Below are 115,343 nucleotides of genomic sequence, written 5' to 3' on the forward strand. Positions count from 1 at the left end.
AATCGACCATCATAATGGCGTTTTTCTTCACGATGCCGATTAATAGCATGATTCCTATCAGGGCGATTAGGCTGAACGGGGCATTAAACAGCTCCAGCGCCAGCAGCGCACCAACGCCCGCCGAGGGCAGGGTGGAGAGGATCGTCAGCGGATGTACGTAACTCTCGTAAAGGATACCCAGCACGATATACACCGTGGCGATGGCGGCGATAATCAGGATCACCTGCGAGTTCATCGTCTCCTGGAACACCTGCGCCGTGCCGGCAAAACTACCGCGCACCGTCGAAGGCACACCAAGCTGGGTCATTGCGCGATCGATCGCCGCACTGGCGTCCGAGAGCGATTTCCCGGTCGGCAGGTTGAACGAGATGGTCGAGGCCGCCGATAATCCCTGATGATTCACCGATAGTGGGGCATTCGCCGGTTGCCATTTAGCGAAATACGACAGCGGGATCGCTTTTCCTTCGTTATTGATAACGAACATTTTTTCCAGCGCACTGATGTCCTGGGTATAGCGCGGATCCACTTCCATCACCACTTTATACTGGTTCATCGGCTGGTAAATGGTCGAGATTTGCCGCTGACCGAAGGCGTTATTTAACAGGCTGTTGGCGGCCTGCACGTCGATTCCCAGCCGTGCCATGGTGTCGCGGTCGTAAACCAGATTCATTTCCGCGCCGTTATCCTGCTGGTCGGAGTTCACGTCCGCCAGTTCCGGCAACGTCGCCAGTTTTTTGCGAATTTTCGGCTCCCATTCGCGCAGTGCCGCCAGGTCGTCGGACAGTAACGTGTACTGATAGCTGGCGTTCGACTGACGTCCGCCAACGCGAATATCCTGTACCGCCATCAGGAACAGATTCGCCCCCGGCTCTTTCGCCAGCTTTACCCGCAGACGGTCGATAATTTGCTGGGCCGTTTCGCTCCGCTCGCCGCGTGGTTTAAGCGTGATAAACATCATTCCACTGTTCACCCGTGAACCGCCAGTAAAGCCGGTGACATTATCCACCGCCGGATCGTCACGGATAATTTTCATGAAGTCCTGCAACTTGCCGCGCATCGCCTGAAACGAAATACTCTGGTCAGCCTGTATCCCGCCCATCAGTACGCCGGTGTCCTGCTCCGGGAAGAAGGTTTTCGGGATCGAGATATACAGCCAGATATTCAGCGCAATGGTGCCAAGCAGCACCACGCCCACCAGACGGGTATGATTGAGCACCCATTTCAGCGACTTGCCATAGCCTTGTTGCAGGGCTACCAACATGCGACCAAAACCACGCAGTCGCTTTTGCTCGCGCGGCTTGCTGGCTTTTAGCATCCAGCCGCACATCATCGGCGTTAACGTCAGGGAAACCAGCAACGAAATACCAATAGCGACAGAAAGCGTCACGGCAAACTCGCGTAACAGGCGACCCGGCAATCCGCCCATCAACAGCAGCGGCAGGAACACCGCCACCAGTGACAGACTCATCGACAGCACCGTAAAGCCGACTTCGCGAGTACCTTGCAGTGCGGCCTGTAGTGGTTTCATCCCCGCTTCCAGGTGACGGGCAATGTTTTCCAGCACCACGATGGCGTCATCCACCACGAAACCAGTAGCGATGGTGAGTGCCATTAACGAAAGGTTATTGAGACTGAATCCGCACAGGTACATCGCCGCAAACGTACCAATCAGCGAAACCGGCACCGCAACGGCGGGAATAATAGTGGCGCGACCCGAGCGCAGGAATAAAAACACCACCAGAATCACCAGCGCCACCGAGATAATCAGCGTTTGCTCGACTTCTTCCAGCGAGGCGCGAATGGTGGGGGAGCGATCCTGGGCAATTTGCAGATCAATCGCCGCCGGAATGGTCTCCTGCAACTCCGGTAATTTTGCCCGGATGCTGTCAACCGTCTGTATAATATTGGCTTCCGGCAGCTTGCGGATCATCAGCAAAATAGCCGGTTTGGCGTTGGTCATCCCGGCGTTGCGCACATCCTGTACTGAGTCGGTCACCGTCGCCACATCGCCCAGACGAACCGCGCCGCCGTTGTTGTAATGAATAATTAGCGGCTGATATTCAGCGGCTGTTTTCAGTTCATCGTTGGTCTGGATCTGCCAGCGGTGAGTGCCATCTTCCAGCGCGCCCTGCGGTTTACGCACGTTGGCATTGCTGATGGCAGTGCGTACGTCGTCCAGCGAGACGCCCTGATTAAACAGCGCCTGCGGATTCAGCCCGACGCGTACGGCGGGCAGCGAGCTGCCGCCAACATCGACATCACCGACACCGTCGATTTGCGAAATCGTCGGAGCCAGCTGTGTTGAGGCGAAATCGTACAGTTCACCTTGCGAATAAGTATCGGAGGTTAGCGTCAGGATCATAATTGGCGCATCCGACGGGTTCGCTTTGCGATAGGTCGGACGGCTGGGCATCCCGCTGGGTAGCAGACTTTGCGCGGCGTTGATCGCCGCCTGCACATCGCGCGCTGCGCCGTTGATATCCCGGTCAAAATCAAACTGCAAAATAATGCGCGTGCTGCCGAGCGAACTGCTGGAGGTCATTTCGCTGACTCCGGCAATGCGCCCAAGTGAGCGCTCCAGCGGCGTGGCAACGGAAGACGCCATTGTTTCTGGTGACGCACCGGGCAGCGAGGCGCTGACCATGATCACCGGAAAATCGACCTGCGGCAGCGGGGCGACTGGCAGCATACGGAAACCCAGTATGCCGCACAGGGTAATGGCGACCGACAGTAAAATCGTCGCCACCGGGCGGTAAATGAAGAGGGCAAAAAACTTCACTTACGCCTCCTCTTCATGACGGGCAAAGCGGTTTTTGGTCCACAATGCCAGGCGGTCGAACAGCAGATAAATCACCGGCGTGGTAAACAGCGTCAGCACCTGGCTGACAATCAGACCGCCGACCATGCCGATACCTAACGGACGACGCAGTTCCGCGCCGACCCCGGTACTCAACATCAGCGGCAGCGCACCAAGCAGAGCCGCCAGAGTGGTCATCAGGATCGGACGAAAACGCAACAGACAAGCCTGGTAAATAGCTTCGCGCGGCGACATGCCTTGCTCGCGCTCAGCAGCCAGCGCGAAGTCGATCATCATGATGGCGTTCTTCTTCACGATACCGATCAGCAAAATAATGCCGATAATGGCAATCACATCCAGTTCGCTACCGGCAATCATTAATGCCAGCAGCGCGCCGACCCCTGCGGTGGGTAGCGTCGAGAGAATGGTGATCGGGTGAATAAAGCTCTCGTACAGAATGCCGAGCACGATATACATCGCCACCACCGCCGCGACAATCAGCCAGACAGTGCTGCCCAACGCCGACTGGAAGGCGAGGGTGCTGCCCTGGAACTGCGTGGTGATATCCACCGGCAGATTCAGCGTCTTTTCGGTGTCCATAATCGCCTGCACCGCATCGCCCAGCGAATAGTTATCCGGCACGTTAAAGGAGATAGTCGTTACCGGGAACTGATCCAGATGGTTGATGGAAAGCGGCGCAAAACGCTGCTCAATTTTGGCAATTGAGCTTAGCGGCACCACGCCGCCGTCGCTGCTGGTCAGGCGAATGGTATCCAGCGCCGCGAGGCCTGGGGTATTTTCGGTGTTGTGTTCCAGCACCACGCGATACTGGTTAGCCTGAGTATAAATAGTGGAAATCAGCCGCTGACCAAACGCGTTGTACAGGGCGTTATCGACATCCGCCATGCTGATCCCCAGACGGCTGGCGCTGTCGCGATCAACATTGACATACGCCACCAGCCCTTGGTCCTGCCAGTCGCTGGAGACATCAGAAAGCTGTGGCAACTGCTGGAGTTTTTCCATCAACTGTGGCACCCAGGTACTGAGCGCATCCAGTGACGTGGCCTGCAAGGTAAACTGGTACTGGGTGCGGCTGACCTGAGTATCGATGGTCAGGTCCTGCGTTGGTTGCAGGAAGAGATCGACGCCCGGCACTTTATCCACCGCCGTTTGCAGACGGGCGATGACTTTTTGCACCCGATCATCACGTTCATCCAACGGTTTGAGGTTGATCTGCAAACGCGCACTGTTCAGCGACGGGTTAGTGCCATCAACGCCAACAAATGAGGTCAGACTTTGCACTGCCGGATCCTGCAAAATCACATCCGCGACCTGGCGTTGCCGCTGGGCCATATTGGCAAAGGAGCTGGACTGCGGTGCCTGCAAAGTGCCCTGAATAATGCCGTTGTCCTGTACCGGGAAGAAACCTTTCGGAATGAACACCCACAACAGCACGCTAAGCAGCAGCGTGCTGAGCGCCACGCTTAAGGTCAGCCACGGATGATTCAGCACTTTCGCAAGTCCCTGACCATAGGCGGCGATTATCCTGTCGAACATTTTCTCCGAGGCTCGGGAGAAGCGATTCTGTTTACGCAGCGACTCCTGGCTGAGCATCCGCGCGCACATCATCGGCGTCAGAGTCAGCGACACCACGGCTGAGATCAAAATTGCTACCGCCAGGGTAATGGCAAACTCGCGGAACAGTCGCCCGACGATATCGCCCATAAACAGTAGCGGGATCAGCACTGCAATCAGCGAGAAGGTCAGCGAGATAATGGTAAAACCGATTTCACCTGCGCCTTTGAGCGCCGCCGCCAGCGGTTTTTCGCCTTTTTCGATATAGCGCGAAATGTTCTCGATCACCACGATGGCGTCATCGACCACGAATCCGGTGGCGATAGTTAACGCCATCAACGTCAGGTTATTGATTGAAAAATCGAGAAACACCATGACCGCAAAGGTGCCGATTAACGACAGCGGCACGGCGACGCCGGGAATGATGGTCGCCGGAATATTACGCAAAAACAGGTAGATAATCATGACTACCAGCGCGATAGCCATCATCAATTCAAACTGAGTATCATCGACGGATGCGCGGATGTTGGTGGTGCGGTCAGAAAGCACCGTCACTTTTACCGATTTCGGCAAACTCTCGGTGAGTTGTGGCAGCATCTGCCGGATGCTGTCGGCGGTGGAGATAATGTTAGCACCGGGCTGGCGCTGAACATTCATCACAATGGCCTGTTCTTTGTTCGCCCACGCGCCGAGCCAGCTGTTTTCTGCTCCTTGCTCTACGGTTGCGACATCGCCCAGACGAATCGGCGCGCCGTTCTGGTAGGCGATGATCAGCTGGCGATACTCTTCGGCGGATTGCATCTGGTCGTTCGCGGAAAGTGTGACCGCACGGGAAGGGCCGTCGAGGCTACCTTTTGCCGAGTTAACGTTAGCGCCGGTAATAGCGGTGCGCACGGTTTCGCTGGTCAGGCCGAGGGCGGCAATCGCCTGGGCGTTTAGTTTGACGCGAACAGCCGGACGCTGGCCGCCGGAAAGCGTCACCAGGCCGACGCCGGAAATCTGCGAGATTTTTTGCGCGACGCGGGTTTCCACCATATCTTCCACTTGCGTCATCGGCATGGCGGTTGAGGTGACAGCGAGCGTCATGATCGGCGGATCTGCCGGGTTCACTTTGCTGTAAACCGGCGGGTTAGGCAGATCGCTCGGCAACAAGTTGGTCGCAGCGTTAATCGCGGCCTGCACTTCCTGCTCGGCGACATCGAGCGGTAATGTTAGCTGGAACTGCAAAGTGATAACTGACGCACCGCCGGAACTTTGCGACGACATCTGTTTCAGGCCAGACATCTGCCCAAACTGGCGTTCAAGCGGCGCGGTAACGGCAGAGGTCATGACATCCGGGCTCGCACCTGGGTAGAGCGTGACTACCTGAATGGTCGGATAGTCCACTTCCGGCAGCGCCGAAACGGGCAGGGCTCGATAACCGATAATCCCGGCGAGTAAGATCGCCACCATCAGCAGCGTGGTGGCGACAGGACGCATAATAAACAGGCGCGACGGGCCGCCTGTGCTGCTCGGGGGTAACACCTGCATCAGGAGCGTGCTCCTTTTTTCGCGTATTCGCGGCTGGTGGCTTTCTCTTCCGGAGTAGTGGCGCTCTGGGCTTCCACCACTTCCACTTTCGCCCCTTCGGTCAGGCGATCAATTCCGTCCGTCACTACGCGGTCGCCCGCAGAAATACCTGCGCGGATCACCACTTTCTGACTGTCCTGAATGCCCGGTGTCACCAGATGTTTGCTGACTTTGTTTTCGCTATTCAGTACCCAGACAAAATGGCCTTCGTTGCCCATTTGCAGGGCGGCGGTGGGGATCACCACGGCGTTTTGTTCGGTATCGACTAACATGCGCGCGTTAACAAACTGATTAGGGAAAAGCGCATCATCCTGATTATTAAAGCGAGCTTTCACTTTAATCGTACCGGTAGTGGCATCGATTTGGTTATCAAGGCTTAACAGCGTGCCTTCACTTAACTTCTTCGAGTTGGTGCGATCCCAGGCTTCTACCACCAGCGGTTTTCCGGCTTTTTGTGCCTGTACAACGGTGGCGATATCGCTTTCCGGCAGAGTAAAGACCAGATCGATAGGATGTGTTTGGGTGATCACCACAATCCCGGTGGTGTCGCCACTGGAGATTTGGTTACCAACATCAACCTGCTTGAGACCAACGCGACCATCAACTGGTGCGGTGATACGGCTCCAGTCGAGTTGCAATTGCGCGCTGGCGACGCTTGCTTCATCAGCCTTAATGGTACCTTCGGTTTCACTGACCAGCGCTTGTTGGGCATCCAGTTCCTGACGAGATACGAGATTGGTTTTTACCAGTTGTTGATAACGCGCCAGGTCACGGCGGGCGTTGGCAAGCGTGGCTTTATCTTTTGCCAGTTGGCCCTGGGCTTGTGCTAATGCAACTTTGAACTGGCTGGGGTCAATTTCTGCCAATAAATCGCCAGCTTTGACCTGCTGGCCTTCCTGGAAATGCAACGCCATCAGTTGACCGTCCACGCGGCTGCGCACCGTAACAGTATTAGCGGCGGTAATGGTGCCAAGCCCGGTGAGGTAACGCGGAACAGCCTGTTCTACGGCGGTCGCCGCCTGAACCGGGGCTAATGGGCCGGAACGCATACCACGGCGACCACCCGCTGGCGATTGCTGCGCTTGTTTCGTCGCCCCTGGGGCTGCACTCCGGGAGTCATTGCGGCCTTGCCAGAACCAGAATGCGGCGATGGCGGCGATAACCACCACGATTACGATTACCCAACGGGATTTATAACTGCCTTTCATCGTTAAGAGTTTCTCTTCCTGAAACGTTTCGCGGAATGATACTAGTGTAGCCAGCCAATAAGGGAGAAAAATGGAGGAATTATGAAACACTATCGGGAATCGTCTGAATGGCGGGCACATTTGCGAGCACGCATCCAGTAATAACACAGGAAACTATTTTATCTACGCGTTAGCGATAGACTGCTTGCATGGCGAAAGGAGGTAAGCCGACGATTTCAGCGGGACGCTGAAACGGGAAAGCCCCTCCCGAGGAAGGGGCCTTAAATAAGGAAAGGGTCATGATGAAGCTACTCATCATCGTGGTGCTCTTAGTTATTAGCTGGCCAGCTTACTAAGACTACCAGGGCGGGGGAAACCCCGCTCTACCCTCACTCCTGAAATTATGCCTTCACGATAAGATTGTCAATCCGCAGGCTTTGTAGTCTGCGATCCTGCCAGCAAATATTCTTTGCGAGTCGTTACGCAATAATCACAGAGGAAACTATTTTGTTCACGCGTTAGCGATAGACTGCATTCAGGGCGAAAGGAGGTAAGCCGACGATTTCAGCGGGACGCTGAAACGGGAAAGCCCCTCCCGAGGAAGGGGCCTTAAATAAGGAAAGGGTCATGATGAAGATACTCATCATCGTGGTGCTCTTAGTCATAAGCTTCCCCGCTTACTAAGACTACCAGGGCGGGGGAAACCCCGCTCTACCCTCACTCCTGAAATTATGTCACTCCGCCCTTAGTGTCAATCGACGGCTCTCCGTTCTTGCGAGGCGAATAGCAAAATTTTCTGCGCCGCCGGGCCTAATTCTGAAAGTTTCTTCGTTTGCTCTTATTTCATTATTGCAATCGGTATGATACCGGACCTCAATAATTCTCTAAGAAAGGATTTCTTATGAGCGAACAAATCACGTTTGCCACCAGCGATTTTGCCAGTAACCCGGAACCACGTTGCCCCTGCATTTTGCTGCTGGATGTTTCTGGTTCTATGAACGGTAGACCCATTAATGAACTTAACGCCGGATTGGTTACCTTTCGCGATGAGCTGCTTGCCGATTCGCTGGCCTTAAAAAGAGTGGAACTCGGCATTGTGACGTTCGGCCCGGTGCGTGTGGAACAACCCTTTACCAGCGCCGCTAATTTTTTCCCGCCCATCCTGTTTGCCCTGGGCGATACACCAATGGGCGCTGCCATTACCAAAGCCCTGGATATGGTAGAGGAGCGGAAACGTGAGTATCGTGCCAATGGTATTTCGTATTATCGCCCGTGGATTTTCCTGATCACTGATGGCGCTCCAACCGATGAGTGGCAGGCTGCCGCCAACAAAGTGTTTCAGGGGGAAGAAGATAAGAAGTTTGCCTTCTTTTCCATCGGTGTTCAGGGGGCGGATATGAAGACTTTGGCACAAATCAGCGTTCGTCAGCCTTTGCCACTGCAGGGATTACAATTCCGTGAACTGTTTAGCTGGTTATCCAGTTCGCTGCGTTCGGTTTCCCGCTCCACGCCGGGAACGGAAGTTGTGCTGGAAGCGCCAAAAGGCTGGACGTCAGTGTGAGCTGGCGTCTGGTCTATGCATCAACCGTTGGAACGTCGCACATCAGCGCGGACTTGCCTTGCCAGGATGCCTGCCAGATGCAGGTTGCCTGGCTAGAAGACCAGCAGCCATTATTGACGGTATTTGTCGCTGATGGCGCAGGCAGCGTTTCGCAGGGTGGCGAAGGTGCGACGCTTGCCGTCAATGAAGCGATGGCTTATATGATGCAAAAAGTGCAGGGCGGGGAATTGGGGCTTAATGATGTCCTCGCAACGGATATTGTGCTGACCGTTCGTCAGCGACTTTTTGCCGAGGCGGAAGCCAAAGAATTAGCGGTTCGCGATTTTGCCTGCACATTTCTGGGGCTGATTTCATCGCCTGACGGCACATTGATTATGCAGATTGGCGATGGTGGCGTGGTGGTAGATTTGGGGCACGGTTTGCAATTGCCGCTCACGCCGATGGTGGGTGAATATGCCAACATGACGCATTTCATTACCGATGAAGATGCCGTTTCCAGACTGGAAACTTTCACCAGCACTGAGCGTGCGCATAGAGTTGCAGCATTTACGGATGGTATTCAGAGACTGGCGTTAAATATGCTGGATAATTCTCCGCATGTGCCTTTCTTTACCCCGTTTTTCAATGGACTGGCGTCAGCAACGCAGGAACAACTCGATTTATTACCTGAATTGTTAAAGCAGTTTTTGTCCAGCCCGGCGGTAAACGAGCGTACCGATGATGATAAAACGTTAGCACTGGCTATGTGGACAGAATGAACATCGCATGGCGGTTGAATACAACGGTTCAACCGCCAGTTTAAGCAATCAATATAATGGCTGGCTAGCGAACTAATTTTGCTCTTAGCTCGTCGGCTTCTTCTTTTGGATAGGTGACCAATAAAGGATCAATGGTATAACCACCGTAAATTTTATCCCCGCGCGTATACATCCAGTCTGAAATATCTTTTTTCTTGATTTTCCACTCCTGGCCATATTCTACGTTTGTAACAATACCAGGGTCATTGCTTATTATACCAATAAACATGCCGTTAGAATAAGTGACATCCGTGAGCCAGAAATGCTCGGTTTCTCCGCGATCGGTTATCGGGGCTTTGACCGCGAAAGTATCAGCATCTTTTTTATTCATAACTTCGATGAATTGATCGGTTTCTTTCCGCGCATGTTTAATCGCGTCAGACATCGCCTTTTTATCATAACCTCCTGTCACTAACGTATCCGAAATCTCACAATAGCTTGCGGTAGTAAAAAATAGCAGACTCAACATAAGTAATATCTTTTTCATTTTTTCTCCAGAATCCCTGTGTAGTAAAAGTTAGCAAAAAACCTGTGGAAGTGAATCATTATCAGGTTGGAATTGAATTGTATCCTGATGAAATTGCATTATCATTTTTATTCTTGAGTTGGACTCTTCCAATATAGAAATAATTATAATGGGAAGTGTTATTATTCATTGAAATATAATATGACTGCCCTTGAAACATTATGAAGACAAATATAAAAGTATTTACATCGACAGGTGAATTGACCACTCTCGGCCGTGAACTGGGCAAAGGCGGCGAAGGTGCGGTTTATGATATCGAGGAGTTTGTCGATAGCGTCGCAAAGATTTATCACACGCCGCCACCCGCCTTAAAACAGGACAAACTTGCCTTTATGACTGCGGCAGCTGACGCGCAATTGTTGAATTATGTCGCCTGGCCGCAGGCAACGCTTCACGGTGGACGAGGCGGAAAGGTTATCGGTTTTATGATGCCGAAGGTTTCAGGTAAAGAACCGATTCATATGATCTATAGCCCGGCACATCGTCGTCAGAGTTACCCTCATTGTGCGTGGGATTTTCTCCTCTATGTTGCGCGCAATATTGCTTCATCTTTTGCTACGGTTCACGAGCACGGGCACGTCGTGGGTGACGTAAACCAGAACAGCTTTATGGTAGGCCGTGACAGCAAAGTGGTGTTGATTGATAGCGACTCCTTTCAGATTAACGCCAATGGAACGCTGCATTTATGCGAAGTGGGCGTGTCGCATTTTACGTCGCCAGAGCTGCAAACCTTGTCGTCATTTGTTGGCTTTGAACGCACCGCGAATCACGATAATTTTGGCCTTGCGTTGCTGATTTTTCACGTCTTGTTTGGTGGGCGGCATCCTTATTCCGGTGTACCGCTTGTCTCTGATGCGGGTAATGCACTGGAGACGGATATTGCCCATTTCCGTTATGCCTACGCGTCAGATAATCAGCGACGTGGTTTAAAACCGCCGCCACGATCTATTCCGCTGTCGATGTTACCGGGCGATGTTGAAGCCATGTTTCAGCAGGCATTCACGGAAAGTGGCGTGGCAACCGGGCGTCCGACGGCAAAAGCGTGGGTAGCAGCACTTGATTTACTACGCCAACAGTTAAAGAAATGTACCGTTTCGGCAATGCATGTTTATCCCGGTCATTTGGCTGACTGCCCGTGGTGTGCTCTGGATAATCAAGGCGTTATCTATTTTATTGATCTCGGCGAAGAGGTCATTACCACCAGCGGTGATTTTGTGCTGGCGAAAGTCTGGGCGATGGTGATGGCGTCAGTAGCACCGCCAGCATTGCAACTGCCATTACCCGATCATTTCCAACCGACTGGCAGGCCGCTTCCTTTAGGCCTGTTACGGCGTGAATACATCATTCTGATTGAGATCGCACTGTCAGCGTTATCGCTGTTGCTTTGCGGCCTTCAGACAGAACCGCGTTATATTATTTGGGTTCCTGTGCTGGCGGCTATCTGGATTATTGGCAGCCTGACAAGCAAAGCGTACAAAGCAGAAATCCAGCAACGCCGTGAGGCGTTTAATCGCGCGAAAATGGACTATGACCATTTAGTCAGCCAGATCCAACAGTTGGGCGGGCAGGAAGGTTTTATAGCCAAACGGACGATGCTCGAAAAAATGAAGGACGAAATTCTTGGGTTACCGGAAGAGGAGAAACGCGCTCTGGCAGCACTTCAGGACAACGCAAGGGAACGGCAGAAGCAGAAGTTTCTGGAGGGATTTTTTATCGATGCTGCCTCTATTCCCGGCGTAGGCCCAGCGCGTAAAGCGGCGTTACGGTCTTTTGGTATTGAAACCGCCGCAGATGTTACCCGTCGTGGCGTTAAGCAAGTGAAAGGGTTTGGTGATCATCTGACACAGGCGGTTATCGACTGGAAAGCGAGTTGCGAACGCCGTTTTGTGTTCAGGCCGAATGAAGCGGTAACGCCAGCAGACAGACAAGCGGTACTGACTAAAATGGCCGCCAAACGACATCGGCTGGAATCGGCGTTGACTGTCGGTGCGACAGAGTTGCAGCGATTCCGCCTTCATGCTCCAGCACGGACCATGCCGTTGATGGAGCCGCTACGTCAGGCGGCAGAAAAACTGGCTCAGGCGCAGGCTGATTTAAGCCGCTGCTGAGCCATTTTTCAATTAACGAAACACCACTTCCGCCCAGCGTGCCAGCCCGGCGGTGACGGAGCCAAAGTCATCGCCGCCTGCAATCGGAATGCCCGGCAACTGTTCTGCCAGCGCTTTTTTAATCAGCGGCGATCGGGCGCTACCACCAGTCAGATAGATGACATCCGGTTTTTCCTGGGCGTTATCCAGCGCCAGTTGCACCTGTTCCAGAATTCGCGCCAGCGGCTGACTGAGGGCGTTTTCCAGCCCTTGCTGGCTAATCAGCGTAGCCAGTTCATCGCTGATAAACGGCAGTGAGGCGCGGGTTTCCGCTACGCTTGAAAGCGCAATTTTGCTCTCTTCCGCGCTGCGCACCAGGCGATAGCTTAAACGCTGACGCCAGACTTTCTGTAACAGGGCCACTTTTTCCGGTTCGCGGGCATCGCGTACCAGATCGTTAAGCAGACGACCGTTGGCACTACTGTAGAAATCACTCTGTGCAGGAACGTCGTTGATGGCAACCGCATTCCACCACGGCAGAATCGGCAGGGCGATGCCTTTTTCGGTTTCGCCACCCATACCCAGTAACGGCATCAGGTTTTTAAACGCCAGCGCGATATCCAGATCGTTACCACCAATACGGCAACCACTATGGCCCAGCAGGCTGGCTTTACGATCGAGACGCGAACGCCACTGCGGCCCCATCAGCAGCAATGAACAGTCAGTCGTACCACCACCAATATCCACCACCAGCACCCGTTTTTCTTCCTGCAAGGTGGCTTCGTAATCCAGCCCAGCAGCCACCGGCTCGTACTGGAATACCACGTCCTTAAACCCGGCACGCTTCGCTGCGCGCTCCAGAATCCCTTGTGCCTGGGCGTTTGCTTCATCGCCGCCCAGCCCCTGGAAGTTGATCGGGCGACCAATCACCGCCTGGGTAATCGCTTCTGGCAATTGCGCCTGCGCCTGTTGGCGAATGTGCAGCATCATTGCGCAGACCAGATCCTCAAACAGCGCTACCTGCTGCGGTTTTAAGCCGCTGGCACCGAGGAACGATTTTGGTGATTTCACAAACCACACTTCTTCTGGATCATCAATGTACTGTGCCAGTGAGGAAAGACCGAACTGCACGCTTTTCGCCGTAACATCGATATCTTCTTCGCGGTTATAACGAATCGCCCGACGCAGCAGCGCCTGCGTTTCATCGTCGTCTGCCGGAACATCATGATAGCGGTACAGCCATTCGCTTACCGCTTCACGCGTTGGCGCGCAAAGCATTGAAGGCAGCAGCGTGCTGTCGTTTTCCATTTTCAGTAATTGCGGCTTACCGTCGCGCATGACCGCCACTGAACAGTTTGCTGTACCGTAATCAAAACCAATAAACACGAAATAATCCCCATGCCGGTGAAGAAGGGGCGAGACTTTAGCGAAATGTTGCCGTCGCGACAACCGGAATATGAAAGCAAAGCGTAGCGTCTGAATAACGTTTATGCTGAAAGCGGATTAAAAAGGAGATGCGATGTATACCCTGAACTGGCAGCCGCCATATGACTGGTCGTGGATGTTGGGATTTCTCGCCGCCCGTGCGGTGAGCGGTGTGGAAACGGTTGCGGACGATTATTATGCCCGTAGTCTGGCGATGGGCGAATATCGCGGCGTGGTGACTGCTATTCCGGATATAGCCAGCCATACTCTGCACATAAATTTAAGTGCAGGTTTAGAACCTGTTGCCGCTGAGTGTCTGGCGAAAATGAGCCGCCTGTTTGATTTGCAATGTAACCCGCAGATTGTTAACGGTGCGTTGGGCAAGTTAGGCGCGGCGCGGCCCGGATTGCGTTTACCTGGTTGTGTTGATGCTTTTGAGCAGGGCGTGCGGGCGATTTTAGGCCAACTGGTGAGCGTGGCGATGGCGGCAAAATTGACCGCCAGAGTGGCACAGCTTTATGGCGAACGGTTGGATGATTTTCCGGATTATGTCTGCTTCCCCACGCCTCAGCGGCTGGCTGCAGCCGACCCGCAGGCATTAAAAGCGTTAGGTATGCCGTTGAAACGGGCGGAGGCGCTGATTCATCTGGCAAATGCGACGCTGGAGGGCACCTTACCAATGACAATACCGAGCGACGTAGAACAAGCGATGAAAACGCTGCAAACTTTTCCGGGTATCGGGCGCTGGACGGCGAATTATTTCGCCTTGCGCGGCTGGCAGGTGAAAGATGTTTTCCTGCCGGATGATTATCTGATTAAACAGCGATTTCCGGGAATGACACCGGCACAAATCCGCCGTTATGCCGAACGCTGGAAGCCCTGGCGTTCTTATGCGCTGTTGCATATCTGGTATACGGAAGGCTGGCAACCAGACGGAACGGACGAATTGGAGGCCTGATACGCCGCATCAGTCGATGGGGAAGCACGCCTTAGTTAATCGCGAAATAACTGCTATTCACCAGCAAATCCAGCGGTTGGGCATCGGCAATCACATCGCCATAAATCAGATCGACGCTGATGCCAGAAAGCGTATCCATCACCAGGGGTAAAACTACTGGCCCGGCGATGGTCTTCATCCCGAGCAGCTGAGCGTGCCCCTGAATGATCGTAATCAGCATCTCATCTATCAAATTTCCCTGCAGGTTGGCGCATAACTCACCATCAAGTAGCAGGTAATCTGCCATATTCGCTTTCAGCGAGTTGAAGATTTGCAGATCGCGGCCCACCTGACTGAATACGATCCGACATCCCGCCAGCCGCAGTTTTTGCACGCTTTCTGCGTGATCTAAAATCGCGTCTGCCGGAATAATCAGATGTAATAACCGTGGTGGTAGAGGGCTATTTTCCAGCAGCTCAATTAGTTCATTCACCAGCGTGGCGCTACTCAAACCGGCAACGGAAAGGGGGAGGGAGATGCTTAAGCCTTTACTGGCAATCGCTTTTGCGGCCTGCTGGAAAAAATCGTGGAATACCCGTCGGTCAAGAGCATGGCTAAGTGCCGGATCGCTGAAGCTACGACGAAATGTTTGTTCATCAATAATCTCGCCTTCGCAACTCCAGAGCTTAAGTGAAATCAGCCACAAATTACGCGCTTGCGGGATCCGCGGCGAAGCGACACCGTGGGCGATCATCATCAACTGATTCTCTTTAATCATCCGCCACTGTTCATCAAGCGACATCGCCGCCCGTTCGCTATGTGCGGCAACTTGCTGCGGTTCGTAAATCGTCACCCGGCCCCGTCCACCATTTTTGGAGGCATAACAGGCGATATCAGCCTGCGACATCACTTCAGCCGCCTGATGATTGTTGTCATCAATCAAGGTAATCCCTGCACTGGCACCTACCCGATGTACACGTCCTTCCCAGATAAAGTGATAGGCATTCACGGCGCTGATAATGCGTGTAGCGATAAAACACGCACTTTCGACATTACAATCTGGCAGCAGCAGACCAAATTCATCGCCACCGAGTCGCGCCAGCACGTCGCTGGAGCGCAGCATACTCAGCATCAATGACGCCAGTTCGCGCAGTAAAGCGTCGCCAGCGGCGTGCCCGGCGCTGTCATTCACCGCTTTAAAGCGATCAAGATCGATAAACACCAGTGCATGTCGCTGATGTGTACTGTTTACCGTTTGCAGCAGGATGCGTAGTTGCTTCTCAAAACTGGCGCGATTGGCGAGATGCGTCAGTGCATCATGGGAGGCGCTGTAGCTCAGCTGACGCAGCATTTTGCGCGATTCGGTGACGTCCTGAATCACCAGAACCGAACCAATATTGCTGCCGTCCAGAGTACTTAACGGCGTAATACTGTAATGCACGTCGTAGCTGCCGCCGCTTCGGCAGTGCAACACCACATCTTGTTCAATCGCGGAACGTGAGGTGTCGGCACTGTAAATGTTCTCCATTAATGGTCCGTTGTCGCCAAAAGTAATATGCAACACCGTCAGGAGCGGAACACCTAACGCTTCTTCCTGCGTCCAGCCGCTCATCTTCTCCGCCACCGGATTCATAAAGGTAATTTTCATTGCCATATCAATACAGACCACGGCTTCGCCGATGGAATCCAGCGTTATGTGCAGGCGCTCTTTTTCCTGAAACAATGCCTCGTTAAGCTGTTTCACTTCGGTCATATCCATATTAATGCCGAGCAGGCGTTCGACTTCGCCTTCTTTATTCAGTACCCGGTTAGCGAGGGCGCGGATATGGCGAATGCCGTCTTTCACGGTAATGCGAAATTCCAGTTTAAAGGGCGAGCGTGATTGCAACGAATCACGAATCACTTTTTCGGCGTGCTGGCGATCTTCCGGCAGCACGCACTCGTACCACACCTGCCAGTTCGGTTTGATATGCGGAGGAATTTCATACAGCTCGAACATCCGCTTATCCCAGCTAAAAATATTCGGCTTAAGCTCCCACTCCCAGATGCCAATCCCGCCCGCTTCGTTAGCCAGCGTGATGCGCTCCATCAGTTGCTGATTCACCTGTTCGGTGCGTTTTAGCTCGTTAATGTCTTCAATCTGAGCGATAAAATAGAGCGGCGTGCCATCCGTGTGGCGCACCAGTGAGACGGCAAGCAACGCCCAGACAACATCGCCATTGCGGTTGTAGTAGCGTTTTTCCATTGAATAGGTGTTTATTTCACCGCTGATCAGCTTTTCAACCTGTTGGAGATCTTTATTGAGATCCTCCGGCCAGGTCAGTTGCTGAAAGGTGAGTCCGCGCAGTTCTTCCTGACTGTAACTGAGAAACTGGCAGAGTGCTTTGTTGGATTGCAGCCATTGCCCCTCGGTGCCCACTAATGCCATGCCGATGGCGGAATATTCCATGGCGTTACGAAAACGGGTTTCGCTTTCGGAAATGTGTTTGCGTTCCGCACGAAAGGCATACATCACCATGGTCATGATGTTGGCGGGCAGCAGGATCAGCAAAAACGGTAGCCACGGCATATGGCTCATCAGGTATGTACGCGGCGTAGCAAGCAGGGAGGGATCCGCGGCCATCATCAGTGACACCATCATCACCGTGGTAAGGAAGATCAAAAAGGCTTCCATTCGTGGCAGGCGCACGGCGCTCCACATCAACAGCACAATAATGAAAGTAAAAGGCCACGGCAGATACAGCATCGAAAGCCAGCTTAACGTCAGTGTGATGGCTAACGTGAGCAGCGACTCAAAAAGCAACCGTGGGTTGCGATGGCGCAGCAGATAGTGTGGTTTAAATAACAATCCCAGTGGCACCAGTGCCAGTGCGCCGATGGATTCTGACAGTACCCATATCAAAAATGCCCTGAGAGGATCGTCTCCGGGCGTCAGCAGGATAACCAGAACACCCCCTAACAGAGGTGGAACAATGGCGCTGCCGAGTGCCAGACGCAGCCAGTCAGCCAGATTTTGCAATGGGTTATACCACGGCAGCAATTTACGCAGTAGCACTGCCCCGACCACGGCTTCAACAATATTGATGGTCGTCCAGGTCATGTTCAGCGAGCTGGTGGAAAAAAGCAGGATGGATGCGGCGATATTTCCCAGCGAGCAGCTCAGCGCAATCCCCGGCCACATGCGCCCGGCATGGCGATAAAACGCCACCATCATGATGGACGTCGGGAACCACAGTGGGGCGAGTTGGGTGCCAAACTGCGAAAGCTCAAGCGAGAAAAGGGTAAAGATAAACGAGACTAAACCTAAACTGACCAGGTGAAGCAGCGGGTGGGGCAGGGCAATTAATACATGCTGTGATTGTTTGCTCATTACCGCTTTATCCGCAAGACCAGGTCGCCAGTATTCGTTTCTGTGTTTATGCTAGTACAAAAGTTTTACATTTTATATGCGAATTGCTCATAAAGTGACGTAAAGGCGGATAATTTGCGCAACTGCGTATAACAATTTTTACCTTGTATAAAACTGATCAACGTAATTTGCCACCGGGAATTCTTCGTCAACAATTAACTCTGAGCGCGCGGCAACGCTATTCGACTGGTATCAGGCGGATGAAATCCCTATAATTGCCGCGTTTGGCGCTTCGTCGCCCCCTTCCTAACATCCAGGTTAATCAGGTCGCTAAATATATGACTGATCAGTCTCATCAGTGCGTCATTATCGGTATCGCTGGCGCATCGGCTTCCGGCAAGAGTCTTATTGCCAGTACCCTTTATCGTGAATTACGTGAGCAAGTCGGTGATGAACACATCGGCGTAATTCCCGAAGACTGCTATTACAAAGATCAAAGCCATCTGTCGATGGAAGAACGCGTTAAGACCAACTACGACCATCCCAGCGCGATGGATCACAGCCTGCTGCTTGAGCATTTACAAGCGTTGAAACGCGGCTCGGCAATTGACCTGCCGGTTTACAGCTATGTTGAACATACGCGTATGAAAGAAACGGTGACGGTTGAGCCGAAGAAGGTCATCATTCTCGAAGGCATTTTGTTGCTGACAGATGCGCGTTTGCGTGACGAACTTAACTTCTCCATTTTCGTTGATACCCCGCTGGATATCTGCCTGATGCGCCGCATCAAGCGTGACGTTAACGAGCGTGGGCGTTCAATGGATTCAGTGATGGCGCAATATCAAAAAACCGTGCGCCCGATGTTCCTGCAATTCATTGAGCCTTCTAAACAATATGCGGACATTATCGTGCCGCGCGGCGGGAAAAACCGCATCGCCATCGATATATTGAAAGCGAAAATAAGTCAGTTCTTTGAATAAGCTTGATAAATTGTGTACCGTTCAGTGATAACCTGGTATACCCTTGACGTAATTGTCGTTAAGGGAGTGATGCGCGAAAGGAGAAAATGCCATGCGTCTGTGTGACCGAGATATTGAAGCCTGGCTTGATGAAGGCCGTTTGTCGATCAACCCACGTCCGCCAGTGGAGCGTATTAACGGCGCGACGGTGGATGTGCGCCTGGGCAATAAATTTCGTACCTTCCGTGGTCACACGGCAGCGTTTATCGATCTGAGCGGTCCCAAAGATGAAGTGAGCGCCGCGCTTGACCGCGTGATGAGCGATGAGATCGTTCTCGATGAAAGCGAGGCGTTCTATCTTCACCCAGGAGAGCTGGCGTTGGCGGTGACGCTGGAGTCGGTGACGCTGCCAGCCGATCTGGTGGGCTGGCTGGACGGGCGTTCTTCACTGGCGCGTCTGGGGCTGATGGTGCACGTCACCGCGCACCGCATCGATCCGGGCTGGTCTGGCTGCATTGTGCTGGAGTTCTACAACTCCGGTAAGCTGCTGCTGGCGCTGCGTCCGGGCATGTTAATTGGTGCGCTGAGCTTTGAGCCGCTTTCCGGCCCGGCGGCGCGACCTTACAATCGCCGTGAAGATGCGAAATATCGCAACCAGCAGGGCGCGGTAGCCAGCCGAATCGATAAAGACTAATTCAGGCCCATTGAGGATACCATGAGACGATTTCTGACGACGCTGATGATACTCCTGGTCGTGCTGGTGGCCGGGTTATCTGCGTTAGTGTTGCTGGTGAATCCGAATGATTTCCGCGACTATATGGTCAAGCAAGTTGCTGCACGTAGCGGTTATCAATTGCAGCTCGACGGGCCACTGCGTTGGCACGTCTGGCCGCAGCTTAGTATCCTCTCCGGGCGAATGTCTCTCACTGCCCAGGGCGCGAGCCAGCCACTGGTTCGCGCAGACAACATGCGTCTGGACGTGGCGCTTTTACCACTACTGAGCCATCAACTGAGCGTTAAGCAGGTGATGCTAAAAGGGGCTGTGATCCAACTGACGCCGCAGACGGAAGCGGTGCGCAGTGAAGACGCTCCGGTTGCACCGCGCGACAATACCTTGCCGGATCTGTCAGACGATCGCGGATGGTCGTTTGATATATCCAGTCTTAAGATGGCGGACAGCGTGCTGGTGTTCCAGCATGAAGATGACGAGCAGGTGACAATCCGCAATATCCGCCTGCAAATGGAACAAGATCCCCAACATCGTGGCTCATTTGAGTTCTCCGGGCGGGTTAATCGCGATCAGCGCGACCTCACGATATCCCTTAACGGTACGGTAGATGCTTCTGATTATCCGCATGATTTAACGGCGGCTATTGAACAAATTAACTGGCAGTTGCAGGGTGCCGATTTACCAAAACAAGGTATTCAGGGGCAGGGGAGTTTCCAGGCCCAGTGGCAGGAGTCACATAAACGCCTTTCATTTAACCAAATTAGTTTGACCGCCAATGACAGTACGCTGAGCGGGCAAGCACAGGTCACGTTGACAGAGAAACCGGAATGGCAGCTGAGACTGCAATTCCCGCAACTGAATCTTGACAACCTCATCCCGCTTAAAGAAACAGCGAACGGTGAAAACGGTGCCGCGCAGCAAGGGCAGAGCCAATCCACGTTGCCGCGCCCGGTCATTTCTTCGCGTATTGATGAACCGGCCTATCAGGGATTGCATGGCTTTACGGCTGATATTTTGTTGCAGGCCAGTAACGTGCGCTGGCGCGGAATGAATTTTACAGACGTTGCCACGCAAATGACCAACAAGTCGGGTTTGCTGGAAATTACTCAACTGCAGGGCAAGCTTAACGGTGGACAGGTTTCGCTGCCGGGCACGCTGGACGCGACATCAATAAATCCGCGGATAAACTTCCAGCCACGGCTGGAAAACGTTGAGATTGGTACCATTCTGAAGGCGTTTAACTATCCGATTTCGTTGACCGGAAAGATGTCACTGGCTGGTGATTTCTCCGGTGCTGACATAGATGCCGACGCATTCCGCCATAACTGGCAAGGACAGGCACATGTCGAAATGACCGACACGCGCATGGAAGGGATGAACTTCCAGCAGATGATTCAGCAAGCGGTAGAACGTAATGGTGGTGATGTGAAGGCCGCTGAAAACTTCGATAACGTAACGCGTCTTGACCGCTTTACCACCGATTTGACGTTGAAGGATGGCGTCGTGACGTTAAACGACATGCAAGGTCAATCGCCAGTGCTGGCGCTGACAGGGGAAGGCATGTTGAATCTGGCAGATCAAACCTGCGACACCCAGTTTGATATTCGGGTCGTGGGTGGCTGGAACGGAGAAAGTAAACTGATTGATTTCCTCAAAGAAACGCCAGTACCGCTGCGGGTTTATGGCAACTGGCAGCAACTCAATTACAGCCTGCAAGTGGATCAGTTACTGCGCAAACATCTACAGGACGAAGCGAAACGTCGCCTGAATGACTGGGCCGAGCGGAATAAAGATTCCCGCAATGGCAAAGATGTGAAGAAGTTGCTGGAGAAGATGTAAGACAAGTTATGCAGATGGTGGCGTCAATTTGTCGCCATCTGTATTTATAGCACTAAGCAGCATGTGGATATTGAATTTCAATACGTTGAATATGCAATCCTGCATGAGCCATCATGGTGATCAATTTATCGATACTAAAGATCTGGATCTTACCTCTGGCAAGTTCAGATATGCGAGGTTGAGTGACCCCTAAAGCAGACGCTGCCTGAGCCTGGCTAAACCCTTGTTGTTCAATCCAGTTATTAATGATCGTTACAAGTTCGGCACGGATCCGCATATTTTCCGCTTGTTCAGGGGTGTCACTCACCGCATCCCACACACTATCAAAGGTTTCAATTTTCATTTTTCCGCTCCTGAACAAGTTCTTTATAGCGTCGTTTGGCTAAATCAACATCCGATTGACTGGTAGTCTGTGTTTTCTTTTGAAAACAATGCAATACGTAAACCGCTTCTTCAAATTTTGCGATATACATGACGCGATAGATCCCATCAGCATCGCGAGTACGAATCTCTCGCAGACCAGGGCCGATAGTTGAAAAAGGTTTCCAGTCGTATGGGTTTAACCCTTGTTGGATCCTGTCGAGTTGATAGCCAATTTCCTGTCGAGACGATTCTGGAAATGCGCGTAAATCGTCAAGACTGGTATCAAGAAAAGCCAGCTTTTTTCTCATTACTCCATTCTTAGATTATACTAAATTTTGTATAAATCAAATGCGCAGTTTGAACCTGCGCATTTGATGTTTTATCACACTTCGTACTCCATCTCGCCATCCTTACGTAGCGGAATAATTTGCACCTTCTGCACGCGATGGCTTTCCACCTGCAACGTTTTAAGCAAATAATCCCCCACCTGAACTTCTTCGCCAGGTTTTGGAATACGCTGCAAATATTCCATCAATAGCCCGGCAATGGTGTGATATTCACGTTTTTCATCCAGCGGCAGCGGCACATATTGCACCAGATCTTCCAGCGGCATATGACCATTCGCCGTCCAGGAACCGTCGGCATTCTTCTGAATATCATGGCGGGCGTCGATCTCTTCCACTTCATTCGGTAAGTTACCGGCAATGGTTTCTGTGACGTCACTTAATGTCACAATCCCTTCCACCGAGCCAAACTCATCCACTACAAAAGCAAAGTGTGTGCGGGCATTACGGAACTGCTCCAGGGCAGGTAACAACGGCAAGGTTTCCGGGAACACCAGCGGCTGGCGAATCAACACCCGCAGGTTGAGCGGTTCGCCGCGCAGTGACTGTTGTAACAGGTCGATAACGTGAACAACACCGAGCAAATCTTCCGCGTCATCGCCATCAGTAACCACCAGTCGCGTGTGCTGATTTCGCTCCAGCAACTGGCGGATTTCTTCTTCCGGCGCGTTGAGATCGATATGCTCAATATCGTGGCGCGACGTCATAATGCTGCTGACAGTACGCTGGTTAAGATTAAGTACCCGCTCAATCATCCGCCGTTCCTGCGGATTAAAGATCTGCTGGTTACCATGATCCACCAGCATGGACGCGGTTTCGGCGTCCAGTTCCGCATCTTCTTTTTGCCCGCTAAGCAGGCGCATTACCGCTTCGGTAGTCCGCTGGCGCAGCGTCTGGTTAGCGGAGAGAAAACGTCGCCGGTTAAAGATAGCCAACTGATTGAGTGCCTCGATCATCACCGAGAAACCAATAGCAGCGTACAGGTAGCCTTTCGGAATGACGAAGCCGAAACCTTCTGCCACCAGGCTAAAGCCAATCATCAACAGGAAACTTAAGCAGAGAATAACGATCGTCGGGTGACTGTTAACAAATTGCGTTAACGGCTTGCTTGCCATCAACATCAGGCTGATAGCGATAACCACGGCGGCCATCATGACCAGTAAATGGTCGACCATCCCGACGGCGGTAATCACCGAGTCGAGTGAGAAGATGGCGTCCAGTACCACAATTTGTGTCACCACCCCCCAGAACTTCGCACCTTTGCGTTGCGTGGGGTTATTGCTGTCTTTCCCTTCCAGCCGTTCGTTCAGCTCCATCGTGGCTTTGAACAGCAGGAAGAAACCACCAAACAGCATGATTAAATCGCGGGCGCTAAAGGTAAACGAGCGGAAGCTGAACAGCGGTTGAGTCAGGGTGACCAGCCAGGAGATTGACGCCAGCAGTAACAGGCGCATTAACATCGCCAGCAGCAGCCCGGTAACCCGTGCGCGGTCGCGCTGCTTCGGCGGTAGTTTTTCGGCGAGGATGGCAATAAAGACCAGGTTATCAATGCCGAGGACCAGTTCGATCACAATCAGCGTGATTAACCCGGCCCAGATAGACGGATCGGCAATCCATTCCATAGTAAGTACAAAACCTATTCGTTGTATGACAAATGTCACAATTCGATCATGGATAAATCGGGGCAAAAATGCAATGTTACAGCACTATTTATCTCATATTATTTGAGGGTTATAACCTCACATTATCCCCGAATTATAAGTGGTAATAATAAAACGTTATTTAAGAAATATCGCATGTGGAGACGCTATATTAAATATTGTCAACCTAAAGAAACTCCTAAAAACCATATTGAATGACACTTAATATAATTCTTAAAAATAGCCAATTGCCGAATTGTTACCTTGCCTGCTATTCCGTTAGCTGTAACACTTCCTCCTGCATTATTGGAGAGCCAATATTCAATTGCCATAATGTCACCTTATATTCGGAAATTAATTTCCGCAATAACCCTTTCTCATCAACGACTGTATGCAGAGAAGGTTTGAAAAATTAAGCTAAATCAGTGTATTGGTAGCTAAAAAGCCAGGGGCGGTAGCGTGTCTGGATGCCTGAAAGACCAGTCTGAATTATTCTGTCAATAGCCTGCGGATGAAATCAATTTTTTTAGGACTGATGCCAGTTAAATTTTTATTCAATTAACTGCAAGGTAAATGTGCATGGCGACATTGCTATTAATAGTGCACAGGATAATTACTCTGCCAAAGTGATAAATAAACAATGATGAAATCCAAAATGAAATTGATGCCATTATTGGTGTCAGTAACCTTGATAAGCGGTTGCACAGTACTTCCGGGCAGCAATATGTCGACGATGGGGAAAGACGTCATCAAACAGCAGGACGCTGATTTCGATCTCGACAAAATGGTGAATGTTTATCCGCTGACCCCGCGCCTGATTGATCAATTACGCCCACGCCCCAACGTAGCGCGCCCCAATATGACGCTGGAAAGCGAGATCGCGAATTACCAGTATCGCGTCGGGCCGGGGGACGTTCTTAATGTCACCGTCTGGGATCACCCGGAACTCACCACACCAGCCGGTCAGTACCGCAGCTCCAGCGACACCGGCAACTGGGTACAGCCTGACGGCACCATGTTCTACCCGTATATCGGCAAAGTTCACGTGGTGGGGAAAACGCTCGCTGAAATCCGCAGTGATATTACCGGGCGCTTAGCGACGTACATCGCTGACCCGCAGGTGGACGTTAATATCGCCGCCTTCCGCTCGCAAAAAGCGTATATCTCAGGTCAGGTGAATAAATCCGGTCAACAGGCCATCACCAACGTACCACTGACCATTCTTGATGCCATCAACGCCGCAGGTGGCCTGACCGACACCGCTGACTGGCGCAACGTGGTGCTAACACACAATGGTCGTGAAGAGCGCATTTCTTTGCAGGCGCTGATGCAAAACGGCGACCTCAATCAGAACCGACTGCTTTACCCCGGCGATATTCTCTACGTGCCGCGTAATGATGATCTGAAAGTGTTTGTGATGGGTGAAGTGAAGAAACAGAGCACCCTGAAAATGGACTTTAGCGGCATGACCCTGACTGAAGCCCTGGGTAATGCTGAAGGTATCGACATGACCACCTCCAACGCCAGCGGCATCTTTGTCATTCGTCCGTTGAAAGGCGAGGGCGGGCGTAACGGCAAGATTGCCAATATCTACCAGCTGGATATGTCCGATGCCACGTCGCTGGTGATGGCGACAGAATTCCGCCTGCAACCTTATGACGTGGTGTATGTCACCACCGCACCGGTATCCCGCTGGAACCGTCTGATCAATCAGTTGCTGCCAACTATTAGCGGTGTCCGTTACATGACGGATACAGCCAGCGACATTCATAACTGGTAATCGTCATGTTTAACAACATCTTAGTTGTCTGTGTCGGCAATATTTGCCGTTCCCCGACGGCGGAACGCTTACTGCAACGTTATCACCCGGAGCTGAAAGTGGAGTCCGCTGGACTCGGCGCGCTGGTCGGTAAGGGCGCTGACCCTACTGCTATCAGCGTCGCCGCAGAACATCAACTGTCTCTGGAAGGTCACTGTGCACGGCAAATCAGCCGTCGCCTGTGTCGCAACTACGACCTGATTTTGACCATGGAAAAGCGCCATATCGAACGCTTATGCGAGATGGCACCTGAGATGCGCGGCAAAGTGATGCTGTTTGGTCACTGGGATAACGAATGTGAAATCCCCGATCCGTATCGCAAAAGCCGGGAAACGTTTGCAGCGGTGTACACATTACTTGAACGGTCTGCCCGCCAGTGGGCGCAGGCATTGAACGCAGAGCAGGTATAAGAATGACAGAAAAAGTAAAACAACATGCCGCTCCGGTAACGGGCAGTGATGAAATCGATATTGGTCGCCTGGTCGGCACCGTCATTGAAGCGCGCTGGTGGGTAATTGGCATCACCGCCGTATTTGCCCTCTGTGCCGTGGTTTACACCTTCTTCGCCACGCCGATTTATAGTGCCGACGCACTGGTACAAATCGAGCAAAACAGCGGCAATTCGTTAGTGCAGGACATTGGTTCGGCATTAGCCAACAAACCGCCAGCATCGGACGCCGAGATCCAGTTGATTCGTTCGCGTCTGGTGCTTGGTAAAACGGTGGACGATCTCGACCTCGATATTGCAGTGAGCAAAAACACGTTCCCGATTTTCGGTGCGGGCTGGGATCGCCTGATGGGACGCCAGAACGAGACGGTAAAAGTGACCACCTTTAACCGCCCGAAAGAGATGGCGGATCAGGTGTTTACGCTTAATGTGCTGGACGATAAAAACTACACTCTGAGCAGCGATGGCGGCTTTAGCGCTCGTGGGCAAGCGGGCCAGATGCTGAAAAAAGAAGGCGTCACGCTGATGGTTGAAGCCATTCACGCCAGCCCGGGCAGTGAGTTTACCGTCACCAAATACTCCACGCTGGGGATGATCAACCAACTGCAAAACAGCCTGACGGTAACGGAGAACGGCAAAGACGCAGGCGTACTGAGCCTGACTTATACCGGTGAAGATCGCGAACAGATCCGCGACATTCTTAACAGCATCGCCCGTAACTATCAGGAACAAAATATTGAGCGCAAATCGGCGGAAGCGTCGAAAAGCCTCGCTTTCCTCGCGCAACAGTTACCGGAAGTACGTAGCCGCCTTGATGTTGCCGAAAACAAACTGAATGCCTTCCGTCAGGATAAAGATTCTGTTGATCTGCCGCTGGAAGCGAAAGCGGTGCTTGATTCAATGGTGAACATCGACGCGCAGTTGAACGAACTGACCTTTAAAGAGGCGGAAATCTCCAAGCTGTACACCAAAGTTCACCCGGCGTACCGCACGCTGCTGGAGAAACGGCAGGCGCTGGAAGACGAAAAAGCCAAACTTAACGGTCGCGTAACGGCGATGCCGAAAACCCAGCAGGAAATTGTCCGTCTGACCCGCGATGTCGAGTCTGGTCAGCAGGTCTATATGCAACTGCTGAATAAAGAGCAGGAGCTGAAAATCACCGAAGCCAGCACCGTCGGCGATGTGCGCATTGTTGACCCGGCAATCACCCAGCCTGGCGTGCTAAAACCGAAGAAAGGGCTGATTATCCTCGGCGCGATTATCCTTGGCCTGATGCTCTCTATCGTGGGTGTGCTGCTGCGCTCGTTGTTTAATCGCGGCATCGAAAGCCCGCAGGTGCTGGAAGAACATGGCATCAGCGTCTATGCCAGCATCCCGCTGTCGGAATGGCAGAAAGCGCGCGATAGCGTTAAAACCATCAAAGGGGTTAAACGCCATAAACAAAGCCAGCTACTGGCAGTGGGGAATCCAACCGATCTGGCGATTGAAGCCATCCGCAGTCTGCGTACCAGTCTGCACTTCGCGATGATGCAGGCGCAGAACAATGTGTTGATGATGACCGGGGTTAGCCCGTCAATCGGTAAAACCTTTGTCTGCGCTAACCTGGCGGCGGTGATCAGTCAGACCAATAAACGGGTGTTGTTGATCGACTGCGATATGCGCAAAGGCTACACCCACGAGCTGTTGGGCACCAATAACGTCAATGGCCTGTCGGAAATTTTGATTGGTCAGGGCGATATTACTACCGCTGCTAAACCGACCTCTATTGCCAAATTTGATCTGATCCCGCGCGGTCAGGTGCCGCCAAATCCTTCTGAACTGTTGATGAGCGAACGCTTTGCCGAACTGGTGAACTGGGCGAGTAAAAACTACGACCTGGTGTTGATTGATACGCCGCCGATTCTGGCAGTGACCGATGCGGCAATTGTTGGTCGTCATGTCGGAACCACGTTAATGGTGGCGCGTTATGCGGTCAACACATTGAAAGAAGTGGAAACCAGTCTGAGCCGCTTTGAGCAAAACGGTATTCCGGTGAAAGGGGTGATTCTGAACTCCATCTTCCGCCGCGCCAGCGCGTATCAGGATTATGGCTATTACGAATACGAATATAAGTCGGATGCGAAATAACGAGATCCGTTGTCGGATGCGATGCTGACGCATCTTATCCGACCTACGTTCACGCCGCATCCGGCAACAGAACCCGTAAACAAGCTTATAAACCGGCAGAACATCTCGACACTCCGGGAGAACAACCTATGAAAGACAATCCGCTGATCTCAATCTATATGCCGACCTGGAACCGCCAACAACTGGCGATTCGGGCGATAAAATCGGTCCTGCGCCAGGACTACAACAACTGGGAGATGATTATCGTGGATGATTGCTCCACCTCCTGGGAACAACTACAACAGTACGTCACCGCCCTCAACGATCCGCGTATCACTTACATTCACAACGACATTAACAGCGGGGCGTGCGCGGTACGTAACCAGGCGATTATGCTGGCGCAAGGGGAATACATCACCGGGATCGATGATGATGATGAATGGACACCCAACCGCCTGAGCGTCTTCCTCGCCCATAAACAGCAACTGGTCACTCACGCCTTTTTGTACGCTAACGACTACGTTTGCCAGGGCGAAGTCTATTCCCAACCGGCAAGCTTGCCGCTGTATCCCAAATCGCCGTATTCACGCCGCCTGTTCTACAAACGCAATATCATTGGCAATCAGGTCTTTACCTGGGCGTGGCGTTTCAAAGAGTGCTTGTTCGATACCAAACTGAAAGCGGCACAGGATTACGACATCTTCCTGCGGATGGTGGTGGAGTACGGCGAACCGTGGAAAGTGGAAGAGGCGACGCAGATCCTGCATATCAATCACGGCGAAATGCAGATCACCTCGTCACCGAAAAAATTCTCCGGATACTTCCACTTTTACCGCAAGCACAAAGACAAATTCGACCGCGCCAGCAAAAAATATCAGCTCTTTACCCTCTACCAGATCCGCAATAAACGCATGACCTGGCGCACCTTGTTGACGCTGCTGTCGGTACGTAACGGCAAACGTCTGGCTGATGGTATTCGGGGGCGCTAAAGATGCTGGAAGATCTGCGTGCCAACAGCTGGAGTTTACGCCCGTGCTGCATGGTTCTTGCCTATCGCGCCGCTCATTTTTGTTCGGTGTGGCGCAAAAAGAACGTCCTCAACAATCTGTGGGCGGCCCCGCTGCTGGTGCTGTATCGCATTATCACCGAATGCTTTTTCGGTTATGAAATCCAGGCCGCCGCGACCATTGGCCGCCGCTTTACTATCCATCACGGTTACGCCGTAGTGATCAATAAAAACGTGGTAGCGGGGGATGATTTCACCATTCGCCACGGCGTCACTATCGGCAATCGTGGTGCCGATAACATGGCATGTCCACACATTGGCAACGGCGTCGAACTCGGTGCCAACGTCATTATTCTTGGTGATATCACGCTTGGTAACAACGTCACCGTGGGCGCGGGCAGCGTGGTGCTCGACTCTGTCCCGGACAACGCGCTGGTGGTGGGAGAAAAAGCGCGAGTGAAGGTAATTAAATGAATATTCTGCAATTTAATGTGCGACTGGCGGAAGGCGGGGCCGCAGGTGTGGCGTTAGATCTCCACCAGCGTGCGCTGCAACAGGGGCTGGCGTCACATTTTGTCTACGGCTACGGCAAAGGCGGCAAAGAGAGCGTCAGCCATCAAAACTATCCGCAGGTCATCAAACATACGCCGCGGATGACCGCGATGGCGAACATTGCGTTGTTTCGTCTGCTTAATCGCGATCTGTTCGGCAATTTCAATGAGTTATATCGCACCATTACTCGCACACCGGGCCCGGTGGTTCTGCATTTTCATGTGCTGCACAGCTACTGGTTGAATCTTAAGAGCGTGGTGCGCTTTTGTGAAAAAGTGAAAAACCATAAACCGGATGTCACTCTGGTCTGGACACTGCACGACCACTGGAGCGTTACCGGACGCTGCGCCTTTACCGACGGTTGCGAAGGCTGGAAAACGGGCTGCCAGAAATGCCCGACCTTAAATAATTATCCGCCGGTGAAGATTGATCGCGCACACCAACTGGTGGCGGGCAAACGGCAGTTATTTCGCGAGATGCTGGCGCTGGGCTGTCAGTTTATTTCTCCCAGCCAGCATGTGGCTGATGCTTTCAATAGTCTGTACGGTCCAGGGCGTTGCCGGATTATCAATAATGGCATTGATATGGCAACCGAAGCGATTCTGGCGGATCTGCCTCCGGTGCGCGAAACCCAGGGCAAGCCGAAAATCGCAGTGGTGGCGCATGATCTGCGTTACGACGGCAAAACTAACCAGCAACTGGTGCGCGAGATGATGGCGCTGAGCGACAAAATCGAACTGCATACTTTCGGTAAGTTCTCGCCGTTCACCGCTGGTAACGTTGTTAATCACGGCTTTGAAACTGACAAGCGCAAGTTAATGAGCGTGCTCAATCAGATGGATGCGCTGGTGTTCAGTTCTCGCGTCGATAACTACCCGCTGATTTTGTGTGAGGCGTTATCGATTGGCGTGCCGGTGATCGCCACCCATAGCGATGCGGCGCGGGAAGTGCTGCAAAAATCCGGTGGTAAAACCGTCAGCGAAGAAGAGGTGCTGCAACTGGTGCAGTTAAGCAAACCGGAAATCGCACAGGCGATATTTGGTACCACGCTGGCTGAATTCAGCCAGCGCAGCCGCGCCGCCTACAGTGGACAACAGATGCTGGAGGAGTATGTCAACTTCTATCAGAATCTGTAGCTACCTGCTGCTGCCGCTGATCTACCTGCTGGTTAACGTCAAAATCGCCCAGCTTGGCGAAAGTTTCCCCATCACCATCGTCACTTTTTTACCTGTCTTGTTACTGCTGTTTTTAGAGCGCATCAGCGTTAAAAAATTGATGATTGCCTTAGGGATTGGCGCGGGGCTCACGGCGTTTAACTACCTGTTTGGTCAGTCGCTGGATGCCAGTAAATACGTCACTTCAACCATGCTGTTTGTCTATATTGTGATCATTATTGGCATGGTGTGGAGTATTCGCTTTAAAACGATTTCGCCACACAACCATCGCAAGATATTACGTTTCTTTTATCTGGTGGTAGGGTTGGTGGTGGTGCTGGCGGCGGTGGAGATGGCGCAAATTATCCTCACCGGCGGTAGCAGTATTATGGAGTCGATTTCGAAATATCTGATTTACAGCAACAGCTATGTGCTGAATTTCATTAAATTCGGCGGCAAGCGCACGACAGCACTTTATTTCGAACCGGCATTTTTCGCTCTGGCATTAATCTCAATTTGGCTCAGCATCAAACAGTTTGGTATCAAAACGCCTAAAACCGATGCTATGATTCTCGCAGGGATAATATTATCCGGATCGTTTTCAGGGGTTATGACCTTTATCCTTTTTTATTTGCTGGAGTGGGCATTTCAATATCTGAATAAAGAGGCGATTAAGAAAAAGTTACCGTTAGCATTGATTTCTCTGGCTGTATTCCTGGTTGGTGTGGTAATCGCGTTCCCTTATATTTCCACCCGTCTGGGCGATTTAGGTACAGAAGGATCGTCATCGTATTATCGTATTGTCGGTCCGCTGGTGATGGTCGGTTATTCTTTAACCCATATTGACGGTGTAGTCAGATTTGGCTCACTTTATGAATATGTCGCATCATTCGGAATATTTAACGGTGCGGATGTCGGAAAAACCATAGACAATGGTTTGTATCTGCTGATTATTTATTTTTCCTGGTTCGCGGTGCTTTTATCACTGTGGTACATGGGGAAAGTGATAAAAATGATGATCAACGCTTTTGGTGATAACCGCAATTTTCGCGTGCAATTATATCTTTTTACTCCGGTATCGCTGTTTTTTACCGGTTCGATATTTAGCCCGGAATATGCATTTTTAATCGTCTGTCCGTTTATTTTGCGAAAAGCGTTAAATATTACGAGGTAAGAATAAGAACATGTTGCTTAGCATAATCACTGTCGCGTTTCGTAACCTCGCAGGGATAGTCAAAACACATGCCTCGCTGGCGCATCTGGCGCAGGCGGACGTTATCAGCTTCGAATGGATTGTTGTTGATGGCGGTTCCAACGACGGCACCCGTGAGTATCTGGAAAATCTCAATGGTATCTATAACCTACGCTTTGTCAGCGAACCAGATAACGGTATCTACGACGCCATGAACAAAGGTATTGAAATGGCGCAAGGCAAGTTCGCGCTGTTTCTCAATTCAGGCGATATTTTTCATCAGGATGCCGCAAATTTTGTCCGTAAGTTAAAAGTGCAAAAAGATAACATGATGATCACCGGCGATGCGCTGCTGGATTTTGGCGACGGGCATAAAATTAAACGTAGCGCCAAACCGGGCTGGTATATTTATCACAGCCTGCCCGCCAGTCATCAGGCGATATTTTTTCCGGTATCCGGCTTGAAAAAATGGCGTTATGACCTGGAATATAAAGTTTCTTCCGATTACGCTCTGGCAGCCAAAATGTATAAAGCTGGTTATGCATTTAGAAAACTCAATGGCCTGGTGTCTGAATTTTCTATGGGTGGGGTATCAACCACCAATAATATGGAATTATGTGCTGACGCCAAAAAAGTCCAACGGCAGATATTACATGTGCCTGGCTTCTGGGCAGAATTATCCTGGCATTTACGCCAGCGTACTACCTCAAAGACGAAAGCCTTATATAACAAAAGCTGAATATAAGGGAAAACGATGCAGGATTTAAGTGGGTTCTCGGTGCCGAAAGGGTTCCGGGGCAGCAATGCTATTAAAGTGCAATTATGGTGGGCGGTACAGGCAACAATATTTTCCTGGTCTCCACAAGTATTGTATCGCTGGCGGGCATTTTTATTACGTTTATTCGGCGCAAAAATAGGAAAAAACGTAGTTATTCGTCCGTCAGTAAAAATTACCTATCCGTGGAAATTAACGTTAGGTGATTACGCGTGGGTCGGCGATGACGTCAATTTATATACCCTCGGTGAAATAACCATTGGCGCACATTCGGTGATATCGCAAAAAAGTTATTTATGCACCGGGAGCCACGACCATGCAAGTCAACATTTCACCATTAACGCCACGCCTGTTGTGATTGGCGAGAAATGCTGGCTGGCAACCGATGTCTTTGTTGCCCCTGGCGTCACGATCGGCGACGGCACCGTCGTGGGTGCGCGAAGCAGTGTTTTTAAATCGCTTCCGGCAAATGTGGTTTGCCGGGGGAATCCCGCAGTGGTGATACGCGAACGCGTTGAAACTGAATAAATTCAAAAAATACAGAGGAATAAGACATGTCAAAAGTCGCTCTCATCACCGGTGTAACCGGACAAGACGGTTCTTACCTGGCAGAGTTTCTGCTGGAAAAAGGTTACGAGGTGCATGGTATTAAGCGTCGTGCATCGTCATTCAACACCGAGCGCGTGGATCACATTTATCAGGATCCGCACACCTGCAACCCGAAATTCCATCTGCATTATGGCGACCTGAGTGATACCTCCAACCTGACGCGCATTTTGCGTGAAGTGCAGCCGGATGAAGTGTACAACCTGGGGGCAATGAGCCACGTTGCGGTTTCTTTTGAGTCACCGGAATATACCGCAGACGTTGATGCGATGGGTACGCTGCGCCTGCTCGAGGCGATCCGCTTCCTCGGTCTGGAAAAGAAAACCCGTTTCTATCAGGCTTCCACCTCTGAACTGTACGGTCTGGTGCAGGAAATTCCGCAGAAAGAAACCACGCCGTTCTACCCGCGATCTCCGTATGCGGTCGCCAAACTGTACGCCTACTGGATCACCGTTAACTACCGCGAATCCTACGGCATGTACGCCTGCAACGGTATTCTCTTCAACCATGAATCCCCGCGCCGTGGCGAAACCTTCGTTACCCGCAAAATCACCCGCGCAATCGCCAATATCGCCCAGGGGCTGGAGTCGTGCCTGTATCTCGGCAATATGGATTCCCTGCGTGACTGGGGCCACGCCAAAGACTACGTAAAAATGCAGTGGATGATGCTGCAACAGGAACAACCGGAAGATTTCGTTATTGCCACCGGCGTTCAGTACTCCGTACGTCAGTTCGTGGAAATGGCGGCGGCACAGCTGGGCATCAAACTGCGCTTTGAAGGCACGGGCGTTGAAGAGAAGGGCATTGTGGTTTCCGTCACCGGGCATGATGCACCAGGCGTTAAACCGGGTGATGTGATTATCGCCGTTGACCCGCGCTACTTCCGTCCTGCTGAAGTAGAAACACTGCTCGGCGACCCGACCAAAGCGCACGAAAAACTGGGCTGGAAACCGGAAATCACCCTCAGAGAGATGGTGTCTGAAATGGTGGCTAATGACCTCGAAGCGGCGAAAAAACACTCTCTGCTGAAATCTCACGGCTACGACGTGGCGATCGCGCTGGAGTCATAAGCATGAGTAAACAACGCATTTTTATTGCTGGCCATCGCGGGATGGTCGGTTCCGCCATCAGGCGGCAGCTCGAACAGCGCGGTGATGTAGAGCTGGTATTACGCACCCGCGATGAACTGAACCTGCTGGACAGCCGCGCCGTGCATGATTTCTTTGCCAGCGAACGTATTGACCAGGTCTATCTGGCGGCGGCGAAAGTGGGCGGCATTGTTGCCAACAACACGTATCCGGCGGATTTCATCTATCAGAACATGATGATTGAGAGCAACATCATTCACGCCGCGCATCAGAACGACGTGAACAAACTGCTGTTTCTCGGATCGTCCTGTATCTACCCGAAACTGGCAAAACAGCCGATGGCAGAAAGCGAGTTATTGCAGGGTACGCTGGAGCCGACTAACGAGCCTTATGCTATTGCCAAAATCGCCGGGATCAAACTGTGCGAATCTTACAACCGCCAGTATGGACGCGATTACCGCTCGGTCATGCCGACCAACCTGTATGGCCCGCATGACAACTTCCACCCGAGTAATTCGCATGTGATCCCTGCATTGCTGCGTCGCTTCCACGAGGCGACGGCACAGAATGCACCGGACGTGGTGGTGTGGGGCAGCGGTACACCGATGCGCGAATTTCTGCACGTCGATGATATGGCGGCGGCGAGCATTCATGTGATGGAGCTGGCGCACGAAGTCTGGCTGGAGAACACCCAACCGATGCTGTCGCACATTAACGTCGGCACGGGCGTTGACTGCACTATCCGCGAGCTGGCGCAAACCATCGCCAAAGTGGTGGGTTACAAAGGTCGGGTGGTTTTTGATGCCAGTAAACCGGATGGTACGCCGCGCAAACTGCTGGATGTGACGCGCCTGCATCAGCTTGGCTGGTATCACGAAATCTCACTGGAAGCGGGGCTTGCCAGCACTTACCAGTGGTTCCTTGAGAATCAAGACCGCTTTCGGGGGTAATGATGTTTTTACGTCAGGAAGACTTTGCCACGGTAGTGCGCTCCACACCGCTTGTCTCTCTCGACTTTATTGTCGAGAACAGTCGCGGCGAGTTTCTGCTTGGCAAAAGAACCAACCGCCCGGCGCAGGGTTACTGGTTTGTGCCGGGAGGGCGCGTGCAGAAAGACGAAACGCTGGAAGCCGCATTTGAGCGGCTGACGCTTGCGGAACTGGGGTTGCGTCTGCCGATAACAGCAGGCCAGTTTTACGGTGTCTGGCAGCACTTTTATGACGATAACTTCTCCGGCTCGGATTTTACCACTCACTATGTGGTGCTCGGTTTTCGCATCAGAGTAGCGGAAGAAGAGCTGTTACTGCCGGATGAGCAGCATGACGATTACCGCTGGCTGACGCCGGACGCGTTGCTCGCCAGTGACAATGTTCACGCTAACAGCCGCGCCTATTTTCTCGCTGAGAAGCGTGCCGGAGTACCCGGATTATGAAAATACTGGTCTACGGCATTAACTACTCGCCGGAGTTAACCGGCATCGGCAAGTACACCGGCGAGATGGTGGAATGGCTGGCGGCACAAGGTCATGAGGTGCGGGTTATTACCGCACCGCCTTACTACCCGCAATGGCAGGTGGGCGAGAACTATTCCGCCTGGCGGTACAAACGAGAAGAGGGGGCCGCCACGGTGTGGCGCTGCCCGCTGTACGTACCAAAACAGCCGAGCACCCTGAAACGCCTGTTGCATCTCGGCAGTTTTGCCGCCAGCAGTTTCTTTCCGCTGATGGCGCAACGTCGCTGGAAGCCGGATCGCATTATCGGCGTGGTGCCAACGCTGTTTTGCACGCCGGGAATGCGCCTGCTTGCGAAACTGTCTGGTGCGCGCACGGTGCTACATATTCAGGATTACGAAGTGGACGCCATGCTGGGGCTGGGCCTTGCCGGAAAAAGTAAAGGCGGCAAAGTGGCACAGCTGGCGACGGCGTTCGAACGTAGCGGACTGCATAACGTCGATAACGTCTCCACGATTTCGCGCTCGATGATGAATAAAGCTATCGAAAAAGGCGTGGCGGCGGAAAACGTCATCTTCTTCCCCAACTGGTCGGAAATCGCCCGTTTTCAACATGTTGCAGACGCCGATGTTGACGCCCTTCGTAACCAGCTTGGCCTGCCGGATAACAAAAAAATCATTCTTTACTCCGGCAATATTGGTGAAAAGCAGGGGCTGGAAAACGTTATTGAAGCTGCCGATCGCCTGCGCGATGAACCGCTTATTTTTGCCATTGTCGGGCAGGGCGGCGGCAAAGCGCGGCTGGAAAAAATGGCGCAGCAGCGTGGACTGCGCAACATGCAATTTTTTCCGCTGCAATCGTATGACGCTTTACCCGCACTGCTGAAGATGGGCGATTGCCATCTGGTAGTGCAAAAACGCGGCGCGGCAGATGCCGTATTACCGTCGAAACTGACCAATATTCTGGCAGTAGGCGGTAACGCGGTGATTACCGCAGAAGCCCACACAGAACTGGGGCAGCTTTGCGAAACCTTTCCGGGCATTGCGGTTTGCGTAGAGCCGGAATCGGTCGAGGCGCTGGTGGCGGGGATCCGTCAGGCGCTCCTGCTGCCCAAACACAACACGGTGGCACGTGAATATGCCGAACGCACGCTCGATAAAGAGAACGTGTTACGTCAATTTATAAATGATATTCGGGGATAATTATGGCGCAGTCGAAACTCTATCCAGTTGTGATGGCAGGTGGCTCCGGTAGCCGCTTATGGCCGCTTTCCCGCGTACTTTACCCCAAGCAGTTTTTATGCCTGAAAGGCGATCTCACCATGCTGCAAACCACCATCTGCCGCCTGAACGGCGTGGAGTGCGAAAGCCCGGTGGTGATTTGCAATGAGCAGCACCGCTTTATTGTCGCGGAACAGCTGCGTCAACTGAACAAACTCACCGAGAACATTATTCTCGAACCGGCAGGGCGTAACACTGCACCGGCCATTGCGCTGGCGGCGCTGGCGGCAAAACGTCATAGCCCGGAGAACGACCCATTAATGCTGGTGCTGGCGGCGGATCATGTGATTGCCGATGAAGACGCGTTCCGTGCCGCCGTGCGTAATGCCATGCCGTATGCCGAAGCGGGCAAGCTGGTGACCTTCGGCATTGTGCCGGATCTACCTGAAACCGGATATGGCTATATTCGTCGCGGTGAAGTGTCGGCGGGTGAGCAGGATGCGGTGGCCTTTGAAGTGGCGCAGTTTGTCGAAAAACCGAATCTGGAAACCGCCCAGGCCTATGTGGCAAGCGGCGAATATTACTGGAACAGCGGTATGTTCCTGTTCCGCGCCGGACGCTATCTCGAAGAACTGGAAAAATATCGCCCGGATATTCTCGACGCCTGCGAAAAAGCGATGAGCGCCGTCGATCCGGATCTCGATTTTATTCGTGTGGATGAAGAGGCGTTTCTTGCCTGCCCGGAAGAGTCGGTGGATTACGCGGTTATGGAACGTACGGCAGATGCCGTTGTGGTGCCGATGGATGCGGGCTGGAGCGATGTCGGTTCCTGGTCTTCATTATGGGAGATCAGCGCCCACACCGCCGAGGGCAACGTTTGCCACGGCGATGTGATTAATCACAAAACTGAAAACAGCTATGTGTATGCCGAATCTGGCCTGGTCACCACCGTCGGGGTGAAAGATTTGGTGGTAGTGCAGACCAAAGATGCAGTGCTGATTGCCGACCGTAATGCGGTGCAGGATGTGAAAAAAGTGGTCGAGCAGATCAAAGCCGATGGTCGCCATGAGCATCGGGTGCATCGCGAAGTGTATCGTCCGTGGGGCAAATATGACTCTATCGACGCGGGCGACCGCTACCAGGTGAAACGCATCACCGTGAAACCGGGCGAAGGCTTGTCGGTACAGATGCATCATCACCGCGCGGAACACTGGGTGGTTGTCGCAGGAACGGCAAAAGTCACTATTGACGGTGATATCAAACTGCTTGGTGAAAACGAGTCCATTTATATTCCGCTGGGGGCGACGCACTGCCTGGAAAACCCGGGGAAAATTCCGCTCGATTTAATTGAAGTGCGCTCCGGCTCTTATCTCGAAGAGGATGATGTGGTGCGCTTCGCGGATCGCTACGGACGGGTGTAAACCTCGCATCAGGCGCTGTTTGTCGGATGCGGCGTGAACGCCTTATCCGACCTACGGTTCGGGTTTGTAGGCCTGATAAGACGCGGCAGCGTCGCATCAGGCAATGAATGCGAAACCGCGATGTAAATAACGACAAAAACAAAATTGGCCGTTTCGGTCAGGGCCAACTATTGCCTGAAAAAGGGTAACGATATGAAAAAATTAACCTGCTTTAAAGCCTATGATATTCGCGGGAAATTAGGCGAAGAACTGAATGAGGATATTGCCTGGCGCATTGGTCGCGCTTATGGCGAATTTCTCAAACCGAAAACCATTGTGTTAGGCGGTGATGTCCGCCTCACCAGCGAAATCTTAAAACTGGCGCTGGCGAAAGGTTTACAGGATGCGGGCGTCGATGTGCTGGATATTGGCATGTCCGGCACCGAAGAGATCTATTTCGCCACGTTCCATCTCGGCGTGGATGGCGGCATCGAAGTTACCGCCAGCCATAACCCGATGGATTACAACGGCATGAAGCTGGTGCGCGAAGGGGCTCGCCCGATCAGCGGCGATACCGGACTGCGCGACGTCCAGCGCCTGGCAGAAGCCAACAACTTCCCCCCCGTCGATGAAACAAAACGTGGTCGCTATCAGCAAATTACCCTGCGTGACGCTTACGTTGATCACCTGTTCGGTTATATCAATGTCAAAAACCTCACGCCGCTCAAGCTGGTGATCAACTCCGGAAACGGCGCAGCAGGTCCGGTGGTGGACGCCATCGAAGCCCGCTTTAATGCCCTCGGCGCACCGGTGGAATTGATCAAAGTGCACAACACGCCGGACGGCAATTTCCCCAACGGTATTCCTAACCCGCTGCTGCCGGAATGCCGCGACGACACCCGCAATGCGGTCATCAAACACGGCGCGGATATGGGCATTGCCTTTGATGGCGATTTTGACCGCTGTTTCCTGTTTGACGAAAAAGGGCAGTTTATCGAGGGCTACTACATTGTCGGCCTGCTGGCAGAAGCATTCCTCGAAAAAAATTCCGGCGCGAAGATCATCCACGATCCACGTCTCTCCTGGAACACCGTTGATGTGGTGACTGCCGCAGGCGGCACCCCGGTAATGTCGAAAACCGGACACGCCTTTATTAAAGAACGGATGCGCAAGGAAGACGCCATCTACGGTGGCGAAATGAGCGCCCACCACTATTTCCGTGATTTCGCTTACTGCGACAGCGGCATGATCCCATGGCTGCTGGTAGCCGAACTGGTGTGCCTGAAAGGAAAAACGCTGGGCGAACTGGTACGCGACCGGATGGCGGCGTTTCCGGCAAGCGGTGAGATCAACAGCAAACTGGCGCAACCCGTTGAGGCGATTAATCGCGTCGAACAGCATTTTAGCCGCGAGGCGCTGGCGGTGGATCGCACCGATGGCATCAGCATGACCTTTGCCGACTGGCGCTTTAATCTGCGCTCCTCCAACACCGAGCCGGTGGTGCGGTTGAATGTGGAATCGCGCGGTGATGTGCCGCTGATGGAAGCGCGAACGCGAACTCTGCTGACGTTGCTGAACGAGTAATGTCGGATCTTCCCTTACCCCATTGCGGGTAAGGGGCTAATAACAGGAACAACGATGACAAATCTAAAAAAGCGCGAGCGAGCGAAAACCAATGCATCGTTAATCTCTATGGTGCAACGCTTTTCAGATATCACCATCATGTTTGCCGGACTATGGCTGGTTTGCGAAGTGAGCGGCCTGTCATTCCTCTACATGCACCTGTTGGTGGCGCTGATTACGCTGGTGGTGTTCCAGATGCTGGGCGGCATCACCGATTTTTATCGCTCATGGCGCGGTGTTCGGGCAGCGACAGAATTTGCCCTGCTGCTACAAAACTGGACCTTAAGCGTGATTTTCAGCGCCGGACTGGTGGCGTTCAATAATGATTTCGACACGCAACTGAAAATCTGGCTGGCGTGGTATGGGCTGACCAGCATCGGACTGGTGGTTTGCCGTTCATGTATTCGTATTGGGGCGGGCTGGCTGCGTAATCATGGCTATAACAAGCGTATGGTCGCCGTAGCGGGGGATTTAGCCGCCGGACAAATGCTGATGGAGAGCTTCCGTAATCAGCCGTGGTTAGGGTTTGAAGTGGTGGGCGTTTACCACGACCCGAAACCGGGCGGCGTTTCTAACGACTGGGCGGGCAATCTGCAACAACTGGTCGAGGATGCGAAAGCGGGCAAGATTCATAACGTCTATATCGCGATGCAGATGTGCGACGGCGCGCGAGTGAAAAAACTGGTCCATCAACTGGCGGACACCACCTGTTCGGTGCTGCTGATCCCCGATGTCTTTACCTTCAACATTCTCCATTCCCGTATCGAAGAGATGAACGGCGTACCGGTGGTGCCGCTGTATGACACGCCGCTTTCCGGGGTTAACCGCCTGCTAAAACGTGCGGAAGATATTGTGCTGGCGACGCTTATTCTGCTGCTGATCTCCCCGGTGCTGTGCTGTATTGCGCTGGCGGTAAAACTCAGTTCACCAGGACCGGTTATTTTCCGCCAGACTCGCTATGGCATGGATGGCAAGCCGATCAAAGTGTGGAAGTTCCGTTCGATGAAAGTGATGGAGAACGACAAAGTGGTGACTCAGGCGACGCAGAACGATCCGCGCGTCACCAAAGTGGGGAACTTTCTGCGCCGCACCTCGCTGGACGAATTGCCGCAGTTTATCAATGTGCTGACTGGCGGGATGTCGATTGTCGGTCCACGTCCGCACGCGGTGGCGCATAACGAACAGTATCGACAGCTCATTGAAGGCTACATGCTGCGCCATAAGGTGAAACCGGGCATTACCGGCTGGGCGCAGATTAACGGCTGGCGCGGCGAAACCGACACGCTGGAGAAAATGGAAAAACGCGTCGAGTTCGACCTTGAGTACATCCGCGAATGGAGCGTCTGGTTCGATATCAAAATCGTTTTCCTGACGGTATTCAAAGGCTTCGTTAACAAAGCGGCATATTGATATGAGCTTACGTGAAAAAACCATCAGCGGCGCGAAGTGGTCGGCGATTGCCACGGTGATCATCATCGGCCTCGGGCTGGTGCAGATGACCGTGCTGGCGCGGATTATCGACAACCACCAGTTCGGCCTGCTTACCGTGTCGCTGGTGATTATCGCGCTGGCAGATACGCTTTCTGACTTCGGTATCGCTAACTCGATTATTCAGCGAAAAGAAATCAGTCACCTGGAACTTACCACGTTGTACTGGCTGAACGTTGGGCTGGGGCTTGTGGTGTGTGTGGCGGTGTTTTTGTTGAGTGATCTCATCGGCGACGTGCTGAATAACCCGGACCTGGCACCGTTGATTAAAACATTGTCGCTGGCGTTTGTGGTGATCCCCCACGGGCAGCAGTTCCGCGCGTTGATGCAAAAAGAGCTGGAGTTCAACAAAATCGGCATGATCGAAACCAGCGCGGTGCTGGCGGGCTTCACTTTTACGGTGGTTAGCGCCCATTTCTGGCCGCTGGCGATGACCGCGATCCTCGGTTATCTGGTCAATAGTGCGGTAAGAACGCTGCTGTTTGGCTACTTTGGCCGCAAAATTTATCGCCCCGGTCTTCATTTCTCGCTGGCGTCGGTGGCACCAAACTTACGTTTTGGTGCCTGGCTGACGGCGGACAGCATCATCAACTATCTCAACACCAACCTTTCAACGCTGGTGCTGGCGCGTATTCTCGGCGCGGGCGTGGCAGGGGGGTACAACCTGGCGTACAACGTGGCCGTTGTGCCACCGATGAAGCTGAACCCCATCATCACCCGCGTGTTGTTTCCGGCATTCGCCAAAATTCAGGACGATACCGAAAAGCTGCGTGTTAACTTCTACAAGCTGCTGTCGGTGGTGGGGATTATCAACTTTCCGGCGCTGCTGGGGCTGATGGTGGTGTCGAATAACTTCGTACCGCTGGTATTCGGCGAAAAGTGGAACAGCATTATTCCGGTGCTGCAATTGCTGTGTGTGGTGGGGCTACTGCGCTCCGTGGGTAACCCCATTGGTTCGCTACTGATGGCGAAAGCGCGGGTCGATATCAGCTTTAAATTCAACGTATTCAAAACATTTCTGTTTATTCCGGCGATTGTTATTGGTGGGCAGATGGCGGGCGCAATCGGCGTCACGCTCGGTTTCCTGCTGGTGCAGATTATCAACACCATTCTGAGCTATTTCGTGATGATTAAACCGGTTCTTGGTTCCAGTTATCGCCAGTACATCCTGAGTTTATGGCTGCCGTTTTATCTCTCGCTGCCGACGCTGGCGGTCAGTTATGCACTGGGCATTGTGCTGAAAGGGCAACTGGCGCTGGGGATGCTGCTGGCGGTGCAAATAGCCGCAGGCGTGCTGGCGTTTGTGGTGATGATTGTGCTGTCACGCCATCCGCTGGTAGTGGAAGTGAAGCGTCAGTTTTGTCGCAGCGAAAAAATGAAAATGCTTTTACGGGCGGGGTGAATGGCTGTTTTCGGTTCCGGCAACGAACACAACAAACATAGCCTCACCTGGCATCAAATTTATGAGGAAAAAATGAAATTACTTATTCTGGGCAACCACACTTGCGGCAATCGCGGCGACAGCGCCATCCTGCGCGGCTTACTTGATGCCATCAACATCCTCAATCCACACGCCGAAGTGGACGTGATGAGTCGCTATCCGGTCAGTTCTTCCTGGCTGCTCAACCGTCCGGTAATGGGCGATCCGCTGTTCCTGCAAATGAAACAACACAACAGCGCGGCGGGCGTGGTTGGGCGCGTTAAAAAAGTTCTCCGTCGCCGCTACCAGCACCAGGTATTGCTCTCACGCGTCACCGACACTGGCAAGCTGCGTAATATCGCCATCGCCCAGGGATTCACCGACTTCGTGCGCCTGCTGTCAGGTTACGACGCCATTATTCAGGTCGGCGGATCGTTTTTTGTCGATCTCTACGGCGTTCCGCAGTTTGAACACGCGCTTTGCACTTTCATGGCGAAAAAGCCGCTATTTATGATTGGTCACAGCGTTGGTCCATTCCAGGATGAGCAATTTAACCAACTGGCGAACTACGTATTCGGTCACTGCGACGCGCTGATCCTGCGCGAACCGGTCAGCCTTGATTTGATGAAACGCAGCAATATCACTACCGCAAAAGTTGAACATGGCGTCGATACCGCGTGGCTGGTCGATCACCACACAGAAGACTTCACCGCCAGCTATGCCGTTCAACACTGGCTGGACGTTGCCGCACAACAGAAAACGGTAGCAATTACCCTGCGCGAACTGGCACCGTTCGACAAACGTCTCGGCACCACTCAGCAAGCGTATGAAAAAGCCTTTGCCGGGGTGGTCAATCGCATTCTCGATGAAGGGTATCAGGTGATTGCGCTCTCCACCTGTACGGGTATCGACAGCTATAACAAAGACGACCGCATGGTGGCGCTCAACCTGCGCCAGCACATCAGCGATCCTGCTCGTTATCACGTGGTGATGGATGAACTCAACGATCTGGAAATGGGCAAAATCCTCGGTGCCTGTGAACTCACCGTCGGTACGCGCTTGCACTCTGCCATTATCTCGATGAACTTTGCCACTCCGGCGATTGCCATCAACTATGAACATAAATCCGCCGGGATTATGCAACAACTGGGGCTACCAGAGATGGCAATTGATATCCGTCATTTATTAGACGGCAGCCTGCAAGCGATGGTTGCGGATACCTTAGGCCAGCTTCCTGCGCTGAATACACGACTTAACGAAGCCGTCAGTCGTGAGCGTCAGACAGGAATGCAGATGGTGAAATCTGTGCTTGAGCGCATCGGGGAGGCGAAATGAAGGTCGGCTTCTTCTTATTGAAATTTCCGCTGTCGTCGGAAACCTTCGTTCTTAACCAAATCACTGCGTTTATTGATATGGGCTTTGAGGTGGAGATTGTCGCGCTGCAAAAAGGCGACACCCAGAACACCCACGCGGCATGGACGAAATACAACCTTGCCGCCAGAACCCGCTGGTTACAGGACGAACCTACGGGCAAAGTGGCGAAGCTGCGCCACCGCGCCAGCCAGACCTTACGCGGCATTCATCGTAAAAATACCTGGCAGGCGCTCAACCTCAAACGCTATGGTGCCGAGTCGCGGAACCTGATTTTGTCTGCCATTTGCGGCCAGGTCGCAACACCGTTTCATGCCGATGTGTTCATCGCTCATTTTGGCCCTGCGGGGGTAACCGCAGCAAAACTACGGGAACTGGGTGTCATTCGCGGCAAAATTGCCACCATTTTCCACGGCATTGATATCTCCAGTCGGGAAGTGCTCAACCACTACACCCCCGAATATCAACAACTGTTTCGCCGTGGCGACCTGATGCTACCGATAAGCGATCTGTGGGCCGGAAGGCTGCAAAAAATGGGCTGCCCGAGGGAAAAAATCGCCGTATCGCGCATGGGCGTGGACATGACGCGCTTTAGCCCGCGTCCGGTGAAAGCGCCCGCAACGCCGCTGGAAATCATATCTGTCGCACGCTTAACCGAGAAAAAAGGCCTGCATGTGGCGATTGAAGCCTGCCGTCAGCTGAAAGAGCAGGGCGTGGCATTTCGCTATCGCATCCTCGGCATTGGCCCGTGGGAACGACGCCTGCGCACCCTCATCGAACTATATCAACTGGAAGATGTGGTAGAGATGCCGGGCTTTAAACCGAGCCACGAAGTGAAAGCGATGCTCGACGACGCGGATGTCTTCCTGTTGCCATCGGTAACGGGCGCGGATGGCGATATGGAAGGCATTCCGGTAGCGCTGATGGAAGCGATGGCGGTCGGTATTCCAGTAGTTTCCACTCTGCATAGCGGAATACCGGAACTGGTGGAGGCCGATAAATCCGGCTGGCTGGTGCCTGAGAACGATGCTCGTGCACTGGCGCAACGACTGGCGGCGTTTAGCCAACTGGACACCGACGAATTGGCTCCGGTCGTCAAACGCGCGCGCGAAAAAGTCGAACACGATTTTAACCAGCAGGTGATTAACCTAGAACTCGCCAGCTTGCTGCAGGCTTTATAGAGGAGAACGTATGCCATTTAAAAAACTCTCCCGACGCACATTCCTGACGGCAAGCTCGGCGCTTGCCTTCCTCCATACCCCTTTCGCCCGTGCACTTCCCGCCCGACAAAGCGTTAACATTAACGACTACAACCCACACGACTGGATCGCCTCATTTAAACAAGCCTTCAGCGAAGGGCAAACAGTCGTCGTGCCTGCCGGATTGGTTTGTGACAATATCAACACTGGCATCTTCATCCCCCCCGGCAAAACGTTACACATCCAGGGAAGCCTGCGCGGCAACGGCAGAGGGCGTTTTGTCTTACAAGACGGCAGCCAGGTGACAGGGGAGAAGGGCGGCCGTATGCATAACATCACCCTGGATGTGCGCGGTTCTGACTGCATCATCAAAGGGTTGGCGATGAGCGGTTTTGGCCCGGTAACGCAGATTTATATCGGCGGCAAAAATAAACGCGTCATGCGCAACTTGACCATCGATAACCTGACCGTCAGCCACGCTAATTACGCCATTTTACGCCAGGGATTTCATAACCAGATTATCGGTGCCAACATCACCAATTGTAAGTTCAGCGACTTACAGGGCGACGCCATTGAATGGAATGTAGCAATCAATGATCGCGACATTTTGATATCCGACCATGTCATCGAGCGCATCAACTGTACTAACGGCAAAATCAACTGGGGTATTGGCATAGGACTGGCAGGAAGTACTTACGATAATAATTATCCGGAAAACCAGGCAGTGAAAAACTTTGTCGTTGCGAATATCACGGGATCAGATTGTCGGCAATTGATCCATGTTGAAAATGGCAAACATTTTGTTATCCGTAATATCAAAGCTCGTAATATCACGCCGGATTTCAGTAAGAAAGCAGGTATTGATAACGCCACGGTTGCTATTTACGGTTGTGACAATTTCGTGATTGATAATATTGAAATGATTAATAGCGCCGGGATGTTAATTGGCTATGGGGTAATTAAAGGCAAATATCTTTCGATACCGCAAAATTTCCGAGTGAATAATATTCAACTGGATAACACCCATCTTGCTTATAAATTGCGCGGCATCCAAATCTCCGCCGGGAATGCTGTCTCCTTTGTGGCACTGACTAACATTGAGGTGAAGCGTGCGTCGCTGGAGTTACACAACAAACCGCAACATCTTTTTATGCGAAATATCAAAGTGATGCAGGAATCCTCTGTTGGACCCGCATTGAGCATGAACTTCGACATGCGCAAAGACGTTCGCGGCATGTTTATGGCGAAAAAAGAAACACTGCTGTCTCTTGCAAATGTTCATGCGGTGAATGAAAAAGGACAAAGCTCCGTCGATATCGACAGGATTAATCACCATATTGTTAATGTGGCAAAGATTAACTTTAGATTGCCGGAACGGAGGGAGTAGATTTGCGACCATTCCTGGAAAAATGGAGCCATACTTAGGAACAATGCTACTGCAATCCACAACGAAGCGGCGTAACATCACAAGTAATTCAGTAATCAATTCAGGGTAATTGATGCTGGCGAAAAAAATCGAACAAGCTATAATTCAGCAACCATTTTACAGGTGGATGAAATAATGACGAATTTAAAAGCAGTTATTCCTGTAGCGGGTCTTGGGATGCATATGTTGCCTGCCACTAAGGCGATACCCAAAGAGATGCTACCGATCGTCGACAAGCCAATGATTCAGTACATTGTTGACGAGATTGTGGCTGCAGGGATCAAAGAAATCCTCCTGGTAACTCACGCGTCCAAGAACGCGGTCGAAAACCACTTCGACACCTCTTATGAATTAGAATCTCTTCTTGAACTGCGCGTGAAGCGTCAACTGCTGGCGGAAGTACAGTCCATCTGTCCGCCGGGCGTGACCATTATGAACGTGCGTCAGGGCGAACCTTTAGGTTTAGGCCACTCCATTTTGTGTGCACGACCCGCCATTGGTGACAATCCATTTGTCGTGGTACTGCCGGACGTTGTGATCGACGACGCCAGCGCCGACCCGCTGCGCTATAACCTTGCTGCCATGATTGCGCGCTTCAATGAAACGGGCCGCAGCCAGGTGATGGCAAAACGTATGCCGGGCGATCTCTCTGAATACTCCGTCATCCAGACTAAAGAGCCGCTGGACCGTGAGGGTAAAGTCAGCCGCATTGTTGAATTTATCGAAAAACCGGATCAGCCGCAGACGCTGGACTCAGACATCATGGCCGTGGGCCGTTATGTGCTTTCTGCCGATATTTGGCCGGAACTTGAACGCACGCAGCCTGGTGCATGGGGACGTATTCAGCTGACTGATGCCATTGCTGAACTGGCGAAAAAACAGTCCGTTGATGCCATGCTGATGACCGGCGACAGTTACGACTGCGGTAAAAAAATGGGCTATATGCAGGCGTTTGTGAAGTATGGACTACGCAACCTGAAAGAAGGGGCGAAGTTCCGTAAAGGGATTGAGAAGCTGTTAAGCGAATAATGAAAATCTAACCGAATGTAACGGTTGATAAGAAAATTGTAACGGCAGTGAAGATTCGTGGCGAAAGTAATTTGTTGCGAATATTCCTGCCGTTGTTTTATATAAACAATCAGAATAACAACGAGTTAGCAATAGGATTTTAGTCAAAGTTTTCCAGGATTTTCCTTGTTTCCAGAGCGGATTGGTAAGACAATTGCGTTTGAATTTTTCGGGTTTAGCGCGAGTGGGTAACGCTCGTCACATCGTAGACATGCATGCAGTGCTCTGGTAGCTGTAAAGCCAGGGGCGGTAGCGTTGTTAATTTTAATCAAAAACAAGTGGCGTGGAAAATTGACTAGTATAAGAGAATGTAATATAAGAATTGGTATAGCTTTTATGTTACGTCATATAAAAATGAAACAAGTTTATATATCGCTTTTATGCAGTGTGAATTATTTTTAAAAAATTGAATAAAACTCATAATGGAAAATGTGTGGTTATAATATGCGAAGAAAAAAAGTTCTGGTTGTATTCGGTACTCGTCCTGAGGCAATAAAAATGGCGCCTTTGGTTCAAACGTTACACTCAGATTCGAGGTTTGAGTCAAGAGTTTGCGTAACCGCACAGCATAGGGAGATGTTAGATCAAGTTTTGGATCTTTTTGAAATTGAACCTGATTATGATCTCAACCTAATGAGGACTGGTCAAACATTAAATGATATAACTGCACGTATAGTTACAGAATTAAAATCTGTCCTACAAGAATATAAACCTGATATTATAATAGTTCATGGCGATACAACGACAGCATTGGCAGCCTCTTTATGCGCTTATTATGAAAAAATACCCATTGGGCATGTTGAAGCGGGCTTAAGAACCGGAAATATATATTCACCTTGGCCGGAGGAAGGTAACCGAAAACTAATAGCATCAATTGCAACTTACCATTTTGCACCAACTGAAACATCAAAGCAAAACCTATTGGCTGAAAATATTCAAGAGAAGAATATATATGTGACAGGTAATACTGTTATTGATGCACTTTTCATGATTTATGAAAAAATTAAAAAAAATACAAAGTTAAAAAGAAAACTTTCAAAATTATTTCCTTTCATAAATGAAAGCCAAAAGATAATATTAGTGACAGGGCATAGAAGAGAGAATTTTGGAGAGGGGTTTGAACGAATTTGCAACGCTTTAGCACAAGTTGCAAAAAAAAATAAAAATGTTCAAATAATTTATCCAATGCACTTAAATCCTAATGTTCGTAAACCTGTCACGGATATCCTTGGTAATATAGAAAATGTTGCTCTTATTGAGCCGCAGCAATATTTACCATTTGTTTATCTAATGAATAAAGCGCATATAATTGTCACTGATTCAGGAGGGATACAAGAAGAGGCACCATCTCTTGGAAAACCGGTATTAGTGATGCGAGATACTACAGAAAGACCCGAAGCCGTGATCTCTGGAACGGTGAAGCTAATTGGGACTGATGTGGAAAAAATCACCCGGAATATAAATATTTTACTTACAAATGAAATTGAATATAAGAAAATGAGTAAAGCTCATAATCCTTATGGAGATGGCTATGCCTGCAAAAGGATTCTGAATGGTTTGATGAATTTGAATGTTGATTAGGAATTTTATATGTCTTTTGAAAAAATAGCAGTAATTGGTCTTGGATATATTGGGTTACCCACAGCAGCAATGTTTGCTTCATGCAAAAAAAGAGTAATTGGGGTTGATATTAATAAAAAAATAGTAGACATAATTAATAATGGTAAAATTCACATTGTTGAGCCTGATTTAGATGCATTAGTAAATAAAGCGGTGTCTGATGGATATTTGAAAGCTTCGCTTGTCGCTGAATCAGCAGACGCATATCTCATCGCGGTACCAACTCCTTTTTTACCTTCTATAACTGATGACATTCCTAAACCTGACTTGTCATATATACAGTCGGCTTGTAAAAAAATATCACCAGTACTTAAAAAGGGGGATTTGATAATTTTAGAATCAACTTCTCCTGTGGGTACTACTGAAATGATATCAACATTGCTTTCTAGAGAACGAACTGATTTAGCTTTCCCACTGAATGCGGATGATTTAGCAGATGTAAATATTGCATACTGTCCAGAAAGGGTTCTTCCTGGAAAGGTTGTAAGAGAGTTAGTTGATAATGATAGAGTAATCGGAGGGATAACACCTCGCTGTTCAGAAAGAGCTGTTGAGCTTTATAAAATTTTTGTGAAGGGGGAATGTGTTATAACAAATTCAAGAACTGCTGAAATGGCAAAGCTGACAGAGAACAGTTCTAGAGATGTTCAAATTGCATTTGCTAATGAGCTTTCAATGATATGTGATAGATTAAATATAAATGTATGGGAATTAATATCTCTTGCAAATCGACACCCAAGAGTAAATATTCTACAGCCAGGGCCAGGAGTTGGTGGTCATTGTATTGCTGTAGATCCTTGGTTTATCGTATCACAAACGCCTGATCAAGCTCAATTAATTCATACGGCAAGAATAGTAAATGATTTGAAGCCGACTTGGGTTATTAATAAAATAAAAGTTGCAATTGCTGATTTTTTGCAAAAAAATCCAAGAAAAACAACTAAAGATATAACGATAGCTTGTTTTGGTCTTGCATTTAAAGCAGATATTGATGATTTAAGAGAAAGTCCAGCAATGAAGATTGCTGTGCAACTTGCTAATGAGCATGCGGGAAAAGTAGTTGCAGTTGAACCTAATGTTAAAGGCTCATTTATCAATGAAATCGCTCTGGTAAGCTTTGAAGAGGCTCTAAATATAGCGGATATAATAGTGATTCTTGTTGATCATAAAGAGTTTAAAATGGCCAAATCAGAAATAATTGGTGATTTTGTTATAGATACGAAAGGGCTTCTTTAATATTTCCCGCCCATGAGAATGGGCGGTTGATAAAGGTGATTTTTATGAAGGTTTTATTTGCAGCTCCTCCTTACATAAACTTAGATAAAAGTGCTGGTGGTGTTTTTAATGAAATGAAAGCGAGGGAAAAGGCACTGCGTAAAGTCGGGGTTGAAGTAGAATATCTTAATCTTGAGAAAAGCCCTGAATGGAGCACTATCGATATATGCCATTTATTTATGGCTAATGAAGGCAGCTATGCTTTAGGTGTCAAACTCAAAGCAAAAAAAAGATTAATTGTTAGCCCAATAATTGATAGAGCTTCTAATATTATTGTTTTAAAAAGTTTTCTGAAGATATCAAAAGGTATTCCTTATTTTTATTCTAATTTTGAACGTTGCTATGAATTGTGCTCAATAGCTGATGGAATAATGGTAAGAAGCGATGAGGAAAAAGGGAAAGTTGCGAAAGTTTTTTCAATAAATAAAAATGTTGAAGTGATTAAAATACCATTCATGTATAATAACAGGAATACAAAAAAGAAAGAAGAATTTGTTTTTTTTCTAGGTGATATAAGCAATCCTAGAAAAAACTTGAAGAGGTTGATTAGCATATGTGAGAAGACAAACACAAAACTTGTGGTTGCTGGTGTAAAAGGTGAGGGAACCTATGGGGATGATGTTATCAGGTTAATAAAGAATAGTAAAAATGTTGATTATGTTGGAAAACTATCAGAATACGAGAAATATGACTATATGAATAGAGCTAAAGTTTTTGCTCTCCCTTCGTTAATTGAAGGGGTTGGTTTATCCGCATTGGAAGCATTGGAGTTTGGTTGTAATGTAGTCATAACAAAACATGGCGGAGTGAGAGATTATTTTGCAGATGATGTACTTTATGTTGATCCGAAGGATGAGAATGATATTGGGGATGCAATTAATAAAGCTTTAAATAAAGATTTTACTTACAAACAAAATGATGATGTTACTTTTGAGCATGTTGGCAAAAATATGTTAAATTATTACATGGATGTTCTTAAAGATGGATAACATTTTATTTATTGGTCACCATTTAGTCGTCAGAAATTATCAGGAATTGATTGATGAAGTGGCTATTCAGCTAAGAGGTAAGAATCATGTATATTTGATTACACCTAAATATTATAAGGAGAAAGTATTAACGCAAGCTGGGGATTTTGGATCGGGTAATTTCTCGCATATAAAATTATCTACAGTTCTGAGTAAGCAGGGAAGGCAACACGCACATTTTTATATCGGACTCAATCGACATATAAAAAAAATAAAACCTAAGCTTATATATTGTATGGAAGAGCCTAATTCTGTAGTTAGTGCCCAAGTGTGTTATTATGCAAAAAAAAACAGGATAAAAGTTGTCCTTTGGTCAGCATTAAATCAATTTAGAAATTATAGGCATTATAAATATATCGATCCAAGAAGATATATTTTTACGGCTTGCTTAAATTACACATTCAAAAACAGTCTTGCTATAAATGCTCTAGATAATTCTGTGGCAAAGGTGCTGCTGGAAAAAGGATATACTGGGCGCATTTTTATTAATAATACTTTTGGTGTGAATAAGTCATTTTTTACTAAGCCTAAGCTTGTTAAAGATAAATGTTTGAAAATTATCTATGTTGGGGTATTAGAAAATTATAAAGGGGTTGATTTTTTAATTAGCGCTATTAAGGGCGAGAATGTGAGGTTAGATATAATAGGAGATGGAACCCAAAGAAAAAAACTTGAATTATTGGCAAAAGGTAAAAATATAGGTTTTCATGGTTTTCAAGATCAAAGCTATATTGAAAATATAATGAGGAGTTCTGATGTTTTAATATTACCCTCAGTTCCAGTTGACGGATACTTGGAACAATTTGGACGAGTTTTAATTGAAGCGATGGCTAGTGGTTGTTGCGTTGCCGGTTCCTCGATCGGTGGAATTCCTGCCGTTATAGCTGAAAATGGTTTTTTATTCGAACATTCTAATGTAACTGCAATTGAGGACATAATAAATGAACTAAAAAGCGATTCTGAAAAGTTATTCTTGTATAAAGATAAGGGGTATAAATACGCTTTGGATACATACTCTTACAATTCTGTAGCAAAAAGAATTGTTGAGCAAATGGAAATAATGTTGAATGAATGTAATTAAAAGGTTTAAATTTGATGTGGCAGGCTTGGCACTTTACAAATTCATTCAGGTTTTGTCGACTATTATAATAACTAAGATATTGTTACAGCAGTTTAGTGTTGATGAATATGCCCAGATAATTATTTTGACAACAATTTCTCAATTTGTACTTATAGATACAGGAACTGGGGATTCCTTAAAAAAACATATACTTGCTGGAGAAAAAGAAGTAAATAACTTAATTGTTAATGGCTTTTGTATTACGGCAGTACTTTCTTTACTTATAAGCTTTTTTTTGTATTGTTTTACATATTTTATTCCCACAACTCAAGATGTTAATAAAAATAGTCTTATAATTGTCTTTGCTATGTCGTTTTTAGTTATGCCTTTTAAAATATGTCGGGAGGTATTATCTTCATATCAAAAAACATATATCCACTCTGTCTTTTTAATTATTTTCACTATTATGGGGACGCTTTATTTTTTATTGTTTAATGTCAAAAGCCCTGTACAGGCTGTGATCGCTCAGCAAGCGTCTATTGTATTGGGAAATATAGGATGTATGATATATCTTTTATATAGATTCAATTTCAAATTTACTGATATTTCAATTAGCTTACGGCAATTGTCCAGATTATTTCCAGATTCAGCTCGTTTTTTTATTATAGGGCTAAGTTTAATGATAATAAATGGAATTGATCTATTGTTGCTAGATAGTTTTGGTGCTCAAAGTGATGATATTACGGAAGTGTCATTAATATTAAAAATATGTATATACATGCATACTTTTTTTATGTTTGTAATCTATCCAAGTTGGCCGTTATTAAATTATTTAAAGAGAAATGAAGCATTAAAATATAAAAAGGTAAAACTTTGGTTGAGTTTTTTTATTGTGATAGGTGGCGCTATTGTTAGTATTATTCTATATCTTTTATATGGAAGAATAATTTCTTACTGGACAAATGTAGATATAAAATTGCAATCAGAGGTTGCTGCTGGTTTTATTTTATTTACTTATTTTCGATTGTTAGCTGATTATATTGATTATTTTTTACGAAGTGAGAATATATTTCAGATTCAAGCAATAAGTACTTTTGCTGAAGCATTATTTCATATCATTTTAGGATATATTGGGTGGTGTTTTTCAGGAGTTTTAGGGTTTTCACTTAGCCTCCCATTGTCAACAATAATTTGTCGAATTCTTCCATACTTAATAACTTACTCTAAAAATAGAGAAGCATTAAAATGCAAACCTTAAACAAGTTTAAATTCGAATCATTGGTATTATGCTTTGTATTGCTAATATATCCCTTATTTATTAGAGATACGCTCTTTAGTTTGAAAATTCAGTACATACTAAACTTTTTTTTTATTTTATTAGCAGTGTATGGAATCGTTAGGTTTAATTTAAGGTTGACTAAAAGTGGAAAGGCACTCTTATTATTCTCAACATGGATGTTTGTTGTGCTTATAATTGGCTACTTAACTAACTTTCAAGAACAAAACAATGAATTAAAGGTGCCGCCTTTTTTTGCGATTAATACAGATGGTGAACTTGCCGATAACTATTTTAATCAGGGCGAAATATATATTAATGTGATGTATATCGGCAGAATGATTATTTTTATACCACTAGCATTTTTTCTTGGGACATCCTTTAAAAATGTTGAGAACGAATTTATTAGCAAGATTATCTGGTTGTTTTTAATTTGTTCTTTTTTAAGTGTATCATATGACTTTTTTATAAGTGGTAATGTTCGAAGTAGTGGGCTTTATCAAAATCCACAAGATATGAGTGCGATAGTATTATTCTATTCTTGTTTATATATGATAGTATCAAAAGGGAAGCAAACTTTATTTTTAATTTTATTTTTATTACTTTCATTTGTTACTATAATAATGACCGGTACACGGAGTAGTTTATTGGTTTTTATCATATTGACTCTATTGCAAAGAAAACCAAAATTATTATTTTTATTATCGTTATTACTAACAATCATTATATCTTTATTTTTACCATATTATTTTTCCATAATAAATAACATTCAAATCACCTCAATGTCATCAACAATCGTGAGGTTAAAGCTATGGGGGGAGTATTTAATTCCTCGTATTGCAGAAAACTTTATTTTGGGGGTTGGTACTGTGCCAGTTGTAACCGAAAACTTGCTTTTATTTTTACTTTTTGTTTTTGGTTTTATAGGGGTGTTTTTATTTATTATTTTTATTTATCGATTGATAAAATATTCAACGAAACGTAAAGACATTACACTTATTATATCAGTAATTATACTTCAGTCGATTTATTTTATGGGGCTTCTATCATTAGATAATATAGTTGTAACATTCTTCGTTCTTGGTCTAATCTCTGGTTGCAATATTAAGTTAAATAATGAATAACAGTCGCCAACATTTGCCTAAATGCATTTCTATAATTAATAAATTGTAAGTGTGGTTTTTATGTATGAAGTGACTTTTTTATTAATTTGATAAGTTAAGTGAAGAGATCTATTAAATGTTCTACAGGCAATTGCACGGCATGCGAGGATTAGCTTCGCTGATGGTTTTTTTCGCGCATATAACAGCTGGTTATAGCTTGCATATAAATAACTTCCTTGGGATGTATAACGACCCAAATAGTATTCAGTTTATAATCACAAATATTGGTACCTACGGAGTAGAAGTATTTTTCTTTCTAAGCGGCTTTGTGATATATAAAGCATCAAAAGCTGAACCCGAGAAAGTTTTTTTTAAAAGGCGATTTTTTAGAATTTATCCTGTTTTTATATTATTCACAATTATATTTTTAGTGTTGAATGTACTTACAAACTCAAAACCAGAATTGAATAATATTCAGGTTATATTTTTAAACATCACATTTTTGAATTTGTTTTTTAATAGCCCTGCTTTAACTCCCAATTCTTGGTCGCTTACTTATGAAGTAATATACTATTTTTGTACCTTCTATATTGTATCATCTTATACACCAATAAGAATGATGACAATAAAAAAAACATTGGCAATAATAATATTTATCTGGATGGTGGTTTGTTTCCCGGTGACATTGTATTTTATTCTGGGTGGCGTAGTTTCAAGATATATCTTTTATATTGAAATATATCTTGCTAAACTCGGAACTTTTACTATAAATTCTATATTTCTTATTTTATTATTATGTCTAATAATTATTATATCGCAAGGTGAAACTATGGAATGGTCAACAGCGCTGGGTTCATTACGTAGCACAATAATTTCACCATTGCTTTTAACGGCATGTATATGCTTAACATTTTCACGAAGGCTTTATGTTACAAAGTTTCTTGAGTCAAAGATAATGCTTTTCTTTGGAACTATTAGTTATACACTTTATCTTCTTCATCCATATGTTTATAAGATAATTCAGATTATAACAATAAAGATTATTTACTATGATATCAATATTTATGCCCTTTTTTGGAGTTTTATGGTTGCTTGTACATTAGTGACAATTGCTATTTCTAAAGTTATATATAAATATTTTGAATGCCCGATCTACAGTACTTTTTGCAGTAAATCTTTGTTCAAGTAAATACTTAAGTTGGATTTCTCGTGAATATATACAAAAAAGCTATTGTTATATCTGGTTGCTGGCCTGGCAAAGGTAAGGGTTATGAAATTGCTTGTAACGCAACCTTAAATTTTTATAGTAAATATTATGATGAAATAATCTATTTTGGTCCAAGAGATGAGTTTAAAGATTCCGAATATACAAATTCATTCACGAATGTTACCTTTATTGATAGTAAATTTGACAGAACTTCAATAGCATTCCGTTTTTTCAGATCTCTTTTCTCATCTTATCCTGCAATATGTGTAAGGTTTTTTAAGGCAAGAAAACAATTATTGAATACAATATCATCATTAGGGGTTTCTCAGTTTGATGTGATTTATGAAGATATACCTACTACGTATTTTATGAAATCGATAAAAAGAAAATTCCCTCACACAAGGCACATTGTTCGTAGCCATAATGTTGTTTATAAAGGTTTTTTGGGAATGAAAAATCAAGGAAATATTTTACTTAGGTATGCTTGGTCTTTTGAATTAACTAAGATTCTCAAGCAAGAGAAGGTTTCTTTTGAGTGTTCTGATTTATTTATCGCAATATCAAAAGATGACATTCTTGAATATAAGAAAATTGGTATTGATGTAAAATATAGCCTTGGTGTTTTTATTCCTGAAAACGAAAATTCTCATTTGAGAGTTAATGATAATAATTTAATTCATATTGGTACTGCAGATCTCAGAAAAGCAAGTGCTTTAAAGTTATTTATTGATACTTCCTGGCCGCGTATACATATTGAGCACCCTAATATAAAGTTATTTATTGCTGGAAAAGATACTGAAAAATTTCATCAGCCTAATATTGGAATTTATGGTCTCGGCAAGATTAAAAATGAATCTGATTTATTCAAGAAAGGCTCAATATTTATCAATCCGCAGCTTAATGGATCAGGTATTAAGATTAAAAGTCTAGTAGCTTTGAATTATTCAAAATGTCTTGTATCCACGAAAACTGGAGTTGAAGGAATTGATCTAATCAATCAATCAGAAGGAATTATATGTAATGATTGTAGTGAGATGACTGATGAGATTATCAGTTTACTTTATAATGAAAAAAAAATACGACAAATTGCTGAAAATGGGAATAAGAAATATAAATCAAATTTTACTTTTGATGCTTTCATGAAAAATGCAGAGTTTGTTTGGAGAATGCTTTGATTTATAGATTCAGTGATTTTTATAAAAAGTTATATTTAATATTTCACACTGTAAAGTATATGAAGTTACGACAGATTATAAACAGGTTAATTAGAAAATTCAAAAAAATCAAAATATGTTATTCAAGCAAATACGAACTTCGACAACGAGTGGGGCAATGGTTATGTATGGAGATGTATCCGCAAACATATTATGGCAATATGACGTTTAAGTTTTTAAATTTTCAATTATCAATAAACTCATGGAATGATCATAAGTGTAGTAAATTATGGCTATATAATTTACATTACTTTGATGATCTCAATGCTTTTAATAGTAAAAAACGTAAAATATTGCATTTGGAGCTTATTCATAATTGGATCGAAAATAATCCCCCATTAAAAGGTAATGGTTGGGAACCTTATCCGACCTCATTACGAATTGTAAATTGGGTGAAGTATATATTATCAAATAATATTAATGATGAAAATATTTTACGGAGTTTATACATACAGGCTCAAGTACTGTCTCAAATGTTAGAGTTTCACCTATTTGGCAACCATTTATTTGCAAATGCGAAAGCGCTTATTTTTGCGGGAGTTTTTTTTTCTGGTAAACAAGCGGATTATTACTTAGAACTAGGATTAAATATTCTTGATAAAGAGCTTAATGAACAAATTCTTTCTGATGGAGGGCATTTTGAAAGAAGTCCCATGTATCATAATATTATCCTTAATGACATATTAGATTTATGTAATCTTGCACAAGTATATGAGATTGTTCATCTTAGGAAAAGATTAAATATATGGACTGCGAAAATTTATAAAATGCTTGAGTTTTCTTCGGCAATGTCGCATCCTGATGGTAATATTTCTTTTTTTAATGACTCAACGTTTGGTATTTCGCCTACGCATTCTCAACTTATGCTTTATGCTAAAAGTTTATTTGATATTAACGAAGGCGATTTAATTTCTTCAGATAATCCTATCAATTATATCTTTTTCAAAGAATCTGGCTACGTTTCGGCATCAACTACAAACTCAAAAGTAATTATGGATATTGCTAAGGTAGGTCCTGATTATATACCTGGACATGCACATGCTGATACTCTAAGTTATGAGTTGAGTATTTTTGGGGAGCGTGTAATTGTAAATAGTGGTATAAATCAGTATGGTCTAAGCGAATTACGTCTTGAGCAAAGGAAAACAAAATCTCACAATACAATTGAAGTTAATAACATGGATTCATCGGAAGTATGGAGTGGATTCAGAGTTGCAAAGAGAGCAAATCCAAAAGTAATAGATATATCACTAAGACATGAAACACTTTTAGTTGAAGGGAGTCATGATGGTTATAAAAAATTCTCAGGTAAAATTATCCATACAAGGAAATGGATACTAAGCGATAATCAATTAATTATAGATGACTTTATTTGTGGTACTTTCCAAACTGCGATTTCATACTTGCATTTCCATCCTGACATTAGTTTAGATGTTATTGATGGTGGAGTTCGTTTGAAATTAAAATCAGGAAAAATTGTTACTTTATACATTCCTTGTCCATTTACGGTAGATGATTCGTTCTGGTATCCAGAATTTGGAGTATCTAGATTAAACAAAAGAATTATTATACATCTAATAAAAGATCAACTCACAGTCACTTTTAGGTGGTAAAGCAATGCACATACTCTTTCTAACTGATAATTTTCCTCCTGAGGGTAATGCACCGGCGTCACGTACTTACGAACATGCGATCCGATGGGTTAAAAAAGGGCATTCAGTAACAGTAATTACATGTGCGCCGAATTTTCCAGAAGGTAAGGTCTTTTCGGGTTATAAAAATAAAATATATGATGTGTCTTATATTGATGGAATTAAGGTGGTTAGAGTCAAAACTTATATAACAGCAAATGAAGGATTTATTAAACGAATTTTGGATTATATGTCTTTTATGTTTTCTGGTTTCATTGCAGGACTTTTTCAAAGGAAAATTGACATTGTTGTTGCGACTTCTCCACAATTTTTCTGTGCTTGTGCGGGGTGGGCATTATCTTTCTGTAAACGAAAGAAATTTATATTTGAACTTAGAGATATTTGGCCTGCATCCATAACAGCAGTTGGTGCAATGAAAAATAGTAGCATTATAAAACTTCTTGAAAAAATAGAAATGTTTCTCTATCGTCGAGCTGATACTATTATATCTGTTACTAATTCATTTAAAAGTGAATTAGTGGCAAGAGGTATTGATGGAGATAAGATAGAGATTGTTCTAAATGGAGTCGACCTAAGTCGATTTCAACCTACAACTATAAAAGATCGTGAACTTGCAACTCGTTATGGTTTACATGATAAGTTTGTAGCTGGATATGTTGGAACTCATGGATTGGCACATGGGCTTGAGCGTATAGTTGAAGTTGCAGAAATATTAAAAGACAATGATCATATTCGTTTTGTTTTCGCTGGTGGTGGCGCTACAAGAAATAAAATTGTTGAACTTGTAAAATCAAAAAAATTGGGGAACGTAATCCTTATAGACAGACAGCCAAAAGATATGATGCCTAGAATTTGGTCTTTATGTGATGTATCCCTTGTTCCGTTAGTTAATAATAGTCTATTTAAGACTGTAATACCCTCTAAAATATTTGAATGCATGGCAATGGGAATTCCTACAATTATGAGTTTACCTGAAGGAGAAGCTACTGATATCATTAGAAAAACTAATAGTGGTATTACAGTCGAATGTGAAAATGCAAATGAAATAGCTCGAGCAATAATGAAGCTGTCATATGACCAAGAAATTTATAAAAAATTTCGAATCTCTAGTATTAATGCTGCAACATACTATAGTCGGGATTCAATGGCTAAGAAAATGATTGAGGTTATCGAAAAATATGAGAAATAAAATCTACTGTGATAACAACGTTATGACGTCTACTGAAAGCGAATCGATATTGATATTAGTTGGAGTGCCGCGTTGCTTTTAAGTTTTAGATAAAATTTCTCCTGGAGATTATTAAGGTTATAAAAGAAAACTATCTTGCTGAATATCATATCCGTCATTACTAATATTTAGAGCGATTTCTGACATTAATTGCTCAAAATTCATTTTTACTAATTGTGATTTATTAGTAACTGGGATTTACTTTCAATATTAGCTATTCGAAATTAGCCTCAAATCTTATTGTAAGAGACTTATAATGCAAAAAATTACATGTTTTAAAGCCTATGATATTCGCGGGAAATTAGGCGAAGAATTGAATGAAGATATCGCCTGGCGTATTGGGCGCGCCTATGGCGAATTTCTCAAACCGAAAACCATTGTGTTAGGCGGTGACGTCCGCCTCACCAGCGAAACCTTAAAACTGGCGCTGGCGAAAGGTTTACAGGATGCGGGCGTCGATGTGCTGGATATCGGTATGTCCGGCACCGAAGAGATCTATTTCGCCACGTTCCATCTCGGCGTGGATGGCGGCATCGAAGTTACCGCCAGCCATAACCCGATGGATTACAACGGCATGAAGCTGGTGCGCGAAGGGGCTCGCCCGATCAGCGGCGATACCGGACTGCGCGACGTCCGGCGTCTGGCAGAAGCCAACGATTTTCCTCCCGTTGATGAAACCAAACGCGGTCGCTATCAGCAAATCAACCTGCGTGATGCATACGTTGATCACCTGTTCGGTTATATCAATGTCAAAAACCTTACGCCGCTCAAGCTGGTGATCAACTCCGGGAACGGCGCAGCGGGTCCGGTGGTGGACGCCATCGAAGCCCGTTTTAAAGCCCTCGGCGCACCGGTGGAGTTAATCAAAGTGCATAACACGCCGGACGGCAATTTCCCCAACGGTATTCCTAACCCGTTGCTGCCGGAATGCCGCGACGACACCCGTAATGCGGTCATCAAACACGGCGCGGATATGGGCATTGCCTTTGATGGCGATTTTGACCGCTGTTTCCTGTTTGACGAAAAAGGGCAGTTTATTGAGGGCTACTACATTGTCGGCCTGCTGGCAGAAGCATTCCTCGAAAAAAATCCCGGCGCGAAGATCATCCACGATCCACGTCTCTCCTGGAACACTGTTGATGTGGTGACCGCCGCGGGCGGCACGCCGGTAATGTCGAAAACCGGACACGCCTTTATTAAAGAACGTATGCGCAAGGAAGACGCCATCTACGGTGGCGAAATGAGCGCCCACCATTACTTCCGTGATTTTGCTTACTGCGACAGCGGCATGATCCCGTGGCTGCTGGTCGCCGAACTGGTGTGCCTGAAAGAGAAAACGCTGGGCGAACTGGTGCGCGACCGGATGGCGGCGTTTCCGGCAAGCGGTGAGATCAACAGCAAACTGGCGCAACCCGTTGAGGCGATTAACCGCGTGGAACAGCATTTTAGCCGTGAGGCGTTGGCGGTGGATCGCACCGATGGCATCAGCATGACCTTTGCCGACTGGCGCTTTAACCTGCGCTCCTCCAACACCGAACCGGTGGTGCGGTTGAATGTGGAATCGCGCGGTGATGTGCCGCTGATGGAAGAAAAGACAAAACTTATCCTTGCGTTATTGAACAAGTAATTCAGTAATTTCATATAAATAAGTTTTAAAAGACGGAAAAGATGAGATATTCAGTGTGGTATAGCAAAGGTAATGCTATTCACCATCTCTATGAGTGAGTTAACATCTATACCACATTTAAGCCGCACACTCGGCGGTGACCACCCCCTGACAGGAGTATGTAATGTCCAAGCAACAGATCGGCGTAGTCGGTATGGCAGTGATGGGGCGCAACCTTGCGCTCAACATCGAAAGCCGTGGTTATACCGTCTCTATTTTCAACCGTTCCCGTGAAAAGACGGAAGAAGTGATTGCCGAAAATCCAGGCAAGAAACTGGTTCCTTACTATACGGTGAAAGAGTTTGTTGAATCTCTGGAAACGCCTCGTCGCATCCTGTTAATGGTGAAAGCAGGAGCAGGCACGGATGCTGCTATTGATTCCCTTAAGCCATACCTCGATAAAGGTGACATCATCATTGATGGCGGTAACACCTTCTTCCAGGACACCATTCGTCGTAACCGTGAGCTCTCTGCCGAAGGCTTTAACTTTATTGGTACCGGTGTTTCCGGTGGTGAAGAGGGCGCGCTGAAAGGTCCTTCCATTATGCCTGGTGGGCAGAAAGAAGCCTATGAGCTGGTTGCACCGATCCTGACCAAAATCGCCGCAGTGGCTGAAGACGGTGAGCCATGTGTTACCTATATCGGTGCCGATGGCGCAGGTCACTATGTGAAAATGGTTCACAACGGTATTGAATACGGCGATATGCAGCTGATTGCCGAAGCCTATTCTCTGCTAAAAGGTGGCCTGAACCTTACCAACGAAGAACTGGCACAGACCTTTACCGAATGGAATAACGGTGAACTGAGCAGCTACCTGATCGACATCACCAAAGATATCTTCACCAAAAAAGATGAAGACGGTAACTACCTGGTTGATGTGATTCTGGATGAAGCAGCAAACAAAGGTACGGGTAAATGGACCAGCCAGAGTGCGCTGGATCTCGGCGAACCGCTGTCGCTGATTACCGAGTCTGTGTTTGCACGTTATATCTCTTCTCTGAAAGATCAGCGTGTTGCCGCATCTAAAGTACTGTCTGGTCCGCAAGCGCAGCCAGCAGGCGATAAGGCTGAGTTTATCGAGAAAGTTCGTCGTGCTCTGTATCTGGGCAAAATCGTTTCTTACGCTCAGGGCTTCTCTCAGCTGCGTGCGGCGTCTGAAGAGTACAACTGGGATCTGAACTACGGCGAAATCGCGAAGATTTTCCGTGCTGGCTGCATCATCCGTGCACAGTTCCTGCAGAAAATCACCGATGCCTATGCCGAAAATCCGCAGATCGCTAACCTGCTGCTGGCTCCGTACTTTAAGCAAATTGCCGATGACTACCAGCAGGCGCTGCGCGATGTCGTCGCTTATGCAGTACAGAACGGTATCCCGGTTCCGACCTTCGCCGCTGCGGTTGCCTATTACGATAGCTACCGTGCCGCTGTTCTGCCTGCGAACCTGATCCAGGCACAGCGTGACTATTTCGGTGCACATACTTATAAGCGCATTGATAAAGAAGGTGTGTTCCATACCGAATGGTTGGATTAATCTGATCTAAGTAACAATAAATTGAGGCCCGGGGTATATTGCGCCGGGCTTTTTTTTGCCAATTATCTTATAGACTAAATTTTACTGCTTAATATTAACTTAATAAATATCAGCTATTCTTATAAAGAAAATCTGAATTGTTTTTCGTTGCGTTGACCATCGAACAACGTAGCGTTAAAACTTTTAGCTCTTATCAGGATGCTAAAAACATCATGATTCACAGTTAAGTTAATTCTGAGAGCATGAAATGAAAATCACCATTTCCGGTACTGGCTATGTAGGCTTGTCAAACGGGCTTCTAATCGCACAAAATCATGAGGTTGTGGCATTAGATATTTTACCGTCACGCGTTGCTATGCTGAATGATCGGATATCTCCTATAGTTGATAAGGAAATTCAGCAGTTTTTGCAATCAGATAAAATACACTTTAATGCCACATTAGATAAAAATGAAGCCTACCGGGATGCTGATTATGTCATTATCGCCACTCCAACCGACTATGATCCTAAAACTAATTATTTCAATACATCGAGTGTAGAATCAGTAATTAAAGACGTAGTAGAGATAAATCCTTATGCGGTTATGATCATCAAATCAACGGTACCCGTTGGCTTTACCGCAGCGATGCATAAGAAATATCGTACTGAAAATATTATTTTCTCTCCGGAATTTCTCCGTGAGGGTAAAGCCCTTTACGATAATCTCCATCCTTCACGTATTGTCATCGGTGAGCGTTCAGAACGCGCAGAACGTTTTGCTGCTCTGTTACAGGAAGGCGCGATTAAGCAAAATATCCCGACCCTGTTTACCGACTCAACCGAAGCAGAAGCGATTAAACTTTTCGCTAATACCTATCTGGCGATGCGCGTAGCGTACTTTAATGAACTGGATAGCTATGCAGAAAGTTTAGGTCTGAATACTCGCCAGATTATCGAAGGCGTTTGTCTCGATCCGCGTATTGGCAACCATTACAACAATCCGTCGTTTGGTTATGGTGGTTATTGTCTGCCGAAAGATACCAAGCAGTTACTGGCGAACTACCAGTCTGTGCCGAATAACCTGATTTCGGCAATTGTCGATGCTAACCGCACACGTAAAGACTTTATTGCCGATGCCATTTTGTCACGCAAACCGCAAGTGGTGGGTATTTATCGTCTGATTATGAAGAGCGGGTCAGATAACTTCCGTGCGTCTTCCATTCAGGGGATTATGAAACGTATCAAGGCGAAAGGAGTTGAAGTTATCATTTACGAGCCGGTGATGAAAGAAGACTCATTCTTCAACTCTCGCCTGGAACGTGATCTCGCGACATTCAAACAACAAGCCGACGTTATTATCTCCAACCGTATGGCAGAAGAGCTTAAGGATGTGGCAGACAAAGTCTACACACGAGATCTCTTTGGCAGCGACTAATCTTCTCTGATCAGGGCGGTTTCGCCCTGATTGTCTTTTGTAACCTGTGCAATAATTCATTGTTTTTATCATTTATCCTATAGCATTCACTAAGATTATCACTACACTATGCAGACCTAAAATTATAACGTCCGTTAGGGTAATGATGAGAGTAGAAAATAATAATGTTTCTGGGCAAAACCTTGACCCGGAACAGATTGATTTGATTGATTTACTGGTGCAACTATGGCGTGGCAAGATGACAATCATCATTTCTGTTATTGTCGCTATTGCCCTGGCAATAGGATATCTGGTCGTTGCCAAAGAAAAATGGACTTCCACAGCTATCGTTACTCAACCTGATGTGGGGCAAATCGCTGGTTATAACAATGCCATAAATGTGATTTATGGTTCAGCCGCGCCGAAAGTGTCTGAGATCCAGTCGATTTTAATTGGTCGCTTCAGCACGACATTTTCTGCATTAGCAGAAACGCTGGATAATCAGGAAGAACCTGAAAAACTGACCATTGAACCTACTGTTAAAAATCAGTCATTACCTTTAGCGGTGTCTTATGTTGGGCAATCGCCTGAAGCTGCGCAGAAACAGCTGGCGCAGTATATCCAGCAAGTTGACGACCAGGTAAATGAAGAACTGGAAAAAGACCTGAAAGACAACATCGCGCTGCGTATGAAAAACTTGCAAGATTCTCTGAAGACCCAGGAAGTAGTCGCGCAAGAGCAGAAAGATCTGCGTATCCGTCAGATTCAGGAAGCGTTGCAGTATGCGAATCAGGCGCAGGTGACAAAGCCGCAGATTCAGCAGACACAGGACGTGACCCAGGATACCATGTTCCTTTTGGGGAGTGACGCGCTCGAGTCGATGGTTAAGCATGAAGCGAGCCGTCCGTTGGTGTTCTCGTCAACCTACTATCAGACTCGTCAAAACCTGCTGGATATCGAAAGCTTAAAGGTTGATGATCTTGATATTCACGCTTACCGCTATGTGATGAAACCTACGTTACCCATTCGTCGTGATAGCCCTAAGAAGGCAATCACCTTGATTCTGGCGGTGCTGCTGGGCGGCATGGTTGGCGCGGGAATTGTGCTGGGGCGTAACGCGCTGCGTAATTACAACGCGAAGTGATTTTTTGAGCTAAAAGAAAGCGGGCAGGGTGGTCGCGTGCCCGTTTTTTTTTGTTGGATGCGATGCTGGCGCACCTTATCCAGCTTACATGTGTTGAGAATTTTGTAGGCGCAATAAACTTGCGCACCGAGCATTAACGGATTAGTTGTTGCCGAAAGTGACTGTAATAACACTTCCGCATCCCTAGTAATTCACTGATGCCACTTGCGAAGGTTCTCAATCACCGTTGTTAAATCCTAGTCTTGATTCTGCCTCAGCAGGTGATATATGAAATCAGACGCCTCATTGGTCAGTTCGAAGCAGTTATGTATCGTCGCAAAATGGGGCTATTCACCTCTAGTATGGCGTAATTTTGTTCAAAGATATATTTTACACCAGCGGATCATTAGCAAATAAGCAAAAAATTGTCATGTCTTTCTTTATTTTTACCATTTATATCAATGGATTAGCATTAATTGGTTTGGTAAATGTTTGATGTGTATATTATTTGAGTAATCCATTAATTAGTCGGCTTTTATATTTTTTTTCCCAGCATGCAACGCTATAATCTGCGAAGATTTTTTTGTGAAATGAGCAGTGTAGAGGCATGAGTCGTTTATCCCACCAGTCGCAACATAACGCCGTCGTCGTGTGCAAAGAGCTGTCAAGCCCGAATGCGCGCTGCTTCTCTGGCGGCGAATACGATGTCTCTTCTTATCTTTCACCGTATCGTAAATGCCCCTTTCTGATGGGTACTGGCATCGGTAAATCACTTGATTCGTTTTTTTTGATGGCGGTGAGAGCATGTGTTTTGCCCCGCGTTAATGAGAAGTTCCTGATGGTTACTCTGGCGGCAAATGTGGAAATTGTGGGGCGTTTCGTGGCCTGGTGAGGAACAGATACATATTAAAAGCAGAGATATGCCCTGAGACATATCTCTGCTTTTAGGTTTTCAGGATACCCGTTCCGTAAGGATGGTTTTTCAGACCGCTGAGTGAAGCGGCTGCCGACAGTCTGAAGCGAAAGAGGGTGGCGTTTAGCCTGGAGCACTGGAGCACTACGCATTTTGGTTGCGATAGCCAATGGCGGTAGCGTACCTGAAAAAGGCCATTCAACCCGTTGGTCGATTGATTGATAGTAAAATAAAACAATTATTTATTTAAGGATTTCATTATGTTACTTCCTGTAATTATGGCTGGTGGTACCGGCAGTCGTCTCTGGCCGATGTCACGCGAGCTTTATCCGAAACAGTTCCTCCGCCTGTTCGGGCAGAACTCCATGCTGCAGGAAACCATCACCCGACTCTCGGGTCTGGAAATCCATGAACCGATGGTCATCTGTAACGAAGAGCATCGCTTCCTGGTGGCTGAACAGCTGCGCCAGCTCAATAAGCTGTCGAATAACATTATACTTGAGCCGGTCGGGCGCAACACCGCGCCGGCCATCGCCCTGGCGGCCCTTCAGGCCACCCGCTACGGTGACGACCCGCTGATGCTGGTTCTCGCCGCCGACCACATCATCAATAACCAGTCGGCCTTCCACGATGCTATCCGGGTCGCCGAGCAGTATGCTGATGAAGGTCATCTGGTCACATTCGGTATCGTGCCGAATGCCCCGGAAACTGGCTACGGTTACATTCAGCGCGGCGTGGCGCTCACCGACAGTGCCCATTCCGCGTACCAGGTGGCCCGCTTTGTGGAGAAGCCGGACCGCGAGCGCGCCGAGGCTTACCTCGCCTCCGGGGAGTACTACTGGAACAGCGGCATGTTTATGTTCCGCGCCAAGAAATATCTCATCGAGCTGGCCAAATACCGTCCGGATATCCTGGAAGCCTGCCAGGCTGCGGTGAATGCCGCCGATAATGGCAGCGATTTCATCAATATCCCGCATGATATTTTCTGCGAGTGCCCGGATGAGTCCGTGGACTACGCCGTTATGGAGAAAACCGCTGATGCGGTGGTGGTCGGTCTCGATGCTGACTGGAGCGACGTTGGCTCCTGGTCCGCACTATGGGAGGTCAGCCCGAAAGACGAGCAGGGCAACGTCCTTAGTGGCGATGCGTGGGTACACAACAGCGAAAACTGCTACATCAACAGCGACGAGAAGCTAGTGGCGGCCATTGGCGTAGAGAATCTGGTGATTGTCAGCACTAAGGACGCCGTGCTGGTGATGAATCGCGAGCGTTCCCAGGACGTGAAGAAGGCGGTCGAGTTCCTCAAGCAGAACCAACGCAGCGAGTACAAGCGCCACCGTGAGATTTACCGCCCCTGGGGCCGCTGCGACGTGGTGGTCCAGACCCCGCGCTTCAACGTCAACCGTATCACGGTGAAACCAGGCGGTGCCTTCTCGATGCAGATGCACCACCATCGCGCCGAGCATTGGGTTATTCTCGCCGGCACCGGTCAGGTGACGGTCAACGGTAAGCAGTTCCTGCTGTCCGAGAACCAGTCCACCTTTATTCCGATTGGCGCCGAGCACTGCCTGGAAAACCCTGGCTGCATTCCGCTGGAAGTGCTGGAGATCCAGTCGGGGGCGTACCTTGGCGAGGACGACATTATTCGTATTAAAGACCAGTATGGTCGTTGCTAATTATTTTCGGGACAAGACGCAGAATGACACAGTTAACTTGTTTTAAGGCTTATGACATCCGTGGTGAACTGGGTGAGGAACTGAACGAGGACATTGCCTACCGTATCGGTCGCGCCTACGGCGAATTTCTTAAACCCGAGAAGGTAGTGGTGGGGGGCGATGTGCGCCTCACAAGCGAGTCGCTGAAGCTGGCGCTGGCCCGCGGGCTAATGGATGCCGGTACTGACGTGCTGGACATCGGCCTGAGCGGTACCGAAGAGATTTACTTTGCCACCTTCCACCTTGGGGTAGATGGTGGCATCGAGGTGACAGCGAGCCACAATCCTATGAACTACAACGGCATGAAGCTGGTGCGCGAGAATGCGAAGCCCATCAGCGGCGACACCGGCCTGCGGGATATCCAGCGCCTGGCGGAGGAAAACCAGTTCCCGCCAGTGGACCCGGCGCGTCGCGGGACCCTGAGCAAGATATCGGTACTGAAGGAGTATGTTGACCATCTGATGAGCTACGTGGACTTCTCGAACTTCACCCGTCCACTGAAGTTGGTGGTGAACTCCGGAAACGGGGCTGCGGGGCACGTGATTGATGAGGTGGAGAAACGCTTCGCGGCGGCTGGGGTGCCGGTAACCTTTATCAAGGTGCATCACCAGCCGGATGGCCATTTCCCTAACGGTATCCCGAATCCGCTGCTGCCGGAGTGCCGCCAGGATACCGCCGACGCGGTGCGCGAGCATCAGGCCGACATGGGGATTGCCTTTGACGGCGACTTCGATCGCTGCTTCCTGTTCGATGACGAGGCGTCGTTTATCGAGGGATATTACATTGTCGGCCTGCTGGCTGAGGCGTTCCTGCAGAAGCAGCCGGGAGCGAAAATCATTCACGACCCGCGCTTGACGTGGAACACGGTAGACATCGTGACCCGCAACGGCGGCCAGCCGGTGATGTCGAAGACGGGGCATGCGTTCATCAAGGAGCGGATGCGTCAGGAAGACGCTATCTACGGCGGGGAGATGAGTGCGCACCATTACTTCCGCGATTTCGCCTACTGCGATAGCGGGATGATCCCGTGGCTGCTGGTGGCGGAGCTGCTGTGTCTGAAGAACAGCTCGCTGAAATCGCTGGTGGCGGACCGCCAGAAGGCGTTCCCTGCGTCGGGAGAGATCAACCGCAAGCTAAGGAATGCTGCTGAGGCGATCGCTCGCATCCGGGCGCAGTATGAGCCGGCGGCTGCACACATCGACACAACGGACGGGATCAGTATTGAATACCCTGAATGGCGCTTTAACCTGCGCACGTCTAACACCGAGCCGGTGGTGCGTCTGAACGTTGAGTCCAGAGCTGATGTGGCGCTTATGAATGAAAAAACGACCGAGCTGTTACACCTGTTAAGCGGGGAATAAGGTGAGAGATTTACTAACGACGATTTATCGTTATCGGGGATTTATCTGGAGCAGTGTTAAACGTGATTTTCAGGCGCGCTATCAAACTAGTATGCTGGGCGCACTATGGCTCGTTTTACAACCGCTCTCTATGATTCTGGTCTATACCCTGGTTTTTTCCGAGGTGATGAAGGCAAGAATGCCCGATAATACCGGGTCGTTTGCCTATAGTATTTATCTCTGTTCCGGGGTACTGACCTGGGGATTATTTACTGAGATGCTGGATAAAGGTCAGAGCGTATTTATTAACAATGCTAATCTGATCAAGAAACTCAGTTTTCCGAAAATCTGTCTGCCGATCATCGTGACGTTATCGGCGGTGCTAAATTTCGCGATTATTTTCAGTTTGTTTCTAATTTTTATCATTGTCACCGGTAACTTCCCCGGCTGGCTCTTTCTCTCGGTGATACCGGTCCTGCTTTTGCAGATCCTGTTTGCCGGTGGGCTGGGGATGATCCTTGGTGTGATGAACGTCTTTTTCAGGGATGTGGGGCAACTGGTTGGCGTTGCGCTGCAATTCTGGTTTTGGTTCACACCCATTGTTTATGTACTGAATTCATTACCTGCATGGGCAAAAAATCTGATGATGTATAACCCGATGACTCGGATCATGCAATCTTATCAGTCCATCTTCGCCTATCATCTGGCCCCCAACTGGTATTCGCTATGGCCAGTATTGGCTCTCGCCATTATTTTCTGCGTCATCGGTTTCAGGATGTTCCGCAAGCATGCGGCGGATATGGTGGATGAATTATAATGAGTTATATCAGAGTAAATAATGTCGGTAAGGCGTATCGCCAGTATCACTCAAAGACCGGGAGACTGATCGAATGGTTATCCCCTCTGAATACCAAACGCCATAATTTGAAATGGATCCTCAGTGACATTAATTTCGAAGTCGCTCCGGGCGAGGCTGTCGGTATTATCGGTATCAACGGTGCAGGCAAGAGTACCCTGCTTAAACTCATAACCGGGACGTCCAGGCCGACGACTGGAGAAATTGAAATCTCTGGACGTGTCGCTGCATTACTCGAATTGGGGATGGGGTTTCATTCTGATTTCACTGGTCGGCAGAATGTTTATATGTCTGGGCAACTGTTGGGGTTATCGTCAGAGAAAATAACTGAACTGATGCCGCAAATTGAAGAGTTTGCTGAGATTGGGGATTATATCGATCAGCCTGTGCGCGTCTACTCCAGTGGGATGCAAGTTCGATTAGCTTTTAGTGTAGCGACGGCTATCCGTCCTGATGTGCTAATTATCGATGAGGCATTATCTGTTGGGGATGCATATTTCCAGCATAAAAGCTTTGAGCGTATTCGAAAATTTCGTCAGGAAGGCACCACGCTGTTGCTGGTATCCCATGATAAACAAGCGATCCAAAGCATTTGCGACCGGGCTATTTTATTGAATAAAGGCCAAATTGAAATGGAAGGTGAACCTGAAGCAGTGATGGATTATTACAATGCTCTTCTGGCCGATAAACAAAATCAGTCCATTAAACAAGTTGAGCATAATGGTAAAACGCAAACTGTTTCAGGCACTGGTGAGGTGACTATCGCTGAGGTTCATCTTCTCGATGAACAGGGCAATGTGACTGAATTTGTTTCGGTAGGGCATCGTGTCAGCTTGCAGGTCAACGTTGAGGTCAAGGACGATATTCCTGAGCTTGTTGTCGGATATATGATTAAGGATCGACTTGGACAGCCGATTTTCGGGACCAATACGTACCATCTCAATCAGACACTCACCTCCCTGAAAAAAGGAGAAAAGCGTTCGTTCTTATTTTCTTTCGATGCGAGATTGGGGGTTGGCTCCTATTCTGTCGCTGTCGCGTTGCATACTTCCAGTACGCACCTCGGCAAAAACTATGAATGGCGCGATCTGGCCGTGGTATTCAACGTCGTTAACACGGAACAACAAGAGTTTGTCGGCGTGTCCTGGTTGCCGCCTGAACTGGAGATTTCTTAATGGGTTCGTCGTTTTATCGTTCATTTGAAGAACGACACAGAGGTTCGGTTGAAGAAATCAAGCGCCGCTTGAGTTTTTATTTACCTTTTCTTGCAGGTCTGAAGGACATTTATCCTGATGGCGTGATTGCGGATATTGGTTGCGGACGTGGCGAATGGTTGGAGATCCTGACTGAAAATGGCATTGCGAACATCGGCGTCGATCTCGATGATGGCATGCTGGCGCGCGCCAGGGAGGCCGGACTGAATGTGCAGAAAATGGATTGTCTGCAGTTTCTGCAAAGTCAGGCGGATCAGAGCCTGATAGCGTTGACCGGTTTTCATATTGCTGAGCATTTGCCTTTTGAGGTCCTGCAGCAGCTCGTCATGCATACCCTACGGGTGCTGAAACCAGGTGGTTTGCTGATCCTCGAAACGCCGAACCCGGAGAATGTAAGCGTCGGCACCTGTTCATTTTATATGGATCCAACGCATAATCATCCTCTGCCACCGCCACTGCTTGAGTTTTTACCTATTCATTATGGTTTTAACAGAGCAATTACCGTTCGTCTGCAGGAAAAAGAGGTTCTTCAATCTCCGGATGCAGCCGTTAATTTGGTCGATGTACTCAAAGGGGTGAGCCCCGACTACAGCATCATTGCTCAGAAAGCAGCGCCAACAGATATTCTTGAACGCTTTGACACCCTGTTTACCCAGCAGTACGGTCTGACGCTGGATGCTCTGAGCAACCGTTACGATGCGATTTTGCGCCAACAGTTTTCGTCCGTTGTCTCACGGCTGGAGACGTTGAACCAAACCTATATGCAACAGATAAGCCAAATGTCAGAGACTATTCAGACTTTGCAAGGTGAGGTTGACGATCTGAGTCATGTCATCGATCAGAACCATCAGCTTCATCAGCAAATGGCGGATTTACATAACAGTCGTTCATGGCGTATTACTCAACCACTACGCTGGTTGTCTTTGCAACGTCAATTATTACGTCAGGAAGGGGCTAAAGTGCGAGCCCGTAGGGCTGCGAAAAAAATATTGCGCAAAGGGATGGCGCTCTCGCTGGTCTTTTTCCATCGTTACCCTAAGTCTAAGGTTTATCTGTTTAAGGTTCTGAGAAAAACTGGCTGCTATACATTGCTACAACGTTTGTTCCAACGCGTAATGCTGGTGCAATCTGACACGATGATGATGCAGTCCAGAAGATATGATGTGGGTACTGAAGAAATGACAAGTCGCGCGATGAGTATTTATAACGAATTAAAAAATAAAAATACGGAGAAATAACGATGCGTATTGTCATAGATTTACAAGGCGCACAGACGGAAAGCCGCTTTCGTGGCATCGGTCGTTATAGTATCGCAATCGCCAGAGGCATAATCAGAAATAACAGCCGGCATGAAATTTTCATCGCGCTATCCGCCATGCTGGATGAGTCGATTGCGGATATTAAGGCGCAATTTGCCGATCTCCTGCCGGCAGAAAATATAGTCGTATGGCATGCCGTAGGCCCTGTTCGTGCGATGGAACAAGGTAATGAATGGCGTCGGGAGAGCGCAGAACTGATTCGGGAAGCGTTTCTTGAATCATTGTGTCCAGATGTCGTTTTCATTACGAGCTTGTTTGAAGGTCATGTCGACGATGCGGCTACATCGGTACACAAATTTAGTCGTCAGTATAAAGTAGCCGTACTGCACCACGATCTTATCCCCCTCGTGCAGGCGGAAACCTATCTGCAGGACGATGTATACAAACCCTACTACTTACAGAAAGTTGAGTGGTTAAAAAACGCTGACCTTTTGTTGACTAACTCTGCTTATACCGCACAGGAAGCGATCGAGCATCTGCATTTACAGGGCGATCATGTGCAGAATATTGCAGCCGCAGTCGATTCTCAGTTTTGTATGGCGGAGGTGACAGCGAGCGAAAAAGAGACCGTCCTTGGCCATTACGGTATTCAGCGCGAGTTCATGTTGTATGCGCCTGGAGGATTTGACTCAAGGAAAAACTTTAAACGGTTGATTGAGGCCTATGCCGGGCTCAGTGATGCCTTACGTCGCAGTCATCAACTGGTTATCGTCAGTAAGCTTTCCATCGGTGATCGTCAGTATCTGGAATCCCTTGCGTCAGGTAATGGTTTACAGCAAGGCGAACTGGTACTCACTGGTTATGTGCCGGAAGATGAGCTGATCCAGCTCTATCGCCTATGTAAGCTGTTCATCTTTGCTTCACTACATGAAGGTTTTGGGTTGCCGGTTCTGGAAGCAATGTCGTGCGGTGCGCCGGTGATTGGCTCAAATGTCACCAGTATTCCTGAAGTCATCGGTAATCCTGAGGCATTATTCGACCCGTATTCTGTCTCTTCCATGAGGGATAAGATCGCGCAATGTTTGACTGATGATACCTTCCTCGCGCGTCTGAAAGAAATGGCGCAGCAGCAAGCGCGAAATTTCTCTTGGGATAAAGCTGCGGTGACTGCTCTGGAAGCTTTCGAAAAGATCGCGGTAGACGACACCGGTACTGCGCAGGTTTTGCCTGAAGCTTTGATTCAGAAAATCCTTGCTATCTCACAAGGGCAGCCAGATGACCGCGATCTGCGCTTGTGCGCAACGGCCATTGATTACAATCTGAAAACGGCAGAACTTTATCAAATCGACGATAAATCGCTGAACTGGCGTGTGGAAGGCCCATTCGATAGCTCATATAGTCTGGCGTTGGTCAACCGCGAATTTGCCCGGGCACTCTCAGCCGATGGTGTAGAGGTTTTATTGCATTCCACTGAAGGACCAGGTGATTTTGCCCCAGATGCCTCGTTTATGGCACAGTCGGAAAATAGTGATCTTCTGGCATTTTATAATCAATGTCAGACCCGCAAGAGTAACGAAAAGATAGATATTCTTAGCAGAAATATCTATCCACCGCGGGTTACCAAAATGGATGCCAAAGTAAAATTCCTTCATTGTTATGCTTGGGAAGAAACGGGCTTTCCGCAACCGTGGATCAATGAATTTAATCGGGAACTTGACGGAGTGCTGTGTACTTCGGAACATGTTCGTAAAATATTGATTGATAACGGACTGAATGTGCCCGCATTTGTTGTTGGCAATGGCTGTGACCATTGGCTCAATATCCCAGCCGAGACGACAAAAGATGTGGATCACGGAACATTCCGTTTCCTGCACGTCTCTTCTTGTTTCCCACGCAAAGGGATACAGGCAATGCTTCAGGCTTGGGGGAAGGCGTTCACTCGTCGTGACAATGTTATCTTAATCATTAAGACTTTTAACAATCCGCACAATGAAATTGACGCATGGCTGGCTCAGGCCCAGGCTCAATTCATAGACTATCCCAAAGTTGAAGTGATCAAAGAGGATATGTCAGCCACCGAGCTTAAAGGGCTTTATGAAAGCTGTGATGTTTTGGTTGCTCCAGGTTGCGCTGAAGGCTTTGGTTTACCTATTGCTGAAGCAATGCTGAGTGGGCTACCGGCTATCGTCACCAATTGGAGCGGGCAACTTGATTTTGTTAATTCACAAAATTCATGGCTGGTTGACTATCAGTTCACTCGGGTAAAAACGCACTTTGGTCTGTTTTCCTCAGCCTGGGCCAGTGTGGATATTGACAACTTAACAGATGCATTAAAAGCGGCAGCCTCAACCGATAAATCAGTGCTGCGTGACATGGCCAATGCTGGTCGCGAGCTTCTTCTGCAGCAGTTTACCTGGAAAGCGGTGGCTGATCGTTCTTGCCAGGCGGTCAAGACTCTGCGTGCGCATATTGATATTGCACAGCATCGGGCGCGCATTGGCTGGTTGACGACCTGGAACACGAAATGTGGGATCGCAACCTATTCCCAGCATCTGGTGGAAAGCGCACCTCATGGCGCGGATGTTGTTTTTGCTCCCCAGGTCAGCGCTGGCGATCTTGTGTGTGCAGACGAAGAGTTTGTACTTCGCAACTGGATTGTAGGTAAAGAGAGCAACTATCTGGAAAACCTCCAGCCACACATTGATGCTCTGAGACTCGATGTCATTGTGATCCAATTCAACTATGGATTCTTTAATCATCGAGAACTGTCGGCGTTTATTCGTCGCCAGCATGACGCCGGTCGTTCAGTTGTTATGACGATGCACTCAACTGTGGATCCGCTGGAAAAAGAGCCGAGCTGGAATTTCCGTCTTGCTGAAATGAAAGAGGCGCTGGCACTTTGCGACCGGTTGTTGGTGCATTCGATTGCCGATATGAACCGCCTTAAAGATTTAGGCTTAACTGCGAATGTTGCTTTATTCCCGCACGGTGTTATCAACTACTCCGCAGCGAGCGTCACACGTCAACAGCAGTCTTTACCGCTAATTGCGAGCTATGGCTTCTGCTTACCGCATAAGGGCCTGATGGAACTAGTAGAATCCGTCCATAGACTCAAGCAAGCCGGTAAACCGGTTCGTTTACGACTGGTGAACGCAGAGTATCCTGTTGGGGAGTCACGCGATCTGGTGGCAGAGCTTAAAGCTGCTGCTCAGCGGTTAGGTGTTACCGATCTGATTGAGATGCATAATGATTTCCTACCTGATGCGGAGAGTCTGCGGTTGCTTTCAGAAGCCGATCTTCTGATTTTTGCTTATCAGAATACTGGGGAGTCTGCTAGCGGGGCGGTACGTTATGGTATGGCGACTCAAAAACCTGTTGCGGTAACGCCCCTGGCGATATTTGATGATTTGGACGATGCCGTCTTTAAATTTGATGGATGCAGCGTCGATGATATCAGTCAGGGGATTGACCGGATCCTGAATTCCATCCGTGAACAGAACTCTTGGGCAACCAGGACTCAACAACGTGCCGATGCATGGCGGGAACAACATGATTATCAAGCTGTTTCACGCCGTCTGGTTAATATGTGTCAAGGCTTAGCTAAAGCTAAATATTTTAAATAAAAATATCTCTCTTGTATTTTTTGCCTTTGAATACAAGAGGGGTTAGATAATGTGTCATTTATTATGAAAATTATTTTTGCTACTGAGCCAATTAAATATCCATTAACGGGCATCGGTCGGTATTCCCTGGAACTGGTTAAGCGGCTGGCGGTCGCCCGCGAAATTGAAGAATTAAAGCTATTTCACGGTGCGTCGTTTATCGAACAGATCCCTTTGGTGGAGAATAAAAGCGATACCAAAGCCAGCAATCATGGTCGTCTGTCGGCGTTTCTACGCCGACAGACGCTGTTGATTGAGGCTTATCGCTTGCTGCATCCGCGGCGCCAGGCGTGGGCATTGCGCGACTATAAGGATTATATCTACCATGGCCCCAATTTTTATCTGCCGCATAAACTGGAACGCGCCGTGACCACGTTTCATGACATATCCATTTTTACCTGCCCGGAATATCATCCAAAAGATCGGGTTCGCTATATGGAGAAGTCCCTGCATGAGAGTCTGGATTCGGCAAAGCTGATCCTGACCGTTTCTGATTTCTCGCGCAGTGAAATTATCCGCTTGTTCAACTATCCGGCGGAGCGGATCGTAACCACCAAGCTAGCCTGCAGCAGTGACTATATCCCACGCAGCCCGGCAGAGTGTCTGCCGGTACTGCAGAAATATCAGCTGGCGTGGCAGGCCTACGCGCTATATATCGGCACTATGGAGCCACGTAAAAATATCCGAGGCCTGCTGCATGCCTATCAGCTGCTACCGATGGAGATCCGCATGCGCTATCCGCTAATCCTTAGCGGCTATCGCGGCTGGGAAGACGATGTGCTGTGGCAGTTAGTCGAGCGCGGTACTCGGGAAGGCTGGATCCGTTACCTCGGATATGTTCCGGATGAAGACCTGCCGTATCTGTACGCAGCGGCCAGAGTCTTTGTTTATCCCTCCTTCTACGAGGGATTCGGTTTACCTATTCTTGAAGCGATGTCTTGCGGTGTGCCGGTAGTATGCTCCAATGTCACCTCTTTGCCTGAGGTTGTTGGCGATGCCGGCCTCGTTGCCGATCCTAATGATATAGACGCGATTAGCGCGCAAATTTTGCAGAGCCTGCAGGATGATAGCTGGCGGGACATCGCCACCGCGCGCGGTCTTGCTCAGGCGAAACAGTTTTCGTGGGAGAACTGTGCGACCCAGACCATTAACGCCTATAAATTACTCTAAGGGTGTCAGTTGAGAGTTCTACACGTCTATAAGACTTACTATCCCGATACCTACGGCGGTATTGAGCAGGTCATTTATCAGCTAAGTCAGGGCTGCGCCCGCCGGGGAATCGCAGCCGATGTTTTCACTTTTAGCCCGGACAAAGATACAGGTCCTGTCGCTTACGAAGATCATCGGGTCATTTATAATAAACAGCTTTTTGAAATTGCCTCCACGCCGTTTTCGCTGAAAGCGTTAAAGCGTTTTAAGCTGATTAAAGATGACTACGATATCATCAACTACCATTTTCCGTTTCCCTTTATGGATATGCTGCATCTTTCGGCGCGGCCTGACGCCAGGACTGTGGTGACCTATCACTCTGATATAGTGAAACAAAAACGGTTAATGAAGCTGTACCAGCCGCTGCAGGAGCGATTTCTCAGCGGCGTAGATTGCATCGTTGCCTCGTCGCCCAATTACGTGGCTTCCAGCCAGACCCTGAAAAAATATCTGGATAAAACGGTGGTGATCCCGTTTGGTCTGGAGCAGCAGGACGTGCAGCACGATCCGCAGAGGGTCGCGCACTGGCGGGAAACTGTCGGCGATAAGTTCTTTCTCTTCGTCGGCACTTTCCGCTACTACAAAGGGCTGCATATTCTGATGGATGCCGCTGAGCGTAGCCGACTGCCAGTGGTGGTTGTAGGGGGCGGGCCGCTGGAATCGGAAGTGCGGCGTGAAGCGCAGCAGCGCGGGCTGAGCAATGTGATGTTTACCGGCATGCTCAACGACGAAGATAAGTACATTCTCTTCCAGCTCTGCCGGGGCGTGGTATTCCCCTCGCATCTGCGCTCTGAGGCGTTTGGCATTACGTTATTGGAAGGCGCACGCTTTGCAAGGCCGCTGATCTCTTGCGAGATCGGTACAGGTACCTCTTTCATTAACCAGGACAAAGTGAGTGGTTGCGTGATTCCGCCGAATGATAGCCAGGCGCTGGTGGAGGCGATGAATGAGCTCTGGAATAACGAGGAAACCTCCAACCGCTATGGCGAAAACTCGCGTCGTCGTTTTGAAGAGATGTTTACTGCCGACCATATGATTGACGCCTATGTCAATCTCTACACTACATTGCTGGAAAGTAAATCCTGAGAGCTGCTACCCCCGCCGTTGCTGCGGGGGCCAACGCGTTAATGCCGATTCTTCAGATTATCAATCACTTCTCCGAGATCCAGCCCCTGATCCTGCAACAACACCAGCAGGTGATACATCAAATCAGATGCCTCGTTGGTCAGCTCAAAGCGGTCATGTACCGTTGCTGCCAGTGCGGTTTCCACGCCTTCTTCGCCCACTTTCTGCGCAATGCGCTTGGTGCCGCTGGCATACAGTTTGGCTGTGTAAGAGGTTTCCGGGTCGGCAGATTTGCGTTCGGCGAGCAGTTGTTCCAGTTGATACAGGAACAGCCATTGGTGAGCGGTGTCGCCGAAGCAGCTGCTGGTGCCTTTGTGGCAGGTTGGTCCGATAGGATTCGCCAGTACCAGTAGCGTGTCGTTGTCGCAGTCCGGCGCAATATTTACTACGTTGAGGAAATTGCCCGACGTTTCGCCTTTGGTCCACAGCCGTTGTTTAGTGCGCGAGAAGAAGGTGACTTTGCCGCTTTCGATGGTTTTATCTAAGGCTTCCGGGTTCATATAGCCCAGCATTAGCACTTCGCCGGATACCGCGTGTTGCACAATCACCGGCATAAGTCCGTCGGTTTTTTCCCAGTCCAGTTCGCGACGTTGTTGTTCTGTTAACATATCCTGATCTCCACGCCCTGTGTTGCCAGGTACGCTTTTAATTCACCAATATTGATTATTTGTTTGTGGAATACGGAAGCTGCCAGCGCGCCGTCAACGTCGGCATCGCGGAAGGCTTCGAGGAAGTGTTCCATGGTGCCCGCGCCACCGGAGGCAATCAGCGGGACGTGGCAAACTTCACGCACTTTTTTCAGTTGTTCGAGGTCGTAACCGTTACGCACGCCGTCCTGATTCATCATGTTGAGGACGATTTCTCCGGCACCGCGTTTTTGCACTTCCTCTACCCAGTCGAGCGTTTCCCACTGAGTGACGCGGGTGCGGCTTTCATCGCCGGTATATTGATTCACATGATATTTACCGGTTTCAGCGTCGTACCAGGTATCAATACCGACCACAATACACTGCACACCAAAGCGATCCGCCAGGCGAGTAATTAACGTCGGGTCCGCCAGCGCAGGAGAGTTGATGGAAATTTTATCCGCGCCAAAGGAAAGAATTTTCGCGGCATCTTCCAGAGACTTAATCCCACCCGCCACACAGAACGGAATGTCGATCACTTCCGCCACGCGAGATACCCAGCTTTTATCTACCACACGGCCATCGCTGGAAGCGGTGATATCGTAGAACACCAGTTCGTCTGCACCTTCTTCGGCGTAGCGTTTTGCCAGCGGTACAATATCGCCAATGATTTCATGGTTGCGAAACTGTACGCCTTTCACCACCTGACCATCACGAACGTCGAGACACGGAATTATGCGTTTTGCCAGCATGCGATGGCCTCCTTCACGGTGAATTTATCTTCCAGTAATGCACGACCAACTATTACGCCGCGCACGCCAGTGCCACGCAGGGCAGCAACATCGTTAATTTCGCCAATGCCGCCGGATGACTGAAATGCCACCTGCGGATATCTGGCGCACACTTCTTCATATAAAGAGACGTTAGAGCCTGCCAGCGTGCCGTCGCGCGAGATATCGGTACACAGCACATGTTTCAGGCCGACGGGCAGATAGGTTTCCACCAGTTGTTCCAGCGAAACGCCCGAGTTCTCTTGCCAGCCGCTGACTGCCACCTGTTTGTTGCCTTGCTCGTCAATACGGACATCCAGCGCCAGCACTAAGGCATCGGCACCAAAACGTTCAAACCAGCCCTTCACCATTTCTGGTGATTTCACCGCGGTGGAGCCGACCACCACGCGAGCAACGCCCGCTTCCAGTAACGCCGCCACGTCTTCTTCGCTACGCACGCCGCCGCCAACCTGCACCGGAACGTTAACGCCCGCGACCAGGGTTTTAATCAGCGGGATTTGACGTCTAGCCGGATCTTTTGCCCCGGTCAGATCCACCAGATGCAACACTTCGGCACCCTGCGCGGCGTAATCCTGTAAGCGCGGCAGCGGGTCGTTACCGTAATCGCGTTGTTTGCCGTAATCGCCCTGATGGAGACGCACCACGGTGCCGTCGATTAAATCTAATGCCGGAATAATCATCACATCTCCAGGAAATTTTTCAGCAACTTAGCGCCAGCGGCACCAGAACGCTCCGGATGGAACTGCACGCCGTAGAAGTTATCTTTTTGTACCGCCGCGGTGAACGGTTCGCCGTAATTACACTGGGCGATGGTCCACGGATTGACCGGCATTGCGTAGCTGTGAACAAAGTAAAAGTACGCGCCGTCTTCAATCCCCTGAAACAGGCGGTTGCCTGCCTGCGGGTAAACGCGGTTCCAGCCCATATGCGGCAGTGGCAGACCAAAGTCGGTCATTTTCGGCACGTCTTCGTCGATGATGCCCAGCAAATCGACACCGTTGCTCTCTTCGCTGCGCCGCCCCAGCAGTTGCATCCCTAAGCAGATGCCCAGCACCGGTTGGGTACAGGCTTTGATGAGATCAAACAACTCGCGCTCACGCACCTGGTCCATCGCCGCTTGCGCGGTGCCAACGCCGGGGAAAAACAGTTTATCGGCCAGCAACACGACGTCCGGGTCACGGCTAACTTTGGGTTCATAACCGTGACGCGCAATGGCAGATTTCACCGAGTTCAAATTGGCGCAGCCGGTATCAAGGATCACCACGTTCATTACAGCACTCCTTTCGACGAGGGCAGGGTGTCGCCTTCCACGCGGATAGCCTGGCGCAGGGTGCGACCAAAAGCTTTGAACAGGCTCTCTACACGGTGGTGATCATTTTTACCTTTGGTTTTCAGGTGCAACGTCACGCCCATGGTGTATGAGAGCGAACGGAAGAAGTGCTCGATCATTTCGGTGCTGAGATCGCCCACGCGCTGGTAGGTAAATTCAGCTTTATATTCCAGGTGCGGGCGACCAGAGATATCCAGTGCGCAGCGGGCAAGGCATTCGTCCATCGGCAGCACAAAACCGAAGCGGCAAATACCGCGTTTGTCGCCAAGTGCTATTTTTAACGCTTCGCCCAGCGCCAGACCGGTATCTTCGACGGTGTGGTGATCGTCGATATAGAGGTCGCCTTTAACGTTGATTTCCATACGGAAACCGCCGTGAGTGGCAATCTGATCCAGCATGTGATCAAAAAAGCCAACGCCGGTGTTAATCTTGCTGCCACCTTCGCGATCCAGCCACACCTGGACGTCAATTTGCGTCTCTTTGGTGTTACGCACTACATGGGCGTAACGGTCTCGTTTAGTGAGTTGCTCGCCAATCATTGGCCAGTTCAGAGTTTCGCGGTCGTAGCGTAAACCATTAATGCCCATGTTTTCCGCCAGTTGAATGTCGGTCGCGCGATCGCCAATTACATAACTGTTAGCGCGATCCATCGCTTGCTCAGCCAGATAACGCTCCACCAGTTTTACTTTCGGCTTACGGCAGTCACACTCATCGGCGGGCAGGTGTGGGCAAATCAGCACTTCATCAAACTGCACGCCTTGCGAGGTGAAGATCTGCATCATCAGGTTGTGCGGGCCATCGAAATCCGCCTGCGGGAAACTTTGTGTTCCCAGACCATCCTGATTAGTGATCATCACCAGCTTGTAGCCCGCTTTTTGCAGCTTCAGCAGCTCCGGGATCACGCCAGGTTCAAAGGCGAGTTTGTCAAAACGGTCCACCTGAAAATCACTTGGCGGTTCGCTAATCAGGGTTCCATCGCGATCGATAAAAAGATACTTCTGACTCATCAAACTTGCTCCGCACGTAAGGCGTCAATGACGCGCTGGCTTTCTTCACGGGTTCCGACGGTAATTCGCAGGCAGCCGCTTAAAGAGGGTTGTTTATTCTGATCACGTAAGATAATGCCCTGATCCCACAAAGATTTAAACACTGCGCTGGAGGCTTTAAAGCGCGCCAGAATGTAGTTGGTTTCAGAGTCAAAAACCTGCTCCACGCAGGGGATCTCTTGCAGTGCGGCAATCAGGTATTCGCGTTCAGCAATAATTTGCGCCACTCGTTCGCGCATGGCGACGATTCCCTGCGGGCTTAACGCCTGTGCGGCAATGTCGGCAACCGGCGTCGAGAGCGGGTAGGGGGCGATCACTTTCATCAGCAGGTTGATGACTTCTTCGTTTGCCAGCGTAAATCCGCAACGAAGCCCCGCCAGAGCAAAAGCTTTCGACAGTGTGCGCAAAATCGCCAGGTGCGGATACTCCGCCAGCCAGCCAGCCAGCGATGCCTGCGGGCAAAACTCGATATAGGCTTCATCGGCAACCACAATCGCCTTACCGCGGGTTAACTCCAGCAGGGTGCGAAAATCCTGCGGGTTGATCAGTTGCCCGGTGGGGTTGTTGGGGCTGCAAACATAGACCACTTTTACGCCATCCAGCTTGTCGGAAATGCCCTGTAAGTCCAGTTGCCAGTTGTCCAGCGTCGGCACTGTGCGGCACTCGACGCCAATGGTTTCAGCGCTGACGCTGTACATGCCGTACGTTGGCGGGCAGTAGAGGATGGCGTCTTTACCCGGTTCGCAAAAAGCGCGAATCAGCAGTTCAATGCCTTCGTCCGCGCCACGGCTGACCAGCACCTGTTCCGGTTTTACGCCTGCATATTGCGCGTAATTTTCAATCACCGCTTTCGGTTGGCATTCCGGATAGCGGTTGAGCGTTTGCTGAGTGAGCTGAAACTCCACGGCAGTGGGATATTCGTTGGCGTTCAGCCAGACATCGCCGTTACCGCCCAGACGACGCGCTGACTGATACGGCGTCAGGTTGCGGACGTTTTCACGCGCTAAATCGGTAATAGTCACGGTGCTCATGCTTGCTCCTTAAGGGCGTTAACACGCAAAGTAACGGCATTTTTGTGGGCGGTCAGGCGCTCGGCGGCGGCCAGTGTTTCAATGGTCGAAGCCAGCGCGGAGAAACCTTCTTTCGAGAGTTCCTGCACGGTCATGCGCTTCTGGAAATCCGCCAGCCCGAGGCTGGAACAGGTGGCGGTGTAACCGTAAGTCGGCAGAACGTGGTTAGTGCCGGAGGCATAGTCGCCTGCCGATTCCGGTGACCAGTCACCAAGAAATACCGAACCGGCGCTGGTGATGCCATCGACCAGTTCGCGGGCGTTGCGGGTCTGAATGATCAGGTGCTCCGGGCCGTACTGGTTGGAGATCTCTACGCACTGCGCTAAATCTTTAGTCACGATCAGGCGGCTGGCGTTCAGTGCCTGGCGGGCGGTTTCGGCACGCGGCAGTTCTGCCAGTTGGCGTTCGACGGCCTCGGCAACGCGACGCGCCATATCAGCGTCGGGGGTCAGTAAAATTACCTGTGAGTCAGGGCCGTGTTCAGCCTGAGAAAGCAAATCAGAAGCCACGAAATCCGGCGTTGCGCCGCTGTCAGCAATCACCAGCACTTCCGATGGGCCTGCGGGCATATCGATCGCCGCACCGTCCAGACGCTGGCTTACCTGGCGTTTTGCTTCGGTGACAAAGGCGTTACCCGGCCCGAAGATTTTATCCACTTTCGGCACAGATTCCGTACCAAACGCCAGCGCGGCAATGGCCTGTGCGCCGCCGACGTTAAACACGTCCTGCACGCCGCACAGCTGCGCCGCATAAAGGATCTCATCGGCAATCGGCGGCGGTGAGCACAGCACCACTTTTTTACAGCCCGCAATACGCGCCGGAGTTGCCAGCATTAATACCGTTGAGAAGAGCGGGGCGGAGCCGCCAGGAATATACAACCCCACTGAAGCCACCGGGCGCGTGACCTGCTGGCAACGTACGCCTGGCTGCGTTTCGACATCTACCGGCGGCAGTTTTTGCGCAGTGTGGAAGGTTTCAATATTCTTTACTGCCACCGCCATCGCCTGTTTTAGCTCGTCGCTCAGGCGTTCGCTGGCTGCAGCGATCTCCTCAGCAGACACCTTCAGCGCGGTAACCGTGGTTTTATCAAACTTCGCGCTGTATTCCCGCAGGGCCTCATCGCCGCGTGCTTTCACGTTATCGAGAATATCGTTAACAGTGCGGGTAATGCTTTCAGAAGCGGAGATCGCCGGGCGCATTAACAGCTGGCGTTGTTGCTCCGCAGTACAGCTATTCCAGTCAATGATTGTGTTAAAGCTCATGGCGATCACTCCATCATCTTCTCAATCGGCAGGACCAGAATTGAACTGGCACCCAGCGCTTTCAGTTTTTCCATCGTTTCCCAGAACAGGGTTTCGCTGCTGACCATGTGCATCGCTACGCGCTGTTGGTCACCTGCCAGCGGTAGAATGGTTGGGCGTTCGGCACCTGGCAGCAGGGCGATGACTTCATCCAGACGTTCGGTCGGTGCGTGCATCATGATGTATTTTGATTCGCGCGCCTGGATCACGCCCTGAATACGCGTCAGCAGTTTGTCGATCAGTTGCTGTTTGGATTCTTCCATTTCGCCATCGCGTTGGATCAGGCAGGCTTTCGAGCGGTAGATAACTTCGACTTCGCGCAGGCCGTTAGCTTCAAGCGTGGCACCGGTGGAAACCAGATCGCAAATCGCATCCGCCAGTCCGGCACGCGGGGCGACTTCAACAGAACCGTTCAGTAAGCAGGATTTAAAAGAGATGCCTTTCTGGTCGAGATAACGCTTGAGCAGGTGAGGATAAGAGGTGGCGATACGTTTACCGTTTAAGGAGAGCGGGCCGTCCCAGGCTTCATCAACCGGCGTTGCCAGCGAAAGGCGGCAGCCGCCGAAATCCAGACGACGCAGGGTAAAGTAGCGCGGATCTTCACCCTGGGCGCGGCGGTTAAGCAGCTCTTCTTCCAGCACGTTTTCGCCGATAATCCCAAGGTCAACCACGCCGTCCATTACCAGACCGGGAATGTCGTCGTCACGCACGCGCAGAATATCAATCGGCATGTTTTCTGCCATCGCGATCAGGCGCTGGGTGTGAAGATTAATTTTAATGCCGCAGCGCGCCAGTAATTCGCGTGAGTCATCACTTAAACGGCCGGATTTCTGCATAGCTATGCGTAAACGAGAGTTGTCTGTCATTTTCTTATTCCTCTTTAAACCTGTCTGAACCGTTATCAACCGCGCAATAAAAAAGCCCCCGGAAGGTGATCTTCCGGGGGCTTTCTCATGCGTTCATGCACCACTGGAAGATCTGAATGTCTTCCAGCACACATCGCCTGAAAGACTAGTCAGGATGATGGTGATGATGGTGGTGTTTAAATTGAACGCGTGTCATAAAAGTCTCTGTGAATGTTTATTCAACTGATGTCTTTTAACCTAACCCACTTTCACGTTAGAAAGCAAGGGCTTTTTTATATATTTTATGGCGATGGATTTGTTTAATGAATGAGCGGGGAAAGGAGGGGGCTAAGAGGACTGACCTCTAAGCTGACGGCACCAAAAATAGCGAAGCCTGGATTTTCGTCTCACTGACAATATCTTGATCTACAAACTAATTAATAAATAGTTAATTAACGCCCATCATTGTACAATGAGCTGTACAAAAGAGGAGATTGACATGCGTACAATTAGCTACAGCGAAGCGCGTCAGAATTTGTCGGCAACAATGATGAAAGCCGTTGAAGATCATGCCCCGATCCTTATTACTCGTCAGAATGGAGAGGCTTGTGTTCTGATGTCACTCGAAGAATACAACTCGCTGGAAGAGACGGCTTATCTGCTGCGCTCCCCCGCTAACGCCCGGAGATTGATGGACTCAATCGATAGCCTGAAATCAGGCAAAGGAACAGAAAAGGACATTATTGAGTGAAACTAATCTGGTCTGAGGAATCATGGGATGATTATCTGTACTGGCAGGAAACAGATAAGCGAATTGTTAAAAAGATCAATGAACTTATCAAAGATACCCGCAGAACGCCATTTGAAGGTAAGGGGAAGCCAGAACCCCTGAAACATAATTTGTCAGGCTTCTGGTCCCGACGCATTACAGAGGAGCACCGTCTGGTATACGCGGTTACCGACGATTCACTGCTCATTGCAGCATGTCGTTATCATTATTGAACAGATTCATTCATAGAATGAATTGTCAGTTTTGATACGCTAGCGTAGCCTTATAGATCTAAGGTGTATCAGGAGATAACGGATGAAAAAGGTCGCAATTGTCGGGTTAGGGTGGTTAGGCATGCCGCTGGCGATGTCACTTTCAGCGCGAGGCTGGCAAGTTACCGGGAGTAAAACCACACAAGATGGTGTCGAAGCGGCCCGAATGAGTGGGATTGATAGCTATCTGCTTCGCATGGAGCCTGAGTTAGTTTGCGATTCTGACGATCTGGATGCCCTGATGGATGCCGATGCGCTGGTCATTACGCTTCCGGCACGTCGTAGCGGCCCCGGCGATGAGTTCTATTTACAAGCGGTACAAGAGTTAGTAGATAGCGCGCTGGCCCATCGTATTCCCCGCATTATTTTTACCAGCTCAACATCTGTCTATGGCGACGCGCAAGGCACGGTGAAAGAAACCACCCCGCGTAATCCGGTAACCAACAGTGGACGAGTATTAGAAGAACTCGAAGACTGGCTGCACAATTTACCCGGAACTTCGGTCGATATTCTACGTCTTGCGGGTCTGGTCGGACCGGGACGTCATCCCGGACGTTTCTTTGCCGGAAAAACCGCCCCTGATGGTGAACATGGTGTTAATTTAGTCCATTTAGAAGATGTTATTGGCGCTATCACTCTGTTGTTACAGGCACCTAAAGGCGGACACATCTATAATATATGTGCGCCAGCTCACCCTGCGCGTAATGTTTTCTATCCGCAGATGGCCCGTTTACTGGGGCTGGAACCTCCGCAGTTCAGAAATAGTCTGGACAGCGGCAAAGGTAAGATTATTGATGGCAGTCGGATTTGTAATGAACTGGGATTTGAATACCAGTATCCCGATCCGCTGGTAATGCCGCTGGAGTAAACGATCACGCCAGCAGGACGCCGCATGCACTGCAAGGGGGCGTGTATGAAACCACTGCTGGATGTGTTGATGATCCTCGATGCCTTAGAAAAAGAGGGCAGTTTTGCGGCGGCGTCGGCCAAACTCTACAAGACGCCGTCCGCTCTGAGTTACACCGTTCACAAGCTGGAAAGCGACCTTAATATTCAATTGCTTGATCGTAGCGGACACCGCGCTAAATTCACCCGCACCGGAAAAATGTTATTAGAGAAAGGGAGGGAAGTTCTGCATACCGTGCGAGAACTGGAAAAGCAGGCGATCAAACTGCATGAAGGCTGGGAAAACGAGCTGGTGATTGGCGTGGACGACACCTTCCCTTTTTCTCTGCTTGCGCCACTCATTGAAGCTTTTTATCAACATCATAGCGTGACGCGCCTGAAGTTTATCAATGGCGTACTCGGTGGTTCCTGGGATGCCCTGACTCAGGGGCGAGCGGATATTATTGTTGGCGCGATGCATGAGCCACCATCTTCCAGTGAGTTTGGTTTCTCGCGGTTGGGCGATCTTGAACAAGTCTTTGCGGTCGCGCCCCATCATCCGTTAGCCCAGGAAGAAGAACCGTTAAACCGTCGTATCATTAAGCAATATAGGGCGATTGTGGTAGGGGATACTGCGCAGGCCGGCGCTTCTACGGCCTCGCAACTTCTCGACGAACAAGAAGCCATTACCGTTTTCGATTTTAAAACCAAGCTGGAGCTGCAAATTAGCGGCCTCGGCTGCGGCTATTTACCCCGTTATCTGGCGCAACGTTTTCTCGATAGTGGCGCGTTAATCGAGAAGAAAGTGGTCGCCCAAACTCTCTTTGAACCTGTCTGGATTGGCTGGAACGAACAGACCGCAGGACTTGCCAGCGCCTGGTGGCGAGACGAGATTTTAGCAAATAGTGCGATCGCCGGTGTTTATGCAAAATCTGATGACGGAAAATCAGCCATTTAAAGAAAAATTATTATGACAAGCCTCTCATTCTCTTGTCATTTCCCCCCCATTTAGGCACAATGCGCCGCTGTCAAAAAATGACTAAAAACCGACGTTTCATCAGCGTCGGTTATTTTTTGCTTCAAACCAATCATTCATACCAAGAGGCCGGGCTTCGTACCGGATAGATATTTACTAAAAATCGACAGTTGTTGTCGCTGAGGAATCCAAAAAAATGGGGCAATTTTTTGCTTACGCGACGGTTATCACCGTAAAGGAGAATGACCATGTCGCATAACGTTACTCCAAACACCTCTCGCGTGGAATTGCGTAAAACGCTTACGTTAGTTCCGGTTGTAATGATGGGTCTTGCCTATATGCAGCCGATGACGCTGTTTGATACATTTGGTATCGTTTCAGGCCTCACGGATGGTCATGTGCCGACAGCCTATGCGTTCGCATTGATTGCGATCCTGTTTACGGCTCTGAGCTACGGGAAGCTGGTTCGCCGCTATCCTTCTGCTGGCTCTGCATACACTTACGCCCAGAAATCCATTAGCCCGACTGTCGGCTTTATGGTGGGTTGGTCTTCTCTGCTCGACTATCTGTTCGCGCCGATGATCAACATTCTGCTGGCGAAAATCTATTTTGAAGCTCTGGTGCCTTCCATCCCATCGTGGATGTTTGTGGTGGCGCTGGTGGCCTTTATGACCGCCTTTAACCTGCGTAGTCTGAAATCCGTAGCGAACTTCAACACTGTAATCGTCGTGTTGCAGGTAGTGCTGATCGCGGTGATTCTGGGCATGGTTGTTTATGGCGTATTTGAAGGTGAAGGCGCGGGTACGCTGGCGAGCACTCGTCCGTTCTGGTCTGGCGATGCGCATGTTATCCCGATGATTACCGGGGCGACAATCCTGTGCTTCTCCTTTACCGGCTTTGACGGCATCAGCAACCTGTCGGAAGAAACCAAAGATGCAGAGCGCGTGATCCCGCGTGCGATTTTCCTGACCGCGCTGATTGGCGGCATGATCTTCATCTTTGCAACTTACTTCCTGCAGCTGTACTTCCCGGATATCTCTCGCTTTAAAGATCCGGATGCGTCACAGCCTGAAATCATGCTGTACGTTGCGGGTAAAGCGTTCCAGGTTGGCGCGCTGATCTTCTCCACCATTACCGTACTGGCGTCCGGTATGGCGGCGCACGCAGGCGTAGCGCGTCTGATGTACGTAATGGGTCGTGACGGCGTGTTCCCGAAAAGCTTCTTCGGTTATGTACACCCGAAATGGCGTACTCCGGCGATGAACATCATCCTGGTTGGCGCGATTGCCCTGCTGGCAATCAACTTCGACCTGGTAATGGCTACGGCGCTGATTAACTTTGGTGCGTTGGTGGCGTTCACCTTCGTTAACCTGTCGGTCATCTCGCAGTTCTGGATCCGTGAGAAGCGTAACAAGACGCTGAAAGATCACTTCCAGTATCTGTTCCTGCCGATGTGTGGTGCGCTGACCGTTGGTGCGCTGTGGGTTAACCTGGAAGAAAGCTCAATGGTTCTGGGTCTGATCTGGGCTGCTATCGGTCTGATTTACCTGGCATGCGTAACCAAGAGCTTCCGTAACCCGGTTCCGCAGTACGAAGACGTAGCATAATCTTACAAACCGGATGACATAATCATCCGGTAAATCTCAAAAAGCCGGAGTTTGTCGCTCCGGCTTTTTTGTTTCAGACGATCTCTTCCGCGTACTGCCAAAGCGCTTTTAACAGCGCCACTTTCTCTTTGTCATCGGCATACTGTTGTGCCAGCATCTGCAATTCATCAGCGTAGCCCTGCAAAAACTCTGGCGTGAAGACCTGGCGGCGGTGCTCAAGCCAGCGTTGCTGCTCGGCATAATCCAGCGTCCCCGGGAAGTTGCGCGCTCGATAATTGAACAACAGTTTTTCAATTCGTTTATCAACAAAAGTGATATCCAGTGCCGGTAAATTACGCGGCTCGGTTTCCAGCACAATTTTCATTGCTGCACGATCGGCGTCACTGAAAAAGCCATTATAAAGCTGTGCATCCACGTTATCTGAAGGCGTAAACGGTTCGGCTTCCGCGAATATCGCCACCACTTTTTCACGCACTTGCGGATTTTCACGCAGAATTTTTAGGTTATCGAGGCAATGCTGACGATTAATTCCCAGTCGGTCGGCATCTTCCGGGCGTAGCGTATTCGCCTGGGCCAGTACCGGACATTTATTGATATGCACCAGCTTAACCGGAACGGCGGCGTTATCGCCAAGATCGGCTTTTGCGGTATATAAACGCTCGCGCAATGTGTCGCTATCCAGCTCCAGTAATGGCGAAATGTCTCCTGCCAAATCCACCATAATTACGGCATTGCGATTTTCAGGATGCCACGCCAGCGGTGCCACCCAGCTGGTATTGCCGCGCCATGCCCCAAACATTCCGGAAACGTGAACCAGGGGTTTCATCTGCGGAACATCAATCAACGCCATCAGTTTGTGTTTATTACGATGGGTAAAGAGATAATCAAACAGGCGTGGCTGACGCGTTTTTACCAGTTTCGCCATCGCAATAGTGGCGTACACATCAGCCATCGCATCGTGGGCGTTGCTATGCTCAATACCATTCGCTTTGGTTAAATGCTCAAGGCGAAAGCTCGGTAGACCGTCATCATTTTCAGGCCAGTTTATTCCTTCCGGGCGCAGGGCATAACAGGCACGCATAACATCCAGTAAATCCCAGCGCGAGTTATCATGCTGCCAGCTCCAGGCGTAAGGATCGTAGAAATTACGATAAAAAACGTTGCGTGTGACTTCGTCGTCGAAACGCACATTGTTGTAGCCCAGAATACAGGTCTTCGGTACGGTAAAAAGCGAGTGAATACGGGCGGCAAACGTGGCTTCGTTTTCTCCTTTCGCCCGTGCTTCCTGCGGGGTAATACCGGTAATTAATACTGCTCCAGGCTGGGGTAAATAGTCATCCGCGGGCTTGCAGTAAAAGACTTCGGGTTCGCCGATGACATTGAATTCGTTATCAGTGCGAATGGCTGCGAACTGTGCAGGGCGATCTAACGCGGGGTGCGTTCCAAAGGTTTCGTAATCGTGAAACAAAAAGGTAGATTGTTGCTTACCGTCATTCATCATTAGGTTAAATCCGTTATTTCTGCTGTCTGCCAGAGTATCAAATATCACCGTGCTAATCAGCTTTAGCGCGACAATTTGGCAGTGAGTGGCAACAGATCATGTCAGATAAAAATGAGATAGTAGTCACATTTTCTTGCACTTTATTCCAGCCAGTTCATAAGTATTTCCGTAAAAAGAACAGCTATTTGAAACACCTGAGGGTTTGCTGTTGAAACGCCGTCTTATTATTGCTGCTTCTTTGTTCGTTTTTAATTTATCGTCTGGTTTTGCGGCGGAAAACATTCCTTTTTCACCTCAGCCTCCAGAGATTCATGCCGGGTCCTGGGTATTGATGGATTACACCACCGGTCAGATTCTCACCGCGGGTAATGAGCATCAACAGCGCAATCCCGCCAGCCTGACAAAGCTGATGACGGGCTATGTCGTGGATCGTGCTATCGATAGTCATCGCATTACGCCAGACGATATTGTCACCGTGGGGCGCGATGCGTGGGCGAAAGATAATCCGGTGTTTGTCGGTTCTTCACTGATGTTTCTGAAAGAGGGCGATCGCGTATCGGTACGTGATTTAAGCCGTGGTTTAATTGTGGATTCCGGAAATGACGCTTGTGTTGCTCTGGCTGACTATATTGCCGGTGGGCAACGGCAGTTTGTTGAAATGATGAACAACTATGCCGAGAAGCTGCATCTCAAGGATACGCATTTTGAAACAGTGCATGGTCTGGATGCACCTGGCCAGCATAGCTCGGCTTATGATTTAGCTGTGCTTTCTCGCGCTATCATCCACGGCGAGCCCGAGTTTTATCATATGTACAGTGAGAAAAGCCTCACCTGGAACGGTATCACCCAGCAAAACCGTAACGGGTTATTGTGGGATAAAACCATGAATGTTGACGGCCTGAAAACGGGTCATACTTCTGGTGCCGGGTTTAATCTCATTGCTTCGGCTGTAGATGGGCAGCGTCGTCTCATTGCAGTGGTAATGGGGGCTGACAGCGCAAAAGGTCGTGAGGAAGAGGCAAGAAAATTACTGCGTTGGGGTCAACAAAACTTTACTACGGTGCAAATTTTGCACCGTGGGAAAAAGGTTGGTACGGAACGCATCTGGTATGGCGATAAAGAAAATATCGCCCTGGGAACGGAACAAGAGTTCTGGATGGTGCTACCGAAAGCCGAAATTCCACATATCAAAGCCAAATATACCCTTGATGGTAAAGAACTCACCGCGCCAATTAGCGCCCATCAGCGGGTAGGGGAAATTGAACTTTACGACCGTGATAAACAGGTGGCGCACTGGCCGCTGGTTACCCTGGAATCTGTCGGGGAAGGCAGCATGTTTTCTCGCCTGAGTGATTATTTCCACCATAAGGCCTGACCTTTCTTTTGCAGCAGACTGGCAGGAGTGCGAGTCTGCTCGCATAATCAACACTCATTCCTTGTGGTTTTAATATTGCAACTATACTGTATATAAAAACAGTGTTAATGGAGGCGTCATGAACTACGAGATTAAGCAGGAAGATAAACGTACCGTTGCAGGTTTCCATCTCGTTGGCCCGTGGGAGCAGACGGTAAAGAAAGGTTTTGAGCAGTTGATGATGTGGGTAGATAACAAAAATATTGTGCCGAAGGAGTGGGTTGCTGTCTATTACGACAATCCAGATGAAACACCCGCCGAAAAATTACGCTGCGACACCGTCGTGACGGTACCGAATAACTTTACGTTCCCCGAAAACAGTGAGGGCGTCATTCTGACCGAAATTTCAGGTGGTCAGTATGCGGTTGCGGTGGCTCGTGTAGTCGGTGATGATTTTGCTAAACCCTGGTATCAGTTCTTTAATAGCCTCTTGCAGGACAGTGCTTATGAAATGTTACCAAAGCCCTGCTTCGAGGTTTATTTGAACAATGGCGCGGAAGATGGGTACTGGGATATCGAAATGTATGTTGCGGTGCAGCCAAAACATCACTAATTCATCTCAGGGCGGTGTGTTAACGCGATGACCACTCTTTTTTTGAAAGCGAAAAGAGTAAGATGCGCCTTTCAAATTTTTCGCTCCTGCCGGGAAATTACACTGTTCCCGGTATGTCCGTCGGATAACTCAGAGGCGCGCCTTCTGGCCGACAGATGTGTTATGAGCGCTTTTAATCTTCATTACGGAGTTTCTGCGTGCGTGCCGATAAGTCATTAAGCCCGTTTGAAATCCGGGTATACCGCCATTACCGCATTGTGCATGGTACTCGGGTCGCGCTGGCATTCCTGCTCACTTTTCTCATTATCCGCCTGTTTACTATCCCGGAAAGCACCTGGCCGCTGGTCACCATGGTGGTGATTATGGGGCCAATCTCGTTCTGGGGGAACGTTGTCCCTCGTGCCTTCGAACGTATTGGCGGTACGGTGTTGGGTTCGATTTTAGGTCTTATCGCTCTGCAACTGGAGTTAATTTCGTTACCGCTGATGTTAGTCTGGTGCGCGGCGGCGATGTTTCTTTGCGGTTGGCTGGCGCTGGGCAAGAAACCGTATCAAGGATTATTGATTGGGGTGACGCTGGCAATTGTTGTGGGTTCCCCGACAGGTGAAATTGATACGGCGTTGTGGCGAAGCGGCGATGTGATCCTCGGCTCTTTACTGGCAATGTTGTTTACCGGTATCTGGCCACAACGGGCGTTCATCCACTGGCGCATTCAACTGGCGAAAAGTCTGACCGAGTATAATCGGGTCTATCAATCTGCATTCTCACCGAACTTACTCGAACGCCCACGTCTGGAAAGCCATCTACAAAAACTGCTGACCGATGCCGTGAAAATGCGTGGGCTGATTGCGCCCGCCAGCAAAGAAACCCGTATTCCCAAATCGATATATGAAGGTATCCAGACCATTAATCGCAATCTGGTTTGTATGCTGGAGTTGCAAATCAATGCATACTGGGCCACGCGCCCCAGCCATTTCGTGTTATTGAACGCGCAAAAACTTCGTGATACCCAGCACATGATGCAGCAAATACTGCTGAGCCTTGTTCATGCGCTGTACGAAGGTAATCCGCAGCCGGTTTTTGCCAATACGGAAAAATTGAACGATGCTGTGGAAGAGCTGCGTCAGTTGCTCGATAACCACCATGACCTGAAGGTCGTGGAAACACCAATCTATGGTTATGTGTGGCTGAACATGGAAACGGCACATCAGCTTGAGTTGCTATCGAATCTGATTTGCCGGGCCTTGCGCAAATAATTCCTGAACTTCAGAATCATCTTGCTGCTGCTTCGATTCAGCAAGGATAAAGGGTATGATAGTGAAAAGGGATAAAAGCATTGTCATCTGCGGCAGCTATGAGTAATGTTGGCCCTAACGAATAGCGGTTGCTTAAACGAATCCGACTCTCACATTATCAGGGGTATAAAAATGGAAACTACCAAGCCTTCATTCCAGGACGTACTGGAATTTGTTCGTCTGTTCCGTCGTAAGAACAAACTGCAACGTGAAATTCAGGACGTTGAGAAAAAGATCCGTGACAACCAGAAGCGCGTCCTGTTGCTGGACAACCTGAGCGATTACATCAAGCCAGGGATGAGCGTTGAAGCAATCCAGGGCATCATCGCCAGCATGAAAGGTGACTATGAAGATCGCGTTGACGATTACATCATCAAAAATGCCGAGCTCTCCAAAGAACGCCGCGATATCTCCAAAAAGCTGAAAGCTATGGGCGAAATGAAAAACGGAGAAGCGAAGTAATTCCTGTTTTATTCAATGAGGGTTGCCCGGCAACCCTCATTGCTCATTGATTCTTATCTGTGTATCACCGTCATCATTCTCATCTGAGAACCTATCGAAATTAGCGACAGCCTTCTTCTGTATGCAGCAAGGCAAAAAGTTCTGTAACTCCATTGTTATTAACCGCACTGGTTACTAACACGCTGTGCGCTCCAGCCTCCCGTAACCAACATTTCACCAAAGATATTTGTTCCATACTGGCTAAATCTGCTTTGGTTACTACTCCAATGACCGGGCGATTCATTGACGAGGTAAAGCCTGGCGAAAAAGGTGACCACGGTGCGTCCGCATTAAGTACCAGCGCGATAATGTCTGCTTCGCAGGCACTGACCAACAATGCACTGTAAAGGCTGCGGTTTTCGAGGTATTCGCCTGGTGTATCAATGGTGGTCGGGGACCAGACGATTGCCTGCGTTTTCTGATAATGAATATTTTCGCCACGCAGACATTGCGTGAGTGACGTTTTTCCGCACTGGCTGGGGCCGATAAGCATCATACGTTGCATAACGTCAGGTCCGCGTAATGGGGCAGGCGGTAAAGCGCATCATTTCACCCAGCGTACGGGTAACCTGGCTAAGTGCATATTCAATGGCAGAAACATCACCAGTCAGCACTACGGCACCGGTAAAACGATCAAGAAAACCGATCTCTACAGCGCCTGATTTTGTGGCGATATCGCATGCGATGATAGATGCTTCGCTGGGGGTAATCGTCAGAATGCCAATAGCAGAAACGGTGTCTGGTAAACCCAATTTCTTAAACAGATCCTTCCCTGGATTGGCGATGACATGTGCCAGCGTGACCTGCTTACCAGGGACATATTCCTGAATCATCCGTTCAGTTGTGTGCTGAGTTGTCATTATCCCTCCACCATCTGACGCCACATGGCTTCATGTGGACGGGCAATCACCGACCGATAGACCAACAAACCTTTTTCTCCCGCACGCTCGCTGGCGACAGAGACCGCGTTATTAACATCTGAAATATCGCCAGCAACCACCATGTAGCATTTACCGCCAATGCCAAAAGCCATATGCACGCGAACAAGAATGACATTCGCAGCTTTGACAGCACAATCGGCAGCGTCAATGCAGGCAGCGACACTCCAGGTTTCGACTACGCCGACAGCCCGGTGCTGTTCAACTTGGTTCAGTCCGCTGATTGCAGAAAGGAGACTGGGATGAATATTCGGCAGGACAAGACTGTCGACCAGCATTTCACCAGCAAGGGAAGCACCGCTGTTGATGGCCTGTTGCACGGCACCCACATCGCCACCGAGTATCAGCAGAAATTTTCCGGGGCATAGCGTTTTGCTGACCAGTAACTCAACGTTTGCGCTTTTCAGCATGGCGTCGCCGGTTTCCATCCCTTTCGCGATACTGCTAAGTTCTAAAATACCTACCGCTTTCGACATCGTTAACCTCTCACAAGCGTAATCGCGTTTTCTGTCACATCGCTGACCATGCCATCAATACTGGCATGAATGGGGGCACCTAATGTGCCGTGTGGAATTTGACCTACACATTGCCCATGAACGACGCGATCGCCTTTTTGTACACACGCAATTGCGCTGGCACCGATGTGCTGGCGTAACAATAATGTCACTTTTTCGGGCTGAGGCACCTGTTCAGACAATGGCGCATCCTGATACCACGGGGTTAAGCCCAGTCTGGTTACCAGCCGTTTTACGGGAATCAGTCGATAATTTGCCATGGGATCTGCAGGATTTAAGGTACCTTCGTAACGGAGATTTTGTGCGCGTAATTCCTGCTTAAGCAGGCGGTTTATGCGCATTGGTGAAATTCCTACCGGACAGGCGACGCTGGCGCAGACGTTGCACTCCGAACAGGTGAGCGCCGTCAGTAACAGTTGTGGCGTAGCGAGCTGTTGGTAGTTAACCGCACGTACTAATAAATGGGGTGCCAGTTCGTGACCGATTAAATGACGTGGGCAGAGATCGGTACACAAGCGGCATTGCTCACAAACAGTTTTCGCGACGGCAAGTACGCTGCGGTCATTCTGCATTCGACGTTGGATCAGTGAATGAGAGTTGGGTAAAACCAGCAAGCCGCCAGTGGTTTTGCTGACTGGTGTGTCGAGCGATGTGATCAAACTTCCCATCATCGGCCCGCCATTGATAAAACCAGGAGCATCCACTGTTGCGCCGCCCGCCAGCGCCAGGACTTCACGTAAAGACATGCCGATGGGGACGGTTACCGTTATTGGTTTCGCCACTGCACCATTAACGGTGAGTGTGCGGCGCGTCACTGGATACTGTTGCTCGACGGCTCTGGCAATATTAAGTACGGTTTGAACATTATTAACCACCACACCGACGTTAACGGGTAATGCAGCGGGTGGAACGCGGCGACCAGTTGCCATCCAGATGGTCAGCACTTCGTCTCCTGCGGGGTAAACGTCGGGCAAAATATGCAGGCGGATATCCGGTGGTAATAGGGGGGTGAGTGCGTTTATTGCCAGTTGATATTTCTCTTTCAGCGCGATGATTCCGCTACTGGCCCCGGTGGCTTTCATCGCATAGTGAACACCGCGAAGCAGGCGGCTGGCTTGCTGCGCCATTAACTGTTGATCCACTTTCAACATGGGTTCGCATTCCGCCGCATTCACCAGGAACGTGTCAACACGCGCTTGTAGCTTAATATGGGTTGGAAAACCTGCGCCGCCAGCACCCACGACACCTGCTGCTTGTACTCGCTCGCGGATGGTCTGGTCGTCGCAGGAGGTTAATCCGACATTCATAACAACTCCTCGAGCAGTTCTGCAATCGCGGAAGCATCAGCCGCACGCGGGTTGGTACGCAACGTTGCATCCGCCAGTGCCGCCTGAACCATATCTGGTATGCGAACTGACCATTCTGCTTTTTTTTCTTTCAGCGCATTGGTAAGAGTCGGCAGCGTACAGGTTGTTTTAAGCTGCTCAATATGTTGAATAAGTGCATTCAGGCTGGCGGTGTCATTGGCGTTGTCCGGGCATAAATGGCACGTTTTCGCCAGCCGGGCGTAGCGTTTGGCTGCGCGCGGATCGCCAGCATTAAAGCGGATAACCGCCGTGAGCAGGAGCGCATTCGCCAGGCCGTGTGGCAGATGAAACTGTCCGCCGAGTTGATGAGCAATTGCATGGTTTAATCCCAGTCCAGCCTGGCTAAAGGCCATTCCTGCAAGTGTCGATGCATTATGCATTTTGCCACGGGTGGCGAGACAATCGCCTTTCTTCACTGCAGTGGGCAGGTATTGAAAAACAATTTGCACGGCTTTTTCGACCAGTGCATCCGTGAAGTCGCTGGCGCGAGGAGAAACATAAGCTTCAAGCGCATGGGTTAAAACATCCATCCCGGTATTGGCCGTTATCGCCGGTGGCACGCTGACGACCAGAGATGGATCAAGGATCGCGATATCCGGATAAAGTGCATTATCGAAAAGGGGATATTTAATCCCTTTCTCAGGATCGCTGATGACACAAGCACTGGTCACTTCGGAACCGGTACCGCTGGTGGTAGGAATGGCTACGCAGGTTTCAATTTCAATGCCACACTGGCGACCGAACCAGACAATCGCTTTTGCGGCGTCCAGGGCAGAACCGCCGCCAAAACCGATAACCACATCCGGGCGTAAAGTCTGCATTTGCGCAATGCCTTTCACCACGGTCTGGATAGTTGGGTCGGGCGTTATTTCGCTAAAAATACTAAGACGATTACTGTCGGGCAGCGCCTGATGCAACGTGTTAATGAGTAGTGAGCGTTCCAGAAAGACGTCGCAAATAATCCAGATGTGTTTATGAGAGAAACGGCTAAGTACCTTGAGACTTCCCGGTCCGCTGTATAAACGCGTCTGCAGTGAAAAAGTATTCATTTCCGTTTCTCTAGCGAATTGAAAAGCCGCTGGTTAACACGCAGCGTCGTGAGCGGGCAAAAGTCCGTGCTGACGTTGTCCCTTCTCCGGTCGGTGTAGCAATGGTAAAGGTCGTAAAGCCTTCGCCGCCGACGCCAATACCCGCCCAGGAGGGGCCGTTTTTGACAAAGATTGAGGTTTGCATAACGCGCGCGGCAAGGTTGAGCCGTGAGACGTTCTGCGAGTGCATAATTGCCGTGTGGTGCAAGCCGTCTTCCACTTTCAGCGCCAGGGTGAGAGCGCTGTCAAAATCGTTGACCTTCACAATGGGCAGCATTGGCATCAGTTGTTCACACGTAACCCAACTATCACCGGCGTCAACAACAGCAATCAGTAGGCGCGGCGCTTTTGCGGGCAAAGGGAGGCCCGCTGCTTCCAGCAAGGCTGATGGGCTTTTCCCAACCAGTTTTTTGTTGGCGCTACCGTCTGGCAGGCAAATTGCACGCAATTTCTCCGTTTGTTCATGGTTAAGAAGAAGTGCGCCAAAGCTTTGCATCTGTTGAATTAAATACTCTGCCACTGATGCCACGACAATCAGGCTTTTTTCAGCGATACACGGCAGGTTGTAATCAAATGAAGCGCCGTTGATGATATCTTCGGCGGCTTTCACAATATCCGCCGTTTCATCGACGATACACGGAGGGTTACCCGCTCCGGCACCAATCACTTTCTTGCCACTTTTCATTCCCATGGCGACGATCCCCGGACCGCCGGTAATCGCCAGAACGCTGATTTTAGGGTGCGCCATCATCTGTTCGGTAGCAGCAAAGGTCGGTTCAGATACGGTAACGATCAGGTTATGAATGCCACTACAGCGAAACGCGATGTCTTCGATTATGGTAATCAGTTTTAACGAAACGTTTTTGGCTCCCGGGTGTGGACTGAAGTAGACGCTATTACCTGCTGCCAGCATGCTGATGCTGTTGTTAATGATGGTTTCCGTGGGGTTGGTGCTTGGCGTGACCGAGCCAATAACCCCAAACGGGGAGTATTCAAACAAAACCATGCCACCATCACCGGTTAGTGCAGTGGTGGTTAAATCTTCAATTCCTGGCGTGTTATCGAGTGCCGCTTTGTTTTTTAGGTACTTATCTTCTTTATTTCCCATCCCCGTTTCTTTGGCGCTTTCTTCTGCCAGTTCGGTAAGGCGGGGCATTAATTCTTCGCGAATGGCGCTGATAATGGCGCTACGGGTTTTAAGCGGGCACTGTTGAAAGCGTAAAAAGGCCTGGTGTGCTGCGCAGACCGCTTCATCAACAGTCTGGAAAATAGCGTTTCTTTGCGCTCGTTGCGTAGCGGGGGCAAGCTGCTCACGCAGAATATTGCGGATCAGTGTTTCTAATTCAGAGTTATTCATTGGTTTACTCCCACGTTAATTGCCGCCATTGCGCTTTGGGCAATATCCATGTCTTGTTCAACGCTACCGCCGCTGATGCCAAGCCCGCCAAGCAATTTTCCGTCACGCCAGAGGGGGAAGCCGCCACCAAAAGTGACGACTTTGCCTTGCATATGGCTTTCGAGCCCGTAAAGCGGCGCGCCGGGTTGCACGGTATCAGCAAGTTTGTGGGTTGCCGTTTTCATCGCCACGGCAGTCCAGGCTTTTTTCGGTGCCAGTTCACTGCTGACCAACAGGGCATCAGGCATCCGCCAGGTAACACTTTCTGTTCCGTTGGCATCAACAATGCTGATGACAACGGGAATATGCAGTTCATCTGCGCGCATTGCCGCACTACGAATGAGCTGGTGAAGATCCTGAAAAGTGAGCGGCATTGTGCGTTCCTTCAATGCTGGTGTGTGGTTGGCTTCGTGATAACGTTTTGTGATTTCCTGAATCATCAGGTTTTGATGAGCAACGTTGTCCTCCACGCGGGCGAGGGCATACAGGCAATCGGAAAGTCGGTTGATATAGTGCAGCAAAACATTCCGGACGGTGGTTTCCGTTGTCAGTTCAACCAGACGTCTTTCAGCCCGTCGAGCCACCGTGCGGGCGAAATGCATGCGGCTTGCAGCTTCACATCGCCCAGGCAGAATGAAGCTGTGAACCGGAGGGACGGCGTTCATTGCGCTATCGATCGCGTTTTCCAGCGCGGCAATTTCTTCTGTACCGATGTAACGCTGCTGCGCTGACGGCTGTTCGCTTTCACTGGCGAGTTCGGCGCTAAACCAAAATATCTGTTGTTGAATGGCTTCCAGTAAGATGCGATGGCTTTCGATGGCGGTGGCGCAATAACACAGACTGAGTGTCGCGTTCAGTTCATCCAGCGTGCCATAGGTTTCGACACGTAGATGAGTTTTGCTGACGCGCTGTCCGGTAAATAAAGACGTACTTCCTGAATCACCTGTTCGGGTATAAATTGCCATCTTTCAGCTCCTTAGCGCGAAAGCGTATCGACAATACCGACCACTGCCAGGTCGATGGCTTCGTTAGGGCCGGAAAACACATGTCTGGCGCTGGAACCACTGCTGAGGAGTACCAACTCACCAACGCCTGCGCCGACGGAATCAACGGCAACTTCGTCGCCGGTTAATGGCGTGAGAGGCAGTTCGCCGTCAGCACTGACCCGGCGAACCAGCAGCAGTTTTTTCCCGATCAGAGAAGGTGATTTTTGCGTGGATACTACCGCGCCAGTGACTCGAGCCAGATGCATAGGTTACTCCTGCCTGATTAACTGAATATTTCGGGTAATTGCCGCTTCACGAGCCAGTGCGGTCACACAACATTTTCGCTGTAACACCAGTATTCCCGAGCTTAACTGTGCAATATCGGCATAACTTAAAAGTCGATCACGATGAAGGTAGATCGGTTGCCCTTGCTCGTCGCACCAGCTTAGCGGTAGACGGGCGAGAGTCTTCAATTCAATGGCGTTCAGGAAATGACGCTGCAACGACAATTGAATGTGCAATCCCCAGGCTAACGCTTCGTGTATCTGAATTGCTGCTCGATCTGACGTTTTGTTCTCCGCAAGTTGTCGTAACAACGGCAGATCGACATATCGGATTTGTAATGATGCATACTGATGAACTATCTCTTGAACGCTGGCGTCTCGCAGTTGAAAAACAGTCAGCACGAGTGTTTTTCCCGCACGTTGTTTAAGGCGAAAAACCACTTCGTCAACAATACGTTGCATCAGCATGTTATTCATGGCACTGACACCAGTGTGGCAAAAACGTCAGGGCTATCAGCCCCTGCGGCGTTGGCTTCATCGGTATCAATATGCATTTCAAGACGCATATCCGGAGAGACGCGAACAGCGACGTTTTCGAATATCAGTCGTCGCTCATCACCTTTAATGGCAACCGCCACTTTATCGCCATGCGTAACGCCATAAATCAGGGCATCCAGCGGAGACATATGAATATGCCGTTGCGCGACAATGACGCCAGATGTGATCTCCAGTTCCGCAAATGGGCTTATCAAACGAATCCCTGGAGTGCCGCTGAGATCGCCTGACATGCGTAGCGGGGCGGTGATCCCTAACGTTCTGGCGTCCGTACGGGAAATTTCCACCTGGCTTGCATTGCGTAGCGGCCCCAACAAGCGAACGTTGTGCAATTTACCTTTTGGTCCCTCCAGCGTAACAAACTGTTCAGCAGCGAATTGGCCAGGTTGCATTAACAGCTTTTTCTCGCTAATCGGTTGTTCAGGAAAAAGACGCAAATAATCCGCTGTTGAAAGATGAATATGACGACTGGAAACACCCAGAGGGATAGGGCGCTCGCGCATCTCATCCAGAATCTGGCTCACTGTTTCCTGCAAGGTTTGTTTATCCACTGTTACTCCCCTCGCTTATTGGCGTGCAGGCAAAGTGAGCGGGGCTCACCTTTTTGCCGCTGACATGCCGGGTCAAGACACAAATTACAACTGATAATCTCTGAGATGACGGTTGTTGCTGGTGTTTCGCTTGTTTCAACCGTCACAGTCAATGCTTCAGTTGTGTGGGGCAGAATGCCGTCTCCCGGACGGGCAATCACTTTGTGTGCGACGAGGCCATTTCGCTGTCCGGCGAAACTGGCTCCCGTCGCGATCGCCGCATTAACCGAGGCGACGTCACCGGTGATTTTGATGAGCGTCCAGCCTGAGCCATTGGTCTTCTCAAGGCCAACCAGCGTGATGGACGCGGCTTTTGCCATAGCATCTGCGCAACTGATGGCGAGTGCCAGACCACTGACTTCAAGTAATCCCAGTGATTGCTTCACGCTGTGCTCCTTAGCGAATGGGGTTATGCTGATTTAGGTAAAATAGCCTCAACATCACTGTGTGGGCGCGGGATGACATGGCAGGATTTCACTTCGCCAACGGCGCTTGCGGCGGCGCTTCCTGCATCAACGGCGGCTTTTACTGCGCCAACATCGCCACGGACCATCACCGTAATCAGACCCGAACCAATCTTTTCATAGCCAACCAGCTGCACGTTGGCGGATTTAACCATGGCATCTGCAGCTTCAATTGCGCCAACTAACCCTTTTGTTTCAACCAGTCCTAGTGCGTTGTTCATACTGCGTTTCTCCTGTGGATTATGAGTGGAGTTCCCGGAAGGGAATCCCTTTTACCAGGCGGGCAGCGTTAGTGCCGATGCTGCGCCTGGCATGGTTATCTTGTTGATACATCAGCGTAAACAGTGGCGCTGATGCCGGTAAGTTTTTGTAATGCACAATCAGTTTTTCCTGATCGCAGGCAATGCCAACCAACAGGGGAGATTGACGAGCAGCCAGCCAGGCGCTATCGATAACTTCACCTGACGGAATGTGTTGAATGCGAAAGGGAATACCTTCCTCTTCAATGCCAAGAAGCACTTCATCCCATGTAGTGATACAGTCACCGATCTCCATGACAACGATGGCTGGTGCACGCTCTTTACTTTCCATGAATCGACTCCTTGTGCCAGGCGATGAGGAGCCCAGTAGCTACCGCATTGCGCGGACCTTCGCTACCACGGATATTCCCCCGCCCGGCGACCAGTCGATAATGTGCCAGCGCGTCGGTGACCAATTGCGGTACTTCGAAATCCAGCGAAGAGCCACCTACCAGAACGACGAACGGAATGTCGCGAATATTTCCGGCAGGGCTTACCTGACGCAGCGCACGCAGGGCATTAGTTACGAAGACACGCTCTTTCGCACTGCGACGGACAGCGCGTACTTTTTCCAGCGTCAAATCACCGGGAATAGGCACCAGTTCGTCAGGTTTCACCACACAAACGCGGGCAAATACATGAGGGGATAGGGGAGTAGGGAAGAACTGAACGCTGCCATCTTCATGGCGTAAGTGGAACAGGCTTTCTACTTTTGCCAACGGGTACTTTTTGATTTCTTCTGCCAGATAACGATCATTTAAGCCCAGCTCACGAGCGATAATCATCGTTACCATGTCGCCCGCTCCCGCAAGGTGAGTGGCAACTATTTCCCCTTTCTGATTGATGATGGAGGCATCGGTAGAGCCTGCACCTAAGTCCAGAATTGCCAGTGGACGTGTCGTTCCAGGGGTAGTCAAGGCCCCCTGAATGGCGGCTTCTGCTTCTGCGCCTCCGACCTGAACATCAACATGCAGTTTTTGCTTGATTTCACTGGCGATCATCGCCATTTGCAGACGGTCGGATTTCACCATAGAGGCAATACCCACAGCCTGTTCCAGTGAAAATTCACCTGCCAGACCACCGGTTACGTTGACGGGGACAGAGGTATCTATCGCCAGCAAATCCTGAATAAAAATTTCGTTGCTGGGTTTGTTGGTCAGTTCAGCCATGGTCTGGCGAACATGTTCCAGCATTCCGCCGATGTTGGAGCCAGGTTCTCCCGTCACGTTTTCCAGTTTTGGGCACTCACCGACCGCTTTCATAATGGCATCGGCACCAGCAGCTACATCAACCCGCGTTGTGCGCCCGGCAGAAAGCAGTTCGATATTTCCGGCGGGTATCGAACGGGCTTTAACGTCGCCAGAAGGCGTTTTCACTACCACTGCTGAACGGTTGCCGATTAGCGCCCGCGCGACAGGAACAATATTTTTAGTCTCTTCAGCATTGAGGGCGAAAACGGTGGCAATCCCATACGGGTTAGACAGGGTTTCGATAACTTTCCCGGGAACGGCAACTTCAATTGCAGCCAGCATGCCGAGCGGAATACGATCGATGTAGAGGACTTCATCAACAATAGGGAGAGGAATTTCCAGGCGGTTATTGACCAGTACGCCATCGTCGCGTTGCAGAATAACGCCAGTCAGCTGATATCCGGCTCGTACGGAGGCGTTTATCATCGTTGCGATATCGGCAAAATCAAATGCCGATGACACCACCAGAATGTAGGGTGTGTCCGCCGGGCATGTTAATAACTCTTGCGGAGTGATGGTGAGCCCTACGCCCAGCCCCACTCCGCCCGGCGTTTTCGGGTTGTGACCGATCATGGTTGATTCGGTGATGATAGTTTCAGTGATGGTTTCCATCGCCACATCACCAATGACCGGAGTTGCTTCGTTGATACGAATAAGCGAAATATCGCTAACATTGATGCCGACTTTTTTCGTTGCCTGTGCGAGCGCCTCCTGAATACCATGGACGTTACGCAACGTACCTTTAATTCCGGTGGTTTCCGCCAGGGCGCTACTCACGAACGACAACTCTCCAGTTGCACTGAGCGTTGCCAGCGCAACCTCTGTTGATGAGTTGCCGATATCAATGCCTGCTATATATCGCATAGTTCGTCCTTAATCGTCGCCTTTCAGTTTTTTGCGCTCGACATAAAGTTCCGCAGCTTCACGGACAAATGCAGCACAAATTTTGGCCTGATAACGCCGTTCAAGATCGTCAGCAATGGCAATAAGTTCTTGCTTAGTCGAACGATAAGGGCGTAACGCATTGTAGATTTCGAGGATGCGATCATCCGGTACTGAGGTAAGCTCAGCGGCGCGTTCGAAATTCATCGCCAGGCGATCGCGACCAGCATCTCTGGCAATCGCGGCCTGAATACGCAATGTTTCAGGGGTAATGCGCATATCCTGGGCGGTGACGTTATCGCTGAGCACATTTTCCAGAGTGAAATCGTCGAGCGTTTTATTGGTTGCTGTTTTAACCCATTCCGGATGTTTATTTGCCAGCGGGTAATCCGTCACTTTGGCGCTCTGTATTGACGCGCTGGGGACCGCAGAAACAGGAGCTGCACCCTGTAAACTGTTCATGCGGTTCAACACGTCCCTGACCATCGACTCAATTGCATCGGTATTCATGAAGGTTTCCTTTGTTAAAACGTCACGCGCAGTTCTTGCGGTTTTTTGCCAGTGACCACGTACTTCGTCTCTTTAATATGCAAAATGGCAGATTTGGCCTGGTATTTCGGTCGCGCCATTTGATCGTTGAGGGTCGGCACCGGTTGTGGAGACTCGCGCTTCGCATAACGCGCGGCGTTTTTGCCAATCTGACGATAAGTATCCAGCGTCAACAAAGGCGCTTGTGGGAAAAGTTCCAGGTTAGACAAGGGGGGAAGTCCCTGCTGGTGGATAACCGTTGTGCCTTTCGACTGAATACCGATAGCAATACCTGAACCACTAAGACGATCGCCTTCGACTGCTACGAATGCGACATCGGACGATTTAAAGCAGCGAATCACACGGGCTTTAATGCCTTCTTCTTCGATACCGGCAATCACTTCGCGCAAAATGTTTTTATGCAGAATACCGATGATATTGACGGTTTGCGCCAGGCCGAACGCCGGGCCTACAGCAATAATGACTTCATCTTGCTGAGTGCCTTGTTGGGCTTCACCAATTTCGGTCAGAAAATTTCCGGTATCTGGCACTGAAGAGACAGTTGCAGAGACAGGTGCGCGAAATGAAACGGACTTGTCGCTGGTTTGCATTTCTGCCAGCACGTCTTCGATAATCTGACGCAGTAATTTTTCGTTAATTTCCATTTCTCACCCTTAGTCAATTTCGTTGGGATCAAGTGCACCGGGAATATTTTTGATCTCTTCCCAGCGTTCCCCTTGCAGGCGGTAACCTGTAGCTGGTCCGGCGTAATCATTGACGTCATTGACCGCAGAGAGCACTTGTCCGTCATCGACGATGATGGCTGAGGTATGGAGATAATCGCCGGTCAGTTTTGCTTTTTGCATGTTGAGCATGTCCTGGGCGACATCGGTAAAACCGCCTTGCGCCAGGGCTTTCACCACTTCCAGGCTGTTACGGTTTTTATTGATAATCTCCTGGGCGAACTTGATGTCTTCCACAATATTGCGCTCAGGCATATCTTTCGAACCGTGGGCATAGGTTGCCGCTTCGACTTCTTCATCGGTAATTGGCGGTAGTCCCATACCGGCAAAGACAGCCTGTAAAGCGCGAGCGGCTTTATTGCGGATAGCGATAACATCTTCTTCGCGTACTGGTCGCAGCCCGCCATCAACCTTCAGGTCACGCTGAATGACGTTGTAATCATCGAAGTCTTCAGCATCTTCGTTTGAACCAGCAAACATGTTGTCGTAGTTCGGCACAGCGGAAAAACCGGAAGAGATAAAGTCGGTACCTGGCAGAAATTGCATCAGGAAACGTGCGGTACGGCGCATATCCGAGTGGGTAAAGGTCTGGTCATTACTGGAGGCGCATTCCAGATCCAGCGATGAGCAAATTAAGTTTTCCGCTAATACTGCGCGGATGCCTGATGGCACAGCTGATGGAACACCGATGCAGCTTACCGAACCATTCTGCAGACCCTGAACGCCTGCGGCTTTGGTGATGTAAATACATCGAGCCTCGAGATAAAGCATTGATTTGCCTTCCGCGTAACCCATCTGTACTTCAGAGCCGGAGCCGGAAGTAAAGCGCATTTTTAAGCCGCGAGAAGCATAGGATGACGCGAGAAATCCTTTTGACCACGGGGTATCATCGCCATCGGTGAAAACAGGTTCTGTACCATAGACAGAAATTGTTTCGGCGTAACAGGTGTGGCCTAACATACCGAGTTTCAGTTCGGTGGCTTCTTCCAGTGAACACTGGGTCAAGACGCCCGGACGTCCCACCTGTGAGCCGACCAGCAGGGCGATGGCGTTGAACGGTGCATAGCGAGCAACGGCAACGGTGGTTTCCTGTTCATCAAACCCGCGCCATGCGCCTTCAGCTGCGTCGGCGGCAATTTGTACCGGGTTATCTTTGACGTTGGTAACATGAGCCTGTTGTGATGGTGTTCGACGGGCGCGCATTTTCTGCATCGCCATCATCATCTCTACCACGTTCATCTGCGAAACCACTTCGACGATTTTTGCAGGTGTCATTGCTGTGGTAAGGGGAACGATATCGCTACGTTTGACATTTGGATCGCACAACATATTGGCAAGTTTTACCGAATCCATCGCGATGACTTCCTCTGCGCGCGCGAGATTGATGCCGTAGCGGGCGATAAAGTGGTCGATCAGGTCAAACTGACTGGCGGGTTTTCCATCCAGTTCGGTAACGACGCCGTTAACAATTTTGATTGACGGTTTAGGATCGTTCGGGCTTTCCATCGCAATGAAGCCTTCTTCAATCCACTCTTTAACGAAACCGTCCTGGTTGACCGGGCGTTTTGCCAGTGCTTCAAATCTTTTCGATCTCATAAATCTGCCTCAGAGAATTCAGATGTAGGAAGGGCGATCGTTTTTCGGTGTATCGCCGAGAGTCGAAAGCACGGTTTTACCGATTTCGCGTGCGGAGATGACCGCCTGGCGGACTGCGCCGGAGTCACCCGAGATAATCAGAATGACTTCGTTGCTGTAGCTGGTGCCTTGAGCGGGGGAGCTGTATGCCACGACATCCACATTGGCGGACTTCAGCGCGGTGTCGGCCATCAGAACACCCACCGCAGCCGGAGCGCCGACAATAACGCCGCAAGCCCGTCCCAATGGTGCACCAAACGCTTTTTCCAGTGCATAGCTGGCGCGGGCGGTGTATTGCAGTTCAAGATGCCCGGCTTCGTTGGCATAGACATCACCAAAGGTCCGATCGAGTTCTTTCAGGGCAACTTCAATACCGCGTTTCACGTCGGAAACATCGTTGCCACCTAAGAGGATCAATGAGCCGTGTCCGGCACCGCCTTTAGTATCGCGAGGAAGTTCAATGCTAATAACTTCAGTGTTGGTGGCTTTTACCGCTTCATCAGCGGCCATAATGTGTGGACCTGCGCCAATACGCGCACCCAGAATGCCAATGGAACGATAGCGTTTTTCAAGTTTCATCGCGTCCAACAGGGCGCTATCAACGTTCGCAATGACCAGACCTACAGTGTCGCCAATAGCGGTGCCAACAAATTCTGTTAACGTGCAGCTTTTTTCTGCCATAGCCGTCTCTCGTATTTGATGAGTGGTTTTCGGGAGAACCTCATGCTCTGGCGTCGCTACGCGAGCGATGACCTGCGCCATGATCTGTTCGACCAGTTCATTGCTGCTCATGGGTTAATTCCCTTTGGTAAGATTTTTTCGACATCGGTATGTGGGCGGGGAATAACGTGTACGGCTTTTACTTCGCCGACGTTACGCGCAGCTGCGGCACCTGCGTCTGTTGCCGCTTTTACCGCCCCGACATCACCACGAACGATGACGGTCACCAGCCCGGAACCTATTTTTTCGTAGCCGACCAGCAAAACATTTGCCGACTTCACCATGGCGTCTGCGGCCTCTATGGCGGCAGTTAAGCCTTTGGTTTCTACCATTCCTAACGCTTCTTGTTGCATAAAGACCTCGCCTGGATTTTTTTGACGATATGACTATAAAAAAAAGCGAGGAAAAAGAATGGCTGACTTAATCGGCTAATGAGAAAAATTAATAGAGAACAAATATAATAAAATTGCTTTTATGAACTATATGTTGTTAATTTATTGGTTGTTTTGTGGATGTTTCAATGTGAATTAATTGCGTTGGCTAGTGAGTTTAATCGCGAATAATATTTCGTTGAGTTTGGTTCGAGGAAGGAACTGTGATATTTGTTTCAATTTTATTATGTCATGATGGCAATTTTTTATTGTAAAAGTTTGGTGGAAATTATTACTTTCAACACTGATTAACGCTGTGTTGCATGATTCGGCAATGACAATAATTTGTTATGTTAGCACGATTTTTACACGAGTCTGTCATGCATGTTGGCAATATTTTCTGCAGAGCAATTTTTTATAGTTGCGCTCGGTATACACAACAATCAGCGCATAGTTGGCTGATAAAGAAAAACTCCGTAAAGAAGGTGTCACTATGAATGATTCACTCAAGGCGCAATGCGTTGCCGAGTTTTTGGGCACCGGACTGTTCCTCTTTTTTGGCATTGGTTGTTTGTGCGCCCTGAAAGTTGCCGGGGCAAGTCTGGGACTGTGGGAAATTTGTATCATTTGGGGGTTAGGGATTTCGCTTGCTGTTTACCTTACGGCAGGTATTTCCGGCGCTCATCTCAACCCGGCAGTTACCATTGCTCTGTGGCTGTTTGCCTCTTTCCCAGCCCGTAAAGTGCTGCCATTTTGTGTGGCGCAATTAGCGGGTGCCTTTGGTGGTGCGGTTCTGGCATATTCTCTCTACAGCAGTTTGTTTACCGATTTTGAATCTGCTCACAATATAGTGCGTGGTAGCGCAGAAAGTTTACAACTCGCCAGTATCTTCAGTACTTATCCAGCAGCGGCGATTAATGTATGGCAAGCTGCGTTGGTCGAAGTGGTCATAACGTCCATGTTAATGGGGTTGATTATGGCGTTGACCGATGACGGTAATGGCGTACCCAAAGGACCGCTTGCGCCTTTACTCATTGGTATTCTGGTTGCTGTTATTGGTGCTTCTACCGGACCATTAACCGGTTTTGCCATGAATCCAGCGCGTGATTTTGGACCTAAAATTTTCACCTGGTTTGCGGGTTGGGGGGAAATTGCGATGACTGGTGGACGCAATATTCCTTATTTCATTGTACCCATTATTGCACCGATCATTGGGGCATGTGTTGGTGCGGCGATTTATCGCTATCTCATTGCAAAGAATTTACCTGTCAATAGTGTAACGCCTAAAGAAATCAGCGAATAACGAAATAATCTGGCAGTTATAAACGTTTATTTTTTTACTGTTTGTGATCTGCTTTCCGAACTTATTAAAAAGTCTCCCGCTTCACGGAGGCTTTTGTTATTGTCCTTTGTGCTTCTCGTCAGTAAATCATCAGGGATGATGTGAAGATTAAATGTAAAACAATTGTTTTGCTATAACAATAAATTAACTGGGAGGTTTTATCATGATTTCTGCGGCGACACTTAATTCAGAACTCATTAATAAAATCGCGCAGGATTTTGCGCAGGCGACCAGCCTTGCGGTTGTCGTGGTCAATATTCACGGCGATGAAATTTCCGAGCTGTTTAACTTCACTCCATTTTGTCAGATGATGCGGCAACACCCTCAGCTAAGCACTCGATGTCGCATGAGCGATCGTTGTGGGGGCCTGGAAGCCTCTAAGTCCGATCAGCCTTGTATTTATCGCTGTCATGCCGGATTAACCGATTTCTCTATTCCACTGGTAATCGCCGGACATTTAGTTGGTTTTGTATTGTGCGGGCAAGTTCGTCTGCGTAATGATGATGTCGATTTGGTCGATATTCTGAATGTCGATGATTGCTGGCAGGCAGATCCCGAATTACTTAATGAATTTCGCAAAGTCCCTGAGATGGATTACTCAAGAGTTATGGCCTCTGCTGATTTGTTGAAGTTGATTGTAGAAAATTGCCTAAAAAAACAACTCAATTTTGTGGTTATTAAAGAGAACAAATCTCAGTCAGATTCGGTGCGCCAGACTCGTGCGCCTGGTCCCCACGACAATAAAATGAAAAAAGCTTTACGTTATATTGATGCGCATTTATCAGACGATTTGCGTCTGGAAGATGTCGCCTCGCACGTTTATCTAAGCCCTTATTATTTCAGTAAGTTATTTAAGAAATACCATGGAATCGGGTTTAATGCGTGGGTAAACCAACAACGGATGGCCAGCGCTCGTGAGTTACTGTGCCATAGTGACTGGAGCATCGCCAGCATTGCGCGTAATTTAGGTTTTTCGCAAACAAGTTATTTTTGCAAAGTTTTCCGTCAGACTTATCAGGTTACGCCACAGGTGTATCGACAGCAAGTGAGTGATAATGCGGCGATGGAAACGGTATAGAGTAAATTCCCCAAAAAAAGAGGACGGTTTAAATAAACTCTGCAATGAATAATTAACGTTATTTACCTGTTATGGGAAAAGTGAAATCAGCTCATAACATACGCTGACAGGTGTGGCACATTTGTGCCTGGGAAGAGGGTGAAAATCCCTCGCAGCCCCCGCTGCTGTAATGCTGACAAACCCGAAAATGCCACTGATCGCGAGATTGGGAAGGTCGGGAGAGGATGACGCTAAGCCAGAAGACCAGCCAGTCAGTCAATACCAACAACTTCGGTGGGAAGTGGGTTGCCCGGAAGCGTCCGGTAGAGTACAGGCGCGTCTTTATACCCCTACCACCCTGAAAGGATCAGGGTATGGCGGCATCATTTAGTTCTTTCATCGCAGTGCCGACAGGCACCAGGGCTGCACTTAAGGTGTGGCAATCTTGTTTCATGGCTTATCAACCAGACCGCCATTACAGGAAATTAAGTGGAGGGCGAGAGGCATGAAAACGATAAAACCCGAATCGATAGCTCTTTTTTGCCTCTTATCTGGAGATGTGGATCTGGCGAAACATCTGGCGGAAATATTGCCAATAACCTGTTTTGTTGGTGAGGACTGGCAGCAAGATTTCCAGCCTTTTGACGGTGGGCCTGTGCAATCGTTATCAGATGCGTATAGCTATTATTCAGTGCTGCTATTGATAGCAGCTGAAAGCGAGATATCCGTACCAGAATGGCTCGCTCATTCTGAGGGAACGACGGTAATTTTGATTACAGAACACAATGCCCGTTTGCTGACTGGTCCGGCTGGTGGGGCTGTAGCATTAATCCATTATCTGAATGAAATCTGTCATGCCAGAGAAACCGCTGTCAATGACGCATTTTGTCGGACGTTAACACGAGGAAGTCTGGCTATTCCGCAATGCCATCTTCTTTCGTAATGGATTGAGAATGCTGGATTTTTAATTATATTACGCGCAGTATTAATCGCGTAAATGTTTTGCGGTCAGCAACGGTGGGGGATCCATTGTTCTGTTCAATGAATACCATCATACAATTGAATCAGGAGTCGGTATGATGATTTTGGTGACAGGTGGAGCACGGAGCGGGAAGAGTCGCCACGCAGAAGCGCTTATTGGGGACTCTTCACAGGTTCTGTATATCGCCACCTCGCAAATCCTTGATGATGAGATGGCTGCACGGATAGAACATCATCGGAAAGGCCGCCCGGCGCACTGGCGCACAGTGGAGCGCTGGCAACATCTTGATGAATTAATTCATGCAGACATTAACCCGAATGAGGCTGTGTTGCTGGAATGCGTTACCACAATGGTGACTAATCTGTTGTTTGATTATGGCGGCGATAAAGACCCTGATGAATGGGATTATCAGGCGATGGAACAGGCGATTAATGCTGAGATTCAGTCGTTGATTGCTGCCTGCCAACGTTGCCCCGCAAAGGTTGTATTAGTGACTAACGAAGTGGGAATGGGGATTGTGCCGGAGAGTCGTCTGGCACGACATTTTCGTGATATTGCCGGGCGGGTAAATCAGCAGTTGGCCGCTGCGGCAAATGAAGTATGGCTGGTGGTTTCGGGTATTGGAGTAAAAATCAAATGAGTAAATTATTTTGGGCGATGCTCTCATTTATTACGCGTCTGCCTGTACCGCGTCGCTGGTCCCAGGGACTGGATTTCGAGCATTATTCTCGCGGTATTATTACTTTTCCTTTGATTGGATTATTGCTTGGCGCGATTAGCGGGTTGGTCTTCATGGTGCTGCAG

The 115,343-nt window shown here is 49.1% G+C and carries 107 protein-coding genes, 1 pseudogene, 1 riboswitch and 1 other annotated feature (2 of these 110 cut by a window edge); of the genes and pseudogenes, 68 read left to right on the top strand and 40 right to left on the bottom strand.

Annotation, left to right across the window (positions count from 1 at the left end; genetic code table 11):
* The 3 genes in view from mdtC to mdtA are tightly spaced (each overlapping or abutting the next) and all read right to left on the bottom strand, a layout consistent with a single transcriptional unit that may run on beyond the window.
* A protein-coding gene (gene mdtC, locus ACJHX7_RS11250) for a multidrug efflux RND transporter permease subunit MdtC (protein WP_000667537.1) crosses the window boundary here: on the bottom strand, nt 1-2,779 show its 5' portion. 299 nt of this gene lie to the left of the window's left edge; 2,779 of the gene's 3,078 nt are visible here — the first part of the coding sequence; it begins with the start codon at nt 2,777-2,779; the stop codon falls past the left edge of the window.
* Nucleotides 2,780-5,902, bottom strand: a complete 3,123-nt coding sequence (gene mdtB, locus ACJHX7_RS11255) for a multidrug efflux RND transporter permease subunit MdtB (protein ID WP_094029848.1) — start codon at nt 5,900-5,902, stop codon at nt 2,780-2,782. It abuts the gene before it with no gap.
* Nucleotides 5,902-7,149, bottom strand: a complete 1,248-nt coding sequence (gene mdtA / locus ACJHX7_RS11260) for a multidrug efflux RND transporter subunit MdtA (RefSeq protein ID WP_000679007.1) — start codon at nt 7,147-7,149, stop codon at nt 5,902-5,904. The genes mdtB and mdtA overlap by 1 nt, the downstream gene beginning before the upstream one ends.
* A gap of 278 nt (nt 7,150-7,427) precedes the next feature.
* Here mdtA and ACJHX7_RS11265 point away from each other — a divergent pair, with 278 nt between their 5' ends.
* From ACJHX7_RS11265 to pphC, 4 genes are all read left to right on the top strand, one after another.
* On the top strand, nt 7,428-7,484 hold the full coding sequence (locus ACJHX7_RS11265) for a type I toxin-antitoxin system Ibs family toxin (RefSeq protein WP_100249772.1): 57 nt from the start codon (nt 7,428-7,430) through the stop codon (nt 7,482-7,484).
* 271 nt (nt 7,485-7,755) lie between these two features.
* Nucleotides 7,756-7,812, top strand: a complete 57-nt coding sequence (locus tag ACJHX7_RS11270; RefSeq protein ID WP_100792650.1) for a type I toxin-antitoxin system Ibs family toxin — start codon at nt 7,756-7,758, stop codon at nt 7,810-7,812.
* Between the two features lie 217 nt (nt 7,813-8,029).
* Entirely contained in the window at nt 8,030-8,689 is a 660-nt protein-coding gene (locus ACJHX7_RS11275) for a vWA domain-containing protein (protein ID WP_089583105.1), read from the top strand.
* Entirely contained in the window at nt 8,686-9,447 is a 762-nt protein-coding gene (gene pphC, locus ACJHX7_RS11280; RefSeq protein ID WP_089583106.1) for a protein-serine/threonine phosphatase PphC, read from the top strand. Before ACJHX7_RS11275 ends, pphC begins: the two co-directional genes overlap by 4 nt.
* 64 nt (nt 9,448-9,511) lie before the next feature.
* On the opposite strand, the gene ACJHX7_RS11285 is transcribed toward pphC, so the two are convergent.
* Entirely contained in the window at nt 9,512-9,973 is a 462-nt protein-coding gene (locus tag ACJHX7_RS11285; RefSeq protein ID WP_094029849.1) for a YegJ family protein, read from the bottom strand.
* Nucleotides 9,974-10,173: 200 nt separating this feature from the next.
* Here ACJHX7_RS11285 and yegI point away from each other — a divergent pair, with 200 nt between their 5' ends.
* Nucleotides 10,174-12,120, top strand: coding sequence for a protein kinase YegI (gene yegI, locus ACJHX7_RS11290; protein ID WP_410231597.1), 1,947 nt, complete (start codon nt 10,174-10,176; stop codon nt 12,118-12,120).
* Nucleotides 12,121-12,132: 12 nt separating this feature from the next.
* Here the strand turns inward: yegI and yegD are convergent, their stop codons facing one another.
* A complete protein-coding gene (gene yegD / locus ACJHX7_RS11295; protein ID WP_094029851.1) occupies nt 12,133-13,485 on the bottom strand; it encodes a molecular chaperone in 1,353 nt (450 codons plus the stop codon).
* Between the two features lie 133 nt (nt 13,486-13,618).
* On the opposite strand from yegD, the gene alkA reads away from it, so the two are divergent.
* Entirely contained in the window at nt 13,619-14,482 is an 864-nt protein-coding gene (gene alkA / locus ACJHX7_RS11300; RefSeq protein WP_094029852.1) for a DNA-3-methyladenine glycosylase 2, read from the top strand.
* A gap of 31 nt (nt 14,483-14,513) precedes the next feature.
* Here the strand turns inward: alkA and ACJHX7_RS11305 are convergent, their stop codons facing one another.
* A complete protein-coding gene (locus tag ACJHX7_RS11305) occupies nt 14,514-17,831 on the bottom strand; it encodes a diguanylate cyclase (protein WP_410231598.1) in 3,318 nt (1,105 codons plus the stop codon).
* Nucleotides 17,832-18,148: 317 nt separating this feature from the next.
* Between ACJHX7_RS11305 and udk the strand changes: the two genes are divergently transcribed.
* The 3 genes from udk (at nt 18,149) to asmA (ending at nt 21,338) form a co-directional block, all read left to right on the top strand.
* Complete coding sequence (gene udk / locus ACJHX7_RS11310; protein ID WP_001295424.1) at nt 18,149-18,790, top strand: uridine kinase; 642 nt, start codon at nt 18,149-18,151, stop codon at nt 18,788-18,790.
* A gap of 91 nt (nt 18,791-18,881) precedes the next feature.
* Nucleotides 18,882-19,463: a dCTP deaminase gene (gene dcd, locus ACJHX7_RS11315; protein ID WP_410231599.1), complete on the top strand. Its 582-nt coding sequence runs from the start codon at nt 18,882-18,884 to the stop codon at nt 19,461-19,463.
* Between the two features lie 21 nt (nt 19,464-19,484).
* Entirely contained in the window at nt 19,485-21,338 is a 1,854-nt protein-coding gene (asmA, locus tag ACJHX7_RS11320; RefSeq protein ID WP_094029854.1) for an outer membrane assembly protein AsmA, read from the top strand.
* 52 nt (nt 21,339-21,390) lie between these two features.
* On the opposite strand, the gene ACJHX7_RS11325 is transcribed toward asmA, so the two are convergent.
* From ACJHX7_RS11325 to ACJHX7_RS11340, 4 genes are all read right to left on the bottom strand, one after another.
* Nucleotides 21,391-21,681 (bottom strand): helix-turn-helix domain-containing protein, encoded by a 291-nt coding sequence (locus ACJHX7_RS11325; protein ID WP_000687871.1) that lies wholly within the window; start codon nt 21,679-21,681, stop codon nt 21,391-21,393.
* On the bottom strand, nt 21,671-22,009 hold the full coding sequence (locus ACJHX7_RS11330; protein WP_001227698.1) for a type II toxin-antitoxin system RelE/ParE family toxin: 339 nt from the start codon (nt 22,007-22,009) through the stop codon (nt 21,671-21,673). Before ACJHX7_RS11330 ends, ACJHX7_RS11325 begins: the two co-directional genes overlap by 11 nt.
* Before the next feature lie 74 nt (nt 22,010-22,083).
* Nucleotides 22,084-23,667, bottom strand: a complete 1,584-nt coding sequence (locus ACJHX7_RS11335) for a TerC family protein (RefSeq protein WP_000454701.1) — start codon at nt 23,665-23,667, stop codon at nt 22,084-22,086.
* Between the two features lie 200 nt (nt 23,668-23,867).
* Entirely contained in the window at nt 23,868-24,017 is a 150-nt protein-coding gene (locus ACJHX7_RS11340) for a hypothetical protein (protein ID WP_157908349.1), read from the bottom strand.
* Between the two features lie 308 nt (nt 24,018-24,325).
* Here ACJHX7_RS11340 and wza point away from each other — a divergent pair, with 308 nt between their 5' ends.
* The 35 genes from wza to wzzB all read left to right on the top strand — a co-directional run bounded on the left by wza (nt 24,326) and on the right by wzzB (nt 66,493).
* On the top strand, nt 24,326-25,465 hold the full coding sequence (gene wza / locus ACJHX7_RS11345) for a polysaccharide export protein Wza (protein WP_000978094.1): 1,140 nt from the start codon (nt 24,326-24,328) through the stop codon (nt 25,463-25,465).
* A 5-nt stretch (nt 25,466-25,470) separates the two neighbouring features.
* Complete coding sequence (gene wzb / locus ACJHX7_RS11350; protein ID WP_000482901.1) at nt 25,471-25,914, top strand: low molecular weight protein-tyrosine-phosphatase Wzb; 444 nt, start codon at nt 25,471-25,473, stop codon at nt 25,912-25,914.
* A gap of 2 nt (nt 25,915-25,916) precedes the next feature.
* Nucleotides 25,917-28,079, top strand: coding sequence for a tyrosine-protein kinase Wzc (gene wzc, locus ACJHX7_RS11355; protein WP_094029855.1), 2,163 nt, complete (start codon nt 25,917-25,919; stop codon nt 28,077-28,079).
* Between the two features lie 128 nt (nt 28,080-28,207).
* Complete coding sequence (gene wcaA, locus ACJHX7_RS11360) at nt 28,208-29,047, top strand: colanic acid biosynthesis glycosyltransferase WcaA (RefSeq protein WP_000654489.1); 840 nt, start codon at nt 28,208-28,210, stop codon at nt 29,045-29,047.
* Between the two features lie 2 nt (nt 29,048-29,049).
* On the top strand, nt 29,050-29,538 hold the full coding sequence (wcaB, locus tag ACJHX7_RS11365) for a colanic acid biosynthesis acetyltransferase WcaB (protein ID WP_000888714.1): 489 nt from the start codon (nt 29,050-29,052) through the stop codon (nt 29,536-29,538).
* A complete protein-coding gene (wcaC, locus tag ACJHX7_RS11370; RefSeq protein ID WP_033559127.1) occupies nt 29,535-30,752 on the top strand; it encodes a colanic acid biosynthesis glycosyltransferase WcaC in 1,218 nt (405 codons plus the stop codon). The genes wcaB and wcaC overlap by 4 nt, the downstream gene beginning before the upstream one ends.
* Nucleotides 30,727-31,944 carry a colanic acid polymerase WcaD gene (gene wcaD, locus ACJHX7_RS11375; RefSeq protein WP_000107834.1) on the top strand — a complete coding sequence of 406 codons (1,218 nt, stop codon included), beginning with the start codon at nt 30,727-30,729 and terminating at the stop codon, nt 31,942-31,944. Before wcaC ends, wcaD begins: the two co-directional genes overlap by 26 nt.
* Before the next feature lie 10 nt (nt 31,945-31,954).
* Entirely contained in the window at nt 31,955-32,701 is a 747-nt protein-coding gene (gene wcaE, locus ACJHX7_RS11380; protein ID WP_033559130.1) for a colanic acid biosynthesis glycosyltransferase WcaE, read from the top strand.
* A 15-nt stretch (nt 32,702-32,716) separates the two neighbouring features.
* On the top strand, nt 32,717-33,265 hold the full coding sequence (gene wcaF, locus ACJHX7_RS11385; RefSeq protein ID WP_094029857.1) for a colanic acid biosynthesis acetyltransferase WcaF: 549 nt from the start codon (nt 32,717-32,719) through the stop codon (nt 33,263-33,265).
* A 26-nt stretch (nt 33,266-33,291) separates the two neighbouring features.
* The gene (gmd, locus tag ACJHX7_RS11390) at nt 33,292-34,413 is read left to right on the top strand and encodes a GDP-mannose 4,6-dehydratase (protein ID WP_000048190.1); all 1,122 of its coding nucleotides are present in this window, start codon (nt 33,292-33,294) and stop codon (nt 34,411-34,413) included.
* Nucleotides 34,414-34,415: 2 nt separating this feature from the next.
* Nucleotides 34,416-35,381 (top strand): GDP-L-fucose synthase, encoded by a 966-nt coding sequence (gene fcl, locus ACJHX7_RS11395; RefSeq protein ID WP_000043606.1) that lies wholly within the window; start codon nt 34,416-34,418, stop codon nt 35,379-35,381.
* A 2-nt stretch (nt 35,382-35,383) separates the two neighbouring features.
* Complete coding sequence (gene gmm / locus ACJHX7_RS11400; protein WP_014639637.1) at nt 35,384-35,863, top strand: GDP-mannose mannosyl hydrolase; 480 nt, start codon at nt 35,384-35,386, stop codon at nt 35,861-35,863.
* Nucleotides 35,860-37,083 (top strand): colanic acid biosynthesis fucosyltransferase WcaI, encoded by a 1,224-nt coding sequence (gene wcaI, locus ACJHX7_RS11405; RefSeq protein ID WP_000699685.1) that lies wholly within the window; start codon nt 35,860-35,862, stop codon nt 37,081-37,083. Before gmm ends, wcaI begins: the two co-directional genes overlap by 4 nt.
* 2 nt (nt 37,084-37,085) lie before the next feature.
* A complete protein-coding gene (gene cpsB, locus ACJHX7_RS11410) occupies nt 37,086-38,522 on the top strand; it encodes a mannose-1-phosphate guanyltransferase (protein ID WP_094029858.1) in 1,437 nt (478 codons plus the stop codon).
* A 192-nt stretch (nt 38,523-38,714) separates the two neighbouring features.
* Complete coding sequence (gene cpsG, locus ACJHX7_RS11415; protein WP_094029859.1) at nt 38,715-40,085, top strand: colanic acid biosynthesis phosphomannomutase CpsG; 1,371 nt, start codon at nt 38,715-38,717, stop codon at nt 40,083-40,085.
* A gap of 54 nt (nt 40,086-40,139) precedes the next feature.
* The gene (wcaJ, locus tag ACJHX7_RS11420) at nt 40,140-41,534 is read left to right on the top strand and encodes an undecaprenyl-phosphate glucose phosphotransferase (RefSeq protein WP_000183120.1); all 1,395 of its coding nucleotides are present in this window, start codon (nt 40,140-40,142) and stop codon (nt 41,532-41,534) included.
* A 1-nt stretch (nt 41,535) separates the two neighbouring features.
* The gene (gene wzxC, locus ACJHX7_RS11425) at nt 41,536-43,014 is read left to right on the top strand and encodes a colanic acid undecaprenyl disphosphate flippase WzxC (RefSeq protein WP_000058490.1); all 1,479 of its coding nucleotides are present in this window, start codon (nt 41,536-41,538) and stop codon (nt 43,012-43,014) included.
* 72 nt (nt 43,015-43,086) lie between these two features.
* The gene (gene wcaK / locus ACJHX7_RS11430; protein ID WP_094029899.1) at nt 43,087-44,367 is read left to right on the top strand and encodes a colanic acid biosynthesis pyruvyl transferase WcaK; all 1,281 of its coding nucleotides are present in this window, start codon (nt 43,087-43,089) and stop codon (nt 44,365-44,367) included.
* A complete protein-coding gene (gene wcaL / locus ACJHX7_RS11435) occupies nt 44,364-45,584 on the top strand; it encodes a colanic acid biosynthesis glycosyltransferase WcaL (RefSeq protein ID WP_094029860.1) in 1,221 nt (406 codons plus the stop codon). The genes wcaK and wcaL overlap by 4 nt, the downstream gene beginning before the upstream one ends.
* A gap of 10 nt (nt 45,585-45,594) precedes the next feature.
* Nucleotides 45,595-46,989, top strand: a complete 1,395-nt coding sequence (wcaM, locus tag ACJHX7_RS11440; protein ID WP_410231605.1) for a colanic acid biosynthesis protein WcaM — start codon at nt 45,595-45,597, stop codon at nt 46,987-46,989.
* Between the two features lie 174 nt (nt 46,990-47,163).
* Nucleotides 47,164-48,057: a UTP--glucose-1-phosphate uridylyltransferase GalF gene (gene galF / locus ACJHX7_RS11445; protein WP_410231607.1), complete on the top strand. Its 894-nt coding sequence runs from the start codon at nt 47,164-47,166 to the stop codon at nt 48,055-48,057.
* Nucleotides 48,058-48,540: 483 nt separating this feature from the next.
* A complete protein-coding gene (gene wecB, locus ACJHX7_RS11450) occupies nt 48,541-49,677 on the top strand; it encodes a non-hydrolyzing UDP-N-acetylglucosamine 2-epimerase (RefSeq protein WP_024190247.1) in 1,137 nt (378 codons plus the stop codon).
* Between the two features lie 9 nt (nt 49,678-49,686).
* Complete coding sequence (wecC, locus tag ACJHX7_RS11455) at nt 49,687-50,952, top strand: UDP-N-acetyl-D-mannosamine dehydrogenase (RefSeq protein ID WP_032218267.1); 1,266 nt, start codon at nt 49,687-49,689, stop codon at nt 50,950-50,952.
* A 44-nt stretch (nt 50,953-50,996) separates the two neighbouring features.
* Nucleotides 50,997-51,980: a glycosyltransferase family 4 protein gene (locus ACJHX7_RS11460; protein ID WP_094029862.1), complete on the top strand. Its 984-nt coding sequence runs from the start codon at nt 50,997-50,999 to the stop codon at nt 51,978-51,980.
* Nucleotides 51,973-53,100 (top strand): glycosyltransferase family 4 protein, encoded by a 1,128-nt coding sequence (locus tag ACJHX7_RS11465; protein WP_032218263.1) that lies wholly within the window; start codon nt 51,973-51,975, stop codon nt 53,098-53,100. The genes ACJHX7_RS11460 and ACJHX7_RS11465 overlap by 8 nt, the downstream gene beginning before the upstream one ends.
* Nucleotides 53,087-54,337: a hypothetical protein gene (locus tag ACJHX7_RS11470; protein ID WP_094029863.1), complete on the top strand. Its 1,251-nt coding sequence runs from the start codon at nt 53,087-53,089 to the stop codon at nt 54,335-54,337. The genes ACJHX7_RS11465 and ACJHX7_RS11470 overlap by 14 nt, the downstream gene beginning before the upstream one ends.
* Nucleotides 54,338-54,534: 197 nt before the next feature.
* The gene (locus tag ACJHX7_RS11475; RefSeq protein WP_226256083.1) at nt 54,535-55,479 is read left to right on the top strand and encodes a hypothetical protein; all 945 of its coding nucleotides are present in this window, start codon (nt 54,535-54,537) and stop codon (nt 55,477-55,479) included.
* 139 nt (nt 55,480-55,618) lie between these two features.
* Complete coding sequence (locus tag ACJHX7_RS11480; protein WP_228335936.1) at nt 55,619-56,647, top strand: acyltransferase family protein; 1,029 nt, start codon at nt 55,619-55,621, stop codon at nt 56,645-56,647.
* A gap of 20 nt (nt 56,648-56,667) precedes the next feature.
* Nucleotides 56,668-57,840, top strand: coding sequence for a glycosyltransferase (locus tag ACJHX7_RS11485; protein WP_042023111.1), 1,173 nt, complete (start codon nt 56,668-56,670; stop codon nt 57,838-57,840).
* 167 nt (nt 57,841-58,007) lie between these two features.
* Nucleotides 58,008-59,492 carry a heparinase II/III family protein gene (locus ACJHX7_RS11490; RefSeq protein ID WP_240090901.1) on the top strand — a complete coding sequence of 495 codons (1,485 nt, stop codon included), beginning with the start codon at nt 58,008-58,010 and terminating at the stop codon, nt 59,490-59,492.
* A 4-nt stretch (nt 59,493-59,496) separates the two neighbouring features.
* Complete coding sequence (locus ACJHX7_RS11495; RefSeq protein WP_021526175.1) at nt 59,497-60,720, top strand: glycosyltransferase family 4 protein; 1,224 nt, start codon at nt 59,497-59,499, stop codon at nt 60,718-60,720.
* Between the two features lie 295 nt (nt 60,721-61,015).
* Nucleotides 61,016-62,386, top strand: coding sequence for a colanic acid biosynthesis phosphomannomutase CpsG (gene cpsG, locus ACJHX7_RS11500; protein ID WP_094029864.1), 1,371 nt, complete (start codon nt 61,016-61,018; stop codon nt 62,384-62,386).
* A gap of 163 nt (nt 62,387-62,549) precedes the next feature.
* Nucleotides 62,550-63,956: an NADP-dependent phosphogluconate dehydrogenase gene (gndA, locus tag ACJHX7_RS11505; protein WP_000043483.1), complete on the top strand. Its 1,407-nt coding sequence runs from the start codon at nt 62,550-62,552 to the stop codon at nt 63,954-63,956.
* 247 nt (nt 63,957-64,203) lie between these two features.
* The gene (gene ugd / locus ACJHX7_RS11510) at nt 64,204-65,370 is read left to right on the top strand and encodes a UDP-glucose 6-dehydrogenase (RefSeq protein WP_042023755.1); all 1,167 of its coding nucleotides are present in this window, start codon (nt 64,204-64,206) and stop codon (nt 65,368-65,370) included.
* 145 nt (nt 65,371-65,515) lie between these two features.
* Nucleotides 65,516-66,493, top strand: a complete 978-nt coding sequence (wzzB, locus tag ACJHX7_RS11515; RefSeq protein ID WP_042023757.1) for an LPS O-antigen chain length determinant protein WzzB — start codon at nt 65,516-65,518, stop codon at nt 66,491-66,493.
* Nucleotides 66,494-66,729: 236 nt separating this feature from the next.
* On the opposite strand, the pseudogene ACJHX7_RS11520 reads toward wzzB, so the two are convergent.
* A pseudogene (locus tag ACJHX7_RS11520) lies at nt 66,730-66,810 on the bottom strand (bifunctional phosphoribosyl-AMP cyclohydrolase/phosphoribosyl-ATP diphosphatase); the annotation flags it as partial.
* A 269-nt stretch (nt 66,811-67,079) separates the two neighbouring features.
* On the opposite strand from ACJHX7_RS11520, the gene ACJHX7_RS11525 reads away from it, so the two are divergent.
* From ACJHX7_RS11525 to wbdC, 9 genes are all read left to right on the top strand, one after another.
* The gene (locus tag ACJHX7_RS11525) at nt 67,080-67,364 is read left to right on the top strand and encodes a hypothetical protein (protein WP_042023759.1); all 285 of its coding nucleotides are present in this window, start codon (nt 67,080-67,082) and stop codon (nt 67,362-67,364) included.
* A gap of 281 nt (nt 67,365-67,645) precedes the next feature.
* The gene (locus ACJHX7_RS11530; protein ID WP_000926404.1) at nt 67,646-69,061 is read left to right on the top strand and encodes a mannose-1-phosphate guanylyltransferase/mannose-6-phosphate isomerase; all 1,416 of its coding nucleotides are present in this window, start codon (nt 67,646-67,648) and stop codon (nt 69,059-69,061) included.
* A 23-nt stretch (nt 69,062-69,084) separates the two neighbouring features.
* A complete protein-coding gene (gene rfbK, locus ACJHX7_RS11535; RefSeq protein WP_094029866.1) occupies nt 69,085-70,461 on the top strand; it encodes an O9 family phosphomannomutase RfbK in 1,377 nt (458 codons plus the stop codon).
* Nucleotide 70,462: 1 nt separating this feature from the next.
* The gene (gene wzm / locus ACJHX7_RS11540) at nt 70,463-71,257 is read left to right on the top strand and encodes an O8 family O-antigen export ABC transporter permease subunit (RefSeq protein ID WP_001308747.1); all 795 of its coding nucleotides are present in this window, start codon (nt 70,463-70,465) and stop codon (nt 71,255-71,257) included.
* Entirely contained in the window at nt 71,257-72,471 is a 1,215-nt protein-coding gene (gene wzt / locus ACJHX7_RS11545) for an O8 family O-antigen export ABC transporter ATP-binding subunit (RefSeq protein WP_042023763.1), read from the top strand. The genes wzm and wzt overlap by 1 nt, the downstream gene beginning before the upstream one ends.
* Entirely contained in the window at nt 72,471-73,748 is a 1,278-nt protein-coding gene (locus ACJHX7_RS11550; RefSeq protein WP_000535779.1) for a class I SAM-dependent methyltransferase, read from the top strand. The genes wzt and ACJHX7_RS11550 overlap by 1 nt, the downstream gene beginning before the upstream one ends.
* Nucleotides 73,749-73,750: 2 nt before the next feature.
* Nucleotides 73,751-77,392, top strand: coding sequence for a glycosyltransferase (locus ACJHX7_RS11555; protein ID WP_094029867.1), 3,642 nt, complete (start codon nt 73,751-73,753; stop codon nt 77,390-77,392).
* A 63-nt stretch (nt 77,393-77,455) separates the two neighbouring features.
* Nucleotides 77,456-78,601 carry a glycosyltransferase family 4 protein gene (locus ACJHX7_RS11560; protein WP_024189171.1) on the top strand — a complete coding sequence of 382 codons (1,146 nt, stop codon included), beginning with the start codon at nt 77,456-77,458 and terminating at the stop codon, nt 78,599-78,601.
* Nucleotides 78,602-78,610: 9 nt separating this feature from the next.
* Nucleotides 78,611-79,726: an N-acetyl-alpha-D-glucosaminyl-diphospho-ditrans,octacis-undecaprenol 3-alpha-mannosyltransferase WbdC gene (wbdC, locus tag ACJHX7_RS11565; RefSeq protein WP_001264404.1), complete on the top strand. Its 1,116-nt coding sequence runs from the start codon at nt 78,611-78,613 to the stop codon at nt 79,724-79,726.
* 38 nt (nt 79,727-79,764) lie between these two features.
* Here wbdC and hisIE read toward each other — a convergent pair whose 3' ends face one another.
* The 9 genes from hisIE to hisL form a co-directional block, all read right to left on the bottom strand.
* A complete protein-coding gene (gene hisIE / locus ACJHX7_RS11570) occupies nt 79,765-80,373 on the bottom strand; it encodes a bifunctional phosphoribosyl-AMP cyclohydrolase/phosphoribosyl-ATP diphosphatase HisIE (protein WP_001362959.1) in 609 nt (202 codons plus the stop codon).
* On the bottom strand, nt 80,367-81,143 hold the full coding sequence (hisF, locus tag ACJHX7_RS11575; protein ID WP_000880175.1) for an imidazole glycerol phosphate synthase subunit HisF: 777 nt from the start codon (nt 81,141-81,143) through the stop codon (nt 80,367-80,369). Before hisF ends, hisIE begins: the two co-directional genes overlap by 7 nt.
* Nucleotides 81,125-81,862, bottom strand: coding sequence for a 1-(5-phosphoribosyl)-5-[(5-phosphoribosylamino)methylideneamino]imidazole-4-carboxamide isomerase (hisA, locus tag ACJHX7_RS11580; RefSeq protein WP_094029868.1), 738 nt, complete (start codon nt 81,860-81,862; stop codon nt 81,125-81,127). Before hisA ends, hisF begins: the two co-directional genes overlap by 19 nt.
* Nucleotides 81,862-82,452 (bottom strand): imidazole glycerol phosphate synthase subunit HisH, encoded by a 591-nt coding sequence (gene hisH / locus ACJHX7_RS11585; RefSeq protein WP_001574668.1) that lies wholly within the window; start codon nt 82,450-82,452, stop codon nt 81,862-81,864. The genes hisA and hisH overlap by 1 nt, the downstream gene beginning before the upstream one ends.
* Nucleotides 82,452-83,519, bottom strand: a complete 1,068-nt coding sequence (hisB, locus tag ACJHX7_RS11590) for a bifunctional histidinol-phosphatase/imidazoleglycerol-phosphate dehydratase HisB (RefSeq protein WP_000080093.1) — start codon at nt 83,517-83,519, stop codon at nt 82,452-82,454. Before hisB ends, hisH begins: the two co-directional genes overlap by 1 nt.
* Nucleotides 83,519-84,589 carry a histidinol-phosphate transaminase gene (gene hisC / locus ACJHX7_RS11595; RefSeq protein WP_000108947.1) on the bottom strand — a complete coding sequence of 357 codons (1,071 nt, stop codon included), beginning with the start codon at nt 84,587-84,589 and terminating at the stop codon, nt 83,519-83,521. The genes hisB and hisC overlap by 1 nt, the downstream gene beginning before the upstream one ends.
* Nucleotides 84,586-85,890, bottom strand: coding sequence for a histidinol dehydrogenase (gene hisD, locus ACJHX7_RS11600; protein ID WP_033873485.1), 1,305 nt, complete (start codon nt 85,888-85,890; stop codon nt 84,586-84,588). The genes hisC and hisD overlap by 4 nt, the downstream gene beginning before the upstream one ends.
* A 5-nt stretch (nt 85,891-85,895) precedes the next feature.
* Nucleotides 85,896-86,795, bottom strand: a complete 900-nt coding sequence (gene hisG, locus ACJHX7_RS11605) for an ATP phosphoribosyltransferase (RefSeq protein WP_000131756.1) — start codon at nt 86,793-86,795, stop codon at nt 85,896-85,898.
* A gap of 46 nt (nt 86,796-86,841) precedes the next feature.
* Nucleotides 86,842-86,965: a sequence feature (His leader region), on the bottom strand.
* On the bottom strand, nt 86,941-86,991 hold the full coding sequence (gene hisL, locus ACJHX7_RS11610) for a his operon leader peptide (RefSeq protein WP_001364200.1): 51 nt from the start codon (nt 86,989-86,991) through the stop codon (nt 86,941-86,943). (Overlaps the previous feature by 25 nt.)
* A 282-nt stretch (nt 86,992-87,273) precedes the next feature.
* Here hisL and yefM point away from each other — a divergent pair, with 282 nt between their 5' ends.
* From yefM to plaP, 6 genes are all read left to right on the top strand, one after another.
* Entirely contained in the window at nt 87,274-87,525 is a 252-nt protein-coding gene (gene yefM / locus ACJHX7_RS11615; RefSeq protein ID WP_001259255.1) for a YoeB-YefM toxin-antitoxin system antitoxin YefM, read from the top strand.
* Nucleotides 87,522-87,776 (top strand): type II toxin-antitoxin system mRNA interferase toxin YoeB, encoded by a 255-nt coding sequence (yoeB, locus tag ACJHX7_RS11620; protein ID WP_000767829.1) that lies wholly within the window; start codon nt 87,522-87,524, stop codon nt 87,774-87,776. The genes yefM and yoeB overlap by 4 nt, the downstream gene beginning before the upstream one ends.
* 82 nt (nt 87,777-87,858) lie before the next feature.
* Nucleotides 87,859-88,683: an SDR family oxidoreductase gene (locus ACJHX7_RS11625; RefSeq protein WP_000754737.1), complete on the top strand. Its 825-nt coding sequence runs from the start codon at nt 87,859-87,861 to the stop codon at nt 88,681-88,683.
* Nucleotides 88,684-88,728: 45 nt separating this feature from the next.
* Nucleotides 88,729-89,658 (top strand): LysR substrate-binding domain-containing protein, encoded by a 930-nt coding sequence (locus ACJHX7_RS11630; protein WP_000803363.1) that lies wholly within the window; start codon nt 88,729-88,731, stop codon nt 89,656-89,658.
* Between the two features lie 214 nt (nt 89,659-89,872).
* On the top strand, nt 89,873-89,935 hold the full coding sequence (yoeI, locus tag ACJHX7_RS11635) for a membrane protein YoeI (RefSeq protein WP_010723108.1): 63 nt from the start codon (nt 89,873-89,875) through the stop codon (nt 89,933-89,935).
* Nucleotides 89,925-91,283, top strand: coding sequence for a putrescine/proton symporter PlaP (plaP, locus tag ACJHX7_RS11640; RefSeq protein WP_000019197.1), 1,359 nt, complete (start codon nt 89,925-89,927; stop codon nt 91,281-91,283). The genes yoeI and plaP overlap by 11 nt, the downstream gene beginning before the upstream one ends.
* 73 nt (nt 91,284-91,356) lie before the next feature.
* Here plaP and sbcB read toward each other — a convergent pair whose 3' ends face one another.
* The gene (gene sbcB, locus ACJHX7_RS11645) at nt 91,357-92,784 is read right to left on the bottom strand and encodes an exodeoxyribonuclease I (RefSeq protein WP_000980568.1); all 1,428 of its coding nucleotides are present in this window, start codon (nt 92,782-92,784) and stop codon (nt 91,357-91,359) included.
* A 208-nt stretch (nt 92,785-92,992) separates the two neighbouring features.
* On the opposite strand from sbcB, the gene dacD reads away from it, so the two are divergent.
* The 4 genes from dacD (at nt 92,993) to ACJHX7_RS11665 (ending at nt 96,508) form a co-directional block, all read left to right on the top strand.
* Nucleotides 92,993-94,159: a serine-type D-Ala-D-Ala carboxypeptidase DacD gene (gene dacD / locus ACJHX7_RS11650; RefSeq protein ID WP_001296209.1), complete on the top strand. Its 1,167-nt coding sequence runs from the start codon at nt 92,993-92,995 to the stop codon at nt 94,157-94,159.
* 118 nt (nt 94,160-94,277) lie between these two features.
* Nucleotides 94,278-94,751 carry a DNA gyrase inhibitor SbmC gene (sbmC, locus tag ACJHX7_RS11655; protein WP_094029869.1) on the top strand — a complete coding sequence of 158 codons (474 nt, stop codon included), beginning with the start codon at nt 94,278-94,280 and terminating at the stop codon, nt 94,749-94,751.
* A gap of 197 nt (nt 94,752-94,948) precedes the next feature.
* A complete protein-coding gene (locus tag ACJHX7_RS11660; RefSeq protein WP_001200890.1) occupies nt 94,949-96,007 on the top strand; it encodes an FUSC family protein in 1,059 nt (352 codons plus the stop codon).
* A 171-nt stretch (nt 96,008-96,178) separates the two neighbouring features.
* A complete protein-coding gene (locus ACJHX7_RS11665) occupies nt 96,179-96,508 on the top strand; it encodes a DUF496 family protein (protein ID WP_000450409.1) in 330 nt (109 codons plus the stop codon).
* 100 nt (nt 96,509-96,608) lie between these two features.
* Here the strand turns inward: ACJHX7_RS11665 and ACJHX7_RS11670 are convergent, their stop codons facing one another.
* From ACJHX7_RS11670 to pduA, 19 genes are read right to left on the bottom strand one after another with little or no spacing between them, the layout of a single operon-like run.
* Nucleotides 96,609-97,052, bottom strand: coding sequence for a EutP/PduV family microcompartment system protein (locus ACJHX7_RS11670; RefSeq protein WP_094029870.1), 444 nt, complete (start codon nt 97,050-97,052; stop codon nt 96,609-96,611).
* Nucleotides 97,053-97,056: 4 nt separating this feature from the next.
* Entirely contained in the window at nt 97,057-97,407 is a 351-nt protein-coding gene (pduU, locus tag ACJHX7_RS11675; protein WP_000211397.1) for a propanediol utilization microcompartment protein PduU, read from the bottom strand.
* Nucleotides 97,407-97,961: a propanediol utilization microcompartment protein PduT gene (gene pduT / locus ACJHX7_RS11680; RefSeq protein WP_094029871.1), complete on the bottom strand. Its 555-nt coding sequence runs from the start codon at nt 97,959-97,961 to the stop codon at nt 97,407-97,409. Before pduT ends, pduU begins: the two co-directional genes overlap by 1 nt.
* 2 nt (nt 97,962-97,963) lie before the next feature.
* Nucleotides 97,964-99,307, bottom strand: a complete 1,344-nt coding sequence (locus ACJHX7_RS11685) for a 4Fe-4S dicluster domain-containing protein (RefSeq protein ID WP_094029872.1) — start codon at nt 99,305-99,307, stop codon at nt 97,964-97,966.
* Nucleotides 99,304-100,416 carry a 1-propanol dehydrogenase PduQ gene (locus ACJHX7_RS11690; protein ID WP_094029873.1) on the bottom strand — a complete coding sequence of 371 codons (1,113 nt, stop codon included), beginning with the start codon at nt 100,414-100,416 and terminating at the stop codon, nt 99,304-99,306. Before ACJHX7_RS11690 ends, ACJHX7_RS11685 begins: the two co-directional genes overlap by 4 nt.
* Before the next feature lie 10 nt (nt 100,417-100,426).
* Nucleotides 100,427-101,812 (bottom strand): CoA-acylating propionaldehyde dehydrogenase PduP, encoded by a 1,386-nt coding sequence (pduP, locus tag ACJHX7_RS11695; RefSeq protein WP_094029874.1) that lies wholly within the window; start codon nt 101,810-101,812, stop codon nt 100,427-100,429.
* Entirely contained in the window at nt 101,809-102,816 is a 1,008-nt protein-coding gene (pduO, locus tag ACJHX7_RS11700) for a two-domain cob(I)yrinic acid a,c-diamide adenosyltransferase PduO (protein ID WP_001029513.1), read from the bottom strand. Before pduO ends, pduP begins: the two co-directional genes overlap by 4 nt.
* Before the next feature lie 11 nt (nt 102,817-102,827).
* A complete protein-coding gene (gene pduN / locus ACJHX7_RS11705; RefSeq protein WP_000549827.1) occupies nt 102,828-103,103 on the bottom strand; it encodes a propanediol utilization microcompartment protein PduN in 276 nt (91 codons plus the stop codon).
* 3 nt (nt 103,104-103,106) lie between these two features.
* Nucleotides 103,107-103,598, bottom strand: a complete 492-nt coding sequence (pduM, locus tag ACJHX7_RS11710; protein WP_001061900.1) for a microcompartment protein PduM — start codon at nt 103,596-103,598, stop codon at nt 103,107-103,109.
* On the bottom strand, nt 103,595-104,227 hold the full coding sequence (locus ACJHX7_RS11715) for a phosphate propanoyltransferase (protein WP_094029875.1): 633 nt from the start codon (nt 104,225-104,227) through the stop codon (nt 103,595-103,597). The genes pduM and ACJHX7_RS11715 overlap by 4 nt, the downstream gene beginning before the upstream one ends.
* Before the next feature lie 2 nt (nt 104,228-104,229).
* A complete protein-coding gene (locus tag ACJHX7_RS11720) occupies nt 104,230-104,652 on the bottom strand; it encodes a BMC domain-containing protein (RefSeq protein ID WP_000814165.1) in 423 nt (140 codons plus the stop codon).
* 23 nt (nt 104,653-104,675) lie between these two features.
* Nucleotides 104,676-104,951 (bottom strand): propanediol utilization microcompartment protein PduJ, encoded by a 276-nt coding sequence (pduJ, locus tag ACJHX7_RS11725; RefSeq protein ID WP_001057752.1) that lies wholly within the window; start codon nt 104,949-104,951, stop codon nt 104,676-104,678.
* A 19-nt stretch (nt 104,952-104,970) separates the two neighbouring features.
* Nucleotides 104,971-105,321, bottom strand: a complete 351-nt coding sequence (locus ACJHX7_RS11730) for a glycerol dehydratase reactivase beta/small subunit family protein (protein ID WP_000444012.1) — start codon at nt 105,319-105,321, stop codon at nt 104,971-104,973.
* Nucleotides 105,311-107,143: a diol dehydratase reactivase subunit alpha gene (locus ACJHX7_RS11735; RefSeq protein ID WP_001608400.1), complete on the bottom strand. Its 1,833-nt coding sequence runs from the start codon at nt 107,141-107,143 to the stop codon at nt 105,311-105,313. The genes ACJHX7_RS11730 and ACJHX7_RS11735 overlap by 11 nt, the downstream gene beginning before the upstream one ends.
* Before the next feature lie 9 nt (nt 107,144-107,152).
* Nucleotides 107,153-107,671: a propanediol dehydratase small subunit PduE gene (pduE, locus tag ACJHX7_RS11740; protein WP_061092878.1), complete on the bottom strand. Its 519-nt coding sequence runs from the start codon at nt 107,669-107,671 to the stop codon at nt 107,153-107,155.
* 14 nt (nt 107,672-107,685) lie between these two features.
* Nucleotides 107,686-108,354, bottom strand: coding sequence for a propanediol/glycerol family dehydratase medium subunit (locus ACJHX7_RS11745; protein WP_094029877.1), 669 nt, complete (start codon nt 108,352-108,354; stop codon nt 107,686-107,688).
* Between the two features lie 9 nt (nt 108,355-108,363).
* The gene (gene pduC, locus ACJHX7_RS11750) at nt 108,364-110,028 is read right to left on the bottom strand and encodes a propanediol dehydratase large subunit PduC (RefSeq protein WP_001256917.1); all 1,665 of its coding nucleotides are present in this window, start codon (nt 110,026-110,028) and stop codon (nt 108,364-108,366) included.
* 18 nt (nt 110,029-110,046) lie between these two features.
* Entirely contained in the window at nt 110,047-110,859 is an 813-nt protein-coding gene (pduB, locus tag ACJHX7_RS11755) for a propanediol utilization microcompartment protein PduB (RefSeq protein WP_000097484.1), read from the bottom strand.
* Nucleotides 110,856-111,140: a propanediol utilization microcompartment protein PduA gene (pduA, locus tag ACJHX7_RS11760; protein ID WP_001183614.1), complete on the bottom strand. Its 285-nt coding sequence runs from the start codon at nt 111,138-111,140 to the stop codon at nt 110,856-110,858. Before pduA ends, pduB begins: the two co-directional genes overlap by 4 nt.
* 511 nt (nt 111,141-111,651) lie before the next feature.
* Between pduA and pduF the strand changes: the two genes are divergently transcribed.
* The 5 genes from pduF to cobS all read left to right on the top strand — a co-directional run.
* A complete protein-coding gene (pduF, locus tag ACJHX7_RS11765; protein ID WP_001000047.1) occupies nt 111,652-112,461 on the top strand; it encodes a propanediol diffusion facilitator PduF in 810 nt (269 codons plus the stop codon).
* 202 nt (nt 112,462-112,663) lie between these two features.
* On the top strand, nt 112,664-113,578 hold the full coding sequence (gene pocR, locus ACJHX7_RS11770) for a transcriptional regulator PocR (protein ID WP_000622046.1): 915 nt from the start codon (nt 112,664-112,666) through the stop codon (nt 113,576-113,578).
* Between the two features lie 91 nt (nt 113,579-113,669).
* A riboswitch (cobalamin riboswitch) is annotated at nt 113,670-113,845 on the top strand.
* Nucleotides 113,846-114,062: 217 nt separating this feature from the next.
* Nucleotides 114,063-114,500, top strand: coding sequence for a cobalamin biosynthesis protein (locus ACJHX7_RS11775; RefSeq protein ID WP_122992243.1), 438 nt, complete (start codon nt 114,063-114,065; stop codon nt 114,498-114,500).
* A gap of 133 nt (nt 114,501-114,633) precedes the next feature.
* Nucleotides 114,634-115,179 (top strand): bifunctional adenosylcobinamide kinase/adenosylcobinamide-phosphate guanylyltransferase, encoded by a 546-nt coding sequence (gene cobU / locus ACJHX7_RS11780; protein WP_094029879.1) that lies wholly within the window; start codon nt 114,634-114,636, stop codon nt 115,177-115,179.
* On the top strand, nt 115,176-115,343 hold the beginning of the coding sequence (gene cobS / locus ACJHX7_RS11785; RefSeq protein ID WP_001333892.1) for an adenosylcobinamide-GDP ribazoletransferase. The gene runs 576 nt beyond the window's last position; 168 of the gene's 744 nt are visible here — the first part of the coding sequence; the start codon lies at nt 115,176-115,178; the stop codon falls past the right edge of the window. The genes cobU and cobS overlap by 4 nt, the downstream gene beginning before the upstream one ends.

The organism is Escherichia sp. WS1451 (assembly GCF_046487365.1).
Taxonomy (GTDB): Bacteria; Pseudomonadota; Gammaproteobacteria; order Enterobacterales; family Enterobacteriaceae; genus Escherichia; species Escherichia coli.

Bases quoted from the DNA above. Each gene is read 5' to 3' on its own strand.
- yefM (WP_001259255.1), top strand. From the start codon at position 87,274: ATGCGTACAATTAGCTACAGCGAAGCGCGTCAGAATTTGTCGGCAACA.
- wzxC (WP_000058490.1), top strand. From the start codon at position 41,536: ATGAGCTTACGTGAAAAAACCATCAGCGGCGCGAAGTGGTCGGCGATT.
- wzc (WP_094029855.1), top strand. From the start codon at position 25,917: ATGACAGAAAAAGTAAAACAACATGCCGCTCCGGTAACGGGCAGTGAT.
- alkA (WP_094029852.1), top strand. From the start codon at position 13,619: ATGTATACCCTGAACTGGCAGCCGCCATATGACTGGTCGTGGATGTTG.
- ACJHX7_RS11460 (WP_094029862.1), top strand. From the start codon at position 50,997: ATGAAGGTTTTATTTGCAGCTCCTCCTTACATAAACTTAGATAAAAGT.
- mdtB (WP_094029848.1), bottom strand. From the start codon at position 5,902: ATGCAGGTGTTACCCCCGAGCAGCACAGGCGGCCCGTCGCGCCTGTTT.
- ACJHX7_RS11285 (WP_094029849.1), bottom strand. From the start codon at position 9,973: ATGAAAAAGATATTACTTATGTTGAGTCTGCTATTTTTTACTACCGCA.
- asmA (WP_094029854.1), top strand. From the start codon at position 19,485: ATGAGACGATTTCTGACGACGCTGATGATACTCCTGGTCGTGCTGGTG.
- pduM (WP_001061900.1), bottom strand. From the start codon at position 103,598: ATGAATAACATGCTGATGCAACGTATTGTTGACGAAGTGGTTTTTCGC.
- ACJHX7_RS11305 (WP_410231598.1), bottom strand. From the start codon at position 17,831: ATGAGCAAACAATCACAGCATGTATTAATTGCCCTGCCCCACCCGCTG.
- ACJHX7_RS11275 (WP_089583105.1), top strand. From the start codon at position 8,030: ATGAGCGAACAAATCACGTTTGCCACCAGCGATTTTGCCAGTAACCCG.
- hisC (WP_000108947.1), bottom strand. From the start codon at position 84,589: ATGAGCACCGTGACTATTACCGATTTAGCGCGTGAAAACGTCCGCAAC.
- wcaB (WP_000888714.1), top strand. From the start codon at position 29,050: ATGCTGGAAGATCTGCGTGCCAACAGCTGGAGTTTACGCCCGTGCTGC.
- cobU (WP_094029879.1), top strand. From the start codon at position 114,634: ATGATGATTTTGGTGACAGGTGGAGCACGGAGCGGGAAGAGTCGCCAC.
- pduF (WP_001000047.1), top strand. From the start codon at position 111,652: ATGAATGATTCACTCAAGGCGCAATGCGTTGCCGAGTTTTTGGGCACC.
- ACJHX7_RS11525 (WP_042023759.1), top strand. From the start codon at position 67,080: ATGAGTCGTTTATCCCACCAGTCGCAACATAACGCCGTCGTCGTGTGC.
- cpsG (WP_094029864.1), top strand. From the start codon at position 61,016: ATGCAAAAAATTACATGTTTTAAAGCCTATGATATTCGCGGGAAATTA.
- hisF (WP_000880175.1), bottom strand. From the start codon at position 81,143: ATGCTGGCAAAACGCATAATTCCGTGTCTCGACGTTCGTGATGGTCAG.
- galF (WP_410231607.1), top strand. From the start codon at position 47,164: ATGACGAATTTAAAAGCAGTTATTCCTGTAGCGGGTCTTGGGATGCAT.
- hisG (WP_000131756.1), bottom strand. From the start codon at position 86,795: ATGACAGACAACTCTCGTTTACGCATAGCTATGCAGAAATCCGGCCGT.
- sbmC (WP_094029869.1), top strand. From the start codon at position 94,278: ATGAACTACGAGATTAAGCAGGAAGATAAACGTACCGTTGCAGGTTTC.
- wza (WP_000978094.1), top strand. From the start codon at position 24,326: ATGATGAAATCCAAAATGAAATTGATGCCATTATTGGTGTCAGTAACC.
- wzzB (WP_042023757.1), top strand. From the start codon at position 65,516: ATGAGAGTAGAAAATAATAATGTTTCTGGGCAAAACCTTGACCCGGAA.
- wcaJ (WP_000183120.1), top strand. From the start codon at position 40,140: ATGACAAATCTAAAAAAGCGCGAGCGAGCGAAAACCAATGCATCGTTA.
- ACJHX7_RS11745 (WP_094029877.1), bottom strand. From the start codon at position 108,354: ATGGAAATTAACGAAAAATTACTGCGTCAGATTATCGAAGACGTGCTG.
- wzt (WP_042023763.1), top strand. From the start codon at position 71,257: ATGAGTTATATCAGAGTAAATAATGTCGGTAAGGCGTATCGCCAGTAT.
- ACJHX7_RS11555 (WP_094029867.1), top strand. From the start codon at position 73,751: ATGCGTATTGTCATAGATTTACAAGGCGCACAGACGGAAAGCCGCTTT.
- pduN (WP_000549827.1), bottom strand. From the start codon at position 103,103: ATGCATCTGGCTCGAGTCACTGGCGCGGTAGTATCCACGCAAAAATCA.
- rfbK (WP_094029866.1), top strand. From the start codon at position 69,085: ATGACACAGTTAACTTGTTTTAAGGCTTATGACATCCGTGGTGAACTG.
- gndA (WP_000043483.1), top strand. From the start codon at position 62,550: ATGTCCAAGCAACAGATCGGCGTAGTCGGTATGGCAGTGATGGGGCGC.
- ACJHX7_RS11690 (WP_094029873.1), bottom strand. From the start codon at position 100,416: ATGAATACTTTTTCACTGCAGACGCGTTTATACAGCGGACCGGGAAGT.
- plaP (WP_000019197.1), top strand. From the start codon at position 89,925: ATGTCGCATAACGTTACTCCAAACACCTCTCGCGTGGAATTGCGTAAA.
- wcaK (WP_094029899.1), top strand. From the start codon at position 43,087: ATGAAATTACTTATTCTGGGCAACCACACTTGCGGCAATCGCGGCGAC.
- hisIE (WP_001362959.1), bottom strand. From the start codon at position 80,373: ATGTTAACAGAACAACAACGTCGCGAACTGGACTGGGAAAAAACCGAC.
- hisD (WP_033873485.1), bottom strand. From the start codon at position 85,890: ATGAGCTTTAACACAATCATTGACTGGAATAGCTGTACTGCGGAGCAA.
- pduO (WP_001029513.1), bottom strand. From the start codon at position 102,816: ATGGCAATTTATACCCGAACAGGTGATTCAGGAAGTACGTCTTTATTT.
- wcaD (WP_000107834.1), top strand. From the start codon at position 30,727: ATGTCAACTTCTATCAGAATCTGTAGCTACCTGCTGCTGCCGCTGATC.
- yegI (WP_410231597.1), top strand. From the start codon at position 10,174: ATGAAGACAAATATAAAAGTATTTACATCGACAGGTGAATTGACCACT.
- ACJHX7_RS11530 (WP_000926404.1), top strand. From the start codon at position 67,646: ATGTTACTTCCTGTAATTATGGCTGGTGGTACCGGCAGTCGTCTCTGG.
- hisA (WP_094029868.1), bottom strand. From the start codon at position 81,862: ATGATTATTCCGGCATTAGATTTAATCGACGGCACCGTGGTGCGTCTC.
- sbcB (WP_000980568.1), bottom strand. From the start codon at position 92,784: ATGATGAATGACGGTAAGCAACAATCTACCTTTTTGTTTCACGATTAC.
- ACJHX7_RS11340 (WP_157908349.1), bottom strand. From the start codon at position 24,017: ATGGCAATTGAATATTGGCTCTCCAATAATGCAGGAGGAAGTGTTACA.
- ACJHX7_RS11630 (WP_000803363.1), top strand. From the start codon at position 88,729: ATGAAACCACTGCTGGATGTGTTGATGATCCTCGATGCCTTAGAAAAA.
- ACJHX7_RS11550 (WP_000535779.1), top strand. From the start codon at position 72,471: ATGGGTTCGTCGTTTTATCGTTCATTTGAAGAACGACACAGAGGTTCG.
- pduP (WP_094029874.1), bottom strand. From the start codon at position 101,812: ATGAATAACTCTGAATTAGAAACACTGATCCGCAATATTCTGCGTGAG.
- ACJHX7_RS11475 (WP_226256083.1), top strand. From the start codon at position 54,535: ATGTTTGTTGTGCTTATAATTGGCTACTTAACTAACTTTCAAGAACAA.
- pduU (WP_000211397.1), bottom strand. From the start codon at position 97,407: ATGACAACTCAGCACACAACTGAACGGATGATTCAGGAATATGTCCCT.
- pduT (WP_094029871.1), bottom strand. From the start codon at position 97,961: ATGTCGAAAGCGGTAGGTATTTTAGAACTTAGCAGTATCGCGAAAGGG.
- ugd (WP_042023755.1), top strand. From the start codon at position 64,204: ATGAAAATCACCATTTCCGGTACTGGCTATGTAGGCTTGTCAAACGGG.
- wcaC (WP_033559127.1), top strand. From the start codon at position 29,535: ATGAATATTCTGCAATTTAATGTGCGACTGGCGGAAGGCGGGGCCGCA.
- cpsG (WP_094029859.1), top strand. From the start codon at position 38,715: ATGAAAAAATTAACCTGCTTTAAAGCCTATGATATTCGCGGGAAATTA.
- ACJHX7_RS11685 (WP_094029872.1), bottom strand. From the start codon at position 99,307: ATGAATGTCGGATTAACCTCCTGCGACGACCAGACCATCCGCGAGCGA.
- wcaE (WP_033559130.1), top strand. From the start codon at position 31,955: ATGTTGCTTAGCATAATCACTGTCGCGTTTCGTAACCTCGCAGGGATA.
- wcaM (WP_410231605.1), top strand. From the start codon at position 45,595: ATGCCATTTAAAAAACTCTCCCGACGCACATTCCTGACGGCAAGCTCG.
- gmd (WP_000048190.1), top strand. From the start codon at position 33,292: ATGTCAAAAGTCGCTCTCATCACCGGTGTAACCGGACAAGACGGTTCT.
- ACJHX7_RS11735 (WP_001608400.1), bottom strand. From the start codon at position 107,143: ATGCGATATATAGCAGGCATTGATATCGGCAACTCATCAACAGAGGTT.
- pduE (WP_061092878.1), bottom strand. From the start codon at position 107,671: ATGAATACCGATGCAATTGAGTCGATGGTCAGGGACGTGTTGAACCGC.
- ACJHX7_RS11730 (WP_000444012.1), bottom strand. From the start codon at position 105,321: ATGGAAAGTAAAGAGCGTGCACCAGCCATCGTTGTCATGGAGATCGGT.
- wzb (WP_000482901.1), top strand. From the start codon at position 25,471: ATGTTTAACAACATCTTAGTTGTCTGTGTCGGCAATATTTGCCGTTCC.
- ACJHX7_RS11625 (WP_000754737.1), top strand. From the start codon at position 87,859: ATGAAAAAGGTCGCAATTGTCGGGTTAGGGTGGTTAGGCATGCCGCTG.
- ACJHX7_RS11670 (WP_094029870.1), bottom strand. From the start codon at position 97,052: ATGCAACGTATGATGCTTATCGGCCCCAGCCAGTGCGGAAAAACGTCA.
- ACJHX7_RS11325 (WP_000687871.1), bottom strand. From the start codon at position 21,681: ATGAAAATTGAAACCTTTGATAGTGTGTGGGATGCGGTGAGTGACACC.
- ACJHX7_RS11560 (WP_024189171.1), top strand. From the start codon at position 77,456: ATGAAAATTATTTTTGCTACTGAGCCAATTAAATATCCATTAACGGGC.
- hisB (WP_000080093.1), bottom strand. From the start codon at position 83,519: ATGAGTCAGAAGTATCTTTTTATCGATCGCGATGGAACCCTGATTAGC.
- mdtA (WP_000679007.1), bottom strand. From the start codon at position 7,149: ATGAAAGGCAGTTATAAATCCCGTTGGGTAATCGTAATCGTGGTGGTT.
- ACJHX7_RS11335 (WP_000454701.1), bottom strand. From the start codon at position 23,667: ATGGAATGGATTGCCGATCCGTCTATCTGGGCCGGGTTAATCACGCTG.
- fcl (WP_000043606.1), top strand. From the start codon at position 34,416: ATGAGTAAACAACGCATTTTTATTGCTGGCCATCGCGGGATGGTCGGT.
- ACJHX7_RS11490 (WP_240090901.1), top strand. From the start codon at position 58,008: ATGGAGATGTATCCGCAAACATATTATGGCAATATGACGTTTAAGTTT.
- wecC (WP_032218267.1), top strand. From the start codon at position 49,687: ATGTCTTTTGAAAAAATAGCAGTAATTGGTCTTGGATATATTGGGTTA.
- ACJHX7_RS11465 (WP_032218263.1), top strand. From the start codon at position 51,973: ATGGATAACATTTTATTTATTGGTCACCATTTAGTCGTCAGAAATTAT.
- ACJHX7_RS11480 (WP_228335936.1), top strand. From the start codon at position 55,619: ATGCGAGGATTAGCTTCGCTGATGGTTTTTTTCGCGCATATAACAGCT.
- udk (WP_001295424.1), top strand. From the start codon at position 18,149: ATGACTGATCAGTCTCATCAGTGCGTCATTATCGGTATCGCTGGCGCA.
- ACJHX7_RS11665 (WP_000450409.1), top strand. From the start codon at position 96,179: ATGGAAACTACCAAGCCTTCATTCCAGGACGTACTGGAATTTGTTCGT.
- dcd (WP_410231599.1), top strand. From the start codon at position 18,882: ATGCGTCTGTGTGACCGAGATATTGAAGCCTGGCTTGATGAAGGCCGT.
- ACJHX7_RS11775 (WP_122992243.1), top strand. From the start codon at position 114,063: ATGAAAACGATAAAACCCGAATCGATAGCTCTTTTTTGCCTCTTATCT.
- hisH (WP_001574668.1), bottom strand. From the start codon at position 82,452: ATGAACGTGGTGATCCTTGATACCGGCTGCGCCAATTTGAACTCGGTG.
- cpsB (WP_094029858.1), top strand. From the start codon at position 37,086: ATGGCGCAGTCGAAACTCTATCCAGTTGTGATGGCAGGTGGCTCCGGT.
- pocR (WP_000622046.1), top strand. From the start codon at position 112,664: ATGATTTCTGCGGCGACACTTAATTCAGAACTCATTAATAAAATCGCG.
- pduB (WP_000097484.1), bottom strand. From the start codon at position 110,859: ATGAGCAGCAATGAACTGGTCGAACAGATCATGGCGCAGGTCATCGCT.
- pduA (WP_001183614.1), bottom strand. From the start codon at position 111,140: ATGCAACAAGAAGCGTTAGGAATGGTAGAAACCAAAGGCTTAACTGCC.
- wcaI (WP_000699685.1), top strand. From the start codon at position 35,860: ATGAAAATACTGGTCTACGGCATTAACTACTCGCCGGAGTTAACCGGC.
- pduJ (WP_001057752.1), bottom strand. From the start codon at position 104,951: ATGAACAACGCACTAGGACTGGTTGAAACAAAAGGGTTAGTTGGCGCA.
- wcaF (WP_094029857.1), top strand. From the start codon at position 32,717: ATGCAGGATTTAAGTGGGTTCTCGGTGCCGAAAGGGTTCCGGGGCAGC.
- wecB (WP_024190247.1), top strand. From the start codon at position 48,541: ATGCGAAGAAAAAAAGTTCTGGTTGTATTCGGTACTCGTCCTGAGGCA.
- pduC (WP_001256917.1), bottom strand. From the start codon at position 110,028: ATGAGATCGAAAAGATTTGAAGCACTGGCAAAACGCCCGGTCAACCAG.
- ACJHX7_RS11470 (WP_094029863.1), top strand. From the start codon at position 53,087: ATGAATGTAATTAAAAGGTTTAAATTTGATGTGGCAGGCTTGGCACTT.
- wcaL (WP_094029860.1), top strand. From the start codon at position 44,364: ATGAAGGTCGGCTTCTTCTTATTGAAATTTCCGCTGTCGTCGGAAACC.
- ACJHX7_RS11495 (WP_021526175.1), top strand. From the start codon at position 59,497: ATGCACATACTCTTTCTAACTGATAATTTTCCTCCTGAGGGTAATGCA.
- gmm (WP_014639637.1), top strand. From the start codon at position 35,384: ATGTTTTTACGTCAGGAAGACTTTGCCACGGTAGTGCGCTCCACACCG.
- ACJHX7_RS11330 (WP_001227698.1), bottom strand. From the start codon at position 22,009: ATGAGAAAAAAGCTGGCTTTTCTTGATACCAGTCTTGACGATTTACGC.
- wcaA (WP_000654489.1), top strand. From the start codon at position 28,208: ATGAAAGACAATCCGCTGATCTCAATCTATATGCCGACCTGGAACCGC.